Genomic DNA, 101,254 nt, shown 5'->3' with positions numbered 1-101,254 from the left:
TGCAAGAACCACAACTCAGTGCCGCTTATTACGTACTTTAAACAGAAACGTAATCCGACAGCACTTTAACGAGTAAAAACAACTACTCGAACTGCCCTACACCCAATCCAACGAAGGCGCCTGCTGTGGTAGGCTCATCGCGAAAGCCATCCACCAGCGCCGAAGTGGGGACAATGGACTTACCGCTTACATAGGCAGCTAAACCACAAACTACTGATCAAACAGGAAAAGAAAATGAACGTGCAAGAACCACAACCACAACCACAACCCCATGCCGCTTATTACGCACTCTTAACAGCATAATCCGACAACACTTCGACGATTAAAACAACTAGCCAAACTGCCATACACCCAATGCCATAAGAAAATTAAAACCAAAAAAGAGGCTGATCAGGAATTCCTGGTCAGCCTCTTTCATATAACATTATTTAATGACAGGAGGTCCGCCTTTGATTGCGATGTCTTCTGAAACATGTGAGAATTTCTTGAAGTTCTCACGGAAAGCATCAGCTAAGCGATTTGCTTCTTTATCGTATTCGTTCGGATCTTCCCAAGCATAACGAGGGTGTAGAACATTACTCGGTACACCTTCGATTTCAAGCGGCATGTTCAATCCGAAGATTTCGTTTTTCTTTGTTTCTACATTATCCAATTTACCAGCGATTGCAGCGCGTACCATTGAACGTGTGTAGCCCAAGTTCATACGTGAACCTACACCGTAAATTCCGCCAGTCCAACCTGTATTCACAAGGAACACTTTTGAACCGTGCTCATCGATTTTCTTTCCAAGCATCTCTGCATATGTTGCTGCAGGAAGTGGTAAGAACGGTGAACCGAAGCAAGTAGAGAATGTTGGTTCAGGAGCAGTAATTCCACGTTCAGTTCCAGCAAGTTTGGAAGTGAAACCGCTCAAGAAGTGGTACATTGCCTGTTCTTTTGTAAGAATCGAGATCGGAGGCAATACGCCGGAAGCATCAGCCGTAAGGAAGATGATATTCTTCGGGTGACCCGCAACAGACGGTGTCACAATATTATCGATATTTTCGATTGGATAAGCAGCACGTGTATTTTCTGTTAGTGATTTATCATCATAATCTGGAATGCGCGTTACTTCATCCAATACAACGTTTTCTAAAACAGCGCCGAAACGGATTGCTCCGAAAATTTCAGGTTCTTTTTCGGCAGAAAGGTTGATACATTTTGCGTAACATCCACCTTCAATGTTAAATACGCCATTATCAGACCATCCATGCTCATCGTCTCCAATAAGTTTACGGTTAGCATCTGCTGAAAGTGTAGTTTTACCTGTTCCAGAAAGTCCGAAGAATAGAGCGACATCGCCTTCTTCTCCAACGTTTGCTGAACAGTGCATAGATAGAATATCTTGCTCAGGAAGCAAGAAGTTCATAACGGAGAAAATAGATTTTTTCATTTCTCCAGCATACTCTGTTCCACCGATCAAGACAATTCGTTTTTCAAGCGAAACAATGATGAACGTTTCAGAGTTTGTGCCATCCACTTTTGGATCCGCTTTGAATGAAGGGGCAGCCAAAATAGTGAATTGCGATTCATGTGCTTTTAATTCTTCTTCGGTAGGACGGATGAATAGTTGGTGAACAAACAGATTTTGCCAAGCTAATTCATTAATTACTTGGATAGACAATTGAGAGTCTTTATCTGCTCCTGCAAACCCTTTAAATACAAAGAGTTCATCTTTTACCTTCAAATGATCGATGACTTTCGTGTATAATGAATCAAAGATCTCTTCTGAAATCGGACTGTTCGTACTACCCCAATCTACTTTATCCTTAGACACTGCATCTTCAACGATGAATTTGTCCTTAGGTGAGCGTCCTGTATATTTACCTGTACGTGCAGTGATTGCACCATCAGCAGAAAGTTTAGCTTCGTTTCTTGCTACTGCTTTTTCTGTTAATTCCGCCACAGACGCTTGGATCGTCACGTTGCTTCCACTAAGAAGACTTTTTAAACTATCATCAATTTTTGCAGATATCATGTTTACATACCGTCCTTTGCGTAGTCGATTTATTTTGATCTTGATGAGAATATCCTAATTCGTAAATAGTATAACACATTAAGAATATTAATCTATACTAATGGAAAACTCAAGTGATTTAGGATAAAAAATTTGACAAAATCTAAACTTTTTAATACGATGTGTCATGAACGGATACTCTTATCCCGAGTTGGTGGAGGGTACAGGCCCTGTGAAACCCGGCAACCTGCAATAGACATAAGTCTAACGCGAAGGTGCCAAACCTGAAGCAAGGTTTAATTCCTTGGACGATAAGAGTGAAAGGTGCTGCGCGTGAAATTTTGCCTTTTACTCATGGATTGAATATGAGTAGAGGGCTTTTTATATTGTCTAGCCCTGAATCCTTATGGTATATGCTTGACGTCTAGGCGTGGAACTTTACCAGGGACTTATGAGAGTACCGTATCATGATGCTTAATATAGGGGGAAACAAAATGACAAACCGTCGACTGTTTACATCAGAATCAGTTACAGAAGGCCATCCTGACAAGATGTGCGACCAGATTTCAGACGCAATTTTAGATGCGATCCTAACGGAAGATCCAAATGCGCGTGTGGCATGTGAAACGAGTATCACGACTGGACTCGTATTAGTAATGGGAGAAATCACTACGACAACGTATGTGGATATTCCAAAAGTTGTTCGCGATACGGTTAAGGAAATTGGCTATGTTCGTGCAAAATACGGCTTTGATTACGAAACGTCCGCCGTACTTACTTCCATTGATGAGCAATCACCTGAAATCGCTGCAAGTGTTAACGTGGCACTTGAAGCACGCGAAGGCTCTATGTCAGATGAAGAATTAGATGCAATCGGTGCAGGAGACCAAGGTCTAATGTTTGGATACGCGTGTAATGAAACACCGGAATTAATGCCTTTACCTATCAGCCTATCTCATAAATTGGCACAACGCCTCGCACAAGCTCGTAAAGAAGAACTAATTTCTTATTTACGTCCTGATGGCAAAACACAAGTAACGGTAGAATACGATCAAGACAATAATCCAGTGCGAATTGACACAATCGTTATTTCCACACAACATCATCCTGAAGCAACACTCGAGCAAATTGAGAAGGATATAAAGAAAGTTGTCATTGATGCAGTAGTTCCCAAAAACTTGTTGGACGAGGAGACTAAATACTTCATTAATCCTACTGGCAGCTTTGTTGTGGGTGGACCTCAAGGAGACTCCGGTCTGACTGGACGTAAAATTATCGTCGATACGTACGGTGGATATGCCCGTCATGGCGGTGGTGCATTCTCAGGGAAAGACGCAACAAAAGTAGACCGTTCCGCTTCTTATGCAGCACGTTATGTTGCAAAGAACATTGTCGCAGCAGGATTAGCTGAGCACTGTGAAGTTCAGTTGGCCTATGCTATTGGAGTAGCGAGCCCGGTTTCTATCTCAATCAACACATTTGACACGGGTAAACTATCGGAAACGCAATTAGTGGAGTTCGTACGTGAATTGTTTGACCTTCGTCCGGCAGGAATCATTAAAATGCTTGACCTACGTCGTCCAATCTACAAACAAACAGCAGCATACGGTCACTTTGGCCGCACTGATATCGAATTGCCATGGGAGCAGACAGATAAAGTGGAAGCGTTGAAAGAACTTGCTAGTAAAGTACGCGTGAAACAATAAAGTCATGAAGTGCAGAAAGGGGAGTTATTACCTCTTTCTGCACTTTTTATTTGGGTGCAGGTGAAATGTGAAAAGAAATTACTTCATAGTCCGCCTCTTCATAAGCTACTTGCAATCCTTTATCCTTAATATCTTGTTTCAGCACGTTCTTTTGCTTCACTTCCACATCAAACGAACAGCAAAATGGGTAATCCTCTACCTTAATAGTGTGTTGATCTGCAAAGTATATCCCAATTCGTTCTATCGGTAATGAATGGAAAATACTCGAGGAAGGAATGCCGTTACGAAAAAATGCATGCTCATCCGCTTTGTCGACCCCAGAATCATTCACACAACAATATAAAGAAAAATTATCCCCAAGCTGCAGCAAAGCGTAATGTTTTTCGAATAATTCTTTAGTAAAACCTTCGACTTCTCTAGACAACCGTTCTCGACGATTTTGTTCGCCCTCGATAAAAAGGTGTGCTGCTTTCTCGTTACTGCTTTGTATAAACTGTTCATAATGAAAACTGCAAAGCATAGCTGCGTAAAGATCTATCTTTTCCACCTCATCGATACCTTGACGATAAAGGACGGTTTTAGGGAGAAGAGGGAAGTCGGTGAATTGAAAAGGTGCAGACGTCGCATCATTCCAAAAAGGTTGTTCGTCAAAAGGAGACCAGCCGATGTCGTGGTTCCTAATGGCGGTTAGTACAGAAGGGCGCCATTGATCATCAGGAAACATATCCTTTTTCCAATGTTTCATTAATTCTTCAGCTAGGTGTCCATGATGATGTTGTTGTACGAAGATAAATGACTTCTCATGTTCACGTACAATCATCTCAGTTCATCCTTTCTTGTCGGGTGGAACGCCGTCATTTTGTATAATTTCTTCTTTTATCTCTTCTTCTATTTTCTCAATTTTCTCGACTTCTTCCTGATACATTTCATCTGCTTCTGTAGTCCCCGGAATAATGGGTTCTTCATTGAAATCGACACGTTTGCCATATCGTAGCAGTTCATAAATGATCATACCGTTATTCGGTTTGCCATTTACGGTTTTCATCGGAATAGAGTCGTATAGTACAAAATAGAATGCGTAGAAAATAAAGCGATTCCAGAATGTCTTGGAGTCTTCAAAGAATCCATTTGCGATCAAAGCATTCATCGTGACAGCTACTACTACGTTAATTAAGATAGGTCCGGCATAAATACATATATAAGCAAAATTACTTTTTCTTTTGACTGAATCGAAGGAAAACCAGCTGTTGACATGATAATACTTACGTATATCTAAAACGCCCAATTGAAATAACCTGGGCCCCGAACCAATAGTAAGTCTGGCGTTTTTTACACCGAATAATCCACTGATAACAAAATATCCTGCCTCTCGCAGAAAAGTCACGACAGGTAAAATGATGAAACTAGAAATAACCAAGCCAATGAGATCCGATAACCCAAACATAATCACGTCTACTCCCTTTATAAAATCTATTTCATATAATGACTCTAAGGCTGTAATAGTAAAATACCCACTTCTTACAAAATGAATCGTCTAGTTATTACCAAATATAAATGCATTCCGTAAGAAGCCATGTTTAACTTAACTGACAGTGGGGAAATTATAGAGTATTAGCGAAATCAAGTAAGGACTAAGGAGGAATAGAGTATGGCGAAAATTGCAGTAGAAATACCATTTGAAGATGTGAAACAAGCATTAGAGGAAAAGGGTCATGAAGTGAAGATGTTCGCAAGTGATGAAAATTTAAGTGGCTATGACATGGGCGTTGTACGTGCATTGAGCGATGTCAATATCGACCAATTCGACTTTCCTGTGGTGAGTATTGAAGGCAACTCTGTACAAGATATTGTAGAAGATGTTGAAAAAAGATTACACCGTTGATAGTTAATACATTTTATATAAGACTGAAGGACTAACCCAATTGGTGTTTGTTCTTCAGTTTTTATTTTGCAAAATTCGCTATTGAATAAAGCTTGGTTAAAATCCAACACATTTCTCCAAGTTACTCTTGCGCTACTTTTTTTGGGAGTTGACAAAAACCCAACAGGACAGTAAACTGGTCAACATTGACTCGTGAGTCAATCAATAAAAAGAAGTGAGTTGAAAACCCTTTATGTCACCCCGAAAGAATGAAAAGATTCAAGAGATTCGCGATACTCGGCAACATGATTTAAAAGAAGCCGCTATCGTATTATTTGGTACTAAAGGATATGCAGCAACAAAAATTAGTGACATTACAAACAAAGCTGAACAAAGTCATGGCTTGTTTTATCACTACTTCAAATCAAAAGAGGACCTATACGTCACGGTGATTCTTGAGTTACTAACTGTACTCATTGATACAGTGGATCAAGCGGAGGAAAAACATAACAGTCCTTTAAAGCAATTGGAATGGCTTACTGAAGCAACTCATTCTGGTTCATTACGTGATGGAGTACACCGCCATATCCTGATCATGCAAGCTTTGTATTCTGATTATTTAACACAAGAAGTGAAAGAAGAAATTGTGGAAAAATATCGATTCATGGTCGAAAGAATTGAACATATTATTATTAAAGGACAAATTGCTGAGGAGTTTATTGAAGGAGATGCAGAAGAATTAGCCGTGTATCATTTATCATTAGTGCATGGCTTATTATTAACAAATGCTCGCAAGATTTCACCTATTAAAGTATCAGCTGAAAAAGTATTACGCCAACTAAAACGTCATCCAGAACAGGGGGATGACCAATGAACCGCATGTTGAAACCAACGATCATATCCATCTCGATGGCCACGGTTATGGCAGGAGCCGCTATATCTCCAGCCCTTGGATTGATTGCCGCAAACTTCCCAGAGGCCAGTCCCGTATTTATCAAATTGATATTAACGGCACCTTCATTATTGATCATTCCATTTACATTCATCTCTAGTTGGTTAACGTCAAGGATACCGAAACGGACTGTTGCTCTAATCGGCTTATTCATATATGTCTTGGCAGGGGTAGGCGCACAGTTTACCAATACGATTGAAATGTTACTAGCCTTTCGATTCGTGCTAGGAGCTGGTGTCGGCTTAGTCATGCCGCTTGGGATTACGTTAATTAGTGATCATTTTAGAGGCCGTGAACAAGTGAAGATGATGGGGTATAATTCTGCATTCAGTAACTTTGGTGGAATCATCACTATGATGCTAGCAGGTTACTTAGCAGCTATCAGTTGGAGAGCTCCGTTTAATGTGTATTTAATGGGTGTCGTGATTTTCATTCTGGTCTTTATATTCTTACCGAAAGATACACCGGTTAAACAAGATAAGAGTGTAGAGAAACGGAAAATGCCATTGACTGTATTTGGATATGCAGCAGCTTCTGCAGGTATTATGTTAGTTTACTATTCGGTTGCCACGAACATGGCACTCTACTTGGAGCAAAGCAATATAGGTGGCTCAGCATTGGCAGGAACAGTGATTTCTTTTACAACTGTAGGTGGTATGATTACTAGCCTGACATTGATTCAGCTACAAGATATCTTGAAATCCTATATCATGCCGATCAGTATATTCTTAATGGGGGTTGCATTCACTGGTTTGGCTTTAAGTCATTCTGTCCCACTAATTTTAGCTTGTACATGCGTAATTGGTTTTGGCCAAGGGATTTTGTTCCCATTGATCAACGTTAAAGCGCTCAGCCTAGTTAATCCTCTTCATAGTGACCGAGTGATTGCAATCGTATCGAGTTCGATTTTCATTGGACAATTTAGTTCACCTTTAATATTGGATGGAATTGCAGCAATAGCAGGCTCTCCGACAATTCGTTTCCAGTATTCCGTGATAGGAATTGCGCTAGGCATCACGGTTTTACTCATCATTTTGTTTAAGATTTTAAGAAAGTCTAAAGTTTCAGCTATAGAAGCGTAAATAAAAATGAGACGTGCCCAATTGGGTACGTCTCATTTTTCATTACATTTGAATATCGGTTTGACCGAATGCTTCGTATTCTTTCATTAATAATTGAAGCGGTAATTCGTACAGTTGTTTCCCATCAATTTTAAATACCCCTTTTGAAACGAGTTCTTCAATCATTTTGTCTCGTTTTGACTCACATACCCTTTTGTTTGTTTTCATCGTACATTTCCTCCTTGATTCCCCCTCTAAATATAGCCGATATTTTTCCGAATTAAACCGTATAATCCATAGTTGAAACTTTCGAACCGTTCAACTAATTATTTAATTTTGTTTTGGTAGTGTAATAGGGACTTGTGATTTATAGTAGATTCACACTAGTGAAAGAATAATGTGTGGATGTTATCATATACGACATTGAATGACAGAAATAGTAGTTCGGAAGCTTATTTTGTCTGATGACGAAATAAATCGAAGACGCATCAAACCTGACGTAAATTCATCAATTGATTCATTATTTATTCCGGTAGACGTGATATTTGTGAATGGTAGTGACAGTAGAACAGGTGGCGGATCGGTGGCATAGTAAGAATGGTAAGGAGGATAATTGCATTTTTAGTGGCTATTTTTATGTTAAATGACGCTTAGGGGTACCATTATGAGGGAAGAATAGATATAATCTAGTTCGTGCATTAAATTGTTATTTACCATAGGAGGTCGCTATGTTTTTCATTGAAGCAAAACGGGTGACGGTTGTAATTTTAGGATCGCTACTTATGGCTCTATCATTAAATTTCTTTCTTATCAATGCAAATGTCTATGCGAGTGGGTTTGCGGGTGCAGCCCAGTTAGTATCAAGTGTTCTAAAGGACCACTTGGATATGACCATTAGTACAGGTATTTTATTATTACTTTTCAACATACCAGTCTTTATTCTTGGTTGGTTTAAAGTAGGGAAAGGTTTCACAATTTATAGTATTTTATCCGTTGCGTTCACTACACTATTTCTTGAATTATTGCCATTGCGTTCTATGTCAGACGACATTATGCTGAATGCGGTATTCGGTGGAGTGCTAGCAGGGGTTGGTGTAGGGATATCTTTGAAGCTAGGTGCATCTACCGGCGGAATGGATATTGTCGCAATGATTCTATCACGTATGCAAGATAAACCAATCGGTATATACTTTCTCCTGCTAAACGGTATACTTATCGTATTCGCAGGCATTCTATATGAACCGGAAAACGCACTGTACACAATGGTTGCGTTATATGTAACGACGTCAGTAATAGACATGATTCATACGCGACATGAAAAAGTAACCGCGATGATTATTACACGGCACGCAGACGATCTTCAACAAGCAATCCATCGTCAAATGGTACGTGGAATCACAATACTACCTGCTAAAGGTGCTTACTCGAAAGAAGATAAGAATATGCTGTATGTTGTCATCACAAGATATGAACTATACGATTTGGAGCGGATTATTAATGAAACAGATCCGCAAGCCTTTACTAATATCGTACAAACAGTAGGGATCTTTGGTTTCTTTAGAAAAGAAAATGAGAAACTAGCTTAGGTTAGACAATCAATTATAAATTTCCACTATATTATTTTGCATGAAGACAAACTCCGTAAAAAGAGTTTGTCTTCATTTTTAAATACAAGGATCTTCCGGTGAAAATAGTAGCGGTGTAATCCCTCTATATATTTCATTTTATTGATTAGAACATAAACAGTAGAGATTTGTTGAATTCTTGTGAAAACATTGGAAAGCACAGAGATATTGTATATACTTGAGAGTGACTTTCATTATGTAAGTCATAATTAAAGTACATCATAACCGCCATAGTGCGTAGTAAAGTTGGTTTATGTATATGAAAACATCTGTATGGCTAAGAGAGATTCGTCGTCGTGCAAATAGCTGGTTCATCATTACAATGCTTGGCGCACTTATCATTATTATGCCCGTCGCCTATGTGGTATTAAGTTTCTTCCAGCCGACAGGCGAAAACTGGGAACATATTAAAGAATTTTTGCTTGCTGATTATATAAAAGGGTCAGTTATTTTAGTTGGTTCTGTCGGATTCCTTTCGACGACCATCGGATTGATACTGGCTTGGATCATTGCAGCCTATGAATTTCCATTTCGTAAACAGTTTAAATGGCTATTGATTATACCGTTAGCTATACCACCTTATATAGCGGCCTACACATACAGTACGATGACAAGCTATACTGGCGTCATCCAATCGTTTTTTCGCAATCATTTTGATTATCAATTCACACCTGGCACAATCGAGATCATGTCATTGCGTGGAGCGATTTTTGTCCTCACGTTATTTCTCTACCCGTATGTCTATATGATTGCGCTCAATTATTTTGAAAAACAAAGCGCATCGTATATTGAGAGTGCTAAAACTCTTGGATTGAATGGCTTCCAAATGTTCTTCCGTTTGGGACTGCCTATTGCACGACCTGCTATCATTGCAGGATCGATGCTAGTCATCTTTGAAGTGTTAAGTGATTATGGAGTAGCCAGTTTCTTTGGTGTACGAACGATATCCACTGCAATTTTTCAAACGTGGTTCGGAATGTATGATATCAATGCAGCTATGCGTTTGGCTGCTTGGTTGCTCGTCATTATATTAGGGATTTTCATGCTCGAGCGTTTTTTACGCAAAGGTCGGAAGTATGATACGAACGTGACACAAAGCAGACCACTCGCACGCAAAAAGTTACGTGGATGGACTGCTTGGCTAGCATTCCTTTCTTGTTTTACTATTTTCTTGAGTGCCTTTTTAATTCCTTTTGTTCAACTGATCTATTGGTCACTAAAAACATATGAAAAAGTATGGCGCTCGGACTTCATCAGCTTAATAACCAATAGTTTACTTGCCGCTTTCATCGGTGCATTAATTATTAGCTTCTTTGCAATCTTGGCTGCTCGTACGATTAACTTGTATCCATCGGCTTCGTCTAATTTACTTGCGCGTATTATGACGTCCGGTTATGCGGTACCGGGAGCAGTCGTCGCAATAGGTGTGCTGGCGTTATTTATTACGTTAGATGAGAAACTGGCATTTATTTATCCAAAGTTGTTTGGTGTAGAATCGGGCACACTTGTATTAAGTATGTCGATTGCCATGCTGATTACGGGATACGTGATTCGGTTTATGGCACAAGGATTCAACTCAATAGAGTCTGGTTATACAAAAGTGCCACCATCTTATCGTGAAGCTTCATTCCTACTAGGACGTAGTTTGACATACACCTTTTGGAGAGTAGAGTTTCCATTATTACGCGGTTCAATCTTAATTGGCTTTGCGCTAGCATTCCTTGAAATTATGAAGGAATTGCCTCTGACTTTATTATTGCGTCCATTTAACTTTGATACGCTGGCGACACGGACGTATCAATATGCGATTGATGAACGAATTTATGAAGCAGCACCATCCTCCTTGTTATTAATTTGTTTAAGCATCTTGTCGGTGATTATTATTTTAAAATTTGAGGAGAAGTGAAAACTATGTTCGTAGACATTCAAAATTTATCATTTCGGTATTCAAAAAAACAGCCGCCTGTCATTGATCGCTTTTCATTTTCAATTGAAAAAGGGGGAATCGTAGGAATTGTAGGTGCGAGCGGTAGCGGAAAAAGTACCTTGCTACGTTTACTTGCGGGCTTAGAAGATCCTACGGCGGGTAGTATCGAATTGGACGGCAGACTGATTGTAGGAGATAAGACATATATTGAGGCAGAAAAACGCGGTGTGGGAATGGTGTTTCAGAACTATGCACTGTTTCCACATCTGACAGTAAGTGAAAACATTTGCTTTGGCCTGCATAAAATGAAGCGTTCAGAGAAAAAGAAGCGTTTAGATGAGATGTTGGAACTCGTTCAATTGCAAGATTTCGCCAAACGCTATCCTCATGAACTTAGTGGGGGACAACAGCAACGTGTAGCATTGGCAAGAGCTTTGGCGCCTTCACCTTCTATCCTGTTGATGGATGAGCCATTCAGTAATCTGGATACAAATTTAAAGTCGTTGATTCGAATGGAAGTTCGAGATATCTTGCGAAAAGCAAATATTACATGTTTGTTTGTATCACATGATCAAGCAGATGTGGACGCAATTTGTGATCGAACAATCTATATTGATTGTGCAACATATGTTGGTTCAGACAAAGAATCAATAACTGTATAATGCGGTAATAGAGAGTGTCGGAAGGGATTCCGATACTCTTATTTTATCTACAGTAATAAAAGAAAACGAATACTAGACTTATACTCGGAATTGTATTACAATTTCTTTAACACTGAAAACGATTCTCATTAAAGCGTAGAGATAGGCAATGTAGATGAGAAAACAAGGAGAGAAATCAATTTGAAGAAGTTTTTATGGGCAGTCGCACTATTGATGCTTGCCGCAGTTTTAGGCGCTTGTAGCTCTAGTTCCGATCAAGGGAAACAGAAGGACGAACCAGCAAAAGAAGATACTCCTGTTGAAGATACAACAGATGCAACAGAAGATGAGAAAACGGGTGGAGAAGTGAACGTCTATACGGCTAGACATTATGACGTAGACGCAGTTCTTTACGAAGATTTCACAGAGAAGACAGGCATTAAAGTAAATGTGATCGAAGCAAAAGCGCCAGAATTGATAGAGCGTCTAAAGCGTGAAGGACAAAATACATCTGCTGATTTATTCATCACAGTAGATGGGGGAATCTTGAACACAGCAAAAGAGGAAGGTCTTTTGCAACCCGTTGAATCTGAAGAAATCGATAAAACAGTACCAGCAGAGCTTCGCGACACAGACAATCAGTGGATTGGATTATCTACTCGTGCACGTGTGATTGTCTATTCAAAAGATCGTGTGAAGCCTGAAGAATTATCAACTTATGAAGATCTTGCAACAGACAAGTGGAAAGACAAATTACTTGTTCGTTCATCCGACAGCTTGTATAACCAATCGTTGATGGCATCCTTGATCGCAATTGATGGCGAAGAAAAAGCTAAAGAATGGGCGCAAGGAATTGCAGATAACTTAGCACGTGAACCTGAAGGCGGAGACCGCGACCAAGCGCGTGCCATCGTTGCAGGTGTTGGTGACGTAGCGATTATGAATAGTTACTACGTAGGACATATGTCTGCTTCAGACGAACCGGAAGATGTTAAAGTGTTCGACCAGATCGGCGTATTCTTCCCGAACCAAGAAACGACAGGAACACATATTAATATCAGTGGTGCTGGCTTAATTAAGCATAGTAAAAACAAAGAAAATGCAGTGAAGTTAATCGAGTACTTAACGACTGCGGAAGCACAAGAACAAGTCTCTGAAGAAAACTTTGAGTACCCAGTGAACGAAGAAGCAAAATTACCAGAAGTAATGGCTGAATGGGGTACATTCACACCACAAAAAGTGGACTTCACAGATTACGGAAAGTATAATCCGAAAGCTGTAGAATTGATGAATGAAGTAGGCTGGAAATAAGTTCAACAAAAAAGCAGCTCTGGGGCTGCTTTTTTGTTTCTGAAAAAATTTAAACTACTGATTTTTTACGTAGTAGAAACATTTCGAGTCGAACTTAAGTCATATATACAGTGAAAACCTGTAACTGATTAGATTAGGTCAAGTAAAGTTCTTATCATTCTAAAAGGCGGGCCATGCGAACCGTCTGTTAATCTATGATATGTTAATGGAGTGTGTATCGGACACAGGGATGGAGCTAACAAGGCACCCGCTAGTCACGGGCGCCTCGATTAACCTTGCAACGCTTTATATAATTGACCCTTACGTGCATAGTCATTGACGATTCTTGTCATATCTGCCCGATCTTCATCAGTCAAATCACGAACGACACGAGCAGGAGAGCCGAGTGCTAATGTATTAGGTGGGATCTTCTTGCCTGGGGTTACCAAGCTGCCAGCGCCGATGAATGCACCTTCACCAACCTCAGCCCCATCGAGCACGGTGGCGCCCATGCCAACGAGTGCACCGGTTTTAATTGTGCAGCTATGAAGCATTACTTTGTGGCCGATCGTCACGTTATCTTCGAGAATTAATGGAAACTTGGGGCTTTGATGTAGACAACAGAAATCTTGGATATTTACTTTGCGTCCAATAATAGTAGGCGATACATCCCCGCGTATAACGGTGTTGAACCATATAGATGATTCGGGTCCTATCGTTACATCTCCTGAAATCGTTACGTAGTCTGCAACATAGACGGATGGGTCAATCTCTGGTAATTTACCTTCGTATGGATAGATCAATCAAATCTCCTCTTTTCTAAATAATCATGTATAATTTATCGTAACAAACATTTAGTTTTTGTGAAACATAAGAATGAAATAGATAGAATAAGATAGCTAAATAAGGAGTGATAACTTTGTGGAAATGGGAAGCAGAAGGTAAGGCAAAAGGTGTGATTGTTCTCGTACATAATGCCTATGAACATCATAGAAGATATGAATGGCTTATACAGAAATTTCAACGTGATGGTTTTCACGTTGTAGCGGGAGATTTACCTGGTCACGGTAAAGAAAGTGTCGAGGTACATGCAGAAGCATTTAAGGATTACCGCAGATTTATCAAGAAAATGATCCGAAGCGGCTTAGATGATAATTTACCCGTATTTTTATTTGGTCATGGTTTAGGAGCTACATTCTTACTTCGGTTATTACAGATGGAACGTATCGAATGTGCGGGAGTGATCTGTACATCACCTTGGCTACACTTGGAACATCATCCACCAATACGGGCGAAAATGTTTACAAAATGGTCTCAATCGATGACTTTGGATCATGAAATTACGCCTGAACTTTTATCGCGTAATCCCGAATTCTTAGAGCAATACGCTGAAGATCCAATGTATGTTCCGATAGTGACAGGCGGCTGGTACCGTGAATTACAGACCCTTATGAAATCGGTCTTGCAACCAGATTTAATTATTCAAGATGTGCCGTTATTACTTCATACGGGAGAAGCCGATCAAATTACGAATACCGATTACACACGGAAGTGGGCATTTGCTCAAAATTTATCTGAACTACAATGGAAGCGATGGAGAGATGTTGAGCATGATGTGATCCAAGCACCAGAGCGTGAAGGGGTTTATTTATATACACAATCATTCATCAATAATGTACTTCATTCACTCGGATATATTATCGAATGAAATAAGGTCGTGAACATATGAGAAAGCGTCTGTACATAGGTGTGGCCGGGGCTTTTGGAGCGAGCACAAGGCTGCTGATCGGTCAGTTGTTGATCGTCAGTGGTTCTTTTCCTGTCGCAACTTTCTTAGTAAACATGGTCGGTACGTTTGTACTTTGCTATATAGTGGAACGTGCTCGTCTTGGAGGAAGTCTCACCGCATTAGCAGTGACGGTAATAACTACAGGATTCCTCGGTGCATTCACGACATTTTCCGCAGTCAGTGTAGAAACGGTTGAATTGCTACGTGACGGATTTTTTGTACTTGCGGGTGTCTACGTAGGTAGTAGTCTAGTAGGTGGATTAGCTATGGCGGCGCTTGGTTTTTCATTTGCTAGGAGGCGATCGTCATGATCTGGCATCTCATAGCAGTGGGGTGTGGCGGATTTATAGGAGCACTTTTGCGTTTCGAAGTATCTGCCAAGCTCAATCGTGACCGTTTCCCCTATGGAACACTAGTCGTTAATTCTATAGGCAGTTTCTTCATCGGTTGGATTATAGGTTCAAACCTTTCAATCGGTTGGACATTATTTTTAGCAACTGGCGTAGCAGGTGCTTTAACGACCTACTCTACATTAATGAAAGAGATTTGGACGTACTGGACTAAAGGTCAAAAACTCCAAGCCGTTGGTTATACACTTGTCACGTTCATAGTAGGAATAGGCTTAGCCTTTTTAGGTTTAAGCTTATAGAAAAGAGGTCTTAATGAATAACAAAACAACGCAAAAAACAACACATAATAAACGTAAGAAAATGATCAATTCATTCTTAATAGCAGTAGGGATTGCGGTTTTCGCCATATATTTCCCTGAACTGTTTGAAGACGAGGAACAAGAGCCGAGTCGTCAAGGTTTGATTCCTGTTGAATTAGTGAAAACAATTGACGGCGATACGATTAAGATTATGTATGAAGGTAAGGAAGAAAATGTACGATATTTATTAATTGATACACCAGAAACGAATCATCCACGTCTTGGCAAGCAGCCGTATGGACAACAAGCAAAGGTTCGTAATCAGGAACTGCTGCAAAAAGGTCAGCTCGAAATTGAGTTTGATGTTGGCGGGAAATATGATAAATACGGCAGATTATTGGCGTATATTTACATAGACGGAAAGAGTGTGCAAGAACAGTTATTGAAAGAAGGATTAGCGAGAGTCGCTTATGTGTATCCACCTAATACACGGCATCTAGATGCATTTAAAAAAGCGGAGCAACAAGCGAAGAAGTCGGGTATCGGAATTTGGACGTTGGAAGACTATACAACTGACCGAGGTTTTGACAGTGAGAAATATCCTGCAGATTCTGTGAAGATTCCTGTATATGGCGAAACCCAAGACTTCAAGAACTGTACAGAGCTTCGTAAAGTATACCCGCAAGGCGTTAAAAAAGGCCATCCGGCATATAAAGAACAGATGGACGGCAATAAAGACGGACGAGCTTGTGAATAAAATAAAAACTAAATAACTAGCATGGCACCTTGATGCTATGTGACACTTACGATCAACTACCTAAGTGTGCTTATAGGCAAACGTGAATGAAAAAAATAATAAGAATGAAGACAAGTCCTCGTTATCCAGGATTTGTCTTCATTCTTTTTTCATCAAAACACTTCATTATAATTTGTCAGTTCTCGTAGTGCACGTTCTTCAGTAGGAATCCGGACAGACAACATCCAGATATTCAGCAATAGAAACAGTCCCGCCGTGAAGTACGCACTGAATAGTAAAGGCAATACAATTAGTTCGGTTGTTACAATGACATAATTGGGGTGACGAATCCAACGGTAAGGTCCTTTTTTCTGTACGTTCGCTCCAGGTAGTATGAGAATTTTAGTGTTCCAGAACTTTCCTAACGACGATAGACACCAGACACGCAGTACTTGCATCAATAGGAAAATTGCAAGTAAGATCCCCCAGACGGGCGATAGTGGGCGATCGAATACAAGGACTTCGACTAGCAAGGAAATGAAAAATGCGGTATGCATCAAAACCATCCATTTATAATGAGACGCGCCGATTTCTATTGCGCCTCGATTGCGGATCCACTTCTCGTTACGATTAGCGACGACCAATTCGACTAAGCGTTGAACGACGACGATGATAAAAACGAACAGGAAAAGCCTGCCCATCTTACTGCCACTCCAACAACAATAATTCACCGCAGAAACCTGGACCAAGTGCTGCCATTAAACCGAATTCTCCTTCGGCAGGCTGTTGCTCGATAAAATCCTTGAGTACATAGAGCACAGTAGGAGACGACATGTTTCCATGATATTGCAGTATCTTTTTCGACGTAGCGGTTTGCTCTTGATCCATATCCAGTGCTTTTTGATAGGCATCTAATACTTTTTTACCGCCTGGATGGGCAACAAAATGCTGTACATCCTCCATTGAAAGATCATGTTCTTCCACGAATTGATGGACAAATGGTCCTAACCAACTTTTAATGACGTTTGGAATACTCTTTGAAAATACGACATGCAAACCATCATTTTTAATGTCCCAGCCCATCACATCCTCTGAATCAGGCATGAAACGTGAAGAAGTAGCACGGATATGGGGCATCGGACGTAGGCTTTTAACGGTAGACTGTTCTCCAGAAACAAGTGCGCAAGCTACACCATCAGAGAATAACGATACACCGACCAAGTTGCTTTTTGATACATCGTCTCGTTGAAACGTTAAGCTGCAAAGCTCTATAGCGAGAACGAGAACATTCGATTCAGGATAGGCTTTACAGTAATCAAAAGCACGACTCATACCTGAAGCACCACCTGCGCAACCCAGACCCCAAATAGGAATACGTTTAATATCATGTCGAAATGGTAATTGATTAATAAGACGGGCATCGATACTTGGTGTGGCAATTCCGCTACTTGAAACAAAGAATATCGCATCTATTTCAGCTGCATTCACTGAGCGCTCAAGTGTTGTCGTATTGTTGAGGCATTGCTCGACTGCCTGTTTACCAAGTGCAACAGCATGCTGAATATATAAGTTGTTTTTCGTTTCAAAATCATGTGGCTCCGCGTACCATTCTAACGGCATACATACTTGTCGTGAATCAATTTCGCCGTTTTGGAACACTTTCAATAAGCGGTCGATATCTTTAAATGAATCCGAAAATAAAGAGCGTGCAAATGTCATAGCTTCTTCCTGTGGCAAATCAACAGGTGGGCTAACTGTACTAACTGATTGGATGATTGGCATAGGGTAACCTCCATTTAAATTGATGGCGAGCGCGAGCAGTGAATTATGCCGTGGCTTCTTGTAGACTATATGCTAAAGAAGAGGAGGACTTGTCTTGAAGATACAATTAAGTATATTAGATCAATCTCCCATTACATCCGGCAGTGATGCTCATGAAGCTTTTCAGCAAACTACCTGCTTGGCGAAGAAAGCCGAAGAATTAGGCTATAGCCGCTTTTGGGTCTCTGAACATCACGATGCTCCAACTCTAGCAGGTTCATCCCCTGAAATTCTGATGGCGCATTTGGCTACAGTCACTTCGACTATCCGAATTGGCTCAGGCGGTGTCATGCTACCTCACTATTCCCCTTATAAGGTGGCGGAAAACTTCAAAGTGTTAGAAGCTCTGTTTCCTGGGAGAATTGATGCGGGTATAGGGCGTGCACCAGCGGGAATGCCTCGAGCAACTTATGCTCTTAACAACGGTGAATATCTAAATCGTGATCAATATCCTCAACAAATTGATGACCTACACATGTATCTTCACGATACATTGCCTAAAGATCATCGATATGAAGGATTGAAAGCAACCCCACTCACAAATAATGCACCACCCGTCTGGATGTTAGGCACAAGCAAAGAGTCAGCGAGTTTAGCGGCTCAAAAAGGTTTACCTTATATGTTTGCACAATTCATCAATAGTGAAGGGGGCAGGGAAGCAGCGAAGTTTTATCGAGAGCATTTTCAAGCTTCTGCGTTTACGTCTTCACCAAAGCAAGCAGTAGCGGTATTTTTGTTTTGTGCAGAGACGGAAGAAAAGGCAGATTGGATTGCGTCTTCATTGGATCTGTTAATGATTATGCAACAGCAAGGAATGAAAGTAGAGGGTACACCTTCACCAGAACAAGCAGCAGCATATCCATATAGTCAACTGGAACGGGAGTTGGTTCAATTAAACCGTGAGCGGATGATTGTAGGGACACCAGAATCGGCCCGTAGGCAGTTGGAACAAATAGCGCAAGATTTTGGAGCACAAGAAATCATGCTCGTTTCTATTACATATAACTTTCATGATAAACTGAAGTCGTATGAACTGATTATGCAAGAAATTCTGAAAGGGGAGAAGACTAATGAAATTGATTGATACAAAAAATCAACTGTCTGAAAAGAAAAAGCATGTGGAGAAAGTAGCGAATGTCGACAATGCAACTTTTATGAATATTCAATTGCGTACAGGAGAGGAAGTAGCTGAGCATGATGCGAATAAAGAAGTATTCATCATCGTGCGTAAAGGAAAGGTACGGTTCATAGTGGAAGGCGAGCCGGTGGATGTAACACCAGATAATGTCTTGCATATGGTACCGTTAGAAAGACATAGTTTACAAGCAGTAGAAGACTCTGATGTTTTAGTTATTCTCGTAAAGCCGTAAAGATTATACAACAAGAGATCGCAAGTAATCTTTGCGATCTCTTGTTGTATAATATGGACTAATTTAAGGTTGAATGGTTTTACATAATTCACGCAAACTAATAATGAATCCTTCATTTTGTTCAGTAGTTCGTTTTTTGGGACCTCGCAAACGACCTCCTGCTCGGCGGATTTTCTGAGCTTTATGACGTGCCGCAAGTAATTGATCGATATTGTCATTTGTGTACCATCTGCCATTCTGATCAAGTGGCAAACCTTGTTTTGCCAACGCCATAGCGGCCAATCCATAGTCTTGAGTTACGACGATATCGCCTTTTTTTATGCGGTTCACCAATACAAAATCGACTGCGTCGGCACCTTTGGAAACAGTAATCGTTTCTGCGCCTTCTCGGTGCATTTCATGTGCAGTGTCACATATTAACACGCAAGGTAGACCGTACTCTTTAGCAATCGCAATCGTTTCATTGATTACCGGACAGCCATCTGCGTCCACTAAAATCGTTGTCACGTAGCACCTCTCCTTCCGTTTCACTTAATAGGTTTAGTATAGCAAATAACGGGAAAAATAAGTGAAAATGTACGATTGAGGTGATGAAATGGCTGATTTATCAAAAGAACAACGGACTACTGTAGAACAACGTGAGCAATATGGGCGCCAAATGGATGCGAAGAATGCTGCTATGGAGAACATAGAAGTTCCACTTGAAAACAAAGAGTTGGCAGACCATGAAATTCCTCCGCCGTTAACAGAAGAGGAAGTGCGCGCTAAAGTCGGTAATCAGAACTTCCAAAATGCGACTGATGATAACGCTCCTACATCAATAGGTAGTTAAAAAGTCATGTGTAAAAAAGGACATCAAAGGTGTCCTTTTTTTACGTTAAAAGCTATTAATGAAACTAACTTGTTAGGTAAATCGTATACATACTATACAACTAGATAACGGAGTGATGAAAAATGAGTGAAGGATATTTCGTAGGATGGGGTACGTTAGCTCTAATCAATGCAGTATTAGCGCAAGGAAAAAACAGAAGTGGATTGAACTGGTTTATACTATCCTTGTTTTTAGGACCACTGGCAACTCTCTTCTTAGCGCTATCAGGTAAAAAGTGATAAGCTATTTAGGAAACCGAAATAGTGAAGGGAGCTATTATAATTATGAAAATTAATGTAGAAATTTTATTCGCAACAGATGGACAAATAACGAAGAATCTTTTGGTGAAGCAATTTGTCGACAATCAAGCTGGAGGATTTTCCACATTTATACATGATGGAAAACAACTAGTTGTTATAAAGAATAAAGAATGGAAAACAGTAGATACAATTCGCAGTATTGCAGGAGAAATCTCTCGTAATCTTGCGGCACAAAAAGTAGATTCTGCTTCGATTCAAGCAGATCAGCTAGGACAAAAGTGGCCATCTCAAGACGAGGCAGTGACGGCTTTCGTCGAAGGATGGCACCTCGGTGCTTATAACTTTGATCGTTACCAATCTAAAAAAGCGGACCCCGTCACTATATTAGATGTTAAAGGTGCAGACAATGCAGCGGTCAAATTAGGAGAAGTGCGTGCAGCAGCTATGGCTTTTTCTCGTGACTTGATGAATGAACTTTCTGATGTGCTAAACCCAGAGACATATCCTGAAGTATTAAAAGATCATTTTAAAGGAACGAAAGTGAAAATCGATGTACTTGGCAAAAAAGAAATTGAAGAACGCGAAATGAATGGTGTATTAACGGTATGCCGCGGTAGTAAATACGAGCCTTCTTTCGTAGAGATGACATTGCAGACAGATGCATCGAAACCACTCGTAGCTCTTGTCGGAAAAGGCGTAACATATGATTCAGGCGGTATTAGCTTGAAAGGCGGCCGCGATGACAGTGACATGCGTATGGATATGGGCGGTTCAGCAGCTGTGAGTGGTGCATTGTCACTTCTAGCTCATTCAGATGCCAAAGTGAATGTAGTTGTGTTAATTCCGATGGTTGAAAATACACCTGGACCTGACGCTGTTATGCCGGGCGAAGTGATTCAATACAAGAATGGTATTAGCGTACAAGTCGGTAATACCGATGCAGAAGGCCGTTTGATTTTAGCTGATGGATTAATTCGTGCAGGTGAATTAAATGCAGATTACACAGTCGATATCGCCACATTGACTGGCGCGGTTGTTGCGGCACTCGGTACGGAAGTCGGCGGAGTTTTCGGTGATGAAGAGTTGTCTAATAAAATGAAGAAAATTGGTGATCAAAACGGTGACTTCGTTTGGCCACTTCCTTTAATTGATGAGTATGAAGAAACACTTGATAGCGCCTATGCAGATTGCAACAACATGAGTTCTTTAACTGTTGCAGGTTCGATCACGGCTGGTCTCTTCTTGCGTAAGTTCGCACCGAAGAACAACTGGTTGCATGTGGACATGGCGGGCGTTATGGATAAGCAGAAGTCAAAAGGGTATTATACGAAGTCAGCAACGGGCTACGGAGCACGTTTGCTTGCGGATTATACAGTGTCCTTGACTAAATAAGTACTATTTAAAAGGATGTCCTTAACTGGGCATCCTTTTTTGTGTTGGTTGGGAGTGTTAGAAGAAGAGAAATTATTTAAATTCAAAAGCAAGTGCTTCGGAATAGTTATTTACTTAGTGAATGCGAGAGGATGGAGGCTACAGTTGGCGGACGCTTTCCCATGGGCCTGCGGAAGAGCCGTAACGAAGAACGGCTTTTGCGAGTAAAAGCGAAGCATTAGGAGCACATCTTTGCACTCGCCGCCAATCTCCACCCCAACACTAATGCCATCCTTTTGACGCACAGTTTCCATATCAAATAATTAAGAACAAAAAAGTGATCGAAGTCATAAAAAGCCGACTTCGATCACTTCTTTTCAAAAACTCATAAAAACAAAGCAGGGGAGGCGATCCCTGAGAGAATAATGAGTAAGGCCACCGACGCAATGATGGCTGGCTTCATAAATGCAGGCTCTTCCTGCACGAGTTCCTTGATCGCATAAATTATAGAAATAACAAAAACGAACGGCCAGATGAACCATGTCCATAGATAAAGAACACTCAAAAGCTTCATAATACTAATAAACATAGACTTCACTCCTTGGAAAGTAATAAGAGCTCACTGTAAAATAGAATGACGTGATAGATAAATGCTCTGATACTTTTGTTTCCCCTATATTATAAAATTCACACTCTTCAAATATTTTTTATAAGTAGGATATCCAAGTCAGTAGAAACTGCTATACTTTCTTTACTGTTTTTGTAAACTCAAACAAATCGCATTATTTCTCTAAATTTCTTGGTGTTTTATTACTGAAAGGTAACAACAGAAATGTATGAAAATAAATATTTGCTGCCATAAGACCAATACCGGCATATAAGACAATCAGCGACGCTAAATTCAGTCCAGGCAATAGAACAAGAGGGAATAGCGCACCAATTAGAAGACCAGCCACTGAATAGAAAACTAGCTTCTTTATGTACTGTGATTTTTTATTTTCTATTGACTTATCAATCATAATTGATAGGGGAATTCCAATTAGTAAAAAGACAGGTCCCCCGTATAGCATGACAAATACTATAGTTTCAGTGAATCCGAAATAATAGGTATTCGGTTCCCGTTGTGATTCAGGTGCATAGGAAATGGCGGAGTATACAATTGCAAATAAGATAGTAGCTATAATTGCTGACAAAAAACGTTTCATTAACACCCCCCCCAATCTTCCTTTATCATATTTTAAAAAGTCTTTAGATACAATAAAAAAACGAGTGAGAGAAAAATCCTCACTCGTCTTTTTTTATTTACATAGGACTACTTCACGTGAAAACGTTCCTTTGCGTGCAAGGCAACGATCCGCTATCTCAAATCCAGCAATTTCAAGCATTTCATCCATATTTTCAATCGTAATAATTAAACAGCTTTTAGCAAAACGGCGAGCTTCTTTCAGAATCTCGAGTTGGCCTTCTGCTGTAATATGCGTAAATAAATTATAGGGCATATCGATAATGGCCACATCATATTCTTCGTCGACTTCAGCAATGGGACCTATAGTGACATTGCCTTTCAAATCAAAGTAGTCGATGTTTTTCCTTGAGCCATAGACGACAAGCGGATTTATATCACGACCTTCAATAGGGATACCCATAGATAATGCCTCAACAAGGACAGTTCCGATTCCACAGCAAGGATCGATGACGCGTTTGCCTTCAGGATGCGGTACTGCAATATTGACGGCAGCTCTGGCTAAACGTGTACTAAGCGCAGTGGAGTACATGTGCGGCTTCTGTTGGTGTAAGTACCAATCAGAAGAACTGTAAAGTACATTTCCTGCATACCAACGACCGTCCAATTGCATGATGCCGATGAACACTTCAGGATGGTCAAGTTCAGGCTCGCCTTTGATTTGTAATCCAATTGTACGCTCAATTTCACGACGAGTATCATGACCAATCTTAGCCGTTGTTGAAAGTGTCATATCGTTCAAGCAGACGGTCTTAAATAATTGATCAATCTCTAGCTTAGAAGCTTTTTCTGTCAGCAATTCTAAACTGTCTGCATCTAATAAGACTTCGAGTCGAGTTTGTATGAACGGACTTCGTGACGGATTAACGCCAATATCACTTACAATCACGTTGTCCTCTACGTCGTAACCGAAAAAAGACCGCATTTCCATTCGACATAATTCCTGTTCATCTCGATGCCGAATATACGTATATATAAATTGTGAAGCCATTAGTTATTTGCTCTCATTTTATGCAAATCGCCAAGTATTTCATACAGAAGTTGTAATGCATCTTGGATAGACATCTTCTCGTCAAAACCTTTAAGAGAATCAAACGGAATATTCAATTCCCAGAAACCTTCGTTATCGGAAAATGAAATACTAAAACCATGTAGATTATGCTGAAGTTTTTCCTCAATAAATGTGCGAATAGTTTCGCCTTCTTTTTTCTTACCTTGTAAACCAAATAAAGCCATATACGTTTTAAACATGTCATCTACTTCAAGTGCCAGCGAATCCACTTTGATTTCATCAAAGTCAGGGGACTCGACAAAAAGAAATTCAGCTATATTAGATTTCAAATAAGAGATGGGTTCCTGTAAAAAGCGCTCATCCGCAAAGCGTACTGTTTCCTCTGTTTCCTTTACACATACTTCTATTGTTTTGATTGTTACTGTACTCATTTTATTCACTCCTCGTTAGTAAGTATAACGGATTGTTTTTCGGGATACCACGGATTTAGGTGAATTAATACTTCATCGACGTCTTCATTTTTTGCCATGATCAAATTACGTAATCTACTCGAGATAATATGGCCTTCTTGTATCGTCAAATCACCACTAATACCAATTCGAATATCGACCAATACGTAATGTCCATGTTCTCTTGCGCGCAGGCGATCAATTCGCTTAACTTCTGGAATGGAGTGAATCAATTCTTCAAATGCGACTAGTCGCTCATCACAAACACTTTTCTCCATTAATATATCAATACTTTCCTTACCGATATCGATAGCGATTTTAAAGACAAGAATAGAGACGATAATACCTGCGATGGGATCACCATATGTGAGTAGTGGCCATTCGTAAGCATCTCCAATTAAGGCTAGTCCAATACCTACTACTGCAGCAAACGAGGCATAGACATCAGCTAAGTGATCATACGCTGTCGCGATCAGACCTTTACTATTTTCTGCTTTACCGATACGTATTGTGTAAATATAGAGTACATATTTCCAAATTAGCGATACGATGGCTGTTAGTAAGGCGATCCTACTGGCTGTAGCAGGATCTTCAAATAATGCCATGATCGCTTCGAAAGCAATATAGATCGCGGCTAGCCCTAAAATAATAGCGACGATACTTGAACCAATTACTTCCGCTTTACCGTGTCCATATGGGTGATCTTCATCTGCCGGACGTTTTGAAATTTGCATGGAAGTCAGTGCGGCAGCAGAAGCTACCACATCACCCGCGTTGTGGAAACCATCTGCAAGTAAAACGGGACTTCTAAAAACAAAGCCGACTACCAGTTTTAATATAGTCAAGATCACATTACTCAATAAACTGATCCAGATAGCCATAATCGCAGAAGTGGAATGCTCGCGTACTTGAATAGTCATAAATGTTTCCCTCCTCTAACAGTGTTTCCTCTAAGCAACAAAAAAACCTCGCTTAGTTTGGGCGAGGTCATACATAATTTTAATTGTTGGATTGGGACAAGGTTTCTCATTGTCATCACTCATTCATTTGTAGTGAAATCATTATCCCATAGCTATACGGTTTATGCAAGAAAGTACTACATCACTCAAAGTAGAAAATTGTCGTCTACTGTGTCAAAATAAAAGAATAGAAAAGATACGAGATACTAATGAACATAATTTCTATACAATTATACGTATAAAAATACGAATTGAGAGGTTTGATGAATAATGAAACTTTGGGGCGGACGTTTTAGTAGTAAAGCAGATGAGATCATGGAGAAGTTTAATAGCTCCTTACCGGTTGATTATCGATTATATAGAGAGGATATCGCGGGTAGTATCGCGCACGTAACGATGCAAGTTCATTCAGATTTATTGTCACCTGAGGAAGGTGAGTTGCTAGTGAACGGCTTGCAGTCGATTTTGGCGGATATCGAATCGGGCGAATTACTAATTGAAGGTAATTATGAAGATATTCATTCGTTTATTGAAATGAATCTGACGGAGCGAGTTGGGGAGACGGGTAAGAAATTGCATACAGCCCGTAGTCGAAACGATCAAGTAGCTGTTGATATGAGACAGTATGCTAGAAATCAAACTTCTGTTGTCATGGATGCGCTGCAGGTCTTAATTGATTCACTTGAAGCGAAAGGAAAAGCAAACAACGTTATTATGCCGGGCTATACACATTTGCAACGCGCGCAGGTCGTCACTTTCGGACATCATCTAGGTGCTTATGCACAAATGTTCAAGCGCGATAAAAAACGTGTACAAAATGCTGCTGAGATTCTGAATGAAAATCCACTTGGCTGTGGTGCGCTTGCTGGTACGACGCATGATATTGATCGCCAGGTGACGACCGCATTACTAGGGTTCGATAAGCCGGTAGATAACTTTCTTGACGGGGTCAGCGATCGTGACTATTTAATAGAATTGATGTCCGACTTCTCGTTAATCATGATGCACATGAGTAGATTGAGTGAAGAGCTTATTCTTTGGAGTAGCCAAGAGTTCCGCTTTATCACGATTTCAGATGCTTACTCAACAGGAAGTAGTATAATGCCTCAAAAGAAAAATCCGGATGCGGCAGAACTGATCCGTGGTAAAACAGGACGAGTATATGGTTCTTTATTCGCTTTACTGACGACGTTGAAGGGTTTGCCATTAACATATAATAAAGACATGCAGGAAGACAAAGAACAATTCTTCGATGCATTAGATACTGTTCTTGACTGCTTGGAAATCATGTCTAAAATGATCGACACTCTACAAGTAAATGCAGAGCATATGAAAGCTGCAATTAAAGGTGGATTCTTGAATGCGACAGAAGTGGCCGACTACTTAGTCGCAAAAGGTACGCCATTCCGAGATGCTCATGAAATCGTTGGAAAAATCATCATTTATTGTGAACAAGAAAACAAAGCAATTGAAGATCTTACAGTGGGAGAACTCAAAAAGTTCAGCGGCCATATCGAGGATGACATCTATGAATATATCGATTACGAATCCATTATTACAAAAGGGAATAAGGGATTGATGAAAGAAATGTAATAAGTATATAAAAAGCCTGCGGAATGTCCGCAGGCTTTTTACTATTCAACGCGAGGCTTACCTTGAACGGAAGCGACAATAAAACCTATTGCGCCAAACGCTATAGCAGGCAAAATCCAACCGACGCCTTGCTCATATAAAGGTAAGAATTCCAATATATATGTAACCGGTACCAGATCGATATTGAATGCTCGTAACACATCAAAGAATCCAATAAGACCTGCTGCTAGTAAACCGTAATTATATACTTCATGATAGCCTTTAAATAACGGGTGTAACAATCTAAAGGTAATTAAGACAATGGCTAGAGGATATACTCCACCTAGTACTGGAATCATCACTGCAAGCAACTGCGTGAGGCCGACATTCGCGACTATCGTAGAAAACAAACAAATAATAAAGACGAACGCTTTATAAGAAATCTTAGGAGCGATTTTAGAAAGATAGGTAGCACTTGCAGTCGTCAATCCAACCGAAGTCGTTAAGCAAGCTAGTGTTACTGCAAGCCCAAGTAAGTATAAACCGTTATTACCCATCAAGGCATACGCAAGTTTTGCTAAAATATCTCCGCCGTTCGTTGCGCCTTCCGCTACAGAGCGGCTTGTCATCCCTAAATAGGCTAATCCAGCATAGACGAAACTCAGCCCGATAACTGCGATAGATCCTGCTTTCATCGTAATGGAAGTAATCGCTTTTCTATCTGTAATACCTTTCGCCTTCACGGCATTAATGACGATAATAGCGAAGACTAGCGCTGCCATTGCGTCCATTGTTCCGTATCCTTCAATAAATCCTTTGTAAAAATAATCTTCTGCATAAGATCCTTGTGGCACGCCCGCTTTGCCTACGGGATTAATAATACCCGTCACGACAATGAACGTTACGATAGCTAGCAATATCGGAGTTAAAATACTTCCGAAGCGATCGACTATTTTATTCGGCTTAAATGAGAGCCAAATCGTCACCGCAAAAAATATAATGGAGAAGAGCATCAATGCTAACCTAGAATACGAATCCGGTACAAATGGTGAAACGGCTATTTCGAATGAAACAGTCGCTGTACGCGGAACACCGAAGAACGGTCCAAGTGCTAAATATATAACTAATGGAAATATCATGGCGAATACAGGTGATGCTTTTCCAGCTAAATCATTTAATTGATTGCCACTCATAGTGACTGCAATTATGCCAAGATAGGGAAGGCCGACTCCTGTAATTAAAAAACCAGCCAGCGTGATCCATGTTTGTGTTCCTGCTAGTTGACCTAGCAGCGGTGGGAAAATCATATTTCCAGCACCAAAAAAGAGAGCAAACATCGTCAGCCCCAATTTGAACGTATCGAATTTGGTAAATCTATTCATTTGAAATTCCTCCTGAAGTACTTTGAAAAGTGTATGTATTTCGATAATTAATTGTATTTTTGTGGAAAGAGCTCATAAAAAAGGATTCTCCTAAGAGAATCCTTAATAAGATTACCCCATAATGTGGTAGCCAGCATCCACATAGATAACTTCACCTGTCACACCACTCGATAAACTACTTAGCATCGCCACAGTCATATCTGAAACTTCTTCAGGTTTGACATTACGTTTTAGTGGCGCGCGTTCCTCAATTTGACTAAGGATGGTATTAAAGGAAGGAACACCTTTTGCGGACAATGTACGAACCGCTCCGGCAGAGATTGCATTGACACGGATATTTTGTTCACCTAGCTCAGATGCTAAGTAGCGTACAGAAGCTTCAAGAGCTGCTTTTGCAACACCCATTACGTTATAGCCTTCAAGAACTCGTTCCGCTCCTAAATAACTCATCGTAATGATCGCTCCACCTTCTGTCATATAATGACGGGCTTCACGTGCTGCCGCTACCAATGAATATGCACTAGAATCTTGTGCGAATGCATATCCTTCACGAGTCGTTTCCACGAATGGATTATGCAAGTCTTGTTGATGTGCAAATGCGATGGAGTGAACTACGCCATGAATAACACCAACGTGTTCGCCAATCGATTTGAAAGCTTGCTCTATGCTCTCATCACTATTCACATCACACTGTACAATTTGTGTGGCTGTAAATTCACTTTTAGCTAAAGCTTTTTCTAATTTATCACGAGAGCGATCTTTACGGTATGTAAAAATGACATTCGCACCAACGGAGAATAATGCTTTTGCGACTCCCCAACCAATACTACGTTCATTTGCCACACCCATAATCACAATGTTTTTACCGGATAATTTTAATAAATCTACCATAATAGCCTCCTGAAAGTTTCTTATTCATTTGATCATATTATACTCTCCATAATAATAACATATAGTGAAGAGGAAGTTATAGATTTTCTATATAAGAACGAAAAGAGAATTTATAAATAGACTGTTAATAAATAAAAATACAGTTGACTTTATAATTATACATCCGTATACTTGTCTTTAATGAATAAAGAGGTGAGGGCGTTGAAGGTTGGAATCGTAGGAGCGTCTGGATATGGTGGCCTAGAGTTGATACGGTTGCTGCAAAACCATCCGGAAATTGAACAGATAGATTTATTCACTTCCTCAGAAGTGGGAACGGTCTTTTCTCAAAAATATCCACATCTTGTGAATATTCACGATCAGCCGATGAAGGCTATAGAACCTGAACATATTAGCAAGTTGGACACAGTTTTTTTCAGTACACCAGCTGGCGTTACAACTACGTTACTTCCTCCATTGGTGGGAGCAGGTGCTAAATTGATCGACTTATCGGGAGACTTTAGACTGAAAGATCAAGCGGCTTTTGAGCAGTGGTATCAAAAGGATGCACCACCACTTGAACACTTGGAGAAAAGTGTATACGGACTTCCAGAATGGAATAAACCGAACATTGCGGATGCAGAGATAATTGCGAACCCAGGATGTTACCCGACAGCGGTTCTTCTATCTTTACTGCCGTTATTGAAAAATAATTTAATTGACGGTAGCCGATTAATTATTGATGCAAAAAGTGGTATATCTGGTGCAGGCAACAAGCCAAGCCAAGCGACCCATTTCAGTGAGACGAATGAAAATTTCTCTATATATAAGATTCATCAACATCAGCATATACCGGAAATTGAACAGGCAATGAATATATTTGCAGATCAACCTGAACCTATTACGTTCACAACGCATCTTGTTCCTATGACAAGAGGTATCATGACGACGAGCTATGCGGAAGTGAATGGACAAGTTACGGAAGAACAGCTTAGAAGTTGCTTGCAAGAAACATATAAAGATAGTCCGTTCGTTCGTATTTTGACAGACGTACAAAAGGTCAGTACGAAACAGGTGTATGGCTCCAACTATTGCGATATCCATGTCAAGGTGGATCCACGAACGAATCAAGCAACGATTATAGCAGTCATTGATAATGTGGTGAAAGGCGCCGCTGGACAAGCTATACAAAATATGAATATTCAATATGGTCTACCTGAAAAAACAGGGATCGATATTATTCCATTATGGATTTGAACTATTAATTTGAACACAAGAATTGAGGGGAGCACTACTATGGAAACCATCGAAAGCATGAAGCGCATCTCGCGTAAAAATATTATCTCACCAAAAGGATTCAAGGCAGTCGGCATCCACTGTGGGCTAAAACATAAGAAAAATGATTTGGCTCTACTAGTCAGCGAAGTTCCAGCGAGTGTTGCGGGTGTCTTCACAACGAATGTAATCCAAGCGGCTCCACTTCAAGTCACAAAAAAAGTCGTCTATGAAACGCAAAAGATGCAGGCGATTGTCATAAACTCCGGTAACGCGAATGCATGTACAGGTAAGCAAGGTATGCAAGATGCAATGACTATGCAACAAAAAACCGCTGAGCACTTAGGAATCGATTCCAATCTTGTAGGCATTGCTTCTACAGGTGTGATCGGTGAACAAATGAATATGGTCCCTTTACTATCCGGTATTGAAAAGCTTCAACCGATGGACACATTAGAAGGTTCCATTCAATTTTCACAAGCGATTTTAACTACAGATACCGTAACGAAAAATACTGCCTATGCAACGGTGATCGATGATCGTGAAGTCGTGGTAGCGGGTGTTGCAAAAGGTTCAGGAATGATTGAACCGAATATGGCGACAATGCTTGGCTTCATCACAACCGATGCCAATATCGAATCTGAACATTTACAAACAGCGTTAAAAGAAATTACAGATGTGACATTCAACTCTATTACGGTAGATGGTGATACATCAACGAATGATATGGTACTTGTTATGGCAAACGGACTAGCGGGTAACCACTCATTAACTCCAGATCATCCCGAATGGCAATCTTTCGTCGATGCATTGCATGCTGTATCACGTGATTTAGCGAAAATGATTGCTAAAGATGGGGAAGGTGCTACTAAATTGATCGAAGCGAAAGTGACAGGTGCAGTTTCGGATGAACAAGCACGTCAAATCGCAAAATCTGTAGTAGGCTCACCGCTTGTCAAGACGGCGGTATTTGGTTGTGACGCCAACTGGGGAAGAATTATTGCAGCCATCGGATATAGCGGTGCCACATTAGATCCTGAAGATATCAAAATCTATATCGGCGATACAGTAGTAGTAGAAGGTGGGGAACCTATTCCATTTTCAGAAGAGAAATTGTTGATTTATCTTAAACAGCATGAAGTGAAATTTGCAATAGAACTAAACCAGGGAGCTGGTCAAGGAATGGCATGGGGGTGCGATCTTACTTATGACTACGTCCAAATCAACGCAACATATCGTACGTAAAAGACAGGTTATTAAACTAGGTGGCAGTATGCTAGACGAATTGAGTGATAATTTTTTCCAGGGTGTGAAAAAATTACAGCAAGATGGTGTTCAAGTAATTATTGTTCATGGTGGGGGACCAAACATTAATCAAGAGCTTGAAAATCGTGGAGTCACTTCGACTGTTGTTAAAGGGTTCCGTGTTACGTCTGCTGAAGCAATCGACATCGTCCAGTCGATCATAATTGGCCAAGTGAATCCAGCGCTCGTTCATCGCTTCAATAGCGAAGGGGTCAAAGCGGTTGGATTAAGTGGATTCGATGCGAACTTATTTACGTGTGATGTACTTGATTTTGAAACGTATGGTTATGTGGGAGAGATTAAAACCGTTAAAACAGAAGTTGTAGATACGCTTTTGGATGCAGGAATAATTCCAGTTATTTCGTGTATCGGTGCAACCGTATCTGGAGATCCATTGAACGTTAACGCGGATACAGTCGCAAGTCGAATAGCATTAGCTGTCGAAGCCGAAAGTTTATTATTGGTGACAGATACATCTGGAATCCGGATTCAAGATCAGCCTCAGACAGAAGTGCAACCGCAAGCTATTTATGGCTGGATTAAAACAGAAGATATCTACGGAGGAATGATTCCGAAAGTCATGGCGGCAATTGATTGTCTAGAAGCGGGTATTCCATCTGTACAAATCGTCTGTCAGGAATTAAAAGGCACGGTCATTACCAATGAGGAGGCAATTGTGTGACGTATTTATTCAATAACTACGCAAGACGTGCGGTTCATCTCGTAAAAGGACAGGGGACCGTAGTGACAGACGATAAAGGGAAGGATTATTTAGACTTTACTAGCGGCATCGCGGTCGTCAGTTTAGGACATGCTCATCCTGCAATCGTTAAGGCATTGCAAGAACAAAGCGAAAAGCTATGGCATACTTCCAATCTATTTGAAAGTCCAGAACAGGAAAAACTAGCTGAATCATTAACAAAAGGTACGGATCTATCCTATGCATTGTTTTGTAACAGTGGTGCCGAAGCGAATGAAGCGGCGATTAAATTAGCGCGTAAACATACAGGCAAGCACCATATTTTATCGTTTAAACAGTCATTCCATGGGCGGACTTTTGGCGCGATGGCTGCCACGGGGCAGGATAAAATTCAACAAGGATTTGGTCCGATGCTTGAAAGTTTTGAAGCGTTGCCATTTAATGATGTCGAAGCTTTGAAACAAGCGACTAACGATAACGTGGCTGCTATCATGCTGGAAGTCATCCAAGCGGAAGGTGGAGTTAACACTATCGAACCGGCTTTCGCTGAAGCGGTTATGGCTGCATGTAATGAACATAATATCCTTCTCATTATCGATGAAGTACAGACAGGGATTGGACGGACAGGAACACGTTATGCCTACGAGCAAACTGCACTAAAACCTAATATCGTCTCATTGGCTAAAGGCCTTGGTGGCGGCTTCCCTATTGGTGCATTGCTAGCTGGTGAAGAGCTGTTCCATACATTCGGACCTGGTACACATGGTACAACTTTTGGTGGAAATCCTTTAGCCGTTTCAGTTGCTCAAACAGTAGTCGATCATATATTTGATCCTGCATTCTTAAAGGATGTTCAAGAAAAATCTACGTATCTGAAGCAACAACTTCAGTCAGAACTTCCAAAAGATAAGTATTCGATTCGCGGAAAAGGTTTATTAGTTGGGGTTCATTCAACTAAAGAAATCGCTCCATTTATCCAAGAGGCCGAAAAACAAGGATTACTACTTGTACCTGCGGGAACGAATGTCATCCGTCTATTACCACCACTGACAGTTTCAAAAGAAGAAATTGACCAAGCGATAGCGATATTAAAGAATATATTAACGTAATAGCAAATTGAATTAAAGTAGTCTGCGAACTGCTATTCAGTAAACAAAAGATCTCCATGAAGTCTCAACACTTCATGGAGATCTCTTTTTTTGCGTGGGTATAAGTTAAGCTCAGTTACACTTATTTGAATTCTTTCTATACAAAGAATTATCGCTCAGGTATAGTTAAGGCAAAACTACCTAAAAGAATGGAAGTGTCCTAGACTTGAAACAGATATATGCAATAGCACTAACTATAATGCTGGTCCTATATGCAATCCCCACCACCTCACTTGCCAACGTCTTCCAAGATGTGCGACCTCAGCACTCGGCAGCTGATGAAATACACTATCTAGTTGAAAAAGAAATCATCATAGAAAAACCAAACACTAAATACCGTGTAAACGAACCGATCACACGCCTCGAAGCTTCAGGTATGATCCGACGTGCGCTGAAAATCCCTGTAGATAATAGACCAGATGCAAAACTGTCGGATGTAAAGTTGTCTCATCCACACTACGCACTCATTGCCACAATGGTTGATGAAGGTATTTTCATGGGCAATGAGAAAAAAGAATTTCAACCGTATGGTAATTTGAAACGTGGACAAATGGCGGCGGTATTCGTTCGCGCATTCAATCTGACAGGCAAATCGACGTATCGATTTCGTGATGTACCTACAACGTATTGGGGGTTATCCGACATACAAAAACTATCTGTAAATGCCATTACGACAGGTTATTTGGATAACACGTTTAAGCCAAATCAAACGTTAACTCGTGGACACTTTGCAGTATTTCTGGCACGAATTCTTGAGCCGGACTTCAGAGAGCAACCTGCCTGTTACAAGCCGAATAACACTCCCGTTCAAACAGTCAATGTACCTGTTACGACACTTTGGAAAGAGCCAGGAAAGTCGCGAACAGTAGATGCTTATGCTACAAACAAAACACCTGATATCACGAAATGGATTGCTACAATGAGTTTACGTGAAAAACAATGGCTAGTAGGTAAATTAGAAACCCAAGCACTATATGGTCAAACAGTTAAAGTCCTGCAAACAAAAGGGGACTGGGTTCAAGTGGTTGTAACAGATCAAAGCTCCCCCAAAAATGCAGCAGGCTACCCAGGATGGATGCCGAAGAATCATCTAACGGCAGTATATCCTAACTATGCAACATGCGACACAGCCATGGTGACGACGAAATCAGCTACACTTACGATGGATAAAAACGGTAAACAACCTCATCGTTCAATTAGCTTCAACACGACATTGCCGATCATGGATGTTATGGATAATAAACTTGCTGTCCAGACACCTGCTGACGGAGTGAAGTACGTGGATAAAAGTGCAGTGAAAATAGTAGGAGCGGATGGTGTCATGCCAAAGCCTACAACCCAGCAAATCATGGATACAGCCAAGCTCTTCGATGGATTACCGTATTTATGGGCAGGTACTTCAGGATTTGGCCTAGATTGTTCCGGATTCACATACTCGGTCTATCGTCAGCATGGAATTGATATACCGCGTGATGCATCTGTGCAAGCATTGAACGGAACGTTAATACAGAAAAATGATCTACAACCCGGTGACTTAATGTTCTTTGCTTATAATAAAGGTAAAGGAATCATTCATCATGTAGGGATGTACGCAGGGAACGGTCAAATGATCCATGCGCCAAACCCTAAGCGTACTGTGGAAATCATCCCAATGACAGTGGAACCGTATAAGTCAGAGTATGTTTCAGCTAGAAGATATTTAAAATGAAAAAGCGCACAGACAACTGATGTCTGTGCGTTTTTCATCTATATTACAAGTTTCCTTCATACAATATATTATCGTCATTCAAATCAATAACTTTTAAATAATTATCTTCTTTTATGAAGATACTCTTATATACCTTTTGTCCGCTTTCATTTTCATACAGGATGATACGTTTGTTCTGATTATCCACTTCCACTTGTGCTATTAACTCATTCATCGGAATATGCTCTGCTAACACTTCAGCTTCTTCATGTCCTAACAAGTTAGAATTAGAAGGTTCGTATGATGCTTTTGGTTCTTCACCAGGCACATCTTCTACAGGTGCTTCTTCCTGAGGAGCTTTAGTGTCGGCAGGTTTAGTACCTTCAAGTTCTGCTGATTCTTCCTCAGGCTCTATCTCATCAACTGAGATGTCTTTATCTTCTACAGGTTTTGCTTTCTGATCGTTACTGCACGCAACCAAAAATACAGCGAGTGCAGGTAAAAGCCACCATTTTTTCATATACATTCACTCCTGTTTATCTTATTTCATGTGTTGACAGTGTAAAAGCTTATGTTAGATAAATCAATTAACTCAACTTAAATGATCATATTAAAGAGGAAATACAACTGTAAAAATAGAATGAGTAAAGTAGGATATAAATATAAAAAGTTCCAGTATTTCATGAATAACATAAGGGGAACTATTATGGAAATTATTGTGCCTTTAGATAGAACGAATATGGGATTTAAAGTTTCGCATCAAATAAACAAAGACACATTCCAAACTTTTGGAATGTGTCTTTGTTTTTATGTTTCAATTAATATAGTAGATTTCTAACGTAGAATTATACACTAGGTTGCATACTATGTTTTTTATATTGACGGGCTTCATCTTTGCGTTTTTGCTGAATACGAAGGAATATGTTATTTCCTAATAGCGCCGCGATAATAAATACCGTACCAATATAATCAAAAATAGTTAACTGATATCCTTGTATATAGGAAATCACCAGTGTGGTCACCGGCACGAAATTAATAAACAACAGACCATTCAATGGAGACAAGATACGTACGCCAACATTCCAACCTACTAACGCGATAATACCTGGGAATACAATCATAAACAACATGTGCGGTGTTACCACTTGTAATGTTTCTACAGTTGGGACAGAAATGTAACCTGTCAACGTTACGAAGAATACCACTATACATGCAGTTAATGTACCAAGTAAACAGCTCAAAGTAGAATAACGCAATGCGGACCATTCACTAAATCGATTTCCACCCATTGTATAAATGACCCAGCCGATTACCGCTATGAAGATCAGTAATGAAGGGACGATGTCATCTGTTGCTGTGAAGAAGGTGCGTAAGTCACCTTTTGTGATCACGAGCATTACACCGACAAATGCAGTAAATACACAAGTCAGCGTGAAGCCATGCGGTTTGTGTCTACTAATCATCCATACAATAACAATAGAAATCATCGGCATCATAGCCTCTGAAATGGACGCAACCATTGTTCCAGGTTGTCCCATTAAGTCTTGCCCCCAGAAAATAAAGAGGTTATAGACAACGAATGCCATCGTTCCGAAGAACCAAAGCGATAAGCCTCTCTTTTCAAATCGAAAAGCTTCCTTTCCTTCTTTAAACCATAGTATGCCGACAAGTAGTAGTGTTACCGAAACGTAACGAATTAATGTGAAATAAAATGGGTCGATATTTTTGAACGCGCTATTGGCAACTGGGAACATTGCACCCCATGACACACTGGCTATAAAGCATAGAAACGCTCCCCAGATAATTTTATTTTTCAACAGACGCAACCTCCTTGAAGTACTATCTCTAGTAAACACCATATTGGACATCACGTAAAACGAATAATAATGATGACTACTATCAATTTTATTGATATCATATAAATAACAGTACTTTACTAGGAGGCTAACTATGGAATTTAAAGACTTAGAGATATTCCAGATGGTCGCAGAGAAGGGAACAATCACGGCGGCAGCGAAAGAATTAAGCTATGTACAGTCAAATATCACATCCCGTATACAGAAGCTCGAAGCTGAACTAAAGACGCCATTGTTTAATAGACATAACCGGGGGATGATCTTGACGCCAGAGGGGAAACGTCTTCTCATCTATAGTGAGAAAATTTTATCGCTAACTAATGAAATGAGAAAAGTTGTGCAGAATGACAAAGAGCCTTCAGGAAAGCTCGAGCTAGGCTCTGTAGAAACTGTCATCAAATTGCCGATTATTTTATCGAGATATAATAAGAAATATAAACAAGTCGATATTTCATTATTGACAGGTGTAACAGAAGGGTTGCAGTTTAAGGTTCTTCACCATCAACTTGACGGGGCTTTCATATCGGAAGGTACGATGCATCCTGACCTAGCTGTACATGATGTGCTCGAAGAAGAGCTCGTGCTACTTTCGAGTAAACCGTTCCAATCCATTGACGATATTAAAGATGAGCCAATCCTTTGTTTTAGAAAGGGTTGTGGTTATCGGGCACGCCTAGAGTCATGGCTTGAAGATGAGCAATTTAAGCCAACGAAAATGATGGAGTTCGGAACATTGGAGACGATCCTTGGAAGTGTAGCAGCAGGATTAGGTGTGACATTCGTTCCAAGATCAACAGTTTCCCACCTGTTAGATCAGGGGTTAGTTTATTGCTATCATCTGCCGCCAAAATACAGCCAAATTAAAACGGTTTTTGTACGACGTGCAGATTCCTATTTGACACCTACTATTGCCAAGTTTATAAAAGTTATTGATGAATTCAGAGAAGAAGCAGATGAGCAATTTCAAAAATCGACACAAATTTGACCTGCATAGCGTGTTACGTATGATACGATATAAGGTAGTTATGAATATAGAATTAGGAGTGCTACTAGATGAACTATACGAATCAAACAACACCGCCTGCAAATTTCAAAAAACGGAATTACCGTCCGGCGATTATCATTATTTCGGTCATTCTCATCGGTGCAATTGGCATCTTAGCAGGGATGCCGGGTGTAGAGAATTTCACAGCATTCGATATTACAATCTTACCTCTATTGAATGCCATATTTAACAGTTTCACTTTCATATTTCTCGTCTGTGCATTAGTGGCGATTTTGAAAAAGAATATCAAACTGCATGAACGCTTTATCTACGCAGCGTTTAGCACAACCGCTCTATTTTTAGTGACGTATGTCGCATATCACTTTTTATCGGAGTCTACACCATTTGGCGGTAGTGGTTTCTTAGCTGGATTCTATTACTTCATCCTGTTCTCACACATTGTGCTAGCAGCTGCAATCGTTCCATTAGCATTAACAAGTGTCGCAAGAGCATGGAATATGGAGATCCCGCGTCACCGCAAAATTGCACGCTGGACGATGCCTATTTGGTTATATGTTAGTTTCACCGGAGTACTTGTGTATATCTTGATTTCACCGTACTATTAAGTAATTAGATAAATAGCGTAGGGCATCAGTCAAAAGAGAGTGAATGACTGATGCTCTTTTTCACAATAAGGTAGTCAGAATAATCAAATTTAACAGAGGGAAGTGCTACAATGAAAACACCGAATTTCATGTCAGATGAATCATTTGATGAAGTGTTTAAACAAGAATCTGATCTAATCAATGAGCAATTAAAAAAGGAAATCCTTATTGCATTGGTAGGGGACGTCAATGCGGGGAAGTCGTCCACACTAAACCGTCTGATGCAAAAAGATGTAGCGGAAGTGGGAGCGCAACCTGGGGAAACGAAGGAAGTTAAAAAATTTTATTACACAGATAATATACTGTTTGTTGATACACCAGGACTTGATGATATTTATCAAGAACATTCAAATGAGACGCTGAAATTTTATAATCAAGCAGATGTGATTCTTTTCTTCTTGAATGCTGCGGGTACGGTATTGTCAGATACGGAACTAAAATCATTGAATAAAATAGCCACGCTTAACAAGAAAATCATTCTCGTGCTAAATAAAATAGATGCAGCTGATGATATTCCGAGTTTATTGAACTATGTTTTGGAGCATACTGGGTTTGCCTATCCAGTTATTCCTATCTCGTCAAAGACAGGGGAGCAAATGGAATTTCTGCAAAAAGAAATTCTTCAGCAATTAAAAGATACCAATAAAGATCTTTTACTCGCAGCAAACATGGCTGATAAATCGTCCATTGCCAAACGATGGATTCTCGCAGCCGGTGCATCAGCTGCTGCAATTGGAGCAGTTCCCATTCCGGGTGCTGACTTTATCCCGTTGACAACATTGCAAGTGGGCCTCATGTTGAAGTTGTCTACATTATATGGAAAACCGATTACGAAAGACCATGCCAAAGAGCTTATTATAGCAACCATAGTAGGGAATGTTGGAAAAACGGCTTTCCGTCAAATTGTTAAAGTGATTCCAGGTGCGGGAATGGTCGTTGCCGCAAGTGTGGCCGGATCTATGACGGTGGCGCTAGGTTTTGCAGTGAAATACATGTATGAAAATAATATGGAACTCACACCTGACACATTGAAAAAAGTATATGAAATATATTTGAAAAAACAAAAGTAAAAAGGGGCGGAATGTATGGAGTGGTTTAACTACGCAACATTTGTGGTCGCTTTACTAGCAGGTTTGTATTCAATGGAAAGTATGAAACGAAATAAGGAATTAGAAGATCGTGTAGAAGAGTTAGAGAAGAAAAATACGGCCGAGTTGGACAAGCATCGGTTGTAGAAAGGGGAATATATGAAAAGCGAATGTCCGATTTGCAGGGGGAATAACTTGTGTGGTACTACAATCGCGAGTGATGAGCGTTGCTGGTGTACTAAGAAGCACTTTCCGGAAGAAGTGTTTCGACAAATACCAAAAGAAGAACTACACAAACAGTGTATATGTGAAACGTGTTTGAACCATATCACGGAAATAGAACAGGCAAGCAAGAGGTCTATGGACCGCTAACTTGCCTGTTTTTTTATTCGGCTTCGAATGAACGTGTAGAAATTTCTTTCTCGTATATGAACAGTGCGTTTTTATCTTCACGGATACGCTTTAAATACTCGATATGTCTATCGAATGTCGCTTCCTCTTCTACTTGCTCGTCAAGGAACCAATTCAAGAAAGAAATCGTTGCGTGCTCTTTTTCTTCCCATGCCATATCCATGATTTGATAAAATGATTTTGTTACTTCTTTTTCTTGTAATAATGCCACTTCAAACGTGTGTACTAAGTTATCAAAAGAAGTAGCTGGTGCAGGTGTTTCTGTAATAATCGCACGAATCCCACGATCATTCAAATAAGTATAAATTTTCATTGCGTGATGACGCTCCTCTTCTACTTGTTGTAGAAAGAAGTGCGCAAATCCGTTGTAATTGCGATATTCACAGTAAGATGCCATGGATAAGTAGGTTTGTGCTGCGGCGAATTCATTGTTCATTTGTTCATTCAACGCTTGTGCTAATTTTTCACTAATCATGTGGATCGCCCCTTTTCTGATAGTAATGTAACTAGCGTAATGTGTGCCATATCCGCTAACTACAGTATACCTTTAAACGACATTCTTTGCATACTAGATATTTAATTGGATACACATTATAGTCTACTGATATACTTAAAAGAGAACTAGAAGAATACTTATACATATTTAAGAAAGAAGGTCATCACTTGAAACAGTATACGATCCCTGCATTAAACACATCAGCTGGAGTGGAAGCGAAGGCATATGTAGATACACTGACGAAACCTGTTGGAAGTTTAGGGAAACTTGAAGAAATTGTGATTACATTGGCTGAGATACAAGGTCGAAAAATACCTAGCATTAATCAATTAGGTGTAGTAGTATTCGCAGCAGATCACGGAATTGTAGAAGAAGGGATTTCCGCATTTCCGCAACTTGTTACACGTCAAATGGTAGAGAATATGGCGGTAGGTGGCGCGGCAATCAATGTATTCAGCAGACAGCAACAAGCAGAGTTTTCATTGGTTGACGTGGGTGTAATAGGGGACTCATTTCCAGAACCGGTGAAAGACCGGAAGATTCGACAAGGGTCAGAGAACTTCTTACGCACCGAGGCGATGACCCAGGAAGAAGTGGAAAAGGCACTGACGATTGGCTATGAAGAAGCGATAGCATTGTTTGAAAAAGGTGTGGATTGCCTAGTAGTAGGGGAAGTTGGAATCGGTAATACAACGACAAGCAGTGCTGTAGTGGCGGCTATAACAGGACTAGATCCAGCAGAACTAGTTGGTTACGGAACAGGAATATCGTCTGATCAACATCTTCATAAAATTAAAGTAGTTCGGGAGGCACTAGCTCTTCATCAACCTAATCCTTTAGACGGCTATGATGTGCTACGTAAGGTCGGCGGTCTAGAGTTGGTAGCCATGGTAGGGGCGATGCTTGCGGCAGCTTCTAAACGCGTTCCCATTATCTTAGATGGCTTTATCTCCACTGCGGCAGCTTGTGCAGCGGAGACCATAAGCAAAGGCGCAGCTGGATATATGTTGCTTGGTCATCAATCGATGGAACCTGGGCACCAAAAAGCATTTCAATACTTAGAAAAAGAACCTATATTGTCCTTGTCTATGCGTCTAGGAGAAGGCACTGGGGCGGCAGTTGCGTTCAGTATCATTCAATCAGCTGTATTAATGGTCAATGAAATGGCAACCTTTGAAAGTGCTGGAGTTTCCGGAAAGAATTAATAAAAAAGGGAAGAGTGGGCAGTTGCCCATTCTTCCCTTTTGGTTATTTAGTTACATTAACTGTTTCAATAGGAGTAATCAGTATATCCTCGTCTTCCTCTTCTTCAGCGGAGTTGCTAATAATGCTTGAGAGTACATGAACCCGTAAAATAATACCTTCAATACGGTTCGTTTCATCTATAACAACAAGTGGATATTTAGAATCCAGTACACGTGGAATAATATCTTGAACATATTCCTCCGGAGTAGCGGTCAATACATCGGTTGTCATCACTTCTTCTAATGTTTTTTTGTTTTTGACACCTTCGATCGCACCGTCAATTGTTACCAATCCAAGCAACTGTCGTTCGCGATTTGTAATGAAGACACTGGAAATGCCGTGCTCTTCCATATTCTTAATCGCTACATGCAAACCATCTTTGCCGTTCATGACACTTAATGGTTTTGACATAATATTCATTGCTTGTAACACTTTCGAACGGTCAATTTCACGAGTAAAGTCAATAATATAATCGTTTGCGGGTGTTTCTAACAACTCTTCCGGTGTACCGATTTGCTCTACGTGACCATCCTTCATAACCGCCACGCGGTCACCGATACGGAATGCTTCGTTGACATCATGCGTGATGAAGATGATAGTTTTTTGGAGGCGTGTCTGGATATCTAAAAGCTCCATTTGCATCTCTCTGCGAATGAGCGGATCAAGCGCACTGAATGGCTCGTCCATTAAAAGAATATCAGGATCATTCGTCAAAGCACGGGCAATACCTACACGTTGACGCATACCGCCTGATAATTCATCAGGATACTGATTTTCATATCCTTTCAGGCCAACCGTATCGATATGCTTTTGTGCTATATCGCGGCGTTCACTTTTTGATAAACCGCGGATTTCCAGACCGTATTCAATGTTTTCTATAACCGTTCTATGGCTGAATAATCCAAAGTGCTGGAAAACCATTGCGATTTTCTTCTGACGGAAGAATTTCAGTTGTTCTTTATTATATTTGACAATATTCTCACCATCTACATAGATTGCGCCTGACGTAGGCTTGTTTAATAAGTTGAAGCAACGGATCAGTGTTGATTTACCACTTCCGGATAGGCCCATAATTACGAAAGTTTCACCTTCCATGATTTCCATGTTGGCGTTATAGACACCTACAGTATGTCCAGTCTTTTCAAGGATTTCCCGCTTAGAAGCCCCTTTTTCAATCATTGGAATGATTTTCTTAGGGCGAGGACCAAAGATCTTAGTGACATTTTCTACTTTAAGTTTTACGGTCATGCTGATCTCCTCCCTGTACTTTGTAGGCGGTTTGCCACTCCATTTGTTAAACGGTCAATAATAATCGCTAAGAACACGATACTGATACCCGCTTCGAATCCTAGTGAAATATTGATTTGGTTAATCGAGAATAGTACACGTTCACCCAAACCGTGAGCACCAACCATAGAACCAACAACGGCCATGGATAAAGCCATCATCGTGGTTTGGTTAATTCCTGCCATCATAGTAGGCAGTGCCTGTGGTAATTGTACTTTCATCAACATTTGATTTCGAGAAGAACCGAATGATTCTGCTGACTCAATCACTTCAGAATCAACATTTCGAATACCGAGTTCTGTTAGACGGATAACTGGTGGTAAGGCGTAAATGATGGTCGCAATAATTGCAGGAACGTTCCCAAGAGGGAAGAAGAATATTACAGGTATCAAGTAGACAAAAGTAGGCATCGTCTGCATAGCATCCAATAGAGGACGCATGATGACAGAGAAAGTTTTACTAAATGCCATCAAGATACCGACTGGAATACCGATTGCTAGGGATAGAACAACAGAAATGACGATAATAGCAACTGTTGTCATCGTATCTTCCCATAAATTAAAGGAACCAATCAAAAAGATAAAGGCGGCAAACATGATACCATTTAAAATGGAATTTAAATACCAACCAAGTAGGAAAACAATAATCATAATGGCCCACCAAGGTGTTGCGAGTAAAGCGGTTTCAATCGTTCGGATAGTAGTGGAAGCAATAGTGAAGATAAAATCAAATAACCAACCAAAGTTCATTGCAAGAAAATCAATAAACTTCTCCACATAATCTCCTATAGGTATTCTGACGTTAGGGAATTCATTCATAGGCAGTAAGCTAGGACGTACTAGCTTGTCCCTCTCTTTCTCTACTTTTAGTATTAGTGCAAATTAAAAAGGGTGGAGCGGAAAGCGTCCACCCCGTAAATCTATGAAGTATTACAGTGCTGCTTTTACTTTCTCAGCAACATCTTCAGGTACCCATGAAGTCCAAAGTTCTTCATTTTCCTTCATGAACCATTTTGCAGTATCTTCTGGACTCGCTTCATTATCGCCCATATACTCTAATGCTTCTTCAGTTAATGCACTGCTAGTTTCGTAATTGCTTAAGAACTCTACTACTTCAGGAGCCTGTGTTTTCAAGTCTTTGTGAACGCTGACGAAAACATCATTCGGAGGGAATGCGCCAGACTTGTCTTTATCCCAAGCCTCTTGATCAAATGGATCGTCTTCAAGAAGAGTTAAATCGTATGTTGCAGTCACCCAAGTAGGGGACCAGTAATATCCAACCCAAGGCTCACCTTTTTTATATGCACTAGCTAAGTCCGCTACGATAGATGAGTCTGAACCTGGAGCCAAATACGTAAACTTTTCATTTAATCCATAAGTAGTTAGCTTTTCATCTAAGTGTTTACTAATTATCCAGCTAGATGGTGCACCGATGATCCGTCCTTTATCCTTGTTTTCAGGATCTTTGAATAGTTCGGGATACTTTTCTAAGTCTTTAATAGTTTTTAAATCTGGAGCTACTGCTTCAATATTGCGCTCTGGATCGCCTTTAATAACGTATGTAGGAACATACAGGCCTTGTGAGTTATCGTCGAAGTTTGTCGATACGGATTCAATGTCTCCGCTGTCAATTGCGTTTGTATACGCATCACCCAAGTTATCAGACCAAACTTCCGTATACACTTGTAGATCACCTTGCTGCAACGCTTGCAATGTTGCAGAAGAAGTACCGTTTACTATCTCCGTGTCATAGCCATAGCCTTCTTCTAATATAATTTGTGCAATGCCGTTGTGGATACGAATACTATCCCATCCTGCATCTGCCAGTTTAATTGTACTAATTGAATCTTTGCTGTCACTATTACCGCACGCTGTTAATAGTAGTAATGTAAAGACAGATAAAAACAACATAATCCTTCTCAAAAAATCAAACCCTTTCTTTTTTATATTTTTTCATCACGAAATGCTGTTTTTTGCTCGAATCTCTTAAAATCAGACATGAGATATAATGTGTAGATAGTTCAAGAGATCAAGGAAAAACCATCATTTTTCTCGTGGTACTATTAAACGAGTTTACAGGATAATTAAATTAATATCAATTTAATTATTTAGAAAACTATTGATTTTATGCGCTTTTAAAGAGATGTTTAGCTGTGTTTTGTAATGAAAAAAGTAAACGGTGTTCGATGGATCATGGTGGGTGAACGGAGGTGCTAGCCTATAAGGGGTATAGGGTCAGGCTTTGTCGAATAATGGAGACAAATGATAATTTATAGTATGCTGACTGTGTATAAAAAAGGAAAATTTATCATACAATATGTTTATTTATGCACTTCGGACAAATCTTTGTAACAGTTTATAAGGAATTGTCCTGATTTTTTGATTTTGCTTTTAAGAAAATGATATAGTTATATGTACGAATGGAAAAAATATTTAAATGTAACGTAAAAGGAGAACGGACCCATATGACGAAAGAAGCCCATATTGTTTCGAGTACTACTCAAAGCCGCTCGGCGTCTACCTTCTTCTCGGATATTAAATCATTAGTTAAAGGACCTGTACTCATCGCGAATATATTTCCGGTTTTTACGGGGTTTTGGTTGGCACTATATTTTTCAGGTATGACACTCACCGGTAACTGGGGTGTGTTTCTGCTAACCATGATAGGTAGCACCTTTCTTGTTGCAGGTGCGCTTGTAATGAATAACTGGTTTGATTCTGATATTGATACGGTGATGGAAAGAACAAAAAACCGTCCGACTGTGACAGGTAATTTTGCTTTAAAAACCGTATTAAATATTGGTTTGATATTATCGGGAATTGGAATGTTATTATTATTATTCACTACATTAGAAGCGGCAATTTATGCATTTATCGGATGGTTTACGTATGTAATACCCTATACCATGTGGTCTAAACGCAAATATACTTTAAATACGGTCATTGGTAGTGTGTCAGGCGCAGTTACCCCTCTCATTGGGTGGGCAGCTATAATGCCGGCGGATCATGTTGTACCGATTGTTTTGGTTGCTATACTATTTATTTGGCAAATGCCTCATACATTTGCGATCGCTATGAAGAAGTACAAAGATTATAGTGCGGCTAATGTGGCGATGTTGCCTGTCGTTTATGGCTTTAATTTTACTAAACGCCAAATGCTCGTGTATGTACTATGTTTATTGCCGTTACCGTTTTTATTAACGATGTTCGGCACTACATTCATTTTCATCGCGACATTGATGAACCTTGGATATATTGCGGCTAGTATCTACGGGTTCTATGCAAAAGATGATTATAAGTGGGCTAACTTCATGTTCTTATACTCAGTCAATTACATGACGTTATTATTTGGCATGATGATCCTTTGGACTTTTTAAACCATGCGAAAAAGACTTCCTTTCACACAACGTGAAAGAGAAGTCTTTTTTATGTTAGAATTATTGAGAAGTTTGAAAAGTCAGGATTAAATAATTCAATATATAACAATGAATAGTAGATTTTGGGAGGCGCTTTAATGAATGAGCAAGTACAGTTACTGAAGCCGAAATTGGATGAAGTGTTTGCGCATTTGCATAGTCATCCGGAAGTGAGTTGGAAAGAAACAAAAACAACGGCATATTTGAAGGGATATCTTGAGCGTGAAGGATTTAATGTACATGTCTTCGACGGAATAACGGGATTATATGTGACGATCGGTGAAGGCAAGCCAATAGTTGGATTACGTGTAGATATAGATGCATTGTGGCAAGAAGTGGACGGTGTCTATCGAGCGAATCACTCATGCGGACATGATGGACATATGACAATGGGAGTTGGCGCGTTGCTTATGGCTAAAGAACGTGGAATTCCTCAAAAAGGAACATTAAAAGTATTCTTCCAACCTGCAGAAGAGAAAGGGAAAGGTGCGCTAGCTGTTCTTGAGCAAGGGTTGATCGATGATATAGATTACTTATTTGGCGTTCATGTACGGGCTGCAGATGAAATGGCTGACGGTTGCTCCGCTGCCTCACTGCGTCACGGTGCAGCGAAAATGATTAGTGGAACAATAAAAGGAACGGAAGCACATGGCGCAAGACCGCATCAAGGAAAGAATGCCATTGAGGTTGGCGCTTCGTTAGTGGGAGGTTTACAGTCTATTCATTGTAATCCAATGGTTTCTCATTCGGCGAAGATGACGATGTTCCAAGCGGGAGGCGAATCTGCAAATATTATACCAGGAAATGCAAAATTCAGTTTGGATTTACGCGCACAGGAAAATAAAGTTATGGATGAATTATACGAAAAGGTAGAGCGTGTAATTCAAGCGATAGAAAAACAATACGATGTAGAAATCAACTATGAAGTAATGGCAGAAATGGTCGCGGCGGAAGTAAATACTGAAGCGGAAGATCTACTGTATCAGGCGATTGCTAAAGTGGTGGGTGAAGAGAAAACTACACGTACCGTTGTCACGCCTGGAGGAGAAGATTTCCATTTTTATTCTGTCAAACGGCCCACTGTTAAAAGTACAATGCTAGGTTTGGGGTGCGGCTTAACACCAGGACTTCACCATCCGGACATGACATTTAATCAAGACGCGCTGGCAACGGGAGTTGAAATTCTGACTACTGCCATCGAATTAACATTCCAATCAAAAAAATAGAAGGTGACAGTATGAAGAAGGATTTACAGCTCAGAAAAGTGACAGCTATCGAAGATATTCATTCCATGCAAATGCTTGAGAAACAAATTTGGGGAATGGAACCAATCCCTGTCCATCAGACTATTACAGCGGTCAAAAATGGTGGATTGATTGTTGGGGCGTTTCTAGAGGAGCGAATGATCGGCTATTCTTATAGTTTTGCAGGTTATTCGAATGGCCAAATATATTTATGCTCTCATATGCTTGCGGTTGATGAAGAATTTCAGATGAAAGGTATTGGCAAGTTGTTAAAAGAAGAGCAACTACGTCTTGCGCGCGAAATGGGCTATCGGTTAATAGTCTGGACATTTGACCCCCTTGAAAGTCGCAACGCCTACTTGAATACTTCAAAATTATACGGTGTGTGTTATGACTATATAGTGGATTGCTATGGGAAAATGGACGATGGGTTAAACAAAGGCTTGCCGACTGATCGTTTTCAAGTTGCCTGGTGGATTGATAGTCCGCGTGTGTTGGAGAAATGGCAACCTAATCTAGTGTATAGTCGTCCCTTTCCAATTCGCTTGAGTGATGAGGCGCACCCGATCATGCAATTGCCGGAAACGAATGAATGGTTACAGGCGGAAGCGATAGAAGTACCAGTTCCTAAACATATTCAATTGATCAAGAAAGAAAATCCGCAATTGTCTTATGAATGGCGAATGAAGACGAGAACTATATTTCAGCAACTGAGTGGCGAAGGATTTGCTTTGATTGATGTATGCAGAACAGAAGAATCTGTACAATACTATCGGTTCTGCAAGAAATCCATTATTCCGTTGCAAAATTAAAGGAGCTTATCCAATGAAAATTAATTCGGTTACACTTCGTAGAATGAACATGACGATGAAACATCCGTTTACTACAAGTTTCGGAACGATTCAGAAGAAAGACTTTCTGTTGGCGACTGTCGCAGACGCGGATGGTCATGAGGGGTGGGGAGAGTCTGTCGCGTTTACGGCACCTTGGTATAGTGAAGAGACGACCGAAACTACGATTCATATGCTGCGCGATTTCTTGATTCCAGCAGTACTTGGCAAAACTATTACACATCCTGATGAAGTAAGTGGCTTATTTGGACATATCCGCAAAAATAATATGGCTAAAGCAACAATTGAAGGGGCGATATGGGATGTATATGCGAAGCATCACCATATGACGCTCGCCGCAGCACTCGGAGGGAAACGTCAACGTATTGAAGTTGGTATCAGCATTGGAATTGAAGAAAATGTTGAAGATTTATTGGCCAATATTACAAGCTTTATAGAAGAAGGATATAAGCGCATTAAAGTGAAAATTAAACCGGGGTATGATGTGGAGGTGATTCGCGCCATTCGACAAGCCTATCCTGATGTACCATTAATGGCGGATGCCAACTCAGCATATACGCTAGAGGATGTAGAGTTGTTGAAAGAATTGGACCAGTTTAATTTGATGATGATTGAGCAACCACTCGCTTCGGATGATATTATTGATCACGCAACACTGCAAAAACAAATTAAGACACCTATCTGTCTAGATGAGAGTATTCATTCGTTGGAAGATACACGTAAAGCTATCGAACTGGGTAGTTGTAAAATTATTAATGTGAAAATTGGTAGAGTGGGTGGCTTATCAGAAGCGAAGAAAATCCATGATTATTGTGCAACAAAAGGTATCGATGTATGGTGTGGCGGCATGCTGGAATCGGGTATTGGCCGAGCGCAAAACATCGCCTTGACGACATTACCTAATTTCACGTTGCCAGGCGACACAGCAGGGTCTTCACGTTATTGGGAACAAGATATTATTACGCCAGAAGTAGTGGCTACTGAAGGTTATATTACGGTTCCGACCGAAGATGGTATAGGGTATATTCCTAACATGAAAGCAGTGGAACAATTTACAGTCGACAAATGGGTATTTTTATCTGAATAATTATTCAGCTGTTGTTATTTAGTCATCACATGTGCTAGACTCATAATTAATCGAATATGTTTCCTTCGGGGCAGGGCGTAATTCCCTACCGACGGTGATGAGCTTACAGGCTCTTAGTCCGTGACCCGGATGCTTTATTTAAAGCAGAAGGTGGATTTGGTGAAACTCCAAAGCCGACAGTTAAAGTCTGGATGAGAGAAGGAACAGTGCGTATATACTACATGTAATGAATTTTTCATTACTGTTTATAACGTTTATTTAGTCATGGTTACAAGCCCCGCATACTCTTTTGCGGGGCTTTTTGTATGTAGAATTGTCACTAGAGGAATACCGTAAGTGGAGTGTTGCTCAATGAATCAAAATTATATGGAAATGGCTTTGCAACTCGCTGAAAATGTGGCAGGTCAAACCTCTCCTAACCCTCCGGTAGGTGCAGTCATCGTAAAAGATGGCCGAATTATTGGAATGGGTGCACATTTACAAGCGGGAGAGCGTCATGCAGAACGAGTCGCACTTGATATGGCGGGAGCAAATGCAACGGGTGCTGATTTGTTTGTAACGCTGGAACCTTGTTCACACACTGGTAAAACTTCACCTTGTGCTGATGCCGTTATTCAAGCGGGTATCAAACGTGTCTATGTTGCGATAACGGATCCAAATCCGCTTGTCGCAGGTAAAGGCATTGCAAAACTTCGTGGAGCAGGAGTGGAGGTAACGGAGGCGGTTTGTGTTGAACGCGCAAAAAAACTATACGAACCATTTGTTCATTTTATCAAAAACAAAACACCTCATGTGACAATGAAAACAGCTATGACGATAGACGGTAAGATTGCGACTTCAAAAGGAGATAGTAAGTGGGTGACGAGTGAGCAAGCACGACTCGATGTCCATCAGCTTCGACATACGCAAGATGCAATTTTAGTAGGTGTGCAAACGCTTCTTCATGATAATCCTCTTCTCACCACCAGACTGCCCCTAGGTGGACAACATCCTATTCGAGTTATTTTAGATACATCTTTACGAACACCGGAATCTAGCCAGATCATTCAAAATGCAGAAGCACCGACGTGGATTTTTTGCGGAAAATATGCGGAATTATCACGTGAAAAGTTACTCAAGAAACCGCATGTCCAGATTATCCGAATGCAGAAACCTCAACTAATTGTAGAAGATATTCTACTAGAGCTAGGAAGACGTAGTGTCATGACGTTGCTCGTAGAAGGTGGGGCGGCTATTAATGCTTCATTCGTAAAAGCGCGAGCTGTGCAGAAAGTCATTTGCTACGTAGCGCCCAAATTACTAGGTGGAATTGGATCTTTGACACCGATTAGTGGACTGGACCCCCTATTGATGAGTGAAGCTCTTCCGTTAACATTTGAAAGTGTGGAAATGATCGGTCCGGACATTAAAATCACAGCTGTACTGAAAGAGAGTGATTGAACAGTGTTTACAGGAATAATTGAAGAGATTGGTTTAGTTCAGCAAATACAACCTGGTGCTCAATCTATGACTCTAACGATCGCTGCATCTCTTGTATTGACAGATGTGAGTGTTGGAGACAGTATCGCGGTCAATGGTGTCTGTTTAACGGTAAAGAGCTTTTCAAAAGACCGGTTTGCGGCGGACGTTATGCCTGAAACCGTATCCTCTACATCCTTAAGAAAATTAGCAACGGGAAGTCCTGTGAACCTAGAGCGAGCACTCGCAGCAAATGGCAGATTGGGTGGACATTTTGTCACGGGACATGTAGATGGAATAGCCACAATCCGTGAAAAGCGAACTGTTGATAATGCGTTATATATACGCTTGTCCTTACCGCAAGGATATAATCCCTATTTATTACATAAGGGCTCAATCGCATTGGATGGTACTTCATTGACGATCTTCGAAGTGAAGGATACGGATATAACGATTTCGTTGATCCCGCACTCACAGGAAATGACCGTCATTGCGAAAAAGCAAGTAGGGGATATAGTCAATTTCGAATGCGATATGCTCGCTAAATATGTTGAGAACATGTTGCGAAAAAGACTAGATACAGATCAAACGATGTCGAAAGACTTTTTACAACAACACGGATTTATGTGAAGGAGTGAATGAAGATGTTTCATACAATCGAAGATGCGTTAGAAGATTTACGTCAAGGTAAAGTTGTTATCGTGGTGGATGATGAAGATCGAGAAAATGAAGGGGATTTTGTGGCGTTGGCCGACAAGGTTACGCCTGAAATTATCAACTTCATGGCAACAAAAGGTCGAGGCTTGATTTGTGTTCCCGTAACAGAACAAAAAGCAAGACAACTAGGTTTGCAAATGATGACCGATAATAATACAGATTCACATGGTACTGCGTTTACGATTAGTGTCGATCACAACTCTACGCATACCGGAATCAGTGCATTTGAACGAGCAGATACAATCGTAAAAATGATGGAAACGAATGCAACAGCAGGCGAATTCAAACGTCCGGGGCATATATTTCCACTTGTAGCGAAGTCAGGTGGTGTACTAGAACGTACAGGACATACTGAAGCTGCAGTAGATTTGGCGCGATTGGCAGGCAGCGCGTCGGCCGGTGTAATTTGTGAAATCATGAGTGAGGACGGAACGATGGCGCGTGTACCGGAGTTACGTCAGATGGCGCAAGAGCTAGATTTGAAACTAATCACCATTCAAGACCTCATTCATTATCGTCTACAGCGAGAGCAATTAGTCATTCGTGAAGCAGAGATTAAGTTGCCGACAGATTATGGCGAGTTCCGTATGGTTGGCTATACCGAAACCTTGACAGGAAAAGAACATGTTGCATTAGTAAAAGGTGATGTTACGACGCTAGAACCGGTCCTAGTTAGAGTTCATTCAGAATGTTTAACAGGTGACGTTTTTGGATCATGCCGTTGTGACTGTGGTCCACAACTGCAAGCTGCTCTTTCCCAAATTGAAGAAGAAGGGCGCGGTGTATTGTTGTATATGCGACAAGAGGGCAGAGGTATAGGTTTGATCAATAAACTAAAAGCCTATGAACTGCAAGAACAAGGCTATGACACGGTAGAAGCGAATGAAAAACTTGGGTTTGCTGCTGATTTACGTGATTACGGTATCGGTGCACAAATTCTACGGGAACTTGGTATTACGCAAATGCGTTTGTTAACGAATAATCCAAAGAAAATCGCTGGTTTAAAAGGATATGAATTGGAAGTAGTGGAACGCGTCGCAATCCAGCTACCTTTTAATGAAGCGAATGAAAAGTATTTACACACAAAGGCGGAAAAACTAGGTCATTTATTAACTTTATGAGGAGAGATGAAAATGGGTAATTTATTCGAAGGGCATTTAGTAGGTACGGGTTTAAAGGTAGGCATCGTCGTAGGGCGGTTTAACGAATTCATCACAGGGAAGTTACTTTCAGGTGCACAGGACGCGTTCAAACGTCATGGTGTAGACGAGGCAGATGTAGACATAGCATGGGTGCCAGGCGCATTCGAAATCTCATTGATTGCAAAGAAAATGGCGGATTCGAAAAAGTATGATGCAGTCATTACGCTCGGTACGGTCATTCGTGGTGCAACTCCTCATTTTGACTTTGTTTGTAATGAAGTGGCAAAAGGTGTTTCACAAGCTGGCATGCAATCGGGTGTCCCGGTAATCTTCGGCGTACTCACAACGGATACGATTGAGCAATCAATCGAACGTGCAGGGACTAAGGCGGGGAACAAAGGCTGGGACGCAGCAGTGTCCGCTATTGAGATGGCAAATCTAACGAAGCAGTTTGACTGATTATTAATAAAGTGAAAAGAGGATGTCCTGGAAGTTACTTTACTTCACGGGGCGTCCTCTTTTATACTGTGTAATTCAAATTCATAGTGTGTTAACGAAAGGATTGAAGCTCGAGGTTCCGTTTCAATCCTACTTACCAAGTGAGGGTACTTACATCACCCACTGACATTGCAAGGGGGTGGCGTCTTCTAACTAGTCCCTGTGTAGCGCAAAACCCATCATGAACTCCTATACATGTTGCTCTATATCCATCTCGCTACGAACAAAAGACAGTCCGAGAAATCGTGTTGATTTCTTGAACTGTCTTAAATTCGTTATTTTACCGCTACTACGCCTAACTTTTCTCGTGCCTGTACAGTCGCAATCACCATATTCTTCAATGCTGCAACAGTCTCCTCGCGCTTTCTCGTCTTCAAACCACAATCCGGATTGATCCAGAACTGGTTAGGCTCGAGAACTTCAAGACCTTTGTTGATAATTTCCGTCATCTCTTCGACTGCAGGGACGCGTGGGCTATGGATGTCGTAGACGCCTAGACCGATTCCTTTGTCATAATGATACTCATTGAAAGCCTCGACCAAGTCGCCGTGACTACGTGAAGTTTCGATAGAGATTACGTCTGCATCCAGTGCGCTAATCGCTTCGATAAAGTCGTTGAAATCACAATAACACATATGCGTATGAACTTGCGTCGTATCCTCCACTGAAGCAGTAGATACGCGGAATGCATTAACAGCCCAATCTAGATAGTGTTTCCATTCAGTTTCCTTCAATGGAAGACCTTCGCGAAGTGCTGGCTCGTCGACTTGAATCATATGAATACCAGCTGCCTCAAGCGCTTCAATTTCCTTACGCAAAGCAAGTGCGATTTGGTTTGTCACTTCTTCTCTGGACAGGTCATCACGAACGAATGACCAATTTAAAATGGTTACAGGGCCCGTAAGCATTCCTTTTACTTCATGATCAGTAAGAGATTTCGCGTAAACAGATTCTTCAACAGTCATTGGCTTCGTGAACGCAACATCTCCAAAGATAATTGGTGGCTTAACACAACGTGAACCGTAGGATTGTACCCATGCTTTTTCAGTAAAGACAAAGCCGTCTAACTTTTCACCGAAATATTCCACCATGTCCGTACGTTCAAATTCACCATGCACCAAGACATCAAGTCCCAAGTCCTCTTGAATATCGATCCATTCTTTAATTTCAGCATGAACGAAGTCTTTGTATTGCTGATTCGTAATTTCGCCTTTTCTCCATTTATTCCGTGTAGCCCGTACTTCTGGTGTTTGTGGGAAACTACCGATTGTAGTAGTGGGAAGGAGCGGCAATTGGAATTTTTCCTGTTGCTTTACTTTACGCTCCGCGAAAGGAAGATTCCGCTTACTATCAGAGAGTAGACTTCCGGAAGTCGCTTCACGCACTTCTTTATTATTGCGTGCGGGAAGGGCGTTAAATGCAGTCAATGCTGCTTCACTGTTTTCAAATACATTAGTGAATTTTTCTTTTCCGTATTGTAGAGCTGTTTGAATAGCTTTTATTTCTTGCAACTTCTCGTCGGCGAATGCTAATGCGTTCAAGATAGTTGGATCTAGTTTCTGTTCCGAGCGAGTCGTCACAGGTGAGTGGAGCAAGCTACATGAAGGTTGAATCCACAATTTATCAAGTGAGACTTGCTGATGGATAGTTTCAGCCAATGTTAGTTTTTCATGTAAATTTGATCGCCATACGTTTCGTCCATCTATAATCCCTGCTGCAAGCACTTTGTCTCCAGGGAAACCATATTGCTTCAGATATTCTAAATTTTTCTCGCGTCCGTGGACGAAATCGAGACCGATCGCTGCAACTGGTAACGCGATTGTTTCTGTATAATGTTCTACTGAATCGAAATATGTCTGTAGAAGAATGTTCAGTCCATTCAGATTCTTCGTCAGCTGTGAATAAATTTCTGTAACGGTCTTCATTTCATCTAAGCTAATCGATGTACATAGAATTGGCTCGTCGATTTGAACCCATTGTACACCTTCATCCTGTAATTCCTTTAGTACTCTTTGATAAAGTGGAATCAGTTGTAGGATGATGGATGGTACATCTTTATCTTCAAACCCTTTAGATAATTTAAGTAATGTATAGGGGCCAAGTAGAACAGGTTTACCTTCAATACCTAGTTCTTTCTTTGCTTCACGATAAGCAGCTAGCGGTTTGTTTTCAGTCAGTTCAAAACGCTGACCTTCGTATTCTGGCACGATATAGTGATAGTTCGTATTGAACCATTTTGTCATTTCGGAAGCGACTGCCTCATCATTACCACGAGCCATCGAAAAGTATGTCGAAGTAGAAACTTGTCCGCCTTTCCAGTTATACCGTGAAGGAATAATTCCGAACATCGCAGACGTATCCAGTACGCGATCGTACAATGTAAAGTCGCCTACAGCAATGACATCAACCCCAGCATCTTGCTGTTTCTTCAAGTTCGCTAAGCGAATCTCTTTCGTTGTTTGAAGAAGCTCATCTTCTGAAATCTTCTTTGACCAAAATGCCTCAAGTGCTCGTTTCCATTCACGATTTTCACCTATTACGGGATAGCCCGCTATGCTGCTTTTTACCATGGATAATTTCCCCCTTGAATTTTTTTGCAATAAAAAAACATTTCTAGGGGAAATGTTAGAAATGCGAGTACATATAAAATAACATGCTATAAATAACATGCGTTTATAGACTGCGTCTGTCTAACACTTCCCTATTCACCGTAGGATTAAGCGTCATGAAAAATAGGCAGGTGTCTGGCTGGACGCATCAGCGTCTTCACAGTGGCGGGACCGCTCCGAGAAAAGGATTCCCTTTTAAGAAATGAAAGTATTTTCATTCCACCTACTTTTCAAACTATTCAATTCAGATGATTGTCTCTAAAGCTATCACATGCAAAATAGTGTGTCAACTTGCTAACAGAATTTAATCAAGGCTACTTTTTTAAAAAATAGTGAACTTAAATAATGAAACGGAATAATAGCTCTACTGTTATATAACTGTTGAAAATAGCACGTATTAAATCCAAATAGCAATGATGTGGAAATTTTCACAATTCGGTTGAAAGTATACTAGACTTTAGGTATGATATGTACTAACACGTCTTCAATCGAAGAAGTCATTGGTCTTTTATGTGTCGATTTTTGATCGACAGGCTATGGGGTGTTGCCGAATACTAGACGATGATAGGTGTTCATCGCTATATGTTATACAACAGAATAGCGCAAAAAATATTAAGGGGTGGCTTTTATCCATGACAAACTATGAAAAAGTAGGTAAATTGCAAGTCGCAACAGAACTATATAACTTCGTTAAAGAAGAAGTTCTTCCGGGCTTAGAAATTCAAAATGAACAATTTTGGACAAACTTTGATTCGCTCATTCATGAACTTGCTCCTGAAAACAAAGCGCTATTAGAAAAACGCGATGAATTGCAAAAGACCATTAGCGAATGGCACCAAAATAATAAAGGCGAGATTGATTTCGCTAAATATAAAGAGTTTTTACAAGAGATTGGCTATTTAGAGCCAGTTCCTGAGGACTTCAAAGTGACAACAGCTAACGTTGACAATGAAGTCGCAAACCAAGCAGGCTCACAATTAGTAGTACCGATTGATAATGCTCGTTATGCATTAAATGCAGCGAATGCTAGATGGGGAAGTCTATACGATGCACTTTACGGATCGGATGTAATTAGTGATGAAGCGGGTGCTGAAGCTGGTGTTCAATACAATCCGATTCGTGGACAGAAGGTTATTGATTTTGCCAAGAACTTATTAGATCAAGCAGCACCTTTAGCTGAGGGTTCTCATGCAGACGTAACAGCTTATAAAATTGTAGAAGGTAAACTTCAAGTGACGCTTGAAAGCGGTAACACAGCTCTATTGCAAGATGAGTCCAAGTTCGTTGGATATAACGGCAGTGAAGACGCGCCGACTGCTGTATTGTTAGTGAATAATGGGTTGCATATCGAAATCGCAATCGACAAGAATAATCCAATCGGTAAAAGTGATAAAGCGGGCGTGAAAGATCTAGTACTTGAAGCGGCACTTTCTACGTTGATGGACTGTGAAGATTCGATTGCCGCAGTGGATGCTGAAGATAAAGTTGGCGTATACCGTAACTGGCTTGGTCTAATGAAGGGTGACTTGGAATCTACATTCAAGCGCGGTAGTAAAACAGTTACAAGAAAACTAAATGCCGATCGTACGTATACTGGTGGTGATGGCAAGCAGTTGACGCTGCGTGGTCGTTCATTAATGTTCGTACGTAACGTAGGACACTTAATGACTAACAATGCGATCCTCGACGAAAATGGCAACGAAGTACCTGAAGGCATCTTGGACGGTGTTCTTACATCTTTGATTGCTACGCATAACTTTAAAGAAAACGCAGAGTTTAAAAACTCGCTTCACAAATCCATTTACATCGTAAAGCCGAAAATGCATAGTCCAGCTGAGGCGGCATTTGCAAACAAACTATTTGATCGTATTGAAGATCTACTAGGTGTTGAGCGCAATACGATTAAAATTGGGGTTATGGATGAAGAGCGCAGAATGTCACTGAATCTGAAATCTGCAATTAACGAAGTGAAAGAGCGTATTGCATTTATCAATACTGGATTCCTTGATCGTACAGGTGACGAAATCCATACATCTATGGAAGCAGGCCCAGTCATTCGCAAAGCGGATATGAAGACATCTGAATGGCTATCTTCTTATGAATCTGCAAACGTGGCAGTAGGAATAGGAGCGGGTCTACCTGGACACGCGCAAATTGGTAAAGGAATGTGGGCTATGCCTGACTTAATGGCTGCGATGCTTGAACAGAAAATCGCTCATCCAAAAGCGGGAGCGAGCACTGCATGGGTTCCATCACCAACAGCTGCCATTTTGCATGCATTGCATTACCATGAAGTAAATGTTAAAGAAGTACAAGCCGGAATCGATAGTTCAATTGATTACCGCGATGGTATCCTTGATATTCCATTGGCACCTAATGCGGACTGGTCTGCTGAAGAAGTACAATCGGAACTAGATAACAACGCACAAGGAATCCTAGGTTATGTAGTTCGCTGGATCGACCAAGGAGTAGGGTGTTCAACAGTTCCTGATATCAATGATGTCGGATTAATGGAAGACCGTGCGACATTACGAATTTCGAGTCAGCACATTGCAAACTGGTTACGTCATGGCGTTTGTACGAAAGAACAAGTAGAGGAAACGTTGGAGCGAATGGCAAAAGTAGTGGATCAGCAAAACGCGGATGATGAATTGTATCAGCCGATGGCACCGAACTATGATGATTCCATCGCGTTCCAAGCTGCATCTGACCTGATCTTTAAAGGAGTAGAACAGCCGAGTGGATATACAGAGCCAATCTTGCATGCTCGACGTATTGAAGCGAAAGCAAAAGCAAAACAAAAAGCGACAGTACAAAACTAATAACCATTCCAAACCGACTCTCTTTCACTAACGAAAGAGAGTCGGTTTTTTACGTATCTAAACAGAGATGGATGTTTTCTAATAAATCTGCAAACATGCTATACTAGCAGGAATGTAGAAAAGGGGGTTGAATAAAACGTGTTGCAAACAAATCAAACGGTTTTCGTACTAGTAGATGTTCAAGGAAAGCTCGCACAAATCGTCAATGAAAGTAAGGAATTGCATGATAACCTGGAAAAACTGATTAAAGGATTACAAGTATTGGATGTGCCGATTCTATGGCTAGAACAATACCCTGATGGTCTAGGTCCGACTACTGAAACGTTATCGAACTTGCTTGAAGGCCAGCAACCGATTGCAAAAATGACATTCAGCGCAATGGGTAATGAAGAATTTGTTAATCAACTGGAGAAGCTGGGAAGAAAGCAAGTATTAATTGCGGGAATTGAAACGCATATTTGCGTTTACATGACAGCGGCTGATCTTGTGAAGCATGGCTATGAAGTAGAAGTAGTAGTAGATGCAGTCACTTCCAGAACAGAAGCTAATAAAATGATTGGCTTGCAAAAGATGAAACATCTTGGTGTCTCAGGTACGTGTGTGGAAACAGCTTTGTATGAGTTGCTTGGCAAGGCAGGGACAGATGAATTTAAGCAAGTTTTAAAGGTAATTAAGTAAATTCAAATAGAAAAAGCGAAATGCCGGTTTTGGCATTTCGCTTTTTATTATTCCCATTGTTCTCGCTGTAAATCTTCCGCGATGAGTTGTAAATCATCAGCGGTTATAGACAATAACTCATAGTTGGTTGTCTCGGCTAATTGTACCGCCATTTTTTTAAGGAATTTCGGTGAACCTTCATTTTCTTCATCATATAGAAGTAATAAAGCATCCGAATTTCGAAGTAGAAACTTATTCTTCTCTACAAACTGCCAAGGTGCTTCATACGGTTTGTTGGTCAGGCTCACTGAATAATCTGCAAGTGATATGATTTGTTCATATGTTTCTTGCTTTATTTCATTCCATTTCGACTGTTGATCAAGAAATGGTGTAATGACTGCGTATTGTAAATTCGGGTAGTCTTCTTGCAACTCCCACACACATTCAATAATCCACGTTTCCACTCCAAGCTGTCCACTGACTATAACCCATTCGAGTCCTTGGTCTAGAAGAGATAGCAATTGATCTGTTAACGCTTTTTTGATGATAGGAATACCTTTATGGTCTTCATTGAAAATACCTAATTCATGGGCTTTATAACCGCTCACGAGTAGACGTTTAATCATTGTTGCCCACTAATTGCTGCCTGCGCCAGCTTTGTAATCGTCATGTCATCCATCGGCGGATTGTGAAGACCAGCCCGCACATCGCGATAATATCGTTGAAGGGGATTCGACATTTCCAAACTTTTTGCGCCTACAATCCTCATTGCTAAGTTAACAATTTCTATCGCACTATTCGTTACAATGGATTTAGCTACGCCAAGTTCATTTTGTAAATGAACTCGACGAGCAGGATCATCGTAAATTCTCGCGATATCATAAAGTAAATGACGTGCTTTAATCAGCTCTAAATCCATCTTCCCGATTTGTGTTTGAATACTGAAAAGGGAAGCAATAGGCTCATTGAGGCTGTTTGGCTGATAAGTTGATGCAAAGTGTACCGCGTAATCACGTGCCGCTTGGGCAATTCCCATGTAACATGCGGGAATATGAAGAAGCCAGCCGTTTTGGTTGTTGCCACGTGGTGCTTCATTTACTTCGACTAACTGATCATCCGTTGCTACCACTTGATCTAGTACAAGTGTCTGACTTTCTGTACCGCGCATGGAAATCATATGCCAAGTATCTCTGATGGAAAGTCCCGCTGTATCACTTGGTAACAAGAAAAAACCTGTTTTTTGTTTTTCTTCAATCCAAACAGACACGAGGATATGGGTAAGGGCAGGTGCCATAGTCGTAAATGTCTTTTCGCCTGAAATCATCCATCCGTTATTAGTGCGTACAGCTGTTGTTTGTGGTCGGCCACCACGTGTAGGGCTACCGGTTTGCGCTTCAGTGACGGAGCGATTCACAAGGGCACCTTGCTGAATTGCCTCACTGAACTGAGCTAATTGTTCTTCCGTCCACTTACGATTCTCATACAGTTCCCCAACGACTCCTTGATGCCAACCAATGGCAAGAGCGGTAGCACTATCGAAACGAGCAATAGTCTCCTGGAAGAGCACCATGTCCGTTACTGTGGTACCCGCACCCCCGAACTCTTTAGGTAGAGTTAGTGTCGTATAGCCCATATTGATAAGCTTTTCTATATTCTCTAATGGGAATTTTGAGAGCTCATCCGATCGTTCTGAAAAGCTGCTGAAAAACGGACCTGCCTCAGTCAATTCATTGACCCATCGGCGTTGAAAGTCCGTTGTGATAAAAAGTTCTGTTGACACGAGTAACACATCCTAACCACTTCATTCTTATACTACTGATTTACTGTGTATTTATGTAGAAATGCAAAATTACCTTGAGTACATCTCTCAAGGGTCATGATATTCTAGTATACTAGAAAAGCGAAAAAAATACCATTCTGACGAAAGAAAAAAATTATGTCATACTATGCGGGTTTTTACTGAATAATCAAGAGAATTGTAAAAAGATTCTTAGTAACAACGATGATGTTTAACATAAGTTGAAATTCATTAATAGACTATTTAAAGTCAATTTTAGCTTTGATCAGTATATCCTCAGATTTACTTATTGTATTTGTAGTGTATAAAGATATATTAATTATGCTTACTTACATATTCAGTGTAACCAAGTAACTATAATAGGAGATGCGTATGTGAATCATTAAGCCTATATACAGAATACTTTATTTTAATAGGAACGCTAAATATACCTGTACGAATATGAATAGTGTGGAGTATAATTGGAAGTGCATACCAAATACATGCATATATTGATAATTGAATAAGGGAGAATGTAGAATATGAAGTTCACAGTAGGAAAAAAGTTATGGATTGGATTTATGAGTCTGGTCATTATCATCATTATTATCGGTTCAATAGGGTTCCTAGCATTGAAGAGTGTTAACGAAAAGTATTCATTTTTAATTAACGATCGAATGCATAAAGTTATTTTGCTAGAGCAACAACAAAGCGATCAAAATAATTTAGCGAAAGATATCAGAGGATTTATGTTATATGGTTCAGAATCTTACATAAAAGAATTAGAAGAAACTCAATTACGTATAGAAGACCGCTTAACTGAATTGGAAAAAATCCTTAGTAACAACACTATGCAGACTGCATTGGTATCTATTCGGGAAGCGAGTGTAGAATACGATAAAGTACTACTTTCTATAATAGAAGAGAAACGTGCAGGAAATGATGATCAAGCGCTTGTGATTGGAACGAATGGAGCAAGTTATCAACAAACGATTTCTGATAATATCAATCAAATGACGGATTATCAGAGACAACAGCAAGAAGAATTGGAAAAAGAAGTGGCGAGTTATACTAAAAGCGCTAATATGCTAATGGTTATCTTAATTGTATTAGGAATCATTGGAAGTGTAGTAATCACGACGATCATCAATCGTTTGATTAGTCGTCCGGTAGGCAGAATGACAAATGCGCTGGCTGAAGTATCGGCAGGAAACTTTGCTATAGAAGAAGTGAAAATCAAAAATAATGACGAAATTGGCGATATGTCTATTACGCTAAATGAAATGGTTGCTGATTTACGAGGCATTATTGATCGAGCGAAAAGTTCCGCTTTGCATTTGGCGGCACAGTCGGAACAATTGTCTGCCAGTGCAGAAGAAAGTTTGGCAGCTTCTGAAATGGTAGCAGAAATCTCGGAAAAAAACCTACAGACGAGTGACATGCAAGCCAATATTGTCAATCAATCTACTGTATCCATGGAAGAGATGATAACAGCCATTGATGTTATTACACAGGATAATGAAGAGATGTTGAATTCAGCAGAAGACGTGGCACGATTGGTGAAGGAAGGTTCTGCTTTAATGGGAGAAACGACCGAACAAATGACCAATATCAGTGAGACGATTGATGACTCCATGGAAACCATCAATAAAATGTCCAAACATACTGAGAGTATCCGTGGCGTTACATCAATGATTGCAGCGATTGCCGAACAAACTAATTTACTTGCACTTAATGCAGCGATTGAAGCAGCACGCGCAGGAGAACACGGTAAAGGTTTTGCTGTCGTAGCTGAAGAAGTGCGGAATTTGGCGGAACAATCCAAGCAATCTACACAAGAAATTGGTCGAATGATTGATACGATTATTCATGATGTAGAAACAGTAGTAATGAGTACGGATGAAGGTAGAAAACGTGTGGCAGAAGGTTTATTATCAACAGAGAAAACAAATGCCATCTTCATGGATATTGAGCATGCAACATCAGATGTCAGTGAAAAAGTATCTACAGTATCAGCGGCAATCGAGGAGATTCGTGCGATGACAGATGAAGTAACAGATGGAGCTAAACGAGTGGAAGAATTGGCAATCCAAGCCGCGGCGGAAGCTCAATCCACTAGTGCTGCAATAGAAGAACAGTTAGCGGCTAATGAAGAAATGACATCTAGTTCACAAACATTGGCAGAACTTGCAGAACAACTTCAAAATGATATGTCACGATTTAAAGTGTAATAAAACAGTAAGGAGTTGATTGCGTAGTTTGCAATCAACTCCTTTTTAATGGGAAATGAGCGAGGGCTTCATACGAAGGGCTTGCTTTGGGATGAATCTTAAATAAAGTAAAACCTTCTATTATAAGGGGAACAGGTTCTATAGACTTTTTTTCTAATTGCAATTTATCTGTAGTCTTGCGCTTTTTAGCTATCGTAATGTGTGGAACGAAACGAGTATCTTTTTCTAACTCAAGTATCTTTTCTGTACGCCTGGCGATTTGCCTTTGTAATTCGCATAATGTCTCGGAAGCCTGAACCGCTAGAAAAACGACACGTGGTCCACTTGCAGATCCGAAAAATGATAAGCCTTGTAAATACACTGTGAATTCTGTATGCGAATTAGCGATTTTCTGTAAATTGGATTTTAGCCAAGGAAGTTTGGCGTCATCAAGCTCTCCGATATAGCGCATGGTCATATGCAAGTCCTTAGCATGTGGAATGTTTCTGTATTTCTCATTCAATTGATATTCTTTTCGAAATTGCTGGGCTATGTCATCGACAGGATGAGCAATAGAGATGCCGATAAAGTAATGTTGTACCAATTCCAGCTCACCTCCTATTCAGTAGGTTCCCTTACTCTCCAAAATGTATGCATACTAGCACAAAAAAATCTGTGTATAGCCTTTGGTTTAGGGAACGTACTAACAAATCATGTAAGTAATGTGTATAATAAGAGAAGGAGATAACTGAATTATTACAATTGCAAAGGGGCTGTCACGATGATTAAAACCTTGATTTTTGATCTGGATGATACATTGATCTGGGACGCCAAGAGTATTTCTATGGCTTTTCAAAAAACATGTGAGTATGCGACGAAGAAAACAGGAGTCAATCCAGTAGAACTTGAGCGTGCGGTACGCCAGGAAGCAAGAGACTTGTATGCTACATATGAGATATTTCCACATACTCAAAATATCGGAATTAATCCCTTTGAAGGACTCTGGGGTGTTTTTGACGATGAGGGGGAAGAATTTCAGAAAATGAAAGAAATTGTTCCTGGCTATCAAAAGAAAGCTTGGGTCAATGGATTGAAGAAATTAGGCATTGATGATGAAGCGTTTGGTTGGGAATTAGCTGATGTATTTCCAAAAGAGCGCAAGAATAATCCATATATATACGAAGAGACATTTGAAGTGTTGGATAAATTGAAAGGGACCTACCAGTTAATTTTATTGACAAATGGGTCGCCAAGTTTACAACAGATTAAACTAACAATCTCACCTGAGATACCTGGTTACTTTGATCATATTATCGTTTCTGGGGCATTCGGTAAAGGAAAGCCTGATGCTTCTATATTCAAGCATGTTCTTGATTTAAGTGGGATCCAAGCAGATGAAGCGCTAATGATTGGTGATAACTTGATGACAGACATTCTAGGTTCAAGTCGTGTGGGTATGCGTAATGTCTGGATTAATCGTGAAAATAAGCTTCCCAATGATGAAGTGAAACCTACGTATGAAATTGACAACTTACATGGTTTATTTTCTATACTTACCACATTAGAAAACCGATGAGATCATCTCATCGGTTTTGATTCTGTTATACTTATTTTTAATTGTTCGTACAGTAAGGAGGTAAATCATGTTAGGCTATTTCTTGGTGTTTTTTGGAGCGGCTATACCGTGGATTGAAATCATGATTGTCGTTCCGTTAGGGATTATTCGAGGTCTATCACCTATGTGGGTGATCATTCTTTCATTTGCGGGCAATATGGCAACTGTTCTTCTTTTGATTGTTGGTTTCCAACATATTAAAGAATGGATGGCACGTAGAAAACAAAAGAAGGGGAAAAGCCAGTCGAAACGCCAACAACGTGCAGAACAAATTATGAACACCTATGGATTACCGGTTTTAGCACTTGCGGGACCAATATTAATTGGAACACATATCGCGGCTTTTATTGGTCTAGTATTAGGTGCGAAAAAAATGAATACCGCAATTTGGTCAGCCGTAAGCATTGCACTATGGTGTTTAGTGTTCGGAATACTGACTGCTATGGGGTTTGATTACTTCGTTGATCGTACATAAAAAATCCAGCTGAATATCAGCTGGATTTTTATATTCTTATAAATCGATTGCTTTTGCATCATTTATATTTTGAACTTCTTTAATACGCTTGATAGAAGCTGATTCGACGTGGTTATCAACAGCTAGCATCATAATAGCATATCCGCCTTCAGTGGAACGTCCAACCTGCATCGCTGCAATGTTGATATTCTCTTCTGCTAGAAGTGTACCTACACGACCGATTGCTCCTGGTTGGTCCATGTGGCGGATAAATAATAAATGACCGCTTGGAATCACATCTACTACATAATCGTCTACTTTTACAATACGTGCGCCAAGCCCGTTTAGTAGTGTACCCGCTACTTTGCGAATACCTTTTTCAGTAACAATTTCTACTGTGATCAAGTTCAAGAAACCTTTTCCAGTAGTTGTCTTTTGCTCGTTCACTTTGATGCCATAACGATCGGCTAATAACTTCGCGTTTACATCATTGACAGTTTCTCCAAGATTACGCTTCAAAATACCTTTGACTGTGTTACGCGTTAATGCGCGTACATCGTAGTTTGCCAATTCACCAGCATATTGAATATTGATTTCATGTATAACTGAGTTTTGGATTTGTGATAAGAACATACCCAATTTCTCTGTCAGATCGAAGAAAGGCTCGATTTTTGCCAACACATCACGAGAAACAGACGGCAAGTTTACTGGGTTACGAACAGATCCTATTGTCAAGAAGTTCACTACATCACGGCTTACGTCGACCGCTACTGATTCCTGTGCTTCGAATGTACTCGCTCCTAAGTGTGGAGTCGCAATTACTTCTGGTAAAGTTAATAATTTGTGGTCAAGGAATGGCTCTTCTTCGAATACGTCCAATGCTGCACCCGCTACTTTACCGGCAACGATTGCATCGTAAAGTGCATCTTCATCAATGATTCCACCGCGTGCACAGTTGATAATTTGTACGCCGTCTTTCATTTTCTCGAATGCCTCTTTATTGATCATTCTACGCGTTTCTTTTAGTAAAGGTGTGTGAACTGTAATGAAGTCCGCTACTTTAAGCACTTCATCAACTGTTCCAATTTCAATACCTAATTTCTTTGCAACATCTTCCGTTAGGTACGGGTCATATGCCACTACGTTCATACGTTGTCCTCTTGCCCGTCTTGCAACTTCAGCACCGATACGGCCAAGCCCGATGATTCCCAAAGTTTTGTCTTTCAATTCTACACCAAGGAATGACTTTCTATCCCATTTATTGTTCTTCAACGAGTTGAAAGCTTGAGGGATTTTGCGTGCCATAGACATCATCATTGCGACTGTGTGCTCAGCTGCAGAGTTTGTGTTACCGTCAGGAGCATTCACAACAATAATTCCTTTTTCGGTAGCTGCGTCCAAATCAATATTATCAACACCTACACCTGCACGACCGATAATCTTTAATTGATCAGCTGCTTCGAGCAATTCTTTTGTAACTGTCGTCTGACTACGAACTAATAGTGCATCGAAATCTTTGATACGTACTTTCAACTGATCGGGTGTCATGTCAGTTTCCATTACAATTTCAAATCCTTCTGCTTGTCGTAATGGGAAAATTCCATCCTCGCTAAGTGGGTCACTAATAAGTATTTTAAAAGCCATAATATTCATTCTCTCCTTCGATTGTTTGTAGTGTTTTTGTTTGGAAAAATGTGAAGCAATTGACCGTATATGTATGTTTCGTGCTACCCCCCTTAAAGGTAAAATAAAAAAGCCTTCCATCCCTTACGTATAAGTAAGGGGCGAAAAGCTCGATAAACTAACGCGGTACCACCCTTGTTTCGCTGCAATTGCAGCCTTCATTCAGCATGCGTAACGTGCACGTGACGGATCAGCCTACTAGATGTTCAGCTAATCAATTCGGAAGTGCCCCCAACCGCGGAATTTGCTAACTTTCACCACTGCGTCAGCTCTCTGGAAAATTCTTTTTAGGAAGGTATCTCTTCGTCAAAATTGTTTAACAACTATTAATTTAGAATTAATCATAACACGTCAAAAACTATTGTCAATTGCTTTTCCAGAAAAAACGAAAAACTGTCAAACGCGAACGTAGTTATTGAATTATTTGTGAACGTTCGTGTTTGGGCGGTTAATTATAAAAAAACAACTTGAATTGAACTAAGTGGTAGGAAATAGCCTAAGTCGTCTGAAGGGGAAAAGTGCAGGTAAGAGTGTTATAGTGAGCTTATACTATTCAGTTAGAGGAGTGTTGGAAATTGAGAAAATTAGAATCTCTAGAGCAATTTGAGCAACTTAAACAACAAGAAAGAGTGATTTTCTTATTCACTGCAGACTGGTGTCCCGATTGCAGAGTGATAGAACCATTCTTACCGACACTAGAAAAAGAATTTGCAGAGTATGAATTTGTTTCGATTGATCGAGATGAATTTATAGATCTTTGTAGTCAGTTGGATATATTCGGTATTCCTAGTTTCGTGGCATTCAGCGAAGGAACAGAAACAGGCCGTTTCGTTAGTAAAAACCATAAAACTAAAGAAGAGATCGAAGAGTTTATTAATAGTCTAACGTAACGCATTGATTCTCCATGAGGGAATATTGGAGCAATTTAACAAGAGAACTGAAGACAACTGTAAAAGTTGGTTTCAGTTCTCTTTTTTATAAAAAGATATTCTAGCATAAGCTTTTAAGTCTTATGTTATGTGAAATCTTTCAGTTGCTCTATAAGGATTTTTGCGCCTCGTGGACTGATGTATAGACCGTTTGACAATTGTTTGTTTTCATCCATCACATCACCGGTGATAAAACACGCTCTGTTAACCTGATATTTTCTCAAAATGATTCTATCATCTTCTACGAAAATTTCAATCGGATCACCCTTATCGATCGACAAAGAATTTCGAAGTTCTTTTGGAATGACAATCCTCCCGAGATGATCAACTTTTCGAACAATACCTAAAGACTTCATAAGCTCCTCCTCGAAGAAAAGTAATTGGTATTTTCTATTATACACCAAAAAATACTATCTACAATTTACAAAGCTTGAATGCGCAGAACAATTTGATAATTCTGCTATACAATTAAATTATTAATGCTATAATAGTCAGTAATTAAATATTTCTTATCAAGAGAAGCTGAGGGATTTGGCCTGATGAAGCTTCAGCAACCTCTGTGCATACAGGAAGGTGCTACCTCCAACAAGATTGTTGTCTTGAGAGATAAGAACGATGAACGGTCAACCCTCATTTTCTTATCTAAGAGAATTGAGGGCTTTTTTGTATAGAAATAGTAATAAAAGAACGTCAAGGGGGAAATAGCATGCCGATTAACATACCAAAACATCTACCAGCAGGAGAATTACTGAAAGAAGAAAAAATCTTTATTATGGATGAAGAACGTGCGATCACACAGGATATCCGTCCAATTAACATATTGATTTTGAACTTAATGCCTGAAAAAGAGAAGACCGAGTTACAATTGCTTCGATTGCTTGGCAATACACCTTTACAAGTAAATGTCACGTTCCTTAATACAGCTACCTATGTTTCGAAAAACGTCAGTCAGACCCATCTAGAAACCTTCTATACTACTTTTGAACATGTCAAAAATCGTCGTTTTGACGGTATGATTATTACAGGTGCCCCAATTGAGCTTCTACAATTTGAAGATGTAGTCTATTGGCAAGAGTTGGAAGAAATCATGGAATGGACAAAAACGAATGTTACATCTGTTCTGCATATTTGCTGGGGTGCTCAAGCAGCGCTTTATCATCATTACGGAATTGATAAGTTCGAATTGACAAAGAAGTGTTTTGGAGTATTTTCACATGACATTACCGATCCGACAGTGAATTTGGCACGCGGATTCAATGATGTATTTGTAGCGCCACACTCACGCCATACGGGTGTTTCATTAGAAGAGATAAAGAATCATCCCGATTTGACTCTTCTCTCATCTTCTGAAGAGGCAGGTGCATTCATCGTGATCTCAAATGATGCAAAGCATATTATGGTAACTGGACATTTAGAGTACGATGCACACACGTTGGGAGATGAATATTCTCGAGATGTAGAAAAAGGTGCCGATATTGATATTCCTGTAAATTATTATCCAAATGATGATCCATCAAAAGAACCTATGAATACATGGCGTTCCCACACGCATTTATTATTTTCCAATTGGCTCAATTACTATGTCTACCAGAAAACACCTTATAACTGGAGTTAAAAGAATTGCTGTATAAATTGCTATAATTTGCACATACTCCGAATACTGGAGGTGTATGCAGTGAACATAGATGAATTTTGGGAATTGGCTTTTTGGGAAATGACTTTACGAACGGTGATTTCATTTATTGTACTGTTAATCTTGGCGCGTTTCATGGGGAAGAAACAAGTGTCTCAATTGACTTTCTTTCATTATGTGACAGGTATTACAATCGGTTCGATTGCAGCCAACTTGGCAGGAGAGTCGGAAACACCTTTCTTAAATGGTTTGTATGGAATGGTTTTATGGGCAGTGTTAACGATCATTGCTAACTTTTTATCATTCAAATCCATCAAGCTTCGCGTATTACTTGATGATAAACCAATGATTGTCATTCAGAATGGAAAAATTCTAGAAGGTTCCATGCGTAAATTACGGTTAAGTTTCAATGATCTAAATATGATGTTACGAGAGCAGTCGGTATTTTCAATGAAGGATGTAAATTACGCGATATTCGAAACGAATGGTAATTTGAGTGTCATGCTAAATGCAGGCGAGAAGTATGCGACAAAGAAAGATGTCAAAGCCCCATCACCACCGCCAAAATATATTCCAACTGAAATCATTACTAACGGGAAAGTAGAAGAAAAGAATATGCGGGAACTTCAATTGACCGATACGTGGCTAACAGAACAATTAAAAAAGCAGGGGATTTCTAAGCCTGAGCATGTTCTCTATGCAGAAATTCAGACAGATGGTAGTTTATATATTAATACATTAAAATCCACTTAACGTGAAGAGCTCTGAAACTATCAGAGCTCTTCGCGTTTTTTTATAATATTTCCCAATTTCTTTGTTTGGCCACAGCAGTAAGTTTTTCATCTGGACGAACTGCCACAGGGAAGCCAACTTTCTCTAAGACTGGAAGGTCGGAAATGCTGTCTCCATAGGCATAGCTATTGACCCAGTCGATAGTTTCTCCATGTAGTGCTTGGTAAATTTGTTCATTTTTACGTGTACCTTGAATATGTAATAAGGGCTGATCCATAGCGAGTTGTTCGCCATTTGAAGGGATATCTGTGCCAATAATTTGATCAAATGTCAGGTGACTTGTAACTGCTTTTAAGAAAGGAGTGTAGGCTCCAGAAACGAGCAAGACATGGTATCCGTCACTACGATGCTTTGCCAGTCGATTAATGACTTGTTCATTGAAGTCCGGCAACATTACGGTATGCATGCTTTTAAAAAACTCTTGAAGTTCCGTTATCGTCAGTGAGTCTAAGGCTTTAAGATAAATGTGCATCGAGCGCTCTTTCATAACAGATTCAGGCAGTATCTTTAATTTATAGCGAATGTAAAGTGGTAATATCGAACGATAGAACTTTCTATAATGCTGCTTGTACGTAGGATGATTCTTTAATTGTTCCATGAGTAATTTAAAGGTTTCTTTAGTGTACAACGTACCATCAAAATCAAAGATCGCAACTTTCATATAGACACTCCTCTATTGTATTCTTCTACATAGTATACAAATATAACGAGTGTAAAAGCAAAAAGCAGATGGAGAAAAACTCCATCTGCTTGAATCGTTAACTTATTGAAGGTTATTCGGCATACCGGGTTGACCTTGAAAAGATGCAAAAGAATTAAGCAACATATTCATATCCTGATCATTTAATTGTGGAACTTGATAATACTGATGCTTGTTTTGGTAAATGGACAATTCGTATGCCATCTCTATACAGTTGGGCACAGAATCTGCAAGTACACGGCGGACGACTGGATTACATACTTCTAATGAAGCAGCGGTTTTGCCTGTAGCGCCTTCTTTTGTAGCGCCTAGCAAAAAGCCGGAGATGATTTCATCATTGATTTCACCTGTAGATTGAATAGGTTTAGACGGTGCTTTTTCTTTCATCCCGTAAATGAAATCGCTGCCTGCTTTCATTTGATAGCGCTGTGTAGGATGTGAAGGGTCTTTTCCAGTCTTAAAACTTTCGACAAGGATATTGTACTCATCCAGCGTGAATCGGTATTGTCGATCAAGAATATCGAGAAGTTCTGGATCTTGGACATGTGGACGTAAAATCATCGCTTGGTTCAATGCTCCAAGAGTAGCGCTTAAAACCTCTTTGACATCAAATAACTCATGTCCACCGTGATTCATCGATGGGGGAACCGCTCCGCCTTGCATGTTTTGAGATGTTTCGAATTGATTTGTCAAATATATTTCCTCCTTTAAGAGTCATGTGCATCGAGAGTATTATGTGGAGTCATCGAAATTTTATACATATGAAATGACATTCACCACTCATGCATAGTTCGTAACGCACTAACATATCATAAGGATAGAACTCAAGAAGGGTAGTGGAGATACATGCAGATTCATGTAGTTTCGCAAGGTGAGAGTTTATATAAAATTGGTAACATATACGGTGTGCCATACGAGCAAATAGCCGAAGTAAATGAATTAGAAAGTGATATACGATTAGCTGTAGGACAAGCGCTTGTCATTCCAATAATAGGTTCTTATTACTGGGTGCGACCTGGAGATAGCCTATATACAATTGCACAAAAATACGGTTTAACAGTCGCACGCTTGGCGGAAATTAATGCAATTGACCCTACTAGAAGGTTAATGATTGGTCAGCGTTTGTATATACCACAAGAAGAGAAAACATTGATTGATTCATTATTATATGTAGAACCGCGTAATCCTGTCAGTCAAGATATGCTGGCAGAAGTTCGTGACCGTGTGGACGGTCTAACGTATCTTGCGATGTTCAGCTATGAAGTACAACGTGATGGATCGCTCAAAGCACCGGCACTCGCTGATATTCCGACTATCGCAAAAAACGCAGGTGTAGTAAATATGCTAGTTGTGACAAATTTAGAAGATTATTCATTCAGTGCAGATTTAGCGCATGTGATTTTTACCAATCAAGCGGCACAGAACCAGATGATTCAAAGTGCCATTGAAATAGCAAAAGAAATCGGTTATGGGGATATTCACTTCGATTTTGAGTTATTATTCCCTGAAGATCGGGAATTATATAATCAATTATTACGAAATGCGCGCGATCAAATCCATAAAGCTGGCTTGACGATTTCCACAGCACTTGCACCAAAAGCAGGGGAAGTAACTACAGGTATTTATGGTGCCCATGATTATAAAGTGCATGGAGAGATTGTAGATTTCGTTGTATTGATGACGTATGAATGGGGATATACGTATAGTGCACCACAAGCTGTGAGTCCAATCGGTCCAGTCACGAAAGTAGTGGAATATGCTGTAAGTCAAATCCCGAATGAAAAAGTTTTTTTAGGTCAAAATCTATACGGTTATGATTGGACAGCACCATTTGGTCAATCGGACAGTAAAGCCGCCAGGGCATTAAGTCCACGGATGGCGACCAATTTGGCAATCGAGCAGAATGTCGCTATAGAATACGATGCATTAGCCCAAGCGCCACATTATACGTATTATGATGAACAAGGAACCGAACATGCAGTGTGGTTTGAGGATGCACGAAGCATCAACGAGAAGTTTAACTTGCTGAAGAAGTTCAAGTTGCGAGGGATCATGTACTGGAAACTCGGCCTTGCATTCCCGCAAAATTGGTTGTTATTAGAAGATCGGTTTACTATTCGCAAGCTATAAATATAGGAGCCTTTCCTTAAGAAAAAGGAAAGGCTCTGTCATATGAGTTCTCACTCGTTATTTAATAATTTCATAGCACTTTGGAACATATCCATATCTGGATTTACGAGTAAAGCAGGTAGGAAAGCAAAAGTCATGATGAGGAGTAGGTTCGCTCCCAGGAATGATCGAATTGTACTTGTTTTCTTTGTCATGGCGCTTCGCCTCTTTCTTTTCGTATTGTTCTCACTAGTATGTGTATGCGCTTACATTTATGACTTCACATAGTTTGTTTGAATAGTTTAATAATACTCTGAATTCAGTCGAATGTAAATGACAAAGTTTAATATAGTACATAAAATTGACACAAAAGTTAAGTCAAAATAGAGATTTTCTAAAAAAATCTTGTAACTTGCTATCTTTTCAGTGATAATATTGGAATACAAAGAAATATTTTGAACAATTAAAATTCAATTTATCTAGTAGAATTTACTCTTTAATCATATAAGTTAAGTATTTTTAAAATCATAGCCACTGAGTAAATGAGCGACTGGTCAGTCGACAGTTTTTAATGAACAACTAAGGAAAGGGATGATTGCAGATGACGAAGATTGGTGAGGTAGAATATAATAATCGTAAACGAGCAAATGATTACGTCCATAATGTATACGAATTGGTAAAGAAAAGGAATCCAGATGAGAAGGAATTTCTACAAGCGACAAGAGAGATTTTTGATTCTCTTCGTCCGGTCTTTGCAAAGCATCCCGAATTTATGGAAAATGGAATACTAGAGCGTATTACAGAGCCAGAAAGAATCATTTCCTTCCGCGTAGCGTGGGAAGATGATAAAGGTAAGGTGCAAGTAAACAGAGGTTTCCGCGTTCAGTTCAATAGTGATCTCGGACCTTATAAGGGAGGACTTCGTTTCCACCCATCTGTAAATAATAGTATTATGAAATTCCTCGCTTTCGAGCAGATTTTCAAGAATGCTTTAACAGGACAGCCAATCGGGGCTGGTAAAGGTGGGTCTGATTTCGATCCAAAGGGTAAGTCTGACCGAGAAGTCATGCGCTTTACGCAAAGCTTCATGACAGAACTTAGTAGACATATTGGACCGGACATCGATGTGCCCGCAGGGGATATTGGTGTCGGTAAACGTGAAATCGGCTATCTATTCGGTCAATACAACCGGATTAAAGGTGGCTATGAAGCAGGTATTTTAACTGGGAAAAATCCTGACCATGGTGGAAGCCTTGGTCGTAAAGAAGCAACTGGTTACGGTACAGTGTATTTCGTAGATGAGATGCTGAAAGAAAACAAACTTTCATTGGAAGGTCAGACTGTTGTAGTTTCAGGTTCAGGTAATGTATCGACATACGCAATGGAAAAAGCTATGCAACTTGGAGCGAAAGTTGTCGCGTGTAGTGATTCTGATGGCTATATTTATGATAAGAACGGAATAGATCTTGAATTAGTGAAGCAACTAAAAGAGTACGGCAATAAACGTATCTGGGAATATACGAAAGAACATCTTGATGCAGAATATCATGCAGATTGTACAGAAATTTGGTCTATTCCATGTGATATTGCACTTCCGTGTGCTACACAAAATGAAATCGATGAGATTGCAGCGCATATGCTGATCGCAAATGGCGTCAAAGCTGTTGGTGAAGGCGCGAATATGCCTTGTACAATTGAAGCGATTATAATTTTCCAGGAACACAACGTATTATTCGCACCTGCAAAAGCTGCCAATGCTGGCGGTGTAGCTGTTTCCGCTATGGAAATGTCTCAGAACAGTCAGCGTCTATCATGGTCAGCAGAACAAGTAGATATGCATTTGAAAGAAGTTATGCAAAATATCTATAAAGATTGCAGTACGGCGGCAGAGGACTACGGAAAACCAGGCAATCTCGTAATGGGCGCTAACGTAGCAGGCTTCCTGCGAGTAGCTGATGCAATGGTGGCACACGGAATTCGATAAGTGATATAAAGCAGACACATTTTTTTACATAATGTGTCTGTTTTTTTATTCTTTCCTATTGCGTTTCAATTGAAATATGTTATTATAAAAATACATTAAGTTGAATAAACATACATGCACTTGCATGAAAGGGGATTTACCCATGGAAAAGAAGAAAGTTGTTTTAGCCTACTCAGGCGGTTTAGACACATCAGTTGCAATTCAATGGTTAACGGATCAAGGATATAGCGTAATAGCGGTTTGCTTAGATGTTGGTGAAGGTAAAGATCTCGACTTCATTAAGGAAAAAGCTCTTACAGTTGGCGCAGTTAGCAGCTATGTCATTGATGCACGTGAAGAATTTGCACAGGATTTCGTCCTTCTTTCATTGCAAGCTCAAACATATTATGAGAATAAATATCCACTTGTCTCTGCTTTATCCCGTCCTCTTATTTCCAAAAAGCTGGTGGAGATTGCCCATCAAGAACAAGCAACCGCTGTAGCTCATGGTTGTACAGGAAAAGGGAATGACCAAGTACGTTTCGAAGTGGCGATCAAGTCACTGGATCCAACGCTTGAAGTGGTAGCACCGGTGCGTTCGTGGAGCTGGTCACGTGAAGAAGAAATTCATTATGCACAAGAACATAATATTCCCATTCCGATTGACTTGGATAATCCGTACTCGGTGGACCAGAATTTGTGGGGGCGTGCAAATGAATGTGGAATTTTGGAAGACCCATGGGCAACACCTCCAGAGGACGCATTTGGTTTGACGGTTTCCATTGAAAATGCACCGGATACGGCTGATGTTATTGAGATTGGCTTTGAACAAGGTGTTCCGATTACAATTGATGGAGAAAAATATATATTAAGCGAATTGATCACAAAGTTGAATGAAATTGCTGGTAAACATGGTATTGGACGTATCGATCATGTAGAAAATCGTTTAGTCGGTATCAAATCTCGTGAAGTGTATGAAGCGCCTGGAGCCATCACGTTGTTAAAAGCTCATAAGGAACTTGAAGACTTAACGCTCGTAAAAGAATTAGCGCACTTTAAGCCAATCATTTCTCAAAAACTCGGTGAATTGATTTACAACGGTCTTTGGTTCTCTCCTTTACGTAATGCGCTTGAGGCGTTCATTAAAGAGACGCAGCAATACGTCAATGGTACAGTTCGTGTGAAGTTGTTTAAAGGTCATGCAATAGTAGAAGGTCGTAAATCTCCTAATTCGCTATATGATGAGAAATTAGCAACTTACACATCTGATGATGAGTTTGATCAAGCGGCAGCGGTCGGTTTCATTAAGCTATGGGGACTACCTACTGAAGTGCATAGTATGGTCAATAAAGAGCAAATCGTTAAGAAGTCTTAAGGTGGATATCAAGAGCAGAGTGGCGAAAAGATTCGCTGCTCTTTTTTTGGAACTACTTTTCATTCATCACCGTCTTATGAATATAGCAGGGGGTGTCTGAATGAAGAAGTTATGGGGTATAGCCATAATGGTAGTTTTCATCATTGTAGGACTGGGGATGTTTTGGATGTTACCAGGAGATCGAATAAAACAAGCGCAACAAATGAAAGCGAATGGAAACTATGACTATGCAATTATTCTAGGTGCTAAAGTGAACGGAGAAGTTCCTTCGCTATCATTACGTTACCGATTGGAGAGCGCTGTGGAGTATGCTACGCAATATCCGCATGTACAGCTGGTGCTTTCTGGTGGACAAGGAAAAGATGAGGGCATTAGCGAAGCCGAAGCTATGTATCGTTATTTACAAGAACATGGTATTGCGAAAGAACGCTTAATTATGGAAGATCAATCCACTTCTACAAATGAGAATCTACAATTCAGCCAAACTATCATTCCTGAAGTGGAAGGCGTGACCATAATCAGCAGTGATTATCACTTGGCTCGAGCGAGATTTCTTGCTAGACAGATCGGATGGGAGTCTGATGTCGTTGCAGCGAAGACTCCGGAATCTGTCAAAGCAAAAGTAGGATTTCGTGAACGCTTGGCTTTGTTGAAAACATGGTTGTTTAGACGATAGGAATATATTGAAAATTAAAAGTGACGAAACTCCAAAGAAGTTTTCGTCACTTTTCTATATCTCTTATAAAGAAGAGATTTTATGGAATTCTGGCTGACCTTCCGTAAATGTAGCCAAATAGTTAAAGCCGATCGACTGATATAACTCTAATGATTCTTTGAACTCATGTGCGATTTCTGTTGTCCTATGCGCATCTGAACCAAGTGTAATGATTTCGCCTCCGCATTGTTTATACAAACGCAAAATATCTTCACTTGGCATATTGTGTGGCAATCCGTAGCGAGTACCCGAAGTATTCAGTTCAATCCCTTTACCATCTGGTATAATAGTATTGAAGATCTTTTCTAAATAGTCATGAAATAAATTGGCTGGCGGCTGATCGGTATAGCGTTTGATCAAATCCGTATGCCCAAGCACGCTGTAACGCTTGTAATGCTGAACACAATATAATAGTTCTTTATAATACGTCTCAAACGCAGCCTCTGTTGAACGATCTTCAAATAGCTCGCGATAGTGTAAGGATTTATTTTCGACTGTGTGCAATGAACAGATGACGAAGTCAAATTCATGCTCGTCCATCAACTCTTCATAAAGATGCAATAGGTCAGGTTGTAAGCCGATTTCAACCCCTTTTTTAATCGTCAGTTGGCCATCGAATTGTTCATTCAATTGGAGTATCTTTTGTGCATATTCAGTTTTGTCAAAATCGAAATGAATCGTTTCATCCGGGTATTCATAATCAATGTGATCGGTAAAGCAGATTTCGGTAAGTCCTTTAGCGATAGAAGCTTTGGCCATCTCTTCCATAGGGATTTCACAATCCGCTGAAAATGCGCTGTGCATATGATAATCAAACATAGTTTCCAGTCTCCTTTTCTTTACTACATATTGTAGCAGATGAACGATGCTACTAACAGTTGACAATGCTCTACATAACCATTATAGTAATAATTAACTTTAGCGTAGTAAAGCAGTGAAGTATATTTTTCGCATGGAAGGCGGTAGAAGAAATCTTGTATTCTGAAATTCTTGGAAATGAACATGAAAAGCATGAAAAAATCATCGGCACACTAGGAAAAAGATTCACTACATACGGTTATAAGCGTATTAAAACATCCGCATTTGAACAATATGATCTGTATTCTAATGTCCGTACCTCAATCAATCAAAATGAAATGATCAAGGTGATTGACTATACCGGTGAAGTACTCGTATTACGACCGGATGTTACGATACCATTGACACAGCAACTCGTTCAGTTGAATGATAAATTACCCGAAGAAATGCGTTATTATTACGTACAGGAAGTCTTTAGACAGACATTCCAAGAAAGTGAACGTATCGGTAAAACGCAGGCGGGAGTCGAGTTCTATTGCAAGAGTTCACCCGCATCAGATGCAGAAACGATTATGCTTGCATGTCACGCATTACGGGACGTTGGTTTCACAGATGTGAAAATTGAAATTGGTTATGCAGGGTTCTTTAATGAATTAATTGCAGGCTCTGATATCACTGCAGAACAAACGACTGAACTCAAGACGTTGATTCAAGCAAAAAACGTCGTGGAAATAGGTCCGTTCTTACAGCGATTATCTATAGATCCTTCTATTAAAGAAGTACTCGAGCAATTACCTCTATTATACGGTGCACCTGAAGTAGTGTTTGAAAGACTACAAAACTTACAGGTTAGTGAATCGGTACAGGAAGCCATTAACTATTTACAGCGAACGTGCGATATCGTCGAACTATATGGCTTGAAGAAGCATATCGTCATCGATCTCGGCTTGATCAACCACATGGGGTATTACTCGGGAATCATCTTTCAAGGCTATGTAGAGAATTTCGGCAAGCCCGTACTGATGGGTGGCCGCTATGACGCATTAAGCGAAGAGTTTGGAATGAAATTACCGGCGATTGGTTTTGCATGTGAAATCGAATCATTAGTAAAAGCCTCATCTACTAGAGAACAGAAGGAACGATATAGTATCGACGTGACTGTATTATATGAAGAAAGCCGTATTAAATACGCAATCGATATTACGAATGAGTTGAGAGAACGTGACTATCGGGTCATTTCCAAACCTATGATCGATGAGAAACACCAGACAGACAGTCTCTACACAATTCAATTAACAGAACAACAAAACAAACTAGTGGATCTAGAAGAAGTAAATAAGTTCATCGACTTCAAACAATTGCTTGATTTGATCGCAAGCAAGAAAGGGGTACCTGAATGGATTATTTAACAGTAGCAATGGCAAAAGGACGAACAGCAGAACGGGCGATGAAGTTTCTCGAGAAATCGGATGTGCATTTCTCCGAATTCACAGATGAAAGCCGGAAGCTCGTCATTTATGATGACAAACAAAAGATCAAACTGATTTTTGTCAAAGCAGTGGACGTTCCAGTGTACGTTGAAAAAGGCGCAGCGGACGTGGGGATTGTGGGAAAAGACGTCATGATGGAAGACCCTCGTGATGTCTATGAATTACTAGACTTAGGAATTGGGCGTTGTAAGCTGGCTGTGGCGGGATATCCCGATACACCAATTGAAAACATTCCATTTCTGACGGTTGCTTCAAAGTATCCATTAGTAGCGAAAGAGTTTTTCGACAAAAAAGGTATCCGTACTGAAATGATCAAATTGAATGGATCTATTGAACTCGCGCCGTTGATTGGCATGTCAGATGTCATTGTCGATATCGTCGAAACGGGTACAACATTAAAAGAAAATGGTCTTGTTGTCTTGCAAGAGATGGCAGATGTTAGTGCACGTTTGATAGTGAATAAAGCAAGTTATGCTACGAAGACTGGTGATATCCAGCAGTTCATCAAAGATATGAAGGAAGGCTTGGAGGTGCGTTCATGAAGATCATTCGCGGAGCTGAGTTCATTGAAGAACTTCTAAGGCGCAATGATTCCAATCAAACGGATTTGGAATTTGATCGCAACGTCTTATCGATTATTGACAAAGTCCGTTCTGAAGGGGATAGCGCAGTTCTGGATTTCACTGAACGTTTTGACGGCGTGAAGCTAGACAGCTTAATCGTCACAGAAGAAGAAATTAATGAAGCGGAACAAGCAGTTCCAGCTGGTTTTTACCGTGCATTACGCGCAGCAAAAGAGCGTATCACGACTTATCATGAAGCGCAAAAAGAACAATCATGGTTCTTGAATCCAAATGAAGGTATCATGCTCGGTCAGAAAGTAACACCGATCGATAGCGTTGGACTATACGTCCCAGGCGGGAAAGCTGCCTATCCGTCGACGGTCTTAATGAACGCATTACCAGCGAAGATTGCGGGAGTCGGACGAATTTCCATGGTGACACCACCACAACGTGACGGCAAGATTAATCCCCACGTTTTAGTTGCGGCGAAAGAAGCGGGTGTCGATCGAATCTATAAAGTAGGTGGGGCACAAGCGATAGCTGCACTAGCTTACGGTACAGAGACAATTGAAAAAGTTGTCAAAATTACTGGCCCTGGGAATGCATACGTTGCAAGAGCGAAAAAGTGGGTGTTCGGTGATGTAGCCATCGATATGATTGCTGGGCCAAGTGAAATTTGTGTCGTAGCCGATGCCCACACAAATCCTATTTATGCGGCAGCAGATTTGTTATCCCAAGCAGAGCACGATGAGCGCGCTGCGGCAGTGTGCATCACGACAAGCGAAACATTTGCTTCTGAGCTATCTAAAGAGGTAGCACGTCAACTGGCGGAACTTGAGCGCAAAGAAATCGCAACTCAATCAATAGAACAATTTGGCCGGATCATTATTGTCGATTCATTGAAAGAAGCATTTGATATCGTGAACCGTTTAGCACCAGAACATTTGGAGCTAATGATTGATCAGCCTATGGAACACTTGGCAGCTATACGAAACGCGGGAGCCATCTTCCTAGGCCAGCACTCACCTGAAGCATTAGGTGATTATATGGCTGGACCGAATCACACATTACCGACGAGTGGAACTGCAGCATTCTCTTCACCATTAGGTGTGTATGACTTTATGAAAAAGTCGAGTATTATCTACTATTCCGAGAACGCTTTGGCAGAAGTGGCGGAAGACGTCATTACATTAGCAGATGCTGAACAATTAACAGGACATGCCAACTCGATTAAAGTACGAAAGGCAGGATACTAATGCGCAAACAACAACTAACACGTAAGACAGGCGAAACATCTATTGAAATGGACTTTTCGTTAGATGGCACGGGAAAAACAAATATCAACACGGGCGTTGGCTTCTTTGACCATATGTTGACGGCATTCGCAAAACACGGACGCTTTGATCTTTCCGTAACATGCGATGGCGACATTGAAGTGGACCAACACCATTCTGTAGAAGATATCGGTATCGTACTTGGACAATTATTCAATCAATGTATTGGCACAAAAGAAGGAATAGAACGCTTCGCCTTAGTTTCCACACCAATGGACGAAGCACTATCCACTGCATCAATCGATATAAGCGGTCGCTCATTCCTCGTCTTTAACGTAGACGGAATGAAAGACAAAGTAGGGGAATTCGACACAGAACTAGTCGAAGAATTCTTCCTAGCGTTTACCAACAACGCCAAAATTACATTGCACATCAACTTGAACTACGGAAAAAACACACATCACATTATAGAATCCGTATTCAAAAGCTTCGGCCGCGCCCTACGCGTAGCCAGCACCATCAACCCAGACATAAAAGGCATTCCTTCTACTAAAGGGTCTTTGTAATTAAATATTTTACGGTTTTGAACTCTGAAAGAAATTCTAGTTGGTCTTCACTGCGGGCGGCGACTCCTGCAGGAATGCGTCCGCCCAGAGTGCAGATCAACGCGCTTAATTCTTATTTCATTTATTAGGAGGACTAGTTGATGATTTTATTCCCAGCAATCGACATTAGAGACGGCAAATGCGTTCGCCTTATCCAAGGTGACTATGCACAAGAAATAATTTACAATGATTCACCAACAAACATGGCACAAGAATGGCAAAACCAAGGAGCGGAGTACATTCACGTCGTAGACCTTGACGGCGCAAAAACAGGAAACTCTGCCAACAAACAAGCCATCGAAGCCATTGCAAAAGCAGTCAGCGTACCCGTTCAAGTAGGCGGCGGAATTCGCAACATGGACATCGTCGACTCGCATATCGAAAACGGCGTGGCACGTGTCATTATCGGCACTGCGGCTATCCAAGATCCTGAATTCTTGAAAAAGGCCGTTAAAAAATACGGTGATAAAATTGCTGTCTCAATCGATGCGCGTAACGGTTTAGTCGCAACTGATGGCTGGACAGAAACTAGTGACGTCAAAGCAGTTGATTTATTACAAGACTTAGCGGAAATAGGCGTTAAAACTGTTGTCTATACAGACATCATGAAAGACGGCATGCTCCAGGGACCAAACTTTGAAGAACTGAAAATAATGGATGAAGCATCTTCAATTGATATCATCGCATCAGGTGGTGTATCGACAGAAGAGGATATTAAGAAACTCGCTGCTGAAGACATGTACGGCGCTATTATTGGGAAAGCATTATACGAAGGCAATCTATCCTTAAAAAAACTATTGGGGGACGACAGTCATGTCAACAACTAAAAAGATCATTCCGTGTTTAGACGTAGATAATCGTAAAGTTGTAAAAGGAAAGAAATTTCTAGACGTTCAGGAAGTAGCAGATCCCCTAACTTTAGCAAAAAAGTATGTTGCAGATGGTGCAGATGAACTCGTCTTCTATGATATTTCTGCATCGACGAAAAACCGTGGTATGTTCCTCGATTTAATTGAGGAAATTGCAAAAGAAGTGCCAATCCCATTCATCGTAGGCGGAGGAATTCGCACGCTTGAAGATGTGGACAAAGTATTTGAACTCGGTGGTAACAAAATATCTATTAATAGTGCAGCTTTGACTAATCCGGAACTAATTAAAGAAGTAGCAGATAAATACGGATCAGAGCGTGTGATGTTATCAATGGATGTTCGTCAAGAAGGCGAAAATAAGTGGTCGGTTTATGCAAAAGGCGGCATGGAAGAAACAGGGATTGATGCGATCGAATGGGCGAAGAAAATGGAAGCACTTGGCGCTGGCGAGCTAGTCGTCAATAGTGTGGACGAAGATGGCGTCAAAGACGGGTATAATCTTGCACTCAACCGTGCTATGGCCGAAGCTGTCAATATTCCAATCATCGCAAGTGGTGGCGCAGGAAAACCTGAACACTTTAAAGATGTACTGACAGAAGGGAAAGCAGATGCAGCTTTGGCTGCGTCCGTATTTCACTTCAATGAAATCAATATTCGCGATTTAAAAAAATACTTGGCAGAAGAAAATATTGCAGTTAGGAATGACTAAAATGACACTAGACATCAATGCATTACAATTCGACGATAAAGGTCTAATCCCAGCGGTTGTACAAGATGATCGCACAGGGGAAGTCCTAATGCTTGCTTATATGAACAAGGAATCAATTGAAAAGACGTTGGAAACAAATGAAACGTGGTTTTATAGCCGTTCAAGACAAGAACTTTGGAATAAAGGCGCAACATCTGGAAATACCCAGCAAGTGCAACGTATTTCTGTAGACTGTGATCAAGATACATTGCTAGTCCAAGTCACGCCACAAGGTCCTGCTTGTCACACAGGCGAAAAAACATGCTTCTTTACAACAGTAACCGAAAAAGAAGAATCTTTACGTGAAGTCGTCTATGAAGTAATTGACGAAATTGCAGATCGTAAAGCTAACCCAATAGACGGCTCGTATACGACGTATTTATTCAACGAAGGTATCGACAAAGTATTGAAAAAAGTCGGAGAGGAATCTACAGAAGTCGTAATCGGTGCAAAGAACGCGGACAAAGAAGAAGTGTCCAATGAAATTGCAGATCTGGTCTACCATACACTTGTATTAATGAACATTCTTGACGTAGATCTAACAGATGTTCAGCAAGTGCTACGGGAAAGACGACCGAAAAAGGAAGTGCCACGCAAATGAGTAGATTTCTGAGCACAGTTGCGCGCCGTACAGAACCTTATGTTCCGGGTGAGCAGTTGAATCAGCCAGATATCATTAAATTAAATACGAATGAAAACCCGTATCCACCAAGCCCTAAAGTATTACAAGCTATTCAAGAGGAATTGAGCGGCAACACATTGCAACGCTATCCTTCACCAACAGTAGACCCATTGCGTCACGCGATAGCGGAGACGTACGGACTGACAAAAGATCATGTCTTTGTTGGTAATGGCTCTGACGAAGTGCTGGCCTTTTCATTTATGGCATTTTTCGAACCAGGAAAGACCATTAAGTTTCCTGAAATTAGCTATAGCTTTTATCCGGTCTATTCCAAGCTATTTAATATTTCATTCGAAAAAGTTCCATTAAATGCTGATTTCACATTACCTAAAAAGCAGTTCTATAACTCACCAGGCGGCGTCATTCTACCAAACCCGAATGCACCGACAAGTATTTATGCTGAGTTGGATGTAATCGAAGATATTTTGCGAAACAACCAAGATCAAGTAGTCATTATCGATGAAGCGTATATTGATTTTGCAGGTCCGTCTGCGATGAAGTTGATTGATCGCTATCCGAATTTACTTGTGATTCAAACCACATCTAAATCTCGTGCACTCGCAGGATTGCGTGTTGGATTTGCACTTGGACAACCTGAATTGATTGCAGGATTAACGCGCATCAAAGATTCATTCAACTCCTATACAATTGATCGTTTAGCTATGGCAGGGGCTACTGCTGCTTTTGTAGATCATGCATACTTTTCGGAAAGTACGAACAAAATTATTCGCACACGTGAATCTACAGTCCATACTTTAAAAGAATTAGGTTTTGAAGTGCTGCCTTCTGATGCAAACTTTGTTTTTGTGAAGCCTTTGCATAAGGAAGCAAAAGTATTGTATCAACAGTTAAAAGACCGTGGAATTTTAGTCCGCCACTTTGATCAAGCGGATATTCGTGAATATTTACGTATTTCCATCGGTACTGACGAACAGATGAATACACTGTTTGAAGTGCTTAAACAACTTAGTAAATGAATAAATCGACTAAAAGCCATTCGAGACTGAATGGCTTTTTCTTGTCTTTAATGTATATATAGAAGCATAAATTCTTGTTATAATAGCTATTATGACGATATTTGACGTATAAAAGATGTATATGTATACAAAACCATGTATTTTTAACTTTTTCTATTGTATTTTTATACATCTTGCCTTATAATAATAAAAAGAAGCTTGATTGGAGAGATAAACTTATGAAAACTAAAAATATAATCATTATTGGTGCAGCAGGAAGAGACTTCCACAATTTCAATACATACTACCGTGGTAAAGAGGAATACAATGTTGTAGCATTTACAGCTACACAAATCCCGGATATCGATGGACGTAAATATCCGACTGAATTAGCCGGCGAATTGTATCCTGAAGGAATCCCTATCTATTCACAAGATCAGTTACCGGAGTTAATTAAAGAACTAGAAGTAGATGAATGTGTATTTTCTTATAGTGACCTTAGTTATGAAAAAGTTATGGGAATTGGTGCAATTGTAAACTCTGCAGGCGCTAACTTTACACTGCTTGGATCAAAAGCAACAATGATCAAAAGTAATAAACCAGTTATTTCAGTTTGTGCGGTTAGAACTGGAACAGGGAAGAGCCAGACATCACGTAAAATCATCGAAACATTGCTTGAGCATGACTTGAAAGTAGTAGCGATCCGTCACCCAATGCCTTATGGCGATTTGGCTGAACAACGTGTACAGCGTTATGCAACAGTAGAAGATTTCAAAAAACATAAATGTACGATTGAAGAAATGGAAGAATACGAGCCGCACGTTGATCGTGGAAATATCATCTATGCAGGTGTAGATTACCAGGATATTCTAGACGCTGCTGAAAATGATCCAGACGGCTGTGACGTAATCCTTTGGGATGGCGGAAACAACGACTTTTCATTCTATGAGCCAGACTTGGCAATCACAGTTCTTGATCCACACCGTCCTGGCCATGAATTGAAATACTATCCAGGTGAAGTATGCTTGCGTACAACAGATGTATCCATCATCAACAAAATCGATAGTGCATCGGAAGAAGCGATTCAGACGGTTGAAAACAATATTAAATTTGCGGCACCAAACAGTACAATCATTAAAGCGGAATCGAAAATCTCTGTAGATAATCCAGAAATTATCACAGGCAAGCGTGTGTTAATTGTTGAAGATGGTCCGACATTGACTCACGGTGAAATGAAACTTGGTGCGGGTGTGATTGCAGCACAGCGTTTAGGTGCAGCTGAAATTGTCGATCCGCGTCCATATGCAGTAGGAAGTTTGATCACTACTTTCAATAAGTATCAGCACATTGAAAATATCTTACCTGCAATGGGCTACGGCGAAGAGCAGTTAAAGGATTTGGAAGCAACGATCAATGCAGCGGATGTAGATGCAGTCATTATCGGTACACCTATGGATCTTTCACGTGTTATCAATATCAATAAGCCATGCACACGTGTTTATTATGACTTGGATGAAATCGGAACGCCAAATCTTGAGACAGTTCTTACAGATTTCATCAAAAAGCATAATCTTACTGCAACAAATGTGTAAAAATAGATAGCTTATCCAGCACCTACGTCGAATGGGAATTCGGTTGTAGGTGCTTTTTTCTGATATACTACGGTTAGGATAGTAAGGGGGTAGTAACTTGTTTAATTCAAAAATCATTGATCTCGTCATTGGTCTGGTGATGGCGTACTTTGCATATGACCGAATCGCTACAGGACATACCGGAATGGGAATATTCTTTGTCGTGCTTGCGGCATTAAATCTTTTGGCATTTTTCATGAAACTTAGAACGGACAAAGATGTCCAACAAAAACAGTAATAAAACGAATCAGTTGTTCCTTTCACCACAATCTTGTAGTATAATAAAAAGATTGTAATTTTTGAAATGAGGCTAGAAATCATATGAAAAAATCGATATACGGTTTGACAATTGAACAATTGACAGACTTTCTTATAGAAAATGGACAAAAAAAGTACCGTGCAGCACAAGTTTGGGACTGGCTCTATAAAAAACGTGTCTTATCTTTCGATGAAATGAATAACATTAATCAAGAAACCATTGATGTATTGAATGAAAACTTCTCGGTTCAAACACTTGAGCAAAATGTTAAGCAAGTTTCACAGGATGGCACAGTGAAATTCCTGTTCAAAATGCATGATGGCAACTTGATCGAAACGGTTTTGATGAAATTCCCTTATGGTCATTCTGTTTGTGTTACAACACAAGTTGGATGTAATATCGGATGTAGTTTCTGTGCAAGCGGACTCTTACGCAAAAATCGTGATCTTGATGCAGGAGAAATTGTGGGTCAAATCATGAAAGTGCAAGAGTATCTCGATGGCAAAGGCGAAGATGAACGCGTAAGCCATATTGTAGTCATGGGTATAGGCGAACCATTCGATAACTATTCCAACTTGATGGACTTCCTTCATGTCGTAAATCACCAAAAAGGTCTATCAATCGGTGCGCGTCATATTACAGTTTCAACAAGTGGTCTGACAGAGAAAATCAAGGACTTCGCAGATGAAAAACTACAAGTGAACTTGGCGGTTTCATTACATGCGCCAAATAATGAGTTACGTTCATCCATTATGAAGATCAACAAAGCATTCCCGATTGAAAAATTGATGGATTCAATCAACTATTATTTAGAAAAAACAAATCGTCGGATCACATTTGAGTATATTTTATTGCGTGACGTGAATGACCACGTTAAAGAAGCAGAAGAGTTGGGTCGATTGCTTGCGGATAAGCGTCACCTTTCATACGTCAACTTGATCCCGTACAATCCAGTAGATGAACATGGCCAGTATCAGCGGAGTGAACCGGAAGCGATTAAATCGTTCTACGAAGCTCTCAGACGCAAAGGTATTAACGGTGGGGTACGTCTTGAAAATGGTACGGATATCGACGCGGCGTGCGGTCAACTACGAAGTAAACAAATCAAAAAAACAAAAAAACAACCGGTCGGAGAATAATTCTCCAACCGTTTTTTACTTTTTACGCGCTAATTTTACGATAAATTGAACGATCACAGAGATGGCTAGTCCGAATGATGAAATAATGAACAGCGATAAAATACCAATAGCTTCCGAAAATTCATTATCCATCATCAGGAAGCTGCGGAACATCTCAGCAAACGCTAGAACCAGGACGACCATGAACATTTTAAATGCAATCGATAGCTGATAGAACAATAAAAGGGAAGTGACAATCCCGACCATCAGACCGAATACGGCAAACGTCAAATAGTTATTGACGACCAAGTCATGTCCAAGAACTGTCCGTACGCCTAAAATGAGTAGAACAAATGAAGTCAGCGCAGTAAAAAAACCGGCTTTCCAATAACGAGAATCCAACACGTACACCTGCTTTCCTTACCTAGTATAGCGGAATTGACGAAAATCGTCACGCAACCCGACTGTTATTTCATGCGGTTTAGATCGGCCAGTAACTCTTCTTTATAGGATTCATTCGAGAAATTATACTCCTTCAGAATATAGCCTTCCGAATCCAGTAGATAGAAGTTTGTACCATGGACAACTTGCGTAGAAGATTTATGTTTCAGCACAAAAGTCTGGAACTCTTCCCGAGCAAACGCTTCGAATTCTTGTTGTGAGTAGCCCGTTAGAAAATGCCAGTTTGATTCATCATCAGTAAAGTTTGCGATATAGTCTTTTAATACTGCAGGTGTATCGGTATTAGGATCTACAGTAAAAGAGACGAAGTTCATTTCGATGTCCTGATCTTTCAACTCTGCTTGTAGATCTGCCATCTCACTCGTCAAGGTCGGACAAACTGTTGTACAATTTGTGAAAATGAAGTCTGCAATCCATGGCGAACCAGAAAGCTCCTTGGAACTAAATGGTTGATCATGCTGATCCGTGAAGGTGAATTCACGGACTTGTTTCCCACGTTCGAGAGGTTGGCTGCACCCATTCATAAATAGTACGAGCATCAACAGAAAAGGAATCAGACGTTTCAACTGTTTTCACTCCTTTGTATTTGCTCAGGTAATTCAATGACCACAATGGTTTCTGTTATTTCATTGGAAATTGTGAATGTACCTCCGTGTAACCGGACAATCTCTTTGACGATCGATAGACCAAGTCCCGTACCGCCTGTTGTGCGAGTTCGTGCTTTATCGGTACGGAAAAAGCGTTCTCCGATTCGCTCTACGTCCTCTTCTTCTATGGTCACGCCATCATTGGCTATGCGATATTGTACACCTTGCTTACTGGCGGTCAGATGAATAGTAATGGATTGCTCAGCATATTTTACTGCATTATCGATCGTATTATAAAAGACTTGTTGCAATCGTTTAGGATCACCTCCCAAAATTAATTCCTCATCAATCGATGTACGCAACTGAATATTTTTGTCCTGTAATCGAATCGCAAATAATTCCAACGTATCCAATAGTAATTGCGCAATCGCAATCGGTTCAGTTTCCAGTGTATATACATCCTGTTCCAAATGGTTTAGCTCGACTAAATCATGTATGAGCTTCTTTAGGCGTTCCGTTTCTTTCTCGATGGTTGATAAGTAGTGTTTTACATCGTCAGGAGACGAATCGATTTTATTGCGTGAAAGTTGCGCGTAGCCGCTAATATATGTCAATGGTGTCCTGAGCTCATGTACAATATTTGAAGTGAAATCTTTCTTGCGCTGATCTTGTTCTTCAAGGGAACGACTCATTGAATCGAATGCAGTCGCCAGTTTACCTATCTCATCTGTCCGTCCTGTATTGAGTCGATTCGAATAATCACCTTTAGACACTTCTTCTGAATAGGTTTGCAATGTTTGCAACGGTTCGAACAGCGAACGCCACACACGCCGCAAAATTAAAAATAGAACGAGGAAGAATAGGCTCCCGACGAGTATCATAATGGGTAAACTGTCATGAAAAACATCTTGGATCGCAGCGAGCGGAACATATATATATATGAAACCAATCAGTCCATTTTCTCCTTTAATAGGGAAAATGCCACCGAAGATTTCACGATTTAATTCATCTACGTAGCCTTCTTTCATAACGGGCTTGCCTGTTTCTAGGATCTTCTCATCACTATCATTGATGAGTGATTGATAATCGATCTGATAAGGGAAATAGGACGTTAAATCATCTAAGCGATCTACGACGATGATTTCATACTCTGAGACGATATTATACCATTGAATCTTTTCGATGATCGAATCACTGAGCTCACCGTAATGATAATGGGAAGCTGTTCGATTTCCTTGATATATGATCGACTCTTTAATTTGTTCTTTATATAATTCGGTATACAAGTAATGAATGAAGAAGAATGAAAATAATATGGTACACGTGATGCTTCCTAAAAATACAATCAACATCTTTTTGCTTAGATTTAAATTATTCATTCAGAGTCCTCTAACTTGTAGCCGATCCCCCATACCGTTTCAATCATTTTACCAGCGTCGCCTAATTTTAGACGAAGCGTTTTAACATGTGTATCAATTGTCCGCTCACTGCTTTGATGATCATCGCCCCAGACCAATTCAAGTAATTGTTCTCGGGAATAGGCACGTCCTTTATGTTTGACTAACAACAACAGCAAGCCAAATTCCTTCAAAGTTAGATTTAAAGGTTTTCCCTTAAGCTGTGCTGTATATGAGTCTTCATTAATGGTAAGTGGACCAGCTTGTAATACAATTGGTTCAGGATTATGACGGTATGTTCTACGCAAGACGGCTTCGATCCGCGCGACCAGTTCTCCTGGTAAGAAAGGCTTGACGATGTAGTCGTCTCCACCAAGTTTTAGACCTTGAACTTTATCCCATTCCTCGCCTCGCGCAGATAGGAAAATCAATGGGATCGATGAAGTGCGTTTCATCTCCTCTGCAAATGTGAAGCCGTCCATATAGGGCATCATCACATCGACAATGCATAAATCTATCGTATGTTGTTTGACGATCGACAGAGCCTGCAAACCGTCGCTGGCTTCGAATACGCTATATCCGGCATCCTCGAGGATCACACGAATCAAATCACGCATTTGCTGTTCGTCGTCAATGACTAATAATTGGTAACTCAATTTACTACGCCTCATTTCATAAAAGCTTATAGTTTAATTTTCCGTAAAAGATGTGAAATCTACATGAAGTTTCGAGAAGTTGTTAAAACTTCATTGAAATTTCGTAAACATATTTTATAATCATAACAGCTAAACGAATAGATAGGAGAATGAAAAGATGAAACGTTTCGGAATGTTAGTAATGAGCACGGCGATGATCGGAATTCTTGCTGGATGTGGTCAAGATGAAGATGTACCGACGGAAGCTGTTTTACCTGAACCAATTGAAGTAGAACTTACAGTACCTGAACAAGGAAATATCAATGAACCGGTGACACTCACTACACTGGTGACACAAGGTGAAGAAAATGTAGAGGACGCATCGGAAGTAGAGTATGAAATTTGGGAAGAAGGTAAGAAAGAAGACAGCATTCACGTGGAAACAACCAATGATAAAGAAGGTATTTATTCAGCAGAAAACACATTTGAGACTGACGGTATTTATCACGTACAGGTCCATGTTACTGCACGGGGGATGCACATCATGCCTGAAAAGCAAATCCAAATTGGGGATGCTACCCAACAATCGGATGGACATGAGAGTGCCAAAGAAGACCAACATCATGAACATGGCGAAGGAGTAGAAGGACTTTCTCTTCACTTCATGCAACCAGAAGAAGCGATAGTAGAGACTGATACAGAGTTGATGACGCATGCACAGCTTGACGGTGAAGCAATAGAGGCGCAGGTTCGCTATGAAATCATCTCGGCAGATAAGGAAACCACATGGGTAGATACGGAAGAATCCAAGCCGGGTGAATATACAGCAAACTATCAATTCCCTAAAGTGGGCAGCTATCAAGTGATTATTCATATTGAAAATGAAGATATTCACGAGCATGAAGAACATACAGTAGAAGTAAAATAAGTACCACCCCTCGTCACTCCAGTGGTGAGGGTATTTTATTGGGAAGTAAAAGCTGTAATTCATTGATGAAAAGGGTTACACTAGTATAGGTGAAAGATTAATGAATCAAGAGGAGTGTTAGCATGACAAATTATCCAGAAAAAACATGTTCCATTGAAAGACTTGTAACTATTCCGGAGGATGTACAAAAAGTACTCAACGGTGAAAAGTGGGCTACTAGACGTAATGGTGTCTATGCATACCCAGGCGAAACGATGACGTTAGAAGGCAAAGAGTTCAAAGTTGAAAAATTATATGAACAAACACTCGGAGAACTGACAGATGAAGACGCCAAATCAGAAGGTCATCAAACAGTTGAAGAATATAAACAGGCGATGCTGTCGATCCACGACAAAATGCCTTGGCTTCCTAAAATGAAAGTTTGGGTGCACGAATATAGCCCAATTCAGAAATAATCTCTTAAATGAACTTTTATTACGGAGCGATTGTCTTTGCACACGTAGTGTCGGCTATAATTTCAGTAGGACCTTTATTCCTCTTGCTGCCATTAATACGCCGGCTACGTTCTGCTAAAGCAGAAGCAGAAGACATCTATCTGGCGATTATCCGAGTCATTATACGACTCGTTATGCATTCAGGCCATGTGCTTGTTGTGACTGGTATATTATTAATTTTATTTGGTCCGTGGCCATGGAACACGTCGTGGATTATTCTCACAATAGGCGTCATGTTGCTGTCCGGGTTCTTCCTGGCAACTGGTTTCTCTTCTGTATTGAAAAGATTCCATGAACCAAGCAATGACAGGGAAGCAGTACTCAACAAGTTACAACGCACTGCCTGGATTTATATTGGATTGCTTATGGTGATGCTTTGGCTTATGGTACAAAAACCGGCAGTCTGGTGAAATTACATAGCGAGAAAAAAGATGTGTACAATGTTGCACATCTTTTTAATTGCAAGATTTGGTTTGACAGTCAAAATTACAGCGAATATGATGAAGATAGCAGTTTTTTGAAAGGAACGATTTGAAGATGAAAATGAAAGTACTCGGTCTGATGACGATCGTTGGATTGCTATTAACAGCGTGCAGTCCAACCGTCAGCAATGAGACGATAAAAATTGGTACGACGGCAGGAATTTATGCGAAAGTCATCGATCAGGCATTAAAACCGGCACTTGAAGAACAAGGGTACAAAGTCGAAGTAGAATCGTACGTAGATTTAATTGAACCGAATAAAGAGTTGGCTGATGGAGAGATAGATGCCAACATCAACCAACAACAAATTAATCTTCAACAATTTAACGAAGAATATGATTTGCCTATAGTGGCTTTGACGGAAGTTCCAAGTGTGGGACTAGGCTTATATTCTAACTCGTTGACGTCGATGGATGATATTCCTAACGGTTCATGGATTACTATTCCGAATGATGAACTAGGCACAGCGAGAGCCCTACGTTTCCTTGAACAACAGGGATTAGTTTCATTGGATCCAAGTGCACCCACTTATGCGGTTACAGAAAAACATATTGATAGTAATCCGAAAAACTTGAACATCCAGCCTATCTTGATTGCACAGCTGATCCCATCTATGGCAAGTGGTGATTTAGCTATCATTCCAGACAATTATATTATGGTCAATGAAATGGAATTGGAAGACGCACTAGCACATGAAGAGCTTGGTGAAGAGTTGCAATATATCGTTGCGGTCAGAGAAGAAGATCGTGAGAAGGATTTTGCTTTAGCGATTAAAGAAGCAGTAGCATCAGAGACGTTCCAAGAAGCTATTGATGAACATTTCCAGGGCTTCGGAAAATAAAAACCACGTATGGACTCAACTATGAGCCATACGTGGTTTTTTCATCTACCTTATCTTTGCTGTCGCTTCAAAAAGTCTACATTTGGATAATAGGCATCTTTTACGAGTAAATTCGGTCCAAGACAACGCACTGCAGGACAGTGACAGCTCACGCTTTTTGCTAAGGGATGTTGTTGCCATTTCGTATATAAATCCGTTAGCTGGTCGGTTTGAATATTCCCTAGTGGAGGAACATCTCCGAAATCTGTCACGATCACGTCTCCGGTAAACATATTGACATTCAACCGAGAACGACCGTCTGGATCATTTCGCACCGTGACGTTTTCACTTGCTGCAAGTTTCGCAAACAATTCTTGATCTTTTGCGTCGTTACTACAATTATAAAACGGTAAAGTCCCAAATAGCATCCACGTTTGTGGATCACGGTATGACAGCAGATCGAACATTGCTGTACGTGTTTCATCCAAAGTTAGTACATCCAATGAAGAAGCGAAATCGCTAGGATACATAGGGTGTATTTCATGGCGACCACATTTCATTTCATGGACAATTTGTTCATGAATGGTCTGTAAATGAGGTAATGTTCGGCGATTCAACATCGTTTCTGCTGACACCATAACACCCATTTCAGACAATGCGCGGCTGTTTTCGATCATTCGTTCGAATTGTGCTGCACGACGCTCACGTGGCGGCTTGCGTTCCATCCGAGCGAATCCACCATCGATGAAATCATCCACTGTACCCCAGTTATGTGAAATATGCAGGACATTCAAATACGGTGCAATTAATTCATAACGTTCAATAGGCATAGTTAGATTCGAATTCATCTGCGTCTGAACTCCGCGCGCATGTGCATACTGCAATAACGGTACGACATACTGCTCGACAGATTTCTTCGAAAACATCGGCTCGCCACCTGTTAAGCTAATCGTTCGCAAGTGGGGGATTTCATCCAACCGCTGTAATAGCAACTCGATTGGTAATGCTTGTGGATCTTTCGGTTGTAGCATATATCCTACCGCGCAATGTTCACAACGCATATTGCATAAATAGGTCGTCGTGAATTCTATGCTGGATAGAACTTGCTTCCCGTGCAAATCTACATCTTGATATGCTTCCCATGCATCTGATAAACGGGAATGTGATAGTACCATGTTCGTAACTCCTTATATCAATTAATTTTTATCACTAGCATATTCTGCTAGGTCCTTCGCATATTTACTCATCGATGAGGTAGAAACATCAAATGCTTCTGCGATCTCTTTTAATGTCATATCAAGCGGTTCGAAATATTTATTGTCTAAACCATAACGGATTGCACCGGCCGCAATCGCTAGTTTCTTTCGGGCTTTTGGCTGCTCATCTACTAAGAAATCTTCAAGCACTTCTAGCAAAGCTTGCGATTCTCGGTCATGTTGCTTTAAAAATTCAGCAGCCGACTCTATAACGCCTGCTTCGAATTCAGTAAACTCATCTCCGGTATAGCCACTTTCACCAAGCGCAATCCAGAATTTCATGATGGAGTCTTTGAGTGAAGGGTTTTCCGTGTCTGCAAGAGTTTTAGCAAACTGTTTAATCGCTTCCGAATGATCAGTCGGGAAGAAGATTAAACTGGAAACTGCTAGATAATTACCTTTAGACGTACCGTCGGAAAGTATGAAGCAATAGAAGTGGACACCTACGGGAACAGGCTTATCGCTTTCTTTCCACAATTCAATCGTTTCATCACCTAGAATACTTGTAGCTGTTAAATATGTATCTCCGACAGCAGTTACTTCACCGACAAATACCCTCGGCTCTGACCATCTATCAAGTAATTCTAGAATCGATGGGCGAATATGTTTTTTCTTCTGCTTGGCCAAATAGTCGTCCCAAATATCTCTCCGTTGATGGAAGAAGAATTCATCGAGCGCGATCGTTTCAATCATTTCTTGTGGTAAATAACTATCCAATGAAGCTTTCCATGTATTTGCAAATTCCACGAACGCCGGTACATCTGGTCGCTCTGGATGAATATCATAAAACGTCTGTAGTATATTCTCCATTTCATCTGTCAGTAAATCTTCGACTGTTACAGCATCTTTTCGTTCACAACACTTTTTATATTTCTTGCCACTGCCACAAGGGCACGGATCATTACGTCCAACCATAAAAACACTTCCCTTTTTAAAATTACTACATCTCTAAGTGTACCAAACGAGAGGCGAGTTCGCATGATATATGTGTGATGAATAACCAGCAGTGAAGTATTGGCATATTTGTACTAAATAATAGTGCTAGTAGTAATCAAGTAAATGGAAGAAAGCAAAGTACGTAGTTTGATTCTCTCATATATTCACGGAAAAAATTAGGTAAACAGGTTACCATTTTGTTTAATCTTCCATATGCTAGTTCGAGGTGACCTATGGAGCAGTCTAACTTGCTGTTTTTATTGTATGCAGACATCTGTTTAATAATTGGCTTTTATATGTACATCCGAAAAATGAGGAAATTGATAGGTTTCCATTTAGGTATGAATATGAGCATGGTAATGGGCGGGATGGCTGCTTTGTTGTTTGGAATCATACTCATTACTCATATGCCGTTCCATTTCACGTATATTACATTACTCTCGGCGAGTATCGGAGGGGCAGTAGGGGCTTGCTTTGGCATGCTAATTGATTATCAGACGTTTGTGACTGGTTTGACGAATGGTCTGATTGTCGGACTAATGGCACCAATGATTGGCACGGTTATGGAAATGCAAATGTTGTTTATTTGGTTTCTACATGCATTCTTCATTGGTAGTTTAGGTATTTTATTTATTTCAATAAAAAGGGCGTGAAGGGGGCAATGCTACTTCTAATCTTGCTATTCATGTGGTGTGTTGGTGAAATCCTAGTCAACTATCGAGTTGTAAAAAAGAAAAGACTGTTGTTTGATGACCGATTCACAAAAACTATTTGTATGGCGATTGCGTCCATCTCTTCTCTCGCGATGGCATTGTACCTAGAATTATTGTTGTCAGATAATCAACTAGTTACTTACTTATTGCCGGTACTTCTTGGAGTGTTTATCGGTTGGCGATTTGGTTCGCTTATTAAAGCACCCGCTTCCTTAAATGGCCTGTATAACGGCGCGATGGGAGGAGTAATGGGCATGATGCTTGGTGCAGTGCTGAAAAATCCTGCACTATGCAATATACCCATTGACGCTAATTCATTGATTGCGAGTAATCTTTTCATCATCACTATATTTATTGCCTTTTCCCATTCAGTAGTTTGTTTCTTCATCCGTTATTCAATGAGAGGGTGATGATCATGTTGGCAGGAGAGGAGTACAGTAGTGAAAAAAGTCATTATCATAATGATGTTGCCCATCATTTTCGGGCTTGTATATGCGATGTGGTCGAAGGCGGTGGAACTACCCCAAATTGGAAAAGTAATCGAATGGCCGTTTACAGAAGTGAGCGGGAGCGAAACGAACTTCCAGGGTAAACCGAAACTCGTCACATTTTTCTACACAAAATGTCCCGATGTTTGTCCGACTACTATGTGGGATCTGACCGCTTTACAGGAAGTAATGAAAGATAGGGGAATCTCTCAAGATGAGTACTTCATCATAGCTATCACCGTAGATCCTGAATATGACACGAAAGAGAAAATAGTGCGTTATAAAGAACTTTTTAATATAGAAGACCCAAATTGGTTATTTTTTAGAGGGACAGAAGAAACAACCAAAGAATTTTCGAAATACCTGAATTTTTATTACGACAGGAATGAAGATGGATTCGTTACCCACTCGACGTCTATGTATATTGTGGATGGTCAGGATTTAGTAAGAGCTCATCATAATATGGCAATAGGGAAAAATAGCGTAGCCATTGAAGAAATCGCTAATCATTTACAACAACTTATTAAATAGTTCTAGCGTTACTTTTCGAATGATAGTAAGGAGGTGATCTTCATGAAGGAAGCTAGTAGTAATCCCGCTTTTTCCTCACCAACAAGTAATGGGCCTGATGAACAAACGAGAGTCTTAACAGATTATATTGGTCAGAAAAATTTATTTAAGATAGCCGGAATTCATGAACCACTCAGGAAATCATTAACACTTAAAAAGTTTTTCAAAAGCAAACGAAATCAGCAAGTTGTCATTGCATCACGCGGTGAAATGGACGGCTGTTTGGAAACTGAAGGTAAAGTCGCAGCCATCGGCAGAGATTTTGTTATGTTGACGAACCTACAGAAACGGATTTGGATTCCCTTTACGTATATTGAAACAGCAAATATCCCCTTTGGCTTTCCTTCTTATTCGAACACGCATCAGCATCACCTATATGATAATCATCTGCAAAAAAGACTAACTCTTCGATTTGGCGAAACCGTCAACGAAAGAGAAGCACTTGTGCAACAATTTTTCGAGGAGTCTTTTCGGACCAACTTTCTTTCATGGAAAGGAACAAGAGTGGAAGTCATTTCGCGCGAAGAAACGGTCAGTGGAAAGATCGTGAATACGACCAAGAGCGAACTAGAGCTTACAAGCTTTGGCACAGTGCGTAAAATCCCTTTAGAAAACATTCGCTTTGTATCTACTTTTTCCTTCGTTTCATATTTGAAGAAAGAGTTGAGAACACTGCTCCGATCATGGGATGAAAAAGTAAGAGGAGGCTGGAACAATGAAAAATAATAAAGGAATTCAATCTCAAGATTTCTCGGGTTTGATAAATCAAGAAGTACTCATTATCACTCAGGCGGTGCAGCTTAATCTATTAGGCCAAGTTTTTAGGCCGATTTTTTGCGGAACTGTTTCAGAAGTGGGGATAGGGCATCTCACCTTAACGCCTGTTACCGTCAAAATGGTAAATGCCCCTTTTTATAAGTTTCCTACACCCATCAGTATACCGCTGGAGAAAATTGTTTCATTCTCGACAGAAGTGCCTTGTGATTTAGTCTTTCCGTTAACGTGAAAAGGAGATGGATATATGACGCAACCAAACGAATGTCAACCAATCAATATAATTCGTGAAGAAGGGATTAGTACCCATTTCAGTCAGAACATTAACAAAAAAGTTCTAATTCTAACTGAAGCTTTCCCATTTATGTTTATAGGGGAAATTATAAGTGTAGTGGATGATTTTGTGGAAATGAAAGTTCAGAATACATCCATTCCTGCATTGGAAGGAAAAACTTGGTTTGTGCATATCGATTCAATTGAAGTGTTCTATATCGAGACAGAAACAGGAATTAAAATCCCTGAATTAGTAGAGTAGAAAATGAGGTGAAGCGAGTGAAGAGACACTACCATGTAGTAGCCATTCCCATACGAATTGTCCTGAATACATTTGGGGACCACAATCCGAATGGCATGATGTATGTGCTGAAGGAAAATGAAGAAAAAGTGAAAAGGCTCGTAAAGAAAAACCCTTTCATGCCTGTCGATCTCGTTCAGCCGCTCTTTATCCGAGCGAATGAAGGAGACGTCGTGGAAATACTGTTTGAAAATAAACTCCCATTCCATGCAGGTATGCATTTTCAGGAAGCAGAATACGATGTCTGCCATTCGGATGGAGCGAATGTTGGATACAATAAGGAAACGACTGTAGCACCATGTGAAAAAATCTTATATAAGCTGCATTTGATAAAAGAAGGAAACTATTATTTCTCTGATCTAGGAAATGTCTCGAGTGACCAGAACGGTTCCAATTCAAATGGTCTGGTAGGAGGCTTATGCGTGCAAAGTCGTTTCTCCTGGTGGACCGATCCTGAAACAGGCAAGCCAATAAACAGCGGACAATATGCGGATGTCCATCACCCTTTGCTACCATCCTTCCGAGAATATGTGTGGATGTTTACAGATGAAATGGAAGTGGATGATTTAACAGGCAACAGACCGATCAATCATTTCTCCAACCAGGAAGAAGAGTCCTTCCACGGTGCGAATTACCGTTATGAACCGGAAAATAGACGTGAACAATTAGTGGCGGAAGGCGTCGTCTGTCCAAACTGCGAAGGGGAGGAAGTACACCATGATTCATGGGTATTCGGAGACCCATCGACTCCAATTTTGCGAGGGTATGTTGGTGACCCTGCAAAAATCCGGCTTTTCCATGGCGGAGTAAAGGAAACGCATGTATTCCATTATCACGTCCATCAGTGGTTCAGTGATCCGAGTGATTTGGCGTCAGAAATTTTTGATGCACAGGCTATTAGTCCGCAAAGTCACTATACAATTCAGCCCCTATACGGTCTTGGTAGCTTGCAGGGCTCTTTTGGTGACGCAGTGATCCACTGTCACCTCTACCCACATTTCGTTGCAGGGATGTGGGGGATGAACCGGGTCTTCAATACCCTTCAAGATGGCAGTCAGTGTTATCCGAACGGGGTTCCAATAAAGTCACTGAAACCTCTTCCGGACAGACCTGCACCGCCAAAACCAAC

Annotated in this window: 108 protein-coding genes and 4 riboswitches (1 of these 112 only partly in view); of the genes, 71 read left to right on the top strand and 37 right to left on the bottom strand. The window is 40.3% G+C overall.

Features of this window, described 5'->3' with window-relative positions; genetic code table 11:
• Positions 1–424: 424 nt before the first annotated feature.
• On the bottom strand, positions 425–2,017 hold the full coding sequence (gene pckA / locus CSV68_RS01855) for a phosphoenolpyruvate carboxykinase (ATP) (protein WP_099661347.1): 1,593 nt from the start codon (positions 2,015–2,017) through the stop codon (positions 425–427).
• 177 nt (positions 2,018–2,194) lie between these two features.
• Positions 2,195–2,314, top strand: a riboswitch (SAM riboswitch).
• 176 nt (positions 2,315–2,490) lie between these two features.
• Here pckA and metK point away from each other — a divergent pair.
• A complete protein-coding gene (gene metK / locus CSV68_RS01850; protein WP_099661346.1) occupies positions 2,491–3,702 on the top strand; it encodes a methionine adenosyltransferase in 1,212 nt (403 codons plus the stop codon).
• 46 nt (positions 3,703–3,748) lie between these two features.
• On the opposite strand, the gene CSV68_RS01845 is transcribed toward metK, so the two are convergent.
• Both CSV68_RS01845 and CSV68_RS01840 read right to left on the bottom strand, forming a co-directional pair.
• Positions 3,749–4,522: a DUF3891 family protein gene (locus tag CSV68_RS01845; RefSeq protein ID WP_099661345.1), complete on the bottom strand. Its 774-nt coding sequence runs from the start codon at positions 4,520–4,522 to the stop codon at positions 3,749–3,751.
• Positions 4,523–4,528: 6 nt separating this feature from the next.
• Positions 4,529–5,146, bottom strand: a complete 618-nt coding sequence (locus CSV68_RS01840; RefSeq protein ID WP_099661344.1) for a hypothetical protein — start codon at positions 5,144–5,146, stop codon at positions 4,529–4,531.
• Positions 5,147–5,350: 204 nt separating this feature from the next.
• Between CSV68_RS01840 and CSV68_RS01835 the strand changes: the two genes are divergently transcribed.
• The 3 genes from CSV68_RS01835 to CSV68_RS01825 all read left to right on the top strand — a co-directional run bounded on the left by CSV68_RS01835 (position 5,351) and on the right by CSV68_RS01825 (position 7,597).
• Positions 5,351–5,584: a YkuS family protein gene (locus CSV68_RS01835; RefSeq protein ID WP_099661343.1), complete on the top strand. Its 234-nt coding sequence runs from the start codon at positions 5,351–5,353 to the stop codon at positions 5,582–5,584.
• Between the two features lie 232 nt (positions 5,585–5,816).
• Positions 5,817–6,437, top strand: coding sequence for a TetR/AcrR family transcriptional regulator (locus CSV68_RS01830; RefSeq protein ID WP_099635012.1), 621 nt, complete (start codon positions 5,817–5,819; stop codon positions 6,435–6,437).
• Positions 6,434–7,597: an MFS transporter gene (locus tag CSV68_RS01825; protein WP_233192837.1), complete on the top strand. Its 1,164-nt coding sequence runs from the start codon at positions 6,434–6,436 to the stop codon at positions 7,595–7,597. The genes CSV68_RS01830 and CSV68_RS01825 overlap by 4 nt, the downstream gene beginning before the upstream one ends.
• Before the next feature lie 42 nt (positions 7,598–7,639).
• On the opposite strand, the gene CSV68_RS01820 is transcribed toward CSV68_RS01825, so the two are convergent.
• The gene (locus tag CSV68_RS01820) at positions 7,640–7,804 is read right to left on the bottom strand and encodes a Fur-regulated basic protein FbpA (protein WP_099635011.1); all 165 of its coding nucleotides are present in this window, start codon (positions 7,802–7,804) and stop codon (positions 7,640–7,642) included.
• A 500-nt stretch (positions 7,805–8,304) separates the two neighbouring features.
• Here CSV68_RS01820 and CSV68_RS01815 point away from each other — a divergent pair, with 500 nt between their 5' ends.
• From CSV68_RS01815 to CSV68_RS01800, 4 genes are all read left to right on the top strand, one after another.
• Positions 8,305–9,162 carry a YitT family protein gene (locus CSV68_RS01815; protein ID WP_099635010.1) on the top strand — a complete coding sequence of 286 codons (858 nt, stop codon included), beginning with the start codon at positions 8,305–8,307 and terminating at the stop codon, positions 9,160–9,162.
• 298 nt (positions 9,163–9,460) lie between these two features.
• Positions 9,461–11,107 (top strand): ABC transporter permease, encoded by a 1,647-nt coding sequence (locus CSV68_RS01810; RefSeq protein ID WP_099661342.1) that lies wholly within the window; start codon positions 9,461–9,463, stop codon positions 11,105–11,107.
• A gap of 5 nt (positions 11,108–11,112) precedes the next feature.
• Positions 11,113–11,790: an ABC transporter ATP-binding protein gene (locus CSV68_RS01805; RefSeq protein ID WP_099635008.1), complete on the top strand. Its 678-nt coding sequence runs from the start codon at positions 11,113–11,115 to the stop codon at positions 11,788–11,790.
• 180 nt (positions 11,791–11,970) lie between these two features.
• Complete coding sequence (locus CSV68_RS01800) at positions 11,971–13,080, top strand: Fe(3+) ABC transporter substrate-binding protein (RefSeq protein WP_483315663.1); 1,110 nt, start codon at positions 11,971–11,973, stop codon at positions 13,078–13,080.
• Positions 13,081–13,349: 269 nt separating this feature from the next.
• Here the strand turns inward: CSV68_RS01800 and CSV68_RS01795 are convergent, their stop codons facing one another.
• Entirely contained in the window at positions 13,350–13,862 is a 513-nt protein-coding gene (locus CSV68_RS01795; protein WP_099635007.1) for a gamma carbonic anhydrase, read from the bottom strand.
• Positions 13,863–13,969: 107 nt separating this feature from the next.
• Between CSV68_RS01795 and CSV68_RS01790 the strand changes: the two genes are divergently transcribed.
• The 4 genes from CSV68_RS01790 to CSV68_RS01775 are packed head-to-tail and all read left to right on the top strand — an operon-like array spanning position 13,970 to position 16,254.
• Positions 13,970–14,767, top strand: coding sequence for an alpha/beta hydrolase (locus tag CSV68_RS01790; RefSeq protein ID WP_233190473.1), 798 nt, complete (start codon positions 13,970–13,972; stop codon positions 14,765–14,767).
• A gap of 17 nt (positions 14,768–14,784) precedes the next feature.
• Positions 14,785–15,159 (top strand): fluoride efflux transporter FluC, encoded by a 375-nt coding sequence (locus tag CSV68_RS01785; RefSeq protein WP_099661341.1) that lies wholly within the window; start codon positions 14,785–14,787, stop codon positions 15,157–15,159.
• On the top strand, positions 15,156–15,497 hold the full coding sequence (locus CSV68_RS01780; RefSeq protein WP_099635005.1) for a fluoride efflux transporter FluC: 342 nt from the start codon (positions 15,156–15,158) through the stop codon (positions 15,495–15,497). Before CSV68_RS01785 ends, CSV68_RS01780 begins: the two co-directional genes overlap by 4 nt.
• Positions 15,498–15,510: 13 nt before the next feature.
• Positions 15,511–16,254 (top strand): thermonuclease family protein, encoded by a 744-nt coding sequence (locus CSV68_RS01775; RefSeq protein ID WP_099661340.1) that lies wholly within the window; start codon positions 15,511–15,513, stop codon positions 16,252–16,254.
• Positions 16,255–16,406: 152 nt separating this feature from the next.
• Here the strand turns inward: CSV68_RS01775 and CSV68_RS01770 are convergent, their stop codons facing one another.
• Complete coding sequence (locus CSV68_RS01770) at positions 16,407–16,934, bottom strand: isoprenylcysteine carboxyl methyltransferase family protein (protein WP_099635003.1); 528 nt, start codon at positions 16,932–16,934, stop codon at positions 16,407–16,409.
• 1 nt (position 16,935) lies between these two features.
• Positions 16,936–18,015 (bottom strand): type III polyketide synthase, encoded by a 1,080-nt coding sequence (locus CSV68_RS01765; protein ID WP_099635002.1) that lies wholly within the window; start codon positions 18,013–18,015, stop codon positions 16,936–16,938.
• Positions 18,016–18,109: 94 nt separating this feature from the next.
• On the opposite strand from CSV68_RS01765, the gene CSV68_RS01760 reads away from it, so the two are divergent.
• Both CSV68_RS01760 and CSV68_RS01755 read left to right on the top strand, forming a co-directional pair.
• Entirely contained in the window at positions 18,110–19,138 is a 1,029-nt protein-coding gene (locus CSV68_RS01760) for an LLM class flavin-dependent oxidoreductase (RefSeq protein WP_099635001.1), read from the top strand.
• Positions 19,125–19,424 (top strand): cupin domain-containing protein, encoded by a 300-nt coding sequence (locus tag CSV68_RS01755; RefSeq protein WP_099635000.1) that lies wholly within the window; start codon positions 19,125–19,127, stop codon positions 19,422–19,424. Before CSV68_RS01760 ends, CSV68_RS01755 begins: the two co-directional genes overlap by 14 nt.
• A 63-nt stretch (positions 19,425–19,487) precedes the next feature.
• On the opposite strand, the gene CSV68_RS01750 is transcribed toward CSV68_RS01755, so the two are convergent.
• Positions 19,488–19,931 carry a YaiI/YqxD family protein gene (locus CSV68_RS01750; RefSeq protein WP_099661339.1) on the bottom strand — a complete coding sequence of 148 codons (444 nt, stop codon included), beginning with the start codon at positions 19,929–19,931 and terminating at the stop codon, positions 19,488–19,490.
• 88 nt (positions 19,932–20,019) lie between these two features.
• Here CSV68_RS01750 and CSV68_RS01745 point away from each other — a divergent pair, with 88 nt between their 5' ends.
• From CSV68_RS01745 to CSV68_RS01740, 3 genes are all read left to right on the top strand, one after another.
• Positions 20,020–20,256 (top strand): hypothetical protein, encoded by a 237-nt coding sequence (locus tag CSV68_RS01745; protein WP_099661338.1) that lies wholly within the window; start codon positions 20,020–20,022, stop codon positions 20,254–20,256.
• Positions 20,257–20,378: 122 nt separating this feature from the next.
• A complete protein-coding gene (locus CSV68_RS17280) occupies positions 20,379–20,534 on the top strand; it encodes a hypothetical protein (protein ID WP_199174996.1) in 156 nt (51 codons plus the stop codon).
• A gap of 45 nt (positions 20,535–20,579) precedes the next feature.
• Entirely contained in the window at positions 20,580–21,947 is a 1,368-nt protein-coding gene (locus tag CSV68_RS01740) for a leucyl aminopeptidase family protein (protein ID WP_099661337.1), read from the top strand.
• A 364-nt stretch (positions 21,948–22,311) separates the two neighbouring features.
• Here CSV68_RS01740 and CSV68_RS01735 read toward each other — a convergent pair whose 3' ends face one another.
• From CSV68_RS01735 to CSV68_RS01715, 5 genes are all read right to left on the bottom strand, one after another.
• Positions 22,312–22,515, bottom strand: coding sequence for a hypothetical protein (locus CSV68_RS01735; RefSeq protein ID WP_099661336.1), 204 nt, complete (start codon positions 22,513–22,515; stop codon positions 22,312–22,314).
• Positions 22,516–22,708: 193 nt separating this feature from the next.
• Positions 22,709–23,131, bottom strand: coding sequence for a spermidine synthase family protein (locus CSV68_RS01730; RefSeq protein ID WP_099661335.1), 423 nt, complete (start codon positions 23,129–23,131; stop codon positions 22,709–22,711).
• Between the two features lie 93 nt (positions 23,132–23,224).
• Positions 23,225–24,100, bottom strand: a complete 876-nt coding sequence (locus tag CSV68_RS01725; RefSeq protein WP_233192836.1) for a TRM11 family SAM-dependent methyltransferase — start codon at positions 24,098–24,100, stop codon at positions 23,225–23,227.
• 59 nt (positions 24,101–24,159) lie between these two features.
• A complete protein-coding gene (locus CSV68_RS01720; protein ID WP_099661333.1) occupies positions 24,160–24,612 on the bottom strand; it encodes a protoporphyrinogen oxidase in 453 nt (150 codons plus the stop codon).
• 5 nt (positions 24,613–24,617) lie between these two features.
• On the bottom strand, positions 24,618–25,550 hold the full coding sequence (locus CSV68_RS01715) for a cation diffusion facilitator family transporter (protein WP_099661332.1): 933 nt from the start codon (positions 25,548–25,550) through the stop codon (positions 24,618–24,620).
• A gap of 309 nt (positions 25,551–25,859) precedes the next feature.
• Here CSV68_RS01715 and argH point away from each other — a divergent pair, with 309 nt between their 5' ends.
• Positions 25,860–27,182, top strand: a complete 1,323-nt coding sequence (gene argH, locus CSV68_RS01710; RefSeq protein WP_099661331.1) for an argininosuccinate lyase — start codon at positions 25,860–25,862, stop codon at positions 27,180–27,182.
• A gap of 41 nt (positions 27,183–27,223) precedes the next feature.
• Here the strand turns inward: argH and brnQ are convergent, their stop codons facing one another.
• A complete protein-coding gene (brnQ, locus tag CSV68_RS01705) occupies positions 27,224–28,543 on the bottom strand; it encodes a branched-chain amino acid transport system II carrier protein (protein WP_099661330.1) in 1,320 nt (439 codons plus the stop codon).
• Positions 28,544–28,654: 111 nt separating this feature from the next.
• Positions 28,655–29,434 (bottom strand): enoyl-ACP reductase FabI, encoded by a 780-nt coding sequence (locus CSV68_RS01700; RefSeq protein ID WP_099634994.1) that lies wholly within the window; start codon positions 29,432–29,434, stop codon positions 28,655–28,657.
• Between the two features lie 201 nt (positions 29,435–29,635).
• Between CSV68_RS01700 and argC the strand changes: the two genes are divergently transcribed.
• The 5 genes from argC to CSV68_RS01675 all read left to right on the top strand — a co-directional run bounded on the left by argC (position 29,636) and on the right by CSV68_RS01675 (position 35,549).
• Positions 29,636–30,670: an N-acetyl-gamma-glutamyl-phosphate reductase gene (gene argC, locus CSV68_RS01695; RefSeq protein WP_233192835.1), complete on the top strand. Its 1,035-nt coding sequence runs from the start codon at positions 29,636–29,638 to the stop codon at positions 30,668–30,670.
• A 39-nt stretch (positions 30,671–30,709) separates the two neighbouring features.
• The gene (gene argJ, locus CSV68_RS01690) at positions 30,710–31,933 is read left to right on the top strand and encodes a bifunctional glutamate N-acetyltransferase/amino-acid acetyltransferase ArgJ (protein WP_099661328.1); all 1,224 of its coding nucleotides are present in this window, start codon (positions 30,710–30,712) and stop codon (positions 31,931–31,933) included.
• Positions 31,896–32,675 carry an acetylglutamate kinase gene (gene argB / locus CSV68_RS01685; RefSeq protein ID WP_099661327.1) on the top strand — a complete coding sequence of 260 codons (780 nt, stop codon included), beginning with the start codon at positions 31,896–31,898 and terminating at the stop codon, positions 32,673–32,675. Before argJ ends, argB begins: the two co-directional genes overlap by 38 nt.
• Entirely contained in the window at positions 32,672–33,802 is a 1,131-nt protein-coding gene (locus CSV68_RS01680) for an acetylornithine transaminase (protein WP_099634990.1), read from the top strand. Before argB ends, CSV68_RS01680 begins: the two co-directional genes overlap by 4 nt.
• A gap of 205 nt (positions 33,803–34,007) precedes the next feature.
• Entirely contained in the window at positions 34,008–35,549 is a 1,542-nt protein-coding gene (locus CSV68_RS01675; protein WP_099661326.1) for an NlpC/P60 family protein, read from the top strand.
• 43 nt (positions 35,550–35,592) lie between these two features.
• Here the strand turns inward: CSV68_RS01675 and CSV68_RS01670 are convergent, their stop codons facing one another.
• On the bottom strand, positions 35,593–36,048 hold the full coding sequence (locus CSV68_RS01670) for a hypothetical protein (RefSeq protein WP_099661325.1): 456 nt from the start codon (positions 36,046–36,048) through the stop codon (positions 35,593–35,595).
• A gap of 325 nt (positions 36,049–36,373) precedes the next feature.
• A complete protein-coding gene (locus tag CSV68_RS01660) occupies positions 36,374–37,345 on the bottom strand; it encodes a DMT family transporter (RefSeq protein ID WP_099634986.1) in 972 nt (323 codons plus the stop codon).
• 133 nt (positions 37,346–37,478) lie between these two features.
• Between CSV68_RS01660 and CSV68_RS01655 the strand changes: the two genes are divergently transcribed.
• The 5 genes from CSV68_RS01655 (at position 37,479) to CSV68_RS01640 (ending at position 40,494) form a co-directional block, all read left to right on the top strand.
• Complete coding sequence (locus CSV68_RS01655; protein WP_099634985.1) at positions 37,479–38,369, top strand: LysR family transcriptional regulator; 891 nt, start codon at positions 37,479–37,481, stop codon at positions 38,367–38,369.
• A gap of 68 nt (positions 38,370–38,437) precedes the next feature.
• Complete coding sequence (locus tag CSV68_RS01650) at positions 38,438–38,995, top strand: DUF420 domain-containing protein (RefSeq protein ID WP_099634984.1); 558 nt, start codon at positions 38,438–38,440, stop codon at positions 38,993–38,995.
• 110 nt (positions 38,996–39,105) lie between these two features.
• Positions 39,106–40,104 carry an Era-like GTP-binding protein gene (locus CSV68_RS01645; protein ID WP_099661323.1) on the top strand — a complete coding sequence of 333 codons (999 nt, stop codon included), beginning with the start codon at positions 39,106–39,108 and terminating at the stop codon, positions 40,102–40,104.
• A 15-nt stretch (positions 40,105–40,119) separates the two neighbouring features.
• Complete coding sequence (locus tag CSV68_RS17110) at positions 40,120–40,269, top strand: hypothetical protein (protein ID WP_158231548.1); 150 nt, start codon at positions 40,120–40,122, stop codon at positions 40,267–40,269.
• Positions 40,270–40,281: 12 nt separating this feature from the next.
• Positions 40,282–40,494, top strand: coding sequence for a cysteine-rich CWC family protein (locus tag CSV68_RS01640; RefSeq protein ID WP_099634982.1), 213 nt, complete (start codon positions 40,282–40,284; stop codon positions 40,492–40,494).
• A 13-nt stretch (positions 40,495–40,507) separates the two neighbouring features.
• On the opposite strand, the gene CSV68_RS01635 is transcribed toward CSV68_RS01640, so the two are convergent.
• Positions 40,508–41,008: a ferritin gene (locus tag CSV68_RS01635; RefSeq protein WP_099634981.1), complete on the bottom strand. Its 501-nt coding sequence runs from the start codon at positions 41,006–41,008 to the stop codon at positions 40,508–40,510.
• Positions 41,009–41,196: 188 nt separating this feature from the next.
• Here CSV68_RS01635 and cobT point away from each other — a divergent pair, with 188 nt between their 5' ends.
• The gene (gene cobT / locus CSV68_RS01630; protein ID WP_099634980.1) at positions 41,197–42,234 is read left to right on the top strand and encodes a nicotinate-nucleotide--dimethylbenzimidazole phosphoribosyltransferase; all 1,038 of its coding nucleotides are present in this window, start codon (positions 41,197–41,199) and stop codon (positions 42,232–42,234) included.
• 43 nt (positions 42,235–42,277) lie between these two features.
• Here the strand turns inward: cobT and CSV68_RS01625 are convergent, their stop codons facing one another.
• The 3 genes from CSV68_RS01625 to CSV68_RS01615 form a co-directional block, all read right to left on the bottom strand.
• Complete coding sequence (locus CSV68_RS01625) at positions 42,278–43,522, bottom strand: quaternary amine ABC transporter ATP-binding protein (protein WP_099661322.1); 1,245 nt, start codon at positions 43,520–43,522, stop codon at positions 42,278–42,280.
• Positions 43,519–44,337: an ABC transporter permease gene (locus tag CSV68_RS01620; protein WP_483315627.1), complete on the bottom strand. Its 819-nt coding sequence runs from the start codon at positions 44,335–44,337 to the stop codon at positions 43,519–43,521. The genes CSV68_RS01625 and CSV68_RS01620 overlap by 4 nt, the downstream gene beginning before the upstream one ends.
• Positions 44,338–44,490: 153 nt before the next feature.
• The gene (locus CSV68_RS01615; protein WP_233192834.1) at positions 44,491–45,483 is read right to left on the bottom strand and encodes an ABC transporter substrate-binding protein; all 993 of its coding nucleotides are present in this window, start codon (positions 45,481–45,483) and stop codon (positions 44,491–44,493) included.
• Positions 45,484–46,025: 542 nt separating this feature from the next.
• Between CSV68_RS01615 and cyoE the strand changes: the two genes are divergently transcribed.
• The 8 genes from cyoE to ribH all read left to right on the top strand — a co-directional run bounded on the left by cyoE (position 46,026) and on the right by ribH (position 53,934).
• Positions 46,026–46,937 carry a heme o synthase gene (gene cyoE / locus CSV68_RS01610; protein WP_099634976.1) on the top strand — a complete coding sequence of 304 codons (912 nt, stop codon included), beginning with the start codon at positions 46,026–46,028 and terminating at the stop codon, positions 46,935–46,937.
• Between the two features lie 137 nt (positions 46,938–47,074).
• A complete protein-coding gene (locus tag CSV68_RS01605) occupies positions 47,075–48,202 on the top strand; it encodes a M20 peptidase aminoacylase family protein (RefSeq protein WP_099661320.1) in 1,128 nt (375 codons plus the stop codon).
• A gap of 11 nt (positions 48,203–48,213) precedes the next feature.
• Positions 48,214–49,032, top strand: coding sequence for a GNAT family N-acetyltransferase (locus CSV68_RS01600; RefSeq protein ID WP_099634974.1), 819 nt, complete (start codon positions 48,214–48,216; stop codon positions 49,030–49,032).
• A 13-nt stretch (positions 49,033–49,045) separates the two neighbouring features.
• Positions 49,046–50,158 carry an o-succinylbenzoate synthase gene (gene menC / locus CSV68_RS01595; protein WP_099634973.1) on the top strand — a complete coding sequence of 371 codons (1,113 nt, stop codon included), beginning with the start codon at positions 49,046–49,048 and terminating at the stop codon, positions 50,156–50,158.
• A gap of 57 nt (positions 50,159–50,215) precedes the next feature.
• A riboswitch (FMN riboswitch) is annotated at positions 50,216–50,365 on the top strand.
• 144 nt (positions 50,366–50,509) lie between these two features.
• The gene (gene ribD, locus CSV68_RS01590) at positions 50,510–51,598 is read left to right on the top strand and encodes a bifunctional diaminohydroxyphosphoribosylaminopyrimidine deaminase/5-amino-6-(5-phosphoribosylamino)uracil reductase RibD (RefSeq protein ID WP_099661319.1); all 1,089 of its coding nucleotides are present in this window, start codon (positions 50,510–50,512) and stop codon (positions 51,596–51,598) included.
• A gap of 3 nt (positions 51,599–51,601) precedes the next feature.
• Complete coding sequence (gene ribE / locus CSV68_RS01585) at positions 51,602–52,246, top strand: riboflavin synthase (RefSeq protein ID WP_099661318.1); 645 nt, start codon at positions 51,602–51,604, stop codon at positions 52,244–52,246.
• Between the two features lie 14 nt (positions 52,247–52,260).
• Complete coding sequence (locus CSV68_RS01580; RefSeq protein WP_099634970.1) at positions 52,261–53,454, top strand: bifunctional 3,4-dihydroxy-2-butanone-4-phosphate synthase/GTP cyclohydrolase II; 1,194 nt, start codon at positions 52,261–52,263, stop codon at positions 53,452–53,454.
• Between the two features lie 12 nt (positions 53,455–53,466).
• Positions 53,467–53,934 (top strand): 6,7-dimethyl-8-ribityllumazine synthase, encoded by a 468-nt coding sequence (ribH, locus tag CSV68_RS01575; RefSeq protein WP_099634969.1) that lies wholly within the window; start codon positions 53,467–53,469, stop codon positions 53,932–53,934.
• Between the two features lie 314 nt (positions 53,935–54,248).
• Here the strand turns inward: ribH and metE are convergent, their stop codons facing one another.
• Positions 54,249–56,543, bottom strand: coding sequence for a 5-methyltetrahydropteroyltriglutamate--homocysteine S-methyltransferase (gene metE / locus CSV68_RS01570; protein ID WP_099661317.1), 2,295 nt, complete (start codon positions 56,541–56,543; stop codon positions 54,249–54,251).
• A 148-nt stretch (positions 56,544–56,691) separates the two neighbouring features.
• Positions 56,692–56,824, bottom strand: a riboswitch (cobalamin riboswitch).
• Positions 56,825–57,214: 390 nt separating this feature from the next.
• Here metE and CSV68_RS01565 point away from each other — a divergent pair.
• Both CSV68_RS01565 and CSV68_RS01560 read left to right on the top strand, forming a co-directional pair.
• The gene (locus CSV68_RS01565; RefSeq protein WP_099661316.1) at positions 57,215–59,404 is read left to right on the top strand and encodes a malate synthase G; all 2,190 of its coding nucleotides are present in this window, start codon (positions 57,215–57,217) and stop codon (positions 59,402–59,404) included.
• Between the two features lie 138 nt (positions 59,405–59,542).
• Positions 59,543–60,082, top strand: coding sequence for a hydrolase (locus CSV68_RS01560; protein WP_099661315.1), 540 nt, complete (start codon positions 59,543–59,545; stop codon positions 60,080–60,082).
• Between the two features lie 47 nt (positions 60,083–60,129).
• Here the strand turns inward: CSV68_RS01560 and CSV68_RS01555 are convergent, their stop codons facing one another.
• The gene (locus CSV68_RS01555) at positions 60,130–60,687 is read right to left on the bottom strand and encodes an SLOG family protein (protein WP_099632661.1); all 558 of its coding nucleotides are present in this window, start codon (positions 60,685–60,687) and stop codon (positions 60,130–60,132) included.
• Positions 60,684–61,841, bottom strand: a complete 1,158-nt coding sequence (locus CSV68_RS01550) for an acyl-CoA dehydrogenase family protein (protein WP_199168330.1) — start codon at positions 61,839–61,841, stop codon at positions 60,684–60,686. Before CSV68_RS01550 ends, CSV68_RS01555 begins: the two co-directional genes overlap by 4 nt.
• A 539-nt stretch (positions 61,842–62,380) precedes the next feature.
• Between CSV68_RS01550 and CSV68_RS01545 the strand changes: the two genes are divergently transcribed.
• Complete coding sequence (locus tag CSV68_RS01545) at positions 62,381–64,069, top strand: methyl-accepting chemotaxis protein (RefSeq protein ID WP_099661314.1); 1,689 nt, start codon at positions 62,381–62,383, stop codon at positions 64,067–64,069.
• A 34-nt stretch (positions 64,070–64,103) separates the two neighbouring features.
• Here CSV68_RS01545 and thpR read toward each other — a convergent pair whose 3' ends face one another.
• Positions 64,104–64,652, bottom strand: a complete 549-nt coding sequence (gene thpR / locus CSV68_RS01540) for an RNA 2',3'-cyclic phosphodiesterase (protein ID WP_158233476.1) — start codon at positions 64,650–64,652, stop codon at positions 64,104–64,106.
• A 177-nt stretch (positions 64,653–64,829) separates the two neighbouring features.
• Between thpR and CSV68_RS01535 the strand changes: the two genes are divergently transcribed.
• Together CSV68_RS01535 and CSV68_RS01530 are read left to right on the top strand one after the other, a co-directional pair.
• The gene (locus tag CSV68_RS01535; protein WP_099632666.1) at positions 64,830–65,624 is read left to right on the top strand and encodes an HAD family hydrolase; all 795 of its coding nucleotides are present in this window, start codon (positions 64,830–64,832) and stop codon (positions 65,622–65,624) included.
• Positions 65,625–65,691: 67 nt separating this feature from the next.
• Entirely contained in the window at positions 65,692–66,138 is a 447-nt protein-coding gene (locus tag CSV68_RS01530) for a small multi-drug export protein (protein ID WP_099661312.1), read from the top strand.
• A 36-nt stretch (positions 66,139–66,174) separates the two neighbouring features.
• Here the strand turns inward: CSV68_RS01530 and serA are convergent, their stop codons facing one another.
• Positions 66,175–67,761 (bottom strand): phosphoglycerate dehydrogenase, encoded by a 1,587-nt coding sequence (gene serA / locus CSV68_RS01525; protein ID WP_099661311.1) that lies wholly within the window; start codon positions 67,759–67,761, stop codon positions 66,175–66,177.
• A 614-nt stretch (positions 67,762–68,375) separates the two neighbouring features.
• Here serA and CSV68_RS01520 point away from each other — a divergent pair.
• Positions 68,376–68,690 (top strand): thioredoxin family protein, encoded by a 315-nt coding sequence (locus CSV68_RS01520; protein WP_099632669.1) that lies wholly within the window; start codon positions 68,376–68,378, stop codon positions 68,688–68,690.
• A 125-nt stretch (positions 68,691–68,815) separates the two neighbouring features.
• Here CSV68_RS01520 and CSV68_RS01515 read toward each other — a convergent pair whose 3' ends face one another.
• Positions 68,816–69,085: an AbrB/MazE/SpoVT family DNA-binding domain-containing protein gene (locus CSV68_RS01515; protein WP_099661310.1), complete on the bottom strand. Its 270-nt coding sequence runs from the start codon at positions 69,083–69,085 to the stop codon at positions 68,816–68,818.
• A gap of 150 nt (positions 69,086–69,235) precedes the next feature.
• Positions 69,236–69,342, top strand: a riboswitch (SAM riboswitch).
• A gap of 93 nt (positions 69,343–69,435) precedes the next feature.
• Between CSV68_RS01515 and metA the strand changes: the two genes are divergently transcribed.
• Both metA and CSV68_RS01505 read left to right on the top strand, forming a co-directional pair.
• Positions 69,436–70,344, top strand: a complete 909-nt coding sequence (gene metA, locus CSV68_RS01510) for a homoserine O-acetyltransferase MetA (RefSeq protein WP_099632671.1) — start codon at positions 69,436–69,438, stop codon at positions 70,342–70,344.
• Between the two features lie 66 nt (positions 70,345–70,410).
• A complete protein-coding gene (locus tag CSV68_RS01505; protein WP_369823461.1) occupies positions 70,411–71,115 on the top strand; it encodes a YetF domain-containing protein in 705 nt (234 codons plus the stop codon).
• Between the two features lie 40 nt (positions 71,116–71,155).
• Here CSV68_RS01505 and CSV68_RS01500 read toward each other — a convergent pair whose 3' ends face one another.
• Positions 71,156–71,815, bottom strand: a complete 660-nt coding sequence (locus CSV68_RS01500; protein ID WP_099632672.1) for an HAD family hydrolase — start codon at positions 71,813–71,815, stop codon at positions 71,156–71,158.
• A 102-nt stretch (positions 71,816–71,917) separates the two neighbouring features.
• Positions 71,918–72,553: a spore coat protein gene (locus tag CSV68_RS01495; protein WP_369802890.1), complete on the bottom strand. Its 636-nt coding sequence runs from the start codon at positions 72,551–72,553 to the stop codon at positions 71,918–71,920.
• Between the two features lie 147 nt (positions 72,554–72,700).
• On the opposite strand from CSV68_RS01495, the gene CSV68_RS01490 reads away from it, so the two are divergent.
• Positions 72,701–73,984, top strand: coding sequence for a LysM peptidoglycan-binding domain-containing protein (locus CSV68_RS01490; protein ID WP_099632673.1), 1,284 nt, complete (start codon positions 72,701–72,703; stop codon positions 73,982–73,984).
• 50 nt (positions 73,985–74,034) lie between these two features.
• Here the strand turns inward: CSV68_RS01490 and CSV68_RS17275 are convergent, their stop codons facing one another.
• On the bottom strand, positions 74,035–74,178 hold the full coding sequence (locus CSV68_RS17275; RefSeq protein ID WP_199168332.1) for a hypothetical protein: 144 nt from the start codon (positions 74,176–74,178) through the stop codon (positions 74,035–74,037).
• Between the two features lie 386 nt (positions 74,179–74,564).
• Between CSV68_RS17275 and gdhA the strand changes: the two genes are divergently transcribed.
• The 3 genes from gdhA (at position 74,565) to CSV68_RS01475 (ending at position 77,977) form a co-directional block, all read left to right on the top strand.
• A complete protein-coding gene (gdhA, locus tag CSV68_RS01485; RefSeq protein WP_099633005.1) occupies positions 74,565–75,947 on the top strand; it encodes an NADP-specific glutamate dehydrogenase in 1,383 nt (460 codons plus the stop codon).
• A gap of 142 nt (positions 75,948–76,089) precedes the next feature.
• A complete protein-coding gene (locus CSV68_RS01480; RefSeq protein ID WP_099632674.1) occupies positions 76,090–77,301 on the top strand; it encodes an argininosuccinate synthase in 1,212 nt (403 codons plus the stop codon).
• 100 nt (positions 77,302–77,401) lie between these two features.
• Positions 77,402–77,977, top strand: a complete 576-nt coding sequence (locus tag CSV68_RS01475; RefSeq protein ID WP_099632675.1) for a YdcF family protein — start codon at positions 77,402–77,404, stop codon at positions 77,975–77,977.
• 63 nt (positions 77,978–78,040) lie between these two features.
• On the opposite strand, the gene CSV68_RS01470 is transcribed toward CSV68_RS01475, so the two are convergent.
• On the bottom strand, positions 78,041–78,835 hold the full coding sequence (locus CSV68_RS01470) for a histidinol-phosphatase HisJ family protein (RefSeq protein ID WP_099632676.1): 795 nt from the start codon (positions 78,833–78,835) through the stop codon (positions 78,041–78,043).
• 155 nt (positions 78,836–78,990) lie between these two features.
• Between CSV68_RS01470 and hisZ the strand changes: the two genes are divergently transcribed.
• From hisZ to rlmN, 11 genes are all read left to right on the top strand, one after another.
• Positions 78,991–80,223 carry an ATP phosphoribosyltransferase regulatory subunit gene (gene hisZ / locus CSV68_RS01465; RefSeq protein ID WP_158232969.1) on the top strand — a complete coding sequence of 411 codons (1,233 nt, stop codon included), beginning with the start codon at positions 78,991–78,993 and terminating at the stop codon, positions 80,221–80,223.
• The gene (gene hisG, locus CSV68_RS01460) at positions 80,211–80,846 is read left to right on the top strand and encodes an ATP phosphoribosyltransferase (protein ID WP_099632678.1); all 636 of its coding nucleotides are present in this window, start codon (positions 80,211–80,213) and stop codon (positions 80,844–80,846) included. The genes hisZ and hisG overlap by 13 nt, the downstream gene beginning before the upstream one ends.
• Positions 80,843–82,123, top strand: coding sequence for a histidinol dehydrogenase (gene hisD, locus CSV68_RS01455; RefSeq protein ID WP_099661309.1), 1,281 nt, complete (start codon positions 80,843–80,845; stop codon positions 82,121–82,123). Before hisG ends, hisD begins: the two co-directional genes overlap by 4 nt.
• The gene (hisB, locus tag CSV68_RS01450; protein ID WP_099632680.1) at positions 82,123–82,707 is read left to right on the top strand and encodes an imidazoleglycerol-phosphate dehydratase HisB; all 585 of its coding nucleotides are present in this window, start codon (positions 82,123–82,125) and stop codon (positions 82,705–82,707) included. The genes hisD and hisB overlap by 1 nt, the downstream gene beginning before the upstream one ends.
• A gap of 140 nt (positions 82,708–82,847) precedes the next feature.
• On the top strand, positions 82,848–83,573 hold the full coding sequence (gene hisA, locus CSV68_RS01445; RefSeq protein ID WP_099661308.1) for a 1-(5-phosphoribosyl)-5-[(5-phosphoribosylamino)methylideneamino]imidazole-4-carboxamide isomerase: 726 nt from the start codon (positions 82,848–82,850) through the stop codon (positions 83,571–83,573).
• On the top strand, positions 83,560–84,324 hold the full coding sequence (gene hisF / locus CSV68_RS01440; protein ID WP_099632682.1) for an imidazole glycerol phosphate synthase subunit HisF: 765 nt from the start codon (positions 83,560–83,562) through the stop codon (positions 84,322–84,324). The genes hisA and hisF overlap by 14 nt, the downstream gene beginning before the upstream one ends.
• Positions 84,317–84,964, top strand: a complete 648-nt coding sequence (gene hisIE / locus CSV68_RS01435) for a bifunctional phosphoribosyl-AMP cyclohydrolase/phosphoribosyl-ATP diphosphatase HisIE (protein WP_099633006.1) — start codon at positions 84,317–84,319, stop codon at positions 84,962–84,964. Before hisF ends, hisIE begins: the two co-directional genes overlap by 8 nt.
• Positions 84,961–86,022 (top strand): histidinol-phosphate transaminase, encoded by a 1,062-nt coding sequence (hisC, locus tag CSV68_RS01430; RefSeq protein ID WP_099632683.1) that lies wholly within the window; start codon positions 84,961–84,963, stop codon positions 86,020–86,022. The genes hisIE and hisC overlap by 4 nt, the downstream gene beginning before the upstream one ends.
• Before the next feature lie 218 nt (positions 86,023–86,240).
• Complete coding sequence (locus CSV68_RS01425) at positions 86,241–87,593, top strand: cyclic 2,3-diphosphoglycerate synthase (RefSeq protein ID WP_099632684.1); 1,353 nt, start codon at positions 86,241–86,243, stop codon at positions 87,591–87,593.
• Positions 87,594–87,690: 97 nt separating this feature from the next.
• Complete coding sequence (locus tag CSV68_RS01420) at positions 87,691–87,870, top strand: hypothetical protein (protein ID WP_099632685.1); 180 nt, start codon at positions 87,691–87,693, stop codon at positions 87,868–87,870.
• Between the two features lie 83 nt (positions 87,871–87,953).
• The gene (rlmN, locus tag CSV68_RS01415) at positions 87,954–89,030 is read left to right on the top strand and encodes a dual-specificity RNA methyltransferase RlmN (RefSeq protein WP_085426671.1); all 1,077 of its coding nucleotides are present in this window, start codon (positions 87,954–87,956) and stop codon (positions 89,028–89,030) included.
• Positions 89,031–89,045: 15 nt separating this feature from the next.
• On the opposite strand, the gene CSV68_RS01410 is transcribed toward rlmN, so the two are convergent.
• The 4 genes from CSV68_RS01410 to CSV68_RS01395 form a co-directional block, all read right to left on the bottom strand.
• Entirely contained in the window at positions 89,046–89,411 is a 366-nt protein-coding gene (locus tag CSV68_RS01410; protein ID WP_099632686.1) for a hypothetical protein, read from the bottom strand.
• 65 nt (positions 89,412–89,476) lie between these two features.
• Entirely contained in the window at positions 89,477–90,037 is a 561-nt protein-coding gene (locus tag CSV68_RS01405; RefSeq protein WP_233192833.1) for an SCO family protein, read from the bottom strand.
• On the bottom strand, positions 90,034–91,437 hold the full coding sequence (locus tag CSV68_RS01400; protein WP_099661306.1) for a sensor histidine kinase: 1,404 nt from the start codon (positions 91,435–91,437) through the stop codon (positions 90,034–90,036). Before CSV68_RS01400 ends, CSV68_RS01405 begins: the two co-directional genes overlap by 4 nt.
• Positions 91,434–92,126, bottom strand: a complete 693-nt coding sequence (locus tag CSV68_RS01395; protein WP_099661305.1) for a response regulator transcription factor — start codon at positions 92,124–92,126, stop codon at positions 91,434–91,436. The genes CSV68_RS01400 and CSV68_RS01395 overlap by 4 nt, the downstream gene beginning before the upstream one ends.
• Before the next feature lie 142 nt (positions 92,127–92,268).
• On the opposite strand from CSV68_RS01395, the gene CSV68_RS01390 reads away from it, so the two are divergent.
• The 4 genes from CSV68_RS01390 (at position 92,269) to CSV68_RS01375 (ending at position 94,835) form a co-directional block, all read left to right on the top strand.
• Positions 92,269–93,018, top strand: coding sequence for a FixH family protein (locus CSV68_RS01390; RefSeq protein ID WP_099661304.1), 750 nt, complete (start codon positions 92,269–92,271; stop codon positions 93,016–93,018).
• 122 nt (positions 93,019–93,140) lie between these two features.
• On the top strand, positions 93,141–93,473 hold the full coding sequence (locus CSV68_RS01385) for an ASCH domain-containing protein (protein WP_099661303.1): 333 nt from the start codon (positions 93,141–93,143) through the stop codon (positions 93,471–93,473).
• An 8-nt stretch (positions 93,474–93,481) separates the two neighbouring features.
• The gene (locus CSV68_RS01380; protein WP_099632691.1) at positions 93,482–93,922 is read left to right on the top strand and encodes a DUF2269 family protein; all 441 of its coding nucleotides are present in this window, start codon (positions 93,482–93,484) and stop codon (positions 93,920–93,922) included.
• A gap of 127 nt (positions 93,923–94,049) precedes the next feature.
• Positions 94,050–94,835 (top strand): MetQ/NlpA family ABC transporter substrate-binding protein, encoded by a 786-nt coding sequence (locus CSV68_RS01375; RefSeq protein WP_099661302.1) that lies wholly within the window; start codon positions 94,050–94,052, stop codon positions 94,833–94,835.
• 50 nt (positions 94,836–94,885) lie between these two features.
• On the opposite strand, the gene yfkAB is transcribed toward CSV68_RS01375, so the two are convergent.
• Positions 94,886–95,989 carry a radical SAM/CxCxxxxC motif protein YfkAB gene (gene yfkAB, locus CSV68_RS01370; RefSeq protein ID WP_099661301.1) on the bottom strand — a complete coding sequence of 368 codons (1,104 nt, stop codon included), beginning with the start codon at positions 95,987–95,989 and terminating at the stop codon, positions 94,886–94,888.
• Between the two features lie 21 nt (positions 95,990–96,010).
• Positions 96,011–96,985, bottom strand: coding sequence for a YecA family protein (locus CSV68_RS01365; protein WP_099661300.1), 975 nt, complete (start codon positions 96,983–96,985; stop codon positions 96,011–96,013).
• Between the two features lie 254 nt (positions 96,986–97,239).
• Here CSV68_RS01365 and CSV68_RS01360 point away from each other — a divergent pair, with 254 nt between their 5' ends.
• The 7 genes in view from CSV68_RS01360 to CSV68_RS01330 are tightly spaced (at most 42 nt apart) and all read left to right on the top strand, a layout consistent with a single transcriptional unit that may run on beyond the window.
• Entirely contained in the window at positions 97,240–97,659 is a 420-nt protein-coding gene (locus CSV68_RS01360; RefSeq protein WP_099632695.1) for a hypothetical protein, read from the top strand.
• An 8-nt stretch (positions 97,660–97,667) separates the two neighbouring features.
• Positions 97,668–98,129: a hypothetical protein gene (locus tag CSV68_RS01355; protein ID WP_099632696.1), complete on the top strand. Its 462-nt coding sequence runs from the start codon at positions 97,668–97,670 to the stop codon at positions 98,127–98,129.
• Between the two features lie 30 nt (positions 98,130–98,159).
• Positions 98,160–98,738, top strand: coding sequence for an SCO family protein (locus CSV68_RS01350; RefSeq protein WP_233192832.1), 579 nt, complete (start codon positions 98,160–98,162; stop codon positions 98,736–98,738).
• A gap of 42 nt (positions 98,739–98,780) precedes the next feature.
• A complete protein-coding gene (locus CSV68_RS01345; RefSeq protein ID WP_199168334.1) occupies positions 98,781–99,503 on the top strand; it encodes a hypothetical protein in 723 nt (240 codons plus the stop codon).
• Positions 99,493–99,783: a hypothetical protein gene (locus CSV68_RS01340; protein ID WP_099632697.1), complete on the top strand. Its 291-nt coding sequence runs from the start codon at positions 99,493–99,495 to the stop codon at positions 99,781–99,783. The genes CSV68_RS01345 and CSV68_RS01340 overlap by 11 nt, the downstream gene beginning before the upstream one ends.
• Positions 99,784–99,798: 15 nt before the next feature.
• A complete protein-coding gene (locus tag CSV68_RS01335; RefSeq protein ID WP_099661299.1) occupies positions 99,799–100,086 on the top strand; it encodes a hypothetical protein in 288 nt (95 codons plus the stop codon).
• Positions 100,087–100,103: 17 nt separating this feature from the next.
• A protein-coding gene (locus tag CSV68_RS01330) for a copper oxidase (protein WP_099661298.1) crosses the window boundary here: on the top strand, positions 100,104–101,254 show its 5' end (the start). The gene runs 2,491 nt beyond the window's last position; only the first 1,151 of its 3,642 coding nucleotides appear in the window; the start codon lies at positions 100,104–100,106; its stop codon lies off the right edge, out of view.

It is taken from the genome of Sporosarcina sp. P29, from assembly GCF_002743265.1.
Lineage (GTDB): Bacteria > Bacillota > Bacilli > Bacillales_A > Planococcaceae > Sporosarcina.
Note: the sequence above shows the minus strand (reverse complement) of the source record. Positions and strands in the feature narration are given on the sequence as shown.

Bases quoted from the DNA above. Each gene is read 5' to 3' on its own strand.
- pckA (WP_099661347.1), bottom strand. From the start codon at position 2,017: ATGATATCTGCAAAAATTGATGATAGTTTAAAAAGTCTTCTTAGTGGA.
- metK (WP_099661346.1), top strand. From the start codon at position 2,491: ATGACAAACCGTCGACTGTTTACATCAGAATCAGTTACAGAAGGCCAT.
- CSV68_RS01845 (WP_099661345.1), bottom strand. From the start codon at position 4,522: ATGATTGTACGTGAACATGAGAAGTCATTTATCTTCGTACAACAACAT.
- CSV68_RS01840 (WP_099661344.1), bottom strand. From the start codon at position 5,146: ATGTTTGGGTTATCGGATCTCATTGGCTTGGTTATTTCTAGTTTCATC.
- CSV68_RS01835 (WP_099661343.1), top strand. From the start codon at position 5,351: ATGGCGAAAATTGCAGTAGAAATACCATTTGAAGATGTGAAACAAGCA.
- CSV68_RS01830 (WP_099635012.1), top strand. From the start codon at position 5,817: ATGTCACCCCGAAAGAATGAAAAGATTCAAGAGATTCGCGATACTCGG.
- CSV68_RS01825 (WP_233192837.1), top strand. From the start codon at position 6,434: ATGAACCGCATGTTGAAACCAACGATCATATCCATCTCGATGGCCACG.
- CSV68_RS01820 (WP_099635011.1), bottom strand. From the start codon at position 7,804: ATGAAAACAAACAAAAGGGTATGTGAGTCAAAACGAGACAAAATGATT.
- CSV68_RS01815 (WP_099635010.1), top strand. From the start codon at position 8,305: ATGTTTTTCATTGAAGCAAAACGGGTGACGGTTGTAATTTTAGGATCG.
- CSV68_RS01810 (WP_099661342.1), top strand. From the start codon at position 9,461: ATGAAAACATCTGTATGGCTAAGAGAGATTCGTCGTCGTGCAAATAGC.
- CSV68_RS01805 (WP_099635008.1), top strand. From the start codon at position 11,113: ATGTTCGTAGACATTCAAAATTTATCATTTCGGTATTCAAAAAAACAG.
- CSV68_RS01785 (WP_099661341.1), top strand. From the start codon at position 14,785: ATGAGAAAGCGTCTGTACATAGGTGTGGCCGGGGCTTTTGGAGCGAGC.
- CSV68_RS01780 (WP_099635005.1), top strand. From the start codon at position 15,156: ATGATCTGGCATCTCATAGCAGTGGGGTGTGGCGGATTTATAGGAGCA.
- CSV68_RS01775 (WP_099661340.1), top strand. From the start codon at position 15,511: ATGAATAACAAAACAACGCAAAAAACAACACATAATAAACGTAAGAAA.
- CSV68_RS01770 (WP_099635003.1), bottom strand. From the start codon at position 16,934: ATGGGCAGGCTTTTCCTGTTCGTTTTTATCATCGTCGTCGTTCAACGC.
- CSV68_RS01765 (WP_099635002.1), bottom strand. From the start codon at position 18,015: ATGCCAATCATCCAATCAGTTAGTACAGTTAGCCCACCTGTTGATTTG.
- CSV68_RS01755 (WP_099635000.1), top strand. From the start codon at position 19,125: ATGAAATTGATTGATACAAAAAATCAACTGTCTGAAAAGAAAAAGCAT.
- CSV68_RS01745 (WP_099661338.1), top strand. From the start codon at position 20,020: ATGGCTGATTTATCAAAAGAACAACGGACTACTGTAGAACAACGTGAG.
- CSV68_RS17280 (WP_199174996.1), top strand. From the start codon at position 20,379: ATGAGTGAAGGATATTTCGTAGGATGGGGTACGTTAGCTCTAATCAAT.
- CSV68_RS01740 (WP_099661337.1), top strand. From the start codon at position 20,580: ATGAAAATTAATGTAGAAATTTTATTCGCAACAGATGGACAAATAACG.
- CSV68_RS01735 (WP_099661336.1), bottom strand. From the start codon at position 22,515: ATGTTTATTAGTATTATGAAGCTTTTGAGTGTTCTTTATCTATGGACA.
- CSV68_RS01730 (WP_099661335.1), bottom strand. From the start codon at position 23,131: ATGAAACGTTTTTTGTCAGCAATTATAGCTACTATCTTATTTGCAATT.
- CSV68_RS01725 (WP_233192836.1), bottom strand. From the start codon at position 24,100: ATGGAAATGCGGTCTTTTTTCGGTTACGACGTAGAGGACAACGTGATT.
- CSV68_RS01720 (WP_099661333.1), bottom strand. From the start codon at position 24,612: ATGAGTACAGTAACAATCAAAACAATAGAAGTATGTGTAAAGGAAACA.
- CSV68_RS01715 (WP_099661332.1), bottom strand. From the start codon at position 25,550: ATGACTATTCAAGTACGCGAGCATTCCACTTCTGCGATTATGGCTATC.
- argH (WP_099661331.1), top strand. From the start codon at position 25,860: ATGAAACTTTGGGGCGGACGTTTTAGTAGTAAAGCAGATGAGATCATG.
- brnQ (WP_099661330.1), bottom strand. From the start codon at position 28,543: ATGAATAGATTTACCAAATTCGATACGTTCAAATTGGGGCTGACGATG.
- CSV68_RS01700 (WP_099634994.1), bottom strand. From the start codon at position 29,434: ATGGTAGATTTATTAAAATTATCCGGTAAAAACATTGTGATTATGGGT.
- argJ (WP_099661328.1), top strand. From the start codon at position 30,710: ATGGAAACCATCGAAAGCATGAAGCGCATCTCGCGTAAAAATATTATC.
- argB (WP_099661327.1), top strand. From the start codon at position 31,896: ATGACTACGTCCAAATCAACGCAACATATCGTACGTAAAAGACAGGTT.
- CSV68_RS01670 (WP_099661325.1), bottom strand. From the start codon at position 36,048: ATGAAAAAATGGTGGCTTTTACCTGCACTCGCTGTATTTTTGGTTGCG.
- CSV68_RS01655 (WP_099634985.1), top strand. From the start codon at position 37,479: ATGGAATTTAAAGACTTAGAGATATTCCAGATGGTCGCAGAGAAGGGA.
- CSV68_RS01650 (WP_099634984.1), top strand. From the start codon at position 38,438: ATGAACTATACGAATCAAACAACACCGCCTGCAAATTTCAAAAAACGG.
- CSV68_RS01645 (WP_099661323.1), top strand. From the start codon at position 39,106: ATGAAAACACCGAATTTCATGTCAGATGAATCATTTGATGAAGTGTTT.
- CSV68_RS17110 (WP_158231548.1), top strand. From the start codon at position 40,120: ATGGAGTGGTTTAACTACGCAACATTTGTGGTCGCTTTACTAGCAGGT.
- CSV68_RS01640 (WP_099634982.1), top strand. From the start codon at position 40,282: ATGAAAAGCGAATGTCCGATTTGCAGGGGGAATAACTTGTGTGGTACT.
- CSV68_RS01635 (WP_099634981.1), bottom strand. From the start codon at position 41,008: ATGATTAGTGAAAAATTAGCACAAGCGTTGAATGAACAAATGAACAAT.
- CSV68_RS01625 (WP_099661322.1), bottom strand. From the start codon at position 43,522: ATGACCGTAAAACTTAAAGTAGAAAATGTCACTAAGATCTTTGGTCCT.
- cyoE (WP_099634976.1), top strand. From the start codon at position 46,026: ATGACGAAAGAAGCCCATATTGTTTCGAGTACTACTCAAAGCCGCTCG.
- CSV68_RS01605 (WP_099661320.1), top strand. From the start codon at position 47,075: ATGAATGAGCAAGTACAGTTACTGAAGCCGAAATTGGATGAAGTGTTT.
- CSV68_RS01600 (WP_099634974.1), top strand. From the start codon at position 48,214: ATGAAGAAGGATTTACAGCTCAGAAAAGTGACAGCTATCGAAGATATT.
- menC (WP_099634973.1), top strand. From the start codon at position 49,046: ATGAAAATTAATTCGGTTACACTTCGTAGAATGAACATGACGATGAAA.
- ribD (WP_099661319.1), top strand. From the start codon at position 50,510: ATGAATCAAAATTATATGGAAATGGCTTTGCAACTCGCTGAAAATGTG.
- CSV68_RS01580 (WP_099634970.1), top strand. From the start codon at position 52,261: ATGTTTCATACAATCGAAGATGCGTTAGAAGATTTACGTCAAGGTAAA.
- ribH (WP_099634969.1), top strand. From the start codon at position 53,467: ATGGGTAATTTATTCGAAGGGCATTTAGTAGGTACGGGTTTAAAGGTA.
- metE (WP_099661317.1), bottom strand. From the start codon at position 56,543: ATGGTAAAAAGCAGCATAGCGGGCTATCCCGTAATAGGTGAAAATCGT.
- CSV68_RS01565 (WP_099661316.1), top strand. From the start codon at position 57,215: ATGACAAACTATGAAAAAGTAGGTAAATTGCAAGTCGCAACAGAACTA.
- CSV68_RS01555 (WP_099632661.1), bottom strand. From the start codon at position 60,687: ATGATTAAACGTCTACTCGTGAGCGGTTATAAAGCCCATGAATTAGGT.
- CSV68_RS01545 (WP_099661314.1), top strand. From the start codon at position 62,381: ATGAAGTTCACAGTAGGAAAAAAGTTATGGATTGGATTTATGAGTCTG.
- CSV68_RS01535 (WP_099632666.1), top strand. From the start codon at position 64,830: ATGATTAAAACCTTGATTTTTGATCTGGATGATACATTGATCTGGGAC.
- CSV68_RS01530 (WP_099661312.1), top strand. From the start codon at position 65,692: ATGTTAGGCTATTTCTTGGTGTTTTTTGGAGCGGCTATACCGTGGATT.
- serA (WP_099661311.1), bottom strand. From the start codon at position 67,761: ATGGCTTTTAAAATACTTATTAGTGACCCACTTAGCGAGGATGGAATT.
- CSV68_RS01515 (WP_099661310.1), bottom strand. From the start codon at position 69,085: ATGAAGTCTTTAGGTATTGTTCGAAAAGTTGATCATCTCGGGAGGATT.
- metA (WP_099632671.1), top strand. From the start codon at position 69,436: ATGCCGATTAACATACCAAAACATCTACCAGCAGGAGAATTACTGAAA.
- CSV68_RS01500 (WP_099632672.1), bottom strand. From the start codon at position 71,815: ATGAAAGTTGCGATCTTTGATTTTGATGGTACGTTGTACACTAAAGAA.
- CSV68_RS01490 (WP_099632673.1), top strand. From the start codon at position 72,701: ATGCAGATTCATGTAGTTTCGCAAGGTGAGAGTTTATATAAAATTGGT.
- CSV68_RS17275 (WP_199168332.1), bottom strand. From the start codon at position 74,178: ATGACAAAGAAAACAAGTACAATTCGATCATTCCTGGGAGCGAACCTA.
- gdhA (WP_099633005.1), top strand. From the start codon at position 74,565: ATGACGAAGATTGGTGAGGTAGAATATAATAATCGTAAACGAGCAAAT.
- CSV68_RS01480 (WP_099632674.1), top strand. From the start codon at position 76,090: ATGGAAAAGAAGAAAGTTGTTTTAGCCTACTCAGGCGGTTTAGACACA.
- CSV68_RS01475 (WP_099632675.1), top strand. From the start codon at position 77,402: ATGAAGAAGTTATGGGGTATAGCCATAATGGTAGTTTTCATCATTGTA.
- CSV68_RS01470 (WP_099632676.1), bottom strand. From the start codon at position 78,835: ATGTTTGATTATCATATGCACAGCGCATTTTCAGCGGATTGTGAAATC.
- hisG (WP_099632678.1), top strand. From the start codon at position 80,211: ATGGATTATTTAACAGTAGCAATGGCAAAAGGACGAACAGCAGAACGG.
- hisD (WP_099661309.1), top strand. From the start codon at position 80,843: ATGAAGATCATTCGCGGAGCTGAGTTCATTGAAGAACTTCTAAGGCGC.
- hisB (WP_099632680.1), top strand. From the start codon at position 82,123: ATGCGCAAACAACAACTAACACGTAAGACAGGCGAAACATCTATTGAA.
- hisA (WP_099661308.1), top strand. From the start codon at position 82,848: ATGATTTTATTCCCAGCAATCGACATTAGAGACGGCAAATGCGTTCGC.
- hisF (WP_099632682.1), top strand. From the start codon at position 83,560: ATGTCAACAACTAAAAAGATCATTCCGTGTTTAGACGTAGATAATCGT.
- hisIE (WP_099633006.1), top strand. From the start codon at position 84,317: ATGACTAAAATGACACTAGACATCAATGCATTACAATTCGACGATAAA.
- hisC (WP_099632683.1), top strand. From the start codon at position 84,961: ATGAGTAGATTTCTGAGCACAGTTGCGCGCCGTACAGAACCTTATGTT.
- CSV68_RS01425 (WP_099632684.1), top strand. From the start codon at position 86,241: ATGAAAACTAAAAATATAATCATTATTGGTGCAGCAGGAAGAGACTTC.
- rlmN (WP_085426671.1), top strand. From the start codon at position 87,954: ATGAAAAAATCGATATACGGTTTGACAATTGAACAATTGACAGACTTT.
- CSV68_RS01400 (WP_099661306.1), bottom strand. From the start codon at position 91,437: ATGAATAATTTAAATCTAAGCAAAAAGATGTTGATTGTATTTTTAGGA.
- CSV68_RS01395 (WP_099661305.1), bottom strand. From the start codon at position 92,126: ATGAGGCGTAGTAAATTGAGTTACCAATTATTAGTCATTGACGACGAA.
- CSV68_RS01390 (WP_099661304.1), top strand. From the start codon at position 92,269: ATGAAACGTTTCGGAATGTTAGTAATGAGCACGGCGATGATCGGAATT.
- CSV68_RS01385 (WP_099661303.1), top strand. From the start codon at position 93,141: ATGACAAATTATCCAGAAAAAACATGTTCCATTGAAAGACTTGTAACT.
- CSV68_RS01380 (WP_099632691.1), top strand. From the start codon at position 93,482: ATGAACTTTTATTACGGAGCGATTGTCTTTGCACACGTAGTGTCGGCT.
- CSV68_RS01375 (WP_099661302.1), top strand. From the start codon at position 94,050: ATGAAAATGAAAGTACTCGGTCTGATGACGATCGTTGGATTGCTATTA.
- yfkAB (WP_099661301.1), bottom strand. From the start codon at position 95,989: ATGGTACTATCACATTCCCGTTTATCAGATGCATGGGAAGCATATCAA.
- CSV68_RS01365 (WP_099661300.1), bottom strand. From the start codon at position 96,985: ATGGTTGGACGTAATGATCCGTGCCCTTGTGGCAGTGGCAAGAAATAT.
- CSV68_RS01360 (WP_099632695.1), top strand. From the start codon at position 97,240: ATGGAGCAGTCTAACTTGCTGTTTTTATTGTATGCAGACATCTGTTTA.
- CSV68_RS01355 (WP_099632696.1), top strand. From the start codon at position 97,668: ATGCTACTTCTAATCTTGCTATTCATGTGGTGTGTTGGTGAAATCCTA.
- CSV68_RS01345 (WP_199168334.1), top strand. From the start codon at position 98,781: ATGAAGGAAGCTAGTAGTAATCCCGCTTTTTCCTCACCAACAAGTAAT.
- CSV68_RS01340 (WP_099632697.1), top strand. From the start codon at position 99,493: ATGAAAAATAATAAAGGAATTCAATCTCAAGATTTCTCGGGTTTGATA.
- CSV68_RS01335 (WP_099661299.1), top strand. From the start codon at position 99,799: ATGACGCAACCAAACGAATGTCAACCAATCAATATAATTCGTGAAGAA.